89 protein-coding genes and 2 tRNA genes (1 of these 91 cut by a window edge) are annotated in these 88,717 nt (G+C 67.0%); 38 read left to right on the top strand and 53 right to left on the bottom strand.

Annotated features, from left to right (window positions below; genetic code table 11):
- The 7 genes from infB to pnp form a co-directional block, all read left to right on the top strand.
- The coding region (gene infB, locus ABN401_RS08185) for a translation initiation factor IF-2 (protein ID WP_349684347.1) at positions 1–2,372 on the top strand (2,372 nt) is incomplete at its 5' end.
- 213 nt (positions 2,373–2,585) lie between these two features.
- Positions 2,586–3,080, top strand: a complete 495-nt coding sequence (locus ABN401_RS08180) for a hypothetical protein (protein ID WP_349684346.1) — start codon at positions 2,586–2,588, stop codon at positions 3,078–3,080.
- Positions 3,080–3,745 (top strand): DUF2459 domain-containing protein, encoded by a 666-nt coding sequence (locus ABN401_RS08175; protein ID WP_349684345.1) that lies wholly within the window; start codon positions 3,080–3,082, stop codon positions 3,743–3,745. Before ABN401_RS08180 ends, ABN401_RS08175 begins: the two co-directional genes overlap by 1 nt.
- Positions 3,746–3,808: 63 nt before the next feature.
- On the top strand, positions 3,809–4,258 hold the full coding sequence (gene rbfA, locus ABN401_RS08170) for a 30S ribosome-binding factor RbfA (RefSeq protein WP_349684344.1): 450 nt from the start codon (positions 3,809–3,811) through the stop codon (positions 4,256–4,258).
- A gap of 154 nt (positions 4,259–4,412) precedes the next feature.
- The gene (gene truB, locus ABN401_RS08165) at positions 4,413–5,345 is read left to right on the top strand and encodes a tRNA pseudouridine(55) synthase TruB (protein ID WP_349684343.1); all 933 of its coding nucleotides are present in this window, start codon (positions 4,413–4,415) and stop codon (positions 5,343–5,345) included.
- A 33-nt stretch (positions 5,346–5,378) separates the two neighbouring features.
- Positions 5,379–5,648, top strand: a complete 270-nt coding sequence (gene rpsO, locus ABN401_RS08160; protein WP_349684342.1) for a 30S ribosomal protein S15 — start codon at positions 5,379–5,381, stop codon at positions 5,646–5,648.
- Between the two features lie 306 nt (positions 5,649–5,954).
- Complete coding sequence (gene pnp / locus ABN401_RS08155) at positions 5,955–8,201, top strand: polyribonucleotide nucleotidyltransferase (RefSeq protein WP_349684341.1); 2,247 nt, start codon at positions 5,955–5,957, stop codon at positions 8,199–8,201.
- A 224-nt stretch (positions 8,202–8,425) separates the two neighbouring features.
- On the opposite strand, the gene ABN401_RS08150 is transcribed toward pnp, so the two are convergent.
- Together ABN401_RS08150 and rph are read right to left on the bottom strand one after the other, a co-directional pair.
- Positions 8,426–8,827 (bottom strand): hypothetical protein, encoded by a 402-nt coding sequence (locus ABN401_RS08150; RefSeq protein WP_349684340.1) that lies wholly within the window; start codon positions 8,825–8,827, stop codon positions 8,426–8,428.
- Between the two features lie 64 nt (positions 8,828–8,891).
- Positions 8,892–9,626 carry a ribonuclease PH gene (rph, locus tag ABN401_RS08145; RefSeq protein ID WP_349684339.1) on the bottom strand — a complete coding sequence of 245 codons (735 nt, stop codon included), beginning with the start codon at positions 9,624–9,626 and terminating at the stop codon, positions 8,892–8,894.
- A gap of 53 nt (positions 9,627–9,679) precedes the next feature.
- Between rph and ABN401_RS08140 the strand changes: the two genes are divergently transcribed.
- From ABN401_RS08140 to grpE, 3 genes are read left to right on the top strand one after another with little or no spacing between them, the layout of a single operon-like run.
- A complete protein-coding gene (locus ABN401_RS08140; RefSeq protein ID WP_349684338.1) occupies positions 9,680–10,255 on the top strand; it encodes a GNAT family N-acetyltransferase in 576 nt (191 codons plus the stop codon).
- A gap of 20 nt (positions 10,256–10,275) precedes the next feature.
- A complete protein-coding gene (gene hrcA / locus ABN401_RS08135) occupies positions 10,276–11,340 on the top strand; it encodes a heat-inducible transcriptional repressor HrcA (protein WP_349684352.1) in 1,065 nt (354 codons plus the stop codon).
- Positions 11,337–11,972 (top strand): nucleotide exchange factor GrpE, encoded by a 636-nt coding sequence (grpE, locus tag ABN401_RS08130; protein ID WP_349684337.1) that lies wholly within the window; start codon positions 11,337–11,339, stop codon positions 11,970–11,972. Before hrcA ends, grpE begins: the two co-directional genes overlap by 4 nt.
- A gap of 165 nt (positions 11,973–12,137) precedes the next feature.
- Here grpE and ABN401_RS08125 read toward each other — a convergent pair whose 3' ends face one another.
- The 3 genes from ABN401_RS08125 to ABN401_RS08115 form a co-directional block, all read right to left on the bottom strand.
- Positions 12,138–13,037, bottom strand: a complete 900-nt coding sequence (locus tag ABN401_RS08125) for a dienelactone hydrolase family protein (protein ID WP_349684336.1) — start codon at positions 13,035–13,037, stop codon at positions 12,138–12,140.
- A gap of 76 nt (positions 13,038–13,113) precedes the next feature.
- On the bottom strand, positions 13,114–13,716 hold the full coding sequence (locus tag ABN401_RS08120; RefSeq protein ID WP_349684335.1) for an alpha-ketoglutarate-dependent dioxygenase AlkB family protein: 603 nt from the start codon (positions 13,714–13,716) through the stop codon (positions 13,114–13,116).
- Between the two features lie 44 nt (positions 13,717–13,760).
- The gene (locus ABN401_RS08115) at positions 13,761–14,162 is read right to left on the bottom strand and encodes a hypothetical protein (protein WP_349684334.1); all 402 of its coding nucleotides are present in this window, start codon (positions 14,160–14,162) and stop codon (positions 13,761–13,763) included.
- Between the two features lie 308 nt (positions 14,163–14,470).
- On the opposite strand from ABN401_RS08115, the gene dnaK reads away from it, so the two are divergent.
- From dnaK to dapB, 3 genes are all read left to right on the top strand, one after another.
- Complete coding sequence (dnaK, locus tag ABN401_RS08110) at positions 14,471–16,372, top strand: molecular chaperone DnaK (RefSeq protein WP_349684333.1); 1,902 nt, start codon at positions 14,471–14,473, stop codon at positions 16,370–16,372.
- Positions 16,373–16,612: 240 nt separating this feature from the next.
- Positions 16,613–17,797: a molecular chaperone DnaJ gene (gene dnaJ / locus ABN401_RS08105; protein ID WP_349684332.1), complete on the top strand. Its 1,185-nt coding sequence runs from the start codon at positions 16,613–16,615 to the stop codon at positions 17,795–17,797.
- Between the two features lie 22 nt (positions 17,798–17,819).
- On the top strand, positions 17,820–18,569 hold the full coding sequence (gene dapB / locus ABN401_RS08100; RefSeq protein WP_349684331.1) for a 4-hydroxy-tetrahydrodipicolinate reductase: 750 nt from the start codon (positions 17,820–17,822) through the stop codon (positions 18,567–18,569).
- Between the two features lie 207 nt (positions 18,570–18,776).
- On the opposite strand, the gene trmB is transcribed toward dapB, so the two are convergent.
- The 4 genes from trmB to ABN401_RS08080 all read right to left on the bottom strand — a co-directional run bounded on the left by trmB (position 18,777) and on the right by ABN401_RS08080 (position 24,889).
- Positions 18,777–19,502 (bottom strand): tRNA (guanosine(46)-N7)-methyltransferase TrmB, encoded by a 726-nt coding sequence (gene trmB, locus ABN401_RS08095; protein WP_349684330.1) that lies wholly within the window; start codon positions 19,500–19,502, stop codon positions 18,777–18,779.
- 90 nt (positions 19,503–19,592) lie between these two features.
- On the bottom strand, positions 19,593–20,792 hold the full coding sequence (metK, locus tag ABN401_RS08090) for a methionine adenosyltransferase (RefSeq protein ID WP_349684329.1): 1,200 nt from the start codon (positions 20,790–20,792) through the stop codon (positions 19,593–19,595).
- 114 nt (positions 20,793–20,906) lie between these two features.
- The gene (locus ABN401_RS08085; protein ID WP_349684328.1) at positions 20,907–23,252 is read right to left on the bottom strand and encodes a putative bifunctional diguanylate cyclase/phosphodiesterase; all 2,346 of its coding nucleotides are present in this window, start codon (positions 23,250–23,252) and stop codon (positions 20,907–20,909) included.
- Positions 23,253–23,287: 35 nt separating this feature from the next.
- Positions 23,288–24,889 carry a FecR domain-containing protein gene (locus tag ABN401_RS08080; protein WP_349684327.1) on the bottom strand — a complete coding sequence of 534 codons (1,602 nt, stop codon included), beginning with the start codon at positions 24,887–24,889 and terminating at the stop codon, positions 23,288–23,290.
- Positions 24,890–25,087: 198 nt separating this feature from the next.
- Between ABN401_RS08080 and ABN401_RS08075 the strand changes: the two genes are divergently transcribed.
- On the top strand, positions 25,088–26,599 hold the full coding sequence (locus tag ABN401_RS08075; RefSeq protein WP_349684326.1) for a ShlB/FhaC/HecB family hemolysin secretion/activation protein: 1,512 nt from the start codon (positions 25,088–25,090) through the stop codon (positions 26,597–26,599).
- A gap of 90 nt (positions 26,600–26,689) precedes the next feature.
- Here the strand turns inward: ABN401_RS08075 and ABN401_RS08070 are convergent.
- Positions 26,690–26,765: transfer RNA gene (locus ABN401_RS08070), tRNA-Thr, on the bottom strand.
- Positions 26,766–26,808: 43 nt separating this feature from the next.
- Complete coding sequence (locus ABN401_RS08065; protein ID WP_349684325.1) at positions 26,809–27,474, bottom strand: uroporphyrinogen-III synthase; 666 nt, start codon at positions 27,472–27,474, stop codon at positions 26,809–26,811.
- Positions 27,475–27,688: 214 nt separating this feature from the next.
- Between ABN401_RS08065 and ABN401_RS08060 the strand changes: the two genes are divergently transcribed.
- The 4 genes from ABN401_RS08060 to ABN401_RS08045 are packed head-to-tail and all read left to right on the top strand — an operon-like array spanning position 27,689 to position 31,675.
- Positions 27,689–28,840: an acyltransferase family protein gene (locus tag ABN401_RS08060; RefSeq protein ID WP_349684324.1), complete on the top strand. Its 1,152-nt coding sequence runs from the start codon at positions 27,689–27,691 to the stop codon at positions 28,838–28,840.
- 59 nt (positions 28,841–28,899) lie between these two features.
- Complete coding sequence (locus tag ABN401_RS08055; RefSeq protein WP_349684323.1) at positions 28,900–30,042, top strand: beta-ketoacyl-ACP synthase III; 1,143 nt, start codon at positions 28,900–28,902, stop codon at positions 30,040–30,042.
- Entirely contained in the window at positions 30,042–30,725 is a 684-nt protein-coding gene (locus ABN401_RS08050; protein ID WP_349684322.1) for an iron-containing redox enzyme family protein, read from the top strand. Before ABN401_RS08055 ends, ABN401_RS08050 begins: the two co-directional genes overlap by 1 nt.
- A complete protein-coding gene (locus ABN401_RS08045) occupies positions 30,722–31,675 on the top strand; it encodes a DUF6999 family protein (RefSeq protein ID WP_349684321.1) in 954 nt (317 codons plus the stop codon). The genes ABN401_RS08050 and ABN401_RS08045 overlap by 4 nt, the downstream gene beginning before the upstream one ends.
- Here ABN401_RS08045 and ABN401_RS08040 read toward each other — a convergent pair.
- The gene (locus ABN401_RS08040; RefSeq protein WP_349684320.1) at positions 31,672–32,433 is read right to left on the bottom strand and encodes a competence/damage-inducible protein A; all 762 of its coding nucleotides are present in this window, start codon (positions 32,431–32,433) and stop codon (positions 31,672–31,674) included. The genes ABN401_RS08045 and ABN401_RS08040 overlap by 4 nt on opposite strands.
- Before the next feature lie 133 nt (positions 32,434–32,566).
- On the opposite strand from ABN401_RS08040, the gene map reads away from it, so the two are divergent.
- Together map and radC are read left to right on the top strand one after the other, a co-directional pair.
- Positions 32,567–33,388, top strand: a complete 822-nt coding sequence (gene map, locus ABN401_RS08035; RefSeq protein WP_349684319.1) for a type I methionyl aminopeptidase — start codon at positions 32,567–32,569, stop codon at positions 33,386–33,388.
- Positions 33,389–33,512: 124 nt separating this feature from the next.
- Positions 33,513–34,229 carry a RadC family protein gene (radC, locus tag ABN401_RS08030; RefSeq protein ID WP_349684351.1) on the top strand — a complete coding sequence of 239 codons (717 nt, stop codon included), beginning with the start codon at positions 33,513–33,515 and terminating at the stop codon, positions 34,227–34,229.
- Positions 34,230–34,253: 24 nt separating this feature from the next.
- On the opposite strand, the gene ABN401_RS08025 is transcribed toward radC, so the two are convergent.
- Positions 34,254–36,317, bottom strand: coding sequence for a TonB-dependent receptor (locus tag ABN401_RS08025; protein ID WP_349684318.1), 2,064 nt, complete (start codon positions 36,315–36,317; stop codon positions 34,254–34,256).
- Positions 36,318–36,730: 413 nt separating this feature from the next.
- A tRNA-Met gene (locus tag ABN401_RS08020) sits at positions 36,731–36,807 on the bottom strand.
- A gap of 230 nt (positions 36,808–37,037) precedes the next feature.
- Here ABN401_RS08020 and ABN401_RS08015 point away from each other — a divergent pair.
- Positions 37,038–38,273: a PQQ-dependent sugar dehydrogenase gene (locus tag ABN401_RS08015; protein ID WP_349684317.1), complete on the top strand. Its 1,236-nt coding sequence runs from the start codon at positions 37,038–37,040 to the stop codon at positions 38,271–38,273.
- A gap of 79 nt (positions 38,274–38,352) precedes the next feature.
- On the opposite strand, the gene ABN401_RS08010 is transcribed toward ABN401_RS08015, so the two are convergent.
- Positions 38,353–38,508: a hypothetical protein gene (locus tag ABN401_RS08010; protein WP_349684316.1), complete on the bottom strand. Its 156-nt coding sequence runs from the start codon at positions 38,506–38,508 to the stop codon at positions 38,353–38,355.
- A gap of 150 nt (positions 38,509–38,658) precedes the next feature.
- Between ABN401_RS08010 and ABN401_RS08005 the strand changes: the two genes are divergently transcribed.
- Together ABN401_RS08005 and ABN401_RS08000 are read left to right on the top strand one after the other, a co-directional pair.
- Positions 38,659–38,874, top strand: coding sequence for a DUF1289 domain-containing protein (locus ABN401_RS08005; protein ID WP_349684315.1), 216 nt, complete (start codon positions 38,659–38,661; stop codon positions 38,872–38,874).
- 127 nt (positions 38,875–39,001) lie between these two features.
- Positions 39,002–39,523 (top strand): TIGR02281 family clan AA aspartic protease, encoded by a 522-nt coding sequence (locus ABN401_RS08000; RefSeq protein WP_349684314.1) that lies wholly within the window; start codon positions 39,002–39,004, stop codon positions 39,521–39,523.
- Here the strand turns inward: ABN401_RS08000 and ABN401_RS07995 are convergent.
- The 3 genes from ABN401_RS07995 to dusA are packed head-to-tail and all read right to left on the bottom strand — an operon-like array spanning position 39,520 to position 42,096.
- A complete protein-coding gene (locus ABN401_RS07995; protein WP_349684313.1) occupies positions 39,520–40,299 on the bottom strand; it encodes a sulfite exporter TauE/SafE family protein in 780 nt (259 codons plus the stop codon). The genes ABN401_RS08000 and ABN401_RS07995 overlap by 4 nt on opposite strands.
- Positions 40,300–40,340: 41 nt before the next feature.
- Positions 40,341–41,012 carry a hypothetical protein gene (locus ABN401_RS07990; protein WP_349684312.1) on the bottom strand — a complete coding sequence of 224 codons (672 nt, stop codon included), beginning with the start codon at positions 41,010–41,012 and terminating at the stop codon, positions 40,341–40,343.
- 43 nt (positions 41,013–41,055) lie between these two features.
- Positions 41,056–42,096: a tRNA dihydrouridine(20/20a) synthase DusA gene (gene dusA, locus ABN401_RS07985; RefSeq protein ID WP_349684311.1), complete on the bottom strand. Its 1,041-nt coding sequence runs from the start codon at positions 42,094–42,096 to the stop codon at positions 41,056–41,058.
- A 115-nt stretch (positions 42,097–42,211) separates the two neighbouring features.
- Here dusA and ABN401_RS07980 point away from each other — a divergent pair, with 115 nt between their 5' ends.
- Complete coding sequence (locus ABN401_RS07980; RefSeq protein WP_349684310.1) at positions 42,212–43,276, top strand: tyrosine-type recombinase/integrase; 1,065 nt, start codon at positions 42,212–42,214, stop codon at positions 43,274–43,276.
- 477 nt (positions 43,277–43,753) lie between these two features.
- Positions 43,754–44,164, top strand: coding sequence for a hypothetical protein (locus ABN401_RS07975; RefSeq protein WP_349684309.1), 411 nt, complete (start codon positions 43,754–43,756; stop codon positions 44,162–44,164).
- On the opposite strand, the gene ABN401_RS07970 is transcribed toward ABN401_RS07975, so the two are convergent.
- Positions 44,161–44,919: a heparin lyase I family protein gene (locus ABN401_RS07970; protein WP_349684308.1), complete on the bottom strand. Its 759-nt coding sequence runs from the start codon at positions 44,917–44,919 to the stop codon at positions 44,161–44,163. The genes ABN401_RS07975 and ABN401_RS07970 overlap by 4 nt on opposite strands.
- A gap of 321 nt (positions 44,920–45,240) precedes the next feature.
- Positions 45,241–46,929, bottom strand: coding sequence for an SMP-30/gluconolactonase/LRE family protein (locus ABN401_RS07965; RefSeq protein ID WP_349684307.1), 1,689 nt, complete (start codon positions 46,927–46,929; stop codon positions 45,241–45,243).
- Between the two features lie 114 nt (positions 46,930–47,043).
- On the opposite strand from ABN401_RS07965, the gene ABN401_RS07960 reads away from it, so the two are divergent.
- The 12 genes from ABN401_RS07960 to ABN401_RS07905 all read left to right on the top strand — a co-directional run bounded on the left by ABN401_RS07960 (position 47,044) and on the right by ABN401_RS07905 (position 60,763).
- Entirely contained in the window at positions 47,044–48,195 is a 1,152-nt protein-coding gene (locus ABN401_RS07960; protein WP_349684306.1) for a mandelate racemase/muconate lactonizing enzyme family protein, read from the top strand.
- A 5-nt stretch (positions 48,196–48,200) separates the two neighbouring features.
- Complete coding sequence (locus ABN401_RS07955) at positions 48,201–49,046, top strand: SDR family NAD(P)-dependent oxidoreductase (RefSeq protein WP_349684305.1); 846 nt, start codon at positions 48,201–48,203, stop codon at positions 49,044–49,046.
- 27 nt (positions 49,047–49,073) lie between these two features.
- The gene (locus ABN401_RS07950; protein ID WP_349684304.1) at positions 49,074–50,267 is read left to right on the top strand and encodes a mandelate racemase/muconate lactonizing enzyme family protein; all 1,194 of its coding nucleotides are present in this window, start codon (positions 49,074–49,076) and stop codon (positions 50,265–50,267) included.
- Between the two features lie 10 nt (positions 50,268–50,277).
- Positions 50,278–51,210 carry a dihydrodipicolinate synthase family protein gene (locus ABN401_RS07945; protein ID WP_349684303.1) on the top strand — a complete coding sequence of 311 codons (933 nt, stop codon included), beginning with the start codon at positions 50,278–50,280 and terminating at the stop codon, positions 51,208–51,210.
- A 14-nt stretch (positions 51,211–51,224) separates the two neighbouring features.
- Positions 51,225–52,073, top strand: a complete 849-nt coding sequence (locus ABN401_RS07940; RefSeq protein WP_349684302.1) for an aldose epimerase family protein — start codon at positions 51,225–51,227, stop codon at positions 52,071–52,073.
- A gap of 85 nt (positions 52,074–52,158) precedes the next feature.
- Positions 52,159–54,474 carry a TonB-dependent receptor gene (locus ABN401_RS07935; protein ID WP_349684301.1) on the top strand — a complete coding sequence of 772 codons (2,316 nt, stop codon included), beginning with the start codon at positions 52,159–52,161 and terminating at the stop codon, positions 54,472–54,474.
- A gap of 71 nt (positions 54,475–54,545) precedes the next feature.
- Positions 54,546–56,255 (top strand): sodium:solute symporter family transporter, encoded by a 1,710-nt coding sequence (locus tag ABN401_RS07930; RefSeq protein WP_349684300.1) that lies wholly within the window; start codon positions 54,546–54,548, stop codon positions 56,253–56,255.
- Positions 56,255–57,130, top strand: coding sequence for an SMP-30/gluconolactonase/LRE family protein (locus ABN401_RS07925; protein WP_349684299.1), 876 nt, complete (start codon positions 56,255–56,257; stop codon positions 57,128–57,130). Before ABN401_RS07930 ends, ABN401_RS07925 begins: the two co-directional genes overlap by 1 nt.
- Positions 57,127–58,023 (top strand): 2-dehydro-3-deoxygalactonokinase, encoded by an 897-nt coding sequence (locus ABN401_RS07920; protein ID WP_349684298.1) that lies wholly within the window; start codon positions 57,127–57,129, stop codon positions 58,021–58,023. The genes ABN401_RS07925 and ABN401_RS07920 overlap by 4 nt, the downstream gene beginning before the upstream one ends.
- The gene (locus ABN401_RS07915) at positions 58,020–58,667 is read left to right on the top strand and encodes a 2-dehydro-3-deoxy-6-phosphogalactonate aldolase (RefSeq protein WP_349684297.1); all 648 of its coding nucleotides are present in this window, start codon (positions 58,020–58,022) and stop codon (positions 58,665–58,667) included. Before ABN401_RS07920 ends, ABN401_RS07915 begins: the two co-directional genes overlap by 4 nt.
- Positions 58,664–59,854, top strand: a complete 1,191-nt coding sequence (lldD, locus tag ABN401_RS07910) for an FMN-dependent L-lactate dehydrogenase LldD (protein WP_349684296.1) — start codon at positions 58,664–58,666, stop codon at positions 59,852–59,854. Before ABN401_RS07915 ends, lldD begins: the two co-directional genes overlap by 4 nt.
- A gap of 3 nt (positions 59,855–59,857) precedes the next feature.
- A complete protein-coding gene (locus tag ABN401_RS07905) occupies positions 59,858–60,763 on the top strand; it encodes a LysR family transcriptional regulator (RefSeq protein ID WP_349684295.1) in 906 nt (301 codons plus the stop codon).
- On the opposite strand, the gene ABN401_RS07900 is transcribed toward ABN401_RS07905, so the two are convergent.
- The 26 genes from ABN401_RS07900 to ABN401_RS07785 all read right to left on the bottom strand — a co-directional run bounded on the left by ABN401_RS07900 (position 60,745) and on the right by ABN401_RS07785 (position 81,453).
- Entirely contained in the window at positions 60,745–60,984 is a 240-nt protein-coding gene (locus ABN401_RS07900) for a DUF2274 domain-containing protein (RefSeq protein ID WP_349684294.1), read from the bottom strand. The genes ABN401_RS07905 and ABN401_RS07900 overlap by 19 nt on opposite strands.
- A gap of 8 nt (positions 60,985–60,992) precedes the next feature.
- The gene (locus tag ABN401_RS07895; protein ID WP_349684293.1) at positions 60,993–62,213 is read right to left on the bottom strand and encodes a TraB/TrbI/VirB10 family type IV secretion system protein; all 1,221 of its coding nucleotides are present in this window, start codon (positions 62,211–62,213) and stop codon (positions 60,993–60,995) included.
- Positions 62,210–63,211, bottom strand: a complete 1,002-nt coding sequence (trbG, locus tag ABN401_RS07890; RefSeq protein WP_349684292.1) for a P-type conjugative transfer protein TrbG — start codon at positions 63,209–63,211, stop codon at positions 62,210–62,212. The genes ABN401_RS07895 and trbG overlap by 4 nt, the downstream gene beginning before the upstream one ends.
- Positions 63,211–63,894, bottom strand: coding sequence for a conjugal transfer protein TrbF (trbF, locus tag ABN401_RS07885; protein WP_432763532.1), 684 nt, complete (start codon positions 63,892–63,894; stop codon positions 63,211–63,213). The genes trbG and trbF overlap by 1 nt, the downstream gene beginning before the upstream one ends.
- Positions 63,894–65,210 (bottom strand): P-type conjugative transfer protein TrbL, encoded by a 1,317-nt coding sequence (gene trbL, locus ABN401_RS07880; protein ID WP_349684290.1) that lies wholly within the window; start codon positions 65,208–65,210, stop codon positions 63,894–63,896. Before trbL ends, trbF begins: the two co-directional genes overlap by 1 nt.
- Positions 65,210–65,536, bottom strand: coding sequence for a putative entry exclusion protein TrbK-alt (trbK-alt, locus tag ABN401_RS16355; protein WP_432763531.1), 327 nt, complete (start codon positions 65,534–65,536; stop codon positions 65,210–65,212). Before trbK-alt ends, trbL begins: the two co-directional genes overlap by 1 nt.
- A gap of 23 nt (positions 65,537–65,559) precedes the next feature.
- Entirely contained in the window at positions 65,560–66,306 is a 747-nt protein-coding gene (gene trbJ, locus ABN401_RS07875) for a P-type conjugative transfer protein TrbJ (RefSeq protein ID WP_349684289.1), read from the bottom strand.
- Positions 66,303–68,744 (bottom strand): conjugal transfer protein TrbE, encoded by a 2,442-nt coding sequence (gene trbE / locus ABN401_RS07870; protein WP_349684288.1) that lies wholly within the window; start codon positions 68,742–68,744, stop codon positions 66,303–66,305. The genes trbJ and trbE overlap by 4 nt, the downstream gene beginning before the upstream one ends.
- A 9-nt stretch (positions 68,745–68,753) precedes the next feature.
- Positions 68,754–69,026 carry a VirB3 family type IV secretion system protein gene (locus ABN401_RS07865; RefSeq protein ID WP_349684287.1) on the bottom strand — a complete coding sequence of 91 codons (273 nt, stop codon included), beginning with the start codon at positions 69,024–69,026 and terminating at the stop codon, positions 68,754–68,756.
- On the bottom strand, positions 69,026–69,343 hold the full coding sequence (locus ABN401_RS07860; protein ID WP_349684286.1) for a TrbC/VirB2 family type IV secretion system protein: 318 nt from the start codon (positions 69,341–69,343) through the stop codon (positions 69,026–69,028). Before ABN401_RS07860 ends, ABN401_RS07865 begins: the two co-directional genes overlap by 1 nt.
- Positions 69,340–70,260: a P-type conjugative transfer ATPase TrbB gene (gene trbB / locus ABN401_RS07855; RefSeq protein ID WP_349684350.1), complete on the bottom strand. Its 921-nt coding sequence runs from the start codon at positions 70,258–70,260 to the stop codon at positions 69,340–69,342. The genes ABN401_RS07860 and trbB overlap by 4 nt, the downstream gene beginning before the upstream one ends.
- Positions 70,261–70,444: 184 nt before the next feature.
- Positions 70,445–70,894 carry a CopG family transcriptional regulator gene (locus ABN401_RS07850; protein ID WP_349684285.1) on the bottom strand — a complete coding sequence of 150 codons (450 nt, stop codon included), beginning with the start codon at positions 70,892–70,894 and terminating at the stop codon, positions 70,445–70,447.
- Positions 70,891–72,882 carry a conjugal transfer protein TraG gene (locus ABN401_RS07845; RefSeq protein WP_349684284.1) on the bottom strand — a complete coding sequence of 664 codons (1,992 nt, stop codon included), beginning with the start codon at positions 72,880–72,882 and terminating at the stop codon, positions 70,891–70,893. Before ABN401_RS07845 ends, ABN401_RS07850 begins: the two co-directional genes overlap by 4 nt.
- 94 nt (positions 72,883–72,976) lie before the next feature.
- Positions 72,977–73,390 carry a hypothetical protein gene (locus ABN401_RS07840; protein ID WP_349684283.1) on the bottom strand — a complete coding sequence of 138 codons (414 nt, stop codon included), beginning with the start codon at positions 73,388–73,390 and terminating at the stop codon, positions 72,977–72,979.
- A gap of 48 nt (positions 73,391–73,438) precedes the next feature.
- The gene (locus ABN401_RS07835) at positions 73,439–75,196 is read right to left on the bottom strand and encodes a relaxase/mobilization nuclease domain-containing protein (RefSeq protein WP_349684282.1); all 1,758 of its coding nucleotides are present in this window, start codon (positions 75,194–75,196) and stop codon (positions 73,439–73,441) included.
- A 247-nt stretch (positions 75,197–75,443) separates the two neighbouring features.
- On the bottom strand, positions 75,444–76,187 hold the full coding sequence (locus ABN401_RS07830) for a lytic transglycosylase domain-containing protein (RefSeq protein WP_349684281.1): 744 nt from the start codon (positions 76,185–76,187) through the stop codon (positions 75,444–75,446).
- On the bottom strand, positions 76,184–76,714 hold the full coding sequence (locus tag ABN401_RS07825) for a S26 family signal peptidase (protein WP_349684280.1): 531 nt from the start codon (positions 76,712–76,714) through the stop codon (positions 76,184–76,186). Before ABN401_RS07825 ends, ABN401_RS07830 begins: the two co-directional genes overlap by 4 nt.
- A complete protein-coding gene (locus ABN401_RS07820) occupies positions 76,711–77,175 on the bottom strand; it encodes a DUF2840 domain-containing protein (RefSeq protein ID WP_349684279.1) in 465 nt (154 codons plus the stop codon). Before ABN401_RS07820 ends, ABN401_RS07825 begins: the two co-directional genes overlap by 4 nt.
- The gene (locus ABN401_RS07815) at positions 77,172–77,414 is read right to left on the bottom strand and encodes a hypothetical protein (RefSeq protein ID WP_349684278.1); all 243 of its coding nucleotides are present in this window, start codon (positions 77,412–77,414) and stop codon (positions 77,172–77,174) included. Before ABN401_RS07815 ends, ABN401_RS07820 begins: the two co-directional genes overlap by 4 nt.
- A complete protein-coding gene (gene parA, locus ABN401_RS07810; protein WP_349684277.1) occupies positions 77,411–78,049 on the bottom strand; it encodes a ParA family partition ATPase in 639 nt (212 codons plus the stop codon). Before parA ends, ABN401_RS07815 begins: the two co-directional genes overlap by 4 nt.
- Positions 78,046–79,047, bottom strand: coding sequence for a replication initiator protein A (locus ABN401_RS07805; protein WP_432763530.1), 1,002 nt, complete (start codon positions 79,045–79,047; stop codon positions 78,046–78,048). Before ABN401_RS07805 ends, parA begins: the two co-directional genes overlap by 4 nt.
- 57 nt (positions 79,048–79,104) lie before the next feature.
- Positions 79,105–79,392 carry a helix-turn-helix transcriptional regulator gene (locus tag ABN401_RS07800; RefSeq protein WP_349684276.1) on the bottom strand — a complete coding sequence of 96 codons (288 nt, stop codon included), beginning with the start codon at positions 79,390–79,392 and terminating at the stop codon, positions 79,105–79,107.
- A gap of 560 nt (positions 79,393–79,952) precedes the next feature.
- Positions 79,953–80,147: a hypothetical protein gene (locus tag ABN401_RS07795; protein ID WP_349684275.1), complete on the bottom strand. Its 195-nt coding sequence runs from the start codon at positions 80,145–80,147 to the stop codon at positions 79,953–79,955.
- Positions 80,148–80,287: 140 nt separating this feature from the next.
- Positions 80,288–80,749, bottom strand: a complete 462-nt coding sequence (locus tag ABN401_RS07790) for a DUF2285 domain-containing protein (protein WP_349684274.1) — start codon at positions 80,747–80,749, stop codon at positions 80,288–80,290.
- Positions 80,750–80,819: 70 nt separating this feature from the next.
- Entirely contained in the window at positions 80,820–81,038 is a 219-nt protein-coding gene (locus ABN401_RS16350) for a transcriptional regulator domain-containing protein (RefSeq protein WP_432763529.1), read from the bottom strand.
- Between the two features lie 160 nt (positions 81,039–81,198).
- Complete coding sequence (locus tag ABN401_RS07785; RefSeq protein WP_349684273.1) at positions 81,199–81,453, bottom strand: DNA -binding domain-containing protein; 255 nt, start codon at positions 81,451–81,453, stop codon at positions 81,199–81,201.
- Positions 81,454–81,626: 173 nt separating this feature from the next.
- Between ABN401_RS07785 and ABN401_RS07780 the strand changes: the two genes are divergently transcribed.
- On the top strand, positions 81,627–81,848 hold the full coding sequence (locus ABN401_RS07780; RefSeq protein ID WP_349684272.1) for a helix-turn-helix domain-containing protein: 222 nt from the start codon (positions 81,627–81,629) through the stop codon (positions 81,846–81,848).
- A 125-nt stretch (positions 81,849–81,973) separates the two neighbouring features.
- On the opposite strand, the gene ABN401_RS07775 is transcribed toward ABN401_RS07780, so the two are convergent.
- The 7 genes from ABN401_RS07775 to ABN401_RS07745 form a co-directional block, all read right to left on the bottom strand.
- Positions 81,974–82,297, bottom strand: coding sequence for a DUF736 domain-containing protein (locus tag ABN401_RS07775; RefSeq protein WP_349684271.1), 324 nt, complete (start codon positions 82,295–82,297; stop codon positions 81,974–81,976).
- A gap of 496 nt (positions 82,298–82,793) precedes the next feature.
- Entirely contained in the window at positions 82,794–83,318 is a 525-nt protein-coding gene (locus tag ABN401_RS07770; protein WP_349684270.1) for a hypothetical protein, read from the bottom strand.
- A 39-nt stretch (positions 83,319–83,357) separates the two neighbouring features.
- Positions 83,358–83,525 carry a hypothetical protein gene (locus ABN401_RS07765; RefSeq protein WP_349684269.1) on the bottom strand — a complete coding sequence of 56 codons (168 nt, stop codon included), beginning with the start codon at positions 83,523–83,525 and terminating at the stop codon, positions 83,358–83,360.
- Positions 83,526–83,763: 238 nt separating this feature from the next.
- The gene (locus ABN401_RS07760; protein ID WP_349684268.1) at positions 83,764–84,696 is read right to left on the bottom strand and encodes a DUF2493 domain-containing protein; all 933 of its coding nucleotides are present in this window, start codon (positions 84,694–84,696) and stop codon (positions 83,764–83,766) included.
- A 306-nt stretch (positions 84,697–85,002) separates the two neighbouring features.
- Positions 85,003–86,043, bottom strand: a complete 1,041-nt coding sequence (locus ABN401_RS07755; protein ID WP_349684267.1) for a DUF7146 domain-containing protein — start codon at positions 86,041–86,043, stop codon at positions 85,003–85,005.
- A gap of 213 nt (positions 86,044–86,256) precedes the next feature.
- Positions 86,257–88,362: a ParB/RepB/Spo0J family partition protein gene (locus ABN401_RS07750; RefSeq protein ID WP_349684266.1), complete on the bottom strand. Its 2,106-nt coding sequence runs from the start codon at positions 88,360–88,362 to the stop codon at positions 86,257–86,259.
- 181 nt (positions 88,363–88,543) lie between these two features.
- Positions 88,544–88,717: the 3' end of a DUF932 domain-containing protein gene (locus ABN401_RS07745; protein WP_349684265.1), read on the bottom strand. Its footprint extends 1,026 nt past the window's final position; 174 of the gene's 1,200 nt are visible here — the last part of the coding sequence; its start codon lies off the right edge, out of view — the gene reads right to left on this strand; the stop codon is at positions 88,544–88,546.

The raw sequence follows: 88,717 nt of genomic DNA, 5'->3' as shown, positions 1-88,717 counted from the left end.
CCGCGGCTCCCACGCCCGCTCCGGCCGCCCCGCGCCCCGCGCCCCCGGCCCGCCCGGTGGTCAACTTCGGCCAGCGGGTGCCCAAGGCTCCCAATCCGGCCCGCGCGCCGATCGATCGCCCCGCCTTCGGGGCCCGTTCGGCCCGCGAAGAGGCCATGGGTGGGGGTGAACGCGCCTATTCCGACCGGCCCCAGGGCGCCCGTCCGCCGGCCCGCCCTGCCGAGCCCGTCCGCTATTCGGCCCTGACCCCGCGTCCCGCGCCCGGCGCGGCCCGCCCCGGCGGCGCCCGCCCCGGCCCCGGCGGCCGCCCGGCCCCCAACGCCCCCCCGGCCGAGCCCAACGTCCTGCGCCCCAGCCGCGCGCCCGGCACCGGCTTCAGTCGCCCGGGCAAGCCCGGTGAGGAGGATCGCGACAAGCGTTTCAGTGACGCCGGCAAGGCCGTCAGCCGCACGCGCGGCGAGCCCAAGCGCCGCGAAGGCCGCCTGACCATCCAGGCCGTGGCCGGAGGAGACGAGGACGCCGCCGAGCGGATGCGCTCGCTGGCCTCGGTCCGCCGGGCCCGCGAACGCGAGAAGGAAAAGCGCAAGGGCGGCTCGACCGACACGCCGAACCGTCCGCGCGAAGTGGTCATCCCCGACGTCATCACCGTGGGCGATCTGGCCAACCGGATGGCCGTGCGCGGCGTCGATATCGTCAAGTTCCTGATGAAGCAGGGGCTGATGGTGAAGATCAACGACGTGATCGACACCGATACCGCCGAGCTGGTGGCCGACGAATACGGCATGACCGTCCGTCGGGTCTCCGATTCCGACATCGAGACGGGCTTCCTGTCCGACGCCGTCGATGCCGAGGCGACCACGCCGCGCGCGCCGGTCGTGGCCATCATGGGCCACGTCGACCACGGCAAGACCTCGCTCCTGGACGCGCTTCGCACAACCGACGTGGCGGCGGGCGAGGCCGGCGGCATCACCCAGCACATCGGCGCCTATCAGGTGAAGACGCCGAACGGCGAGGCCGTGACCTTCCTGGACACGCCGGGCCACGCGGCCTTCTCAGCCATGCGGACGCGGGGCGCCAACGTCACCGACATCGTCATCCTGGTGGTGGCGGCCGACGACGGGGTCATGCCCCAGACGATCGAGTCGATCTCGCACGCCAAGGCGGCGGGGGCCCCGATCATCGTGGCGGTCAACAAGATCGACAAGCCGGAGGCCGATCCGCAGAAGGTCGTCAACGAGCTGCTGCAGTACGAGATCATCGGCGAGGCCCTGGGGGGCGACACCCAGATCGTCGAGGTCTCGGCCAAGTCGCGCACCAACCTGGACGGCCTGATCGAGGCCATCCTGCTGCAGGCCGAGGTCATGGACCTGAAGGCCGATCCGGAACGCACCGCCGAGGGCGTGGTCATCGAGGCCAAGCTGGACAAGGGCCGCGGCCCGGTCGCCACCGTCCTGGTCAAGCGCGGCACGCTGAGAAAGGGCGACCTGGTCGTCGCCGGATCCAGCTTCGGTCGCGTCCGCGCCCTGCTGAACGAGCGCGGCGAGCAGTTGACCGAGGCCGGACCTTCGGTGCCGGTCGAGATCCTGGGCCTGGACGAGGCACCGTCGCCGGGCGAGCCCCTGGCTGTCGTCGAGTCCGAAGCCCGCGCCCGCGAACTGACCGAATACCGCGCCCGGGTGAAGCGCGAGAAGGCCACGGGCGGCATCAACCAGGTCAGCCTGGTCGACATGATGGCCAAGCTGGGCTCCAAGAAGATCTCGGAACTGCCGGTTCTCATCAAGTCGGACGTCCAGGGGTCGGGCGAGGCCATCCAGGGCTCGCTGGAGCAGATGGGCAACGACGAGGTCCGGGCCCGGGTCGTCCATTCCGGTGCCGGCGGCATTACGGAATCGGACGTCCAGCTGGCCAAGTCGGCCGGGGCCCCGATCCTGGGCTTCAACGTCCGCGCCTCCAAACAGGCCAAGGACCTGGCCGAGCGCGAGGGCGTGGAGATCCGCTACTATGCGATCATCTACGACCTGCTGGACGACATGAAGGGCGTGCTCTCGGGCATGCTGGCGCCGCTCCAGCGCGAAACATTCCTGGGCAACGCCCAGGTGCTACAGGTCTTCGACATCTCCAAGACCGGCAAGATCGCCGGCTGCCGGGTGTCCGAGGGCGTGGTCCGCAAGGGCGCCAAGGTCCGGATCATCCGCGAGGACGTCGTGGTTCTGGAGCTGGGCACGCTCGCCACGCTCAAGCGCTTCAAGGACGAGGTCAACGAGGTCCCGTCGGGCCAGGAGTGCGGCATGCATTTCCAGGGCTTCCAGGACATCAAGGTCGGCGACTACATCGAGTGCTTCACCGTCGAAGAGGTCAAGCGCAGTCTGTAGGGGTTTCCTATCCCTCTCCCTCCCCCGGCGGGGGAGGGTGGTCGAAGCGAAGCGGAGACCGGGTGGGGAGGGCCGGGCGAACCAGACACGGATCGCCCTCGATTTTCCTTGCCGCCCCCACCCGATCGCTTCGCGATCTGCCCTCCCCGTTCCGGGGAGGGAGATTCGGGTGTCGCCTCCCTTCGGCCGCAAGTCGCGGTATGAAGTGCGGCCATGCGTCGTCTGATCCCCGCCCTGTCCCTGATGATCGTCGCCACGCCCGTGGCCGCGGACACGCGCCTGCTCGCCTTCGACCCTGCCGATCGAGTGACCCGGGCTCTGACGCGCGGGGTGACGCTGGAGGTGGATCGCGGCCTGTTCGGCGCGATCACCGTGCGCCGCATCCTTTCGACCAGCGCGCGCGGCTCGGCCGACATCCGGCGCGGCGGCCCGGATGAGGCGCGGCGGGTCCTGCCTGACGGCGCGACCGAAGCCAGCGTCTACACCCTCCCCATGGAGGGCGACGGTCGCGGCCTGGCGCGGGCCCTGTGCCCCGGGGCCGACGCCACCTTCCTGGTGCTCGGCCGGGTCCGGGCGGGACGCCCCATCGACATGCACGCCACGGGCCGCTGGGCCGATGGGACCTATCGGCACTGCGTGACCCTGTCCTACCTCTATCGCGGAGAGTGGAGCGCCGGACCGCGTTCCACGGTGGTCGAGACGCCCTGATGCGAGCCGGGGGGCTTTTGCTGGCGGGACTTCTGGGGCTGGTCGCGGGGCTCTGGACCTGGACACGGCCGGGCGCGGACCTGCCGCCGGCTTCGGGCGAGGCCGTCACCGTCCATGTGCTAAACAATGGCTTCCACACCGACCTGGCGGTGCCGCGCGCGGCGCTCGAGGCGGGCGGCGGGCCCCTGGCGCAGGCGTCGCGCTCGGTCGGGGCCGGGGCCTGGATTCTGATCGGCTGGGGCGACGCGACCTTCTTCGTCGACACCACGCCGATGGAGGGGCGGCTGCTGGACGGGGCGCGGGCCTTCTTCCGGCCGGGCAATCCGTCGGTCGTCATGCTGGACCCCGAGACCGGCGACCCCTCGCGGCGCTTTCCGCCTGAGCGCCGTCGCACCCTGAGCCTCTCGCCTGAGGCCTTCAACGGGCTGCGCGGCCGAGTCGAGGCCTCGTTGGAGCTGACCGACGGCCGGCCTCGCCTGTCGACGGCGCGCGAGGAGGCGGGGGCGCATTTCTTCGCCAGCCACGAGCCTTTCTGGATCGGCTATCTCTGCAACGCCTGGACGGCTCGGGTGCTGAACGCGGCGGGTCTCGACATCCGTCCGTTGCGCGCCGTCACCGCCGGGGAAGTGGTCGCGACGGTGGACAGAGCGGCCACACAGGCCTAGACCGCCCGCCTTTCGCTTTTCCGAGCCGGGTCCGATCCCCGACGGCGAACAGGAACGACGCCCATGAGCAACCGCAAGCCCAAGACGAAGGCCACAGCCGGACTGGTCAGCCAGCGCCAGCTGCGCGCCTCGGAGATGATCCGCCACGCCCTGGTCGAGGTCATGCGCGAGAACGAGGTCCGCGATCCGGCCCTGGTCGGGGTGTCGGTGACGGTGACCGAGGTGCGGCTGTCGCCGGACCTCAAGCACGCGACCTGTTTCGTCGAGCCCCTGGGAGCCGGGATCGAGACCTCGGACACGGCCGGCCACATCGACGAGATCGTCAAGGCGCTGAACGCCCATGCCAAATTCCTGCGCGGCGCGCTGGGGCGGCACATCGACATGCGTTTCACCCCCGACCTGCGCTTCCGCCACGACGAGAGCTTCGCCGCCGCCGAGCGCCTGAATCGGCTGCTGGACGATCCCCGCGTCCGCGCCGACGTCGCCCCGCCCGTCGAGGACGACGACGCGTGACGATCCTCACCCGCCTCTTTGCGGGGGAGGGGGACCGCGAAGCGGTGGAGGGGGCGACCCCAGACACCGCCTTTGAAGCCGCCCCCTCCACCCCGACGCAAGGGCGTCGCGGTCCCCCTCCCCCGTTCGCTACGCTCCAAGGGAGGATTTAGCCGTGGGCCGTCGCAAGAAGGGCAATCCGGTCCACGGCTGGGTCTGCCTCGACAAGCCGTTCGAGATGGGGTCGACCGAGGCGGTGACCCGGGTGCGCCGCCTGTTCGACGCGCAGAAGGCCGGTCACGCGGGGACACTCGACCCGCTGGCCAGCGGCATCCTGCCGATCGCGCTGGGCGAAGCGACCAAGACCGTGCCGTTCATGATGGAGGCGGAGAAGGTCTATCGCTTCACCATCGCGTGGGGGGTCTCGACCGACAGCGTCGACCGCGAGGGTCAGATCATCGGCCGCTCCGACGTGCGCCCCCCGGTCGAGGCCGTGCGGGCGGCGCTTCCCGCCTTCGTCGGCGAGATCGACCAGACCCCGCCCCGCTTCAGCGCCATCAAGGTGGACGGCCAGCGCGCCTATGACCTGGCGCGCGAAGGCGCCGAGTTCGAGCTGGAGAGCCGCCGGGTCACCATCCATTCGGCCGAGGTCTCGAACGCGCCCGATGACGACCACGTCGAGCTGACGATCCGAACCGGCAAGGGCGTCTATGTGCGGTCCCTGGCCCGCGATCTGGCGGCCCTGCTGGGGGCCGAGGGGCACGTCTGCGCCCTTCGGCGCGAGCGGGTGGGGCCGTTCCGGGCGGAAAACGCCGTCACGCTGGATTTCCTGACCGATCTGGTGCATAGGGACGCCGCCTTGGAAGGCCTGCTGCCCGTTTCGACCGCCCTGGACGACATCCCGGAGCTGGCCGTGACGGATCAGGACGCCTTCTCGCTTCGGCAGGGACGGCCGATCGTTCTGCTCCCCCGACAGGTTGAAACCCTGAAGAGTCGCCTCACCGGCGGCTCTCGCACCGTTTCCGCCTTTCAGGGACAGACCCTCGTCGCTCTCGGTCAGTTGCGGGCCGGACGGCTAGAACCCGACCGCGTTTTCAATCTTTCCTGACTTCGGTCAGGGGACTCCAACTGGAGAATACCGATGTCGATCACTGCTGAACGCAAGCAGGAAGTCATCAATGACAACGCCCGCACGTCGGGCGACACCGGCTCGGCTGAGGTCCAGGTCGCGATCCTGTCGGAACGCATCGCCAACCTGACCGAGCACTTCAAGACCCACAAGAAGGACAACCACTCGCGCCGGGGCCTGCTCAAGATGGTCTCGCAGCGTCGTCGCCTTCTGGACCACCTGAACAAGGTCGATCGGGAGCGTTACACCGCCCTGATCACCAAGCTGAACCTGCGCCGCTAAGCGCAGACGGGAGGCCTCCTCGCGGAGGCCTTTCTTCTATCCGTGCACCCCGGCGAAGGCCGGGGTCCAGATCACGGGCTCCCCTGTGAGATCAGTGATCGCCTCTGGATCCCGGCCTTCGCCGGGATGCACGGTGAGTAGGATGAGGGCGCATCCGCATGACGCGAGGGCCAGGAACGGTCCTCAACCTCCCGGACCTTTCGCCATGGGGCGACGGGTTCACGGATCGAAGGACTGAACGCCCGACGCTCCACCCAATGATGGGACCCTGCGCGGAATCCGCCCGCAGGACACGAAAGACGAAACATGTTCGACATCAAACGCAAGACGATCGACTGGGCCGGACGCCCGCTGACGCTGGAGACGGGCCGCATCGCCCGCCAGGCTGACGGCGCCGTCCTGGCCACCTATGGCGAGACCGTGGTCCTGGCGACCGTCGTCTATGGCCGCGCGCCCAAGCCGGGCCTGGATTTCTTCCCCCTGACCGTCAACTACCAGGAAAAGACCTTCGCCGCCGGCAAGATCCCGGGCGGCTACTTCAAGCGTGAAGGCCGTCCGACCGAGAAGGAAACCCTGGTCAGTCGCCTGATCGACCGTCCGATCCGCCCCCTGTTCGTCAAGGGCTTCAAGAACGAGACCCAGGTCGTCATCACCGTGCTGCAGCACGATCTGGAGAACGATCCCGACATCGTCGGCATGGTCGCCACCTCCGCAGCCCTGACCCTGTCGGGCGTGCCCTTCATGGGCCCGATCGGCGCCGCGCGCGTCGGCTATGTCGATGGCGAGTTCGTGCTGAACCCGACCCTGGACCAGATGCCCGACTCGGCGCTGGACCTGGTCGTCGCCGGTACCTCGGACGCCCTGATGATGGTCGAGTCCGAAGCCAAGGAACTGTCCGAGCAGGTCATGCTGGACGCCCTGATGTTCGCCCATCGCGGCATGCAGCCGGTGATCGAGGCCATCATCGAGATGGCCGAGCACGCCGCCAAGGACCCGTTCGACTTCACCGCCGAGGATCACTCCGACGTCGTCACCGCCATCCAGTCACTGGTCGGCGAAGACATCAAGGCCGCCTACACCCACGTCGGCAAGCACGCCCGTCACGAAGCCGTCGGCGCCGCCAAGAAGAAGGCCTCGGCCGCCCTGGTGAAGACCGACGAGAACCCCGACGGGGTCGACTCGGCCAAGTTCGGCGTCGCCTTCAAGGAATGCGAGGCCCACGTCCTGCGTCGCGACATCATCGACAACGGCCACCGCGTCGACGGCCGCGCGCTCGACAAGGTCCGTGACATCGTCTCGGAAGTCGGCGTCTTCCCGCGCACCCACGGTTCGGCCCTGTTCACCCGCGGTGAAACGCAAGCCATCGTGGTCGCCACCCTGGGCACCGGCGAAGACGAACAGTACGTCGACGCCCTGTCGGGGACCTACAAGGAGAAGTTCCTCCTGCACTACAACTTCCCTCCCTATTCGGTCGGCGAGACCGGTCGGATGGGCGGCGCGGGCCGTCGCGAAATCGGTCACGGCAAGCTGGCCTGGCGGGCGATCCGTCCGATGCTGCCGTCGTCGGAAGAGTTCCCCTACACGATCCGCATCGTGTCGGAGATCACCGAGTCCAACGGCTCGTCCTCCATGGCTTCGGTCTGCGGCGCCTCGCTGGCGCTGATGGACGCGGGCGTTCCGCTCAAGAAGCCCGTCTCGGGCATCGCCATGGGCCTGATCCTGGAGCCGTCGGGCGAGTTCGCCATCCTGTCGGACATCCTGGGTGACGAAGATCACCTGGGCGACATGGACTTCAAGGTCGCCGGCACCCGTGACGGCATCACCTCGCTGCAGATGGACATCAAGGTCGCCGGCATCACCGAGGAGATCATGAAGACCGCCATCGCCCAGGCGTCGGCCGGCCGTCTTCACATCCTCGACGAGATGGACAAGGCCATCGACGGCGCCCGCACCGAGCTGGGTGAGTACGCGCCCAAGATCGAGTCCATCAAGGTTCCCGTCGACAAGATCCGCGACATCATCGGCACCGGCGGCAAGATCATCCGCGAGATCGTCGAAAAGACCGGCGCCAAGGTCAACATCGAGGACGACGGCACGGTCAAGATCGCGGCCTCGGACCAGGAAAAGATCGACGCCGCCAAGAACTGGATCAGCTCGATCGTGTCCGAGCCCGAGCCCGGCATGATCTATTCCGGCAAGGTCGTGAAGGTCGTCGACTTCGGCGCCTTCGTGAACTTCTTCGGGGCCAAGGACGGCCTGGTTCACGTCAGCCAGATCGCCCTGGAGCGCGTCGCCAACCCGGCCGACGTCCTGTCCGAAGGCCAGGAGGTCAAGGTCAAGTTCCTGGGCTTCGACGATCGCGGCAAGACCAAGCTGTCGATGAAGGTCGTCGATCAGGAAACCGGCGAGGACATCACCGACAAGATCAACGCCGAACGCGCCGAACGCGGCGAGCCCCCCCTGACCGAAGACACCGGCGGTGGCGGCAAGAAGCGTGAAGGCGGCGGAGACCGTGGCGGCGATCGCGGCCGCGGCCGCAGCCGTCGGGACTGATCTCCCGCGTCAACGTTGAGATGAACGAGGCCCCGCTGGCGACAGCGGGGCCTTTTTCGTTTTCTCCCTCCCCCGGCGGGGGAGGGTGGTCGTAGCGCAGCGAAGACCGGGTGGGGGCGGGCCGGCGAGCCAAACGCCAGGCATCACCGCCGTATCGCCTGCCGCCCCCACCCGGCGCTGCGCGCCTGCCCTCCCCCGTCGGGGGAGGGAGACATTCCGTCACCCTACGCCACGCACTCCGCCGGCTTCTCCTCGCCGGGTCCGTACTGCCCGCACGACCGGTCGATCTCGCCCTGGATCATCTCGCAGGGGTTGAGCGCGTTGCAGGGTGGGCGGGTCGCGGGGCTGACGGCGATGCAGCGGGCGACCAGGCGCGCGGAGGCGGCCTCGCCGACGGCTTCGCGGCAGGTGGCGGCGGGCGTGGCTTCGGCCGCTTCGGCTTCGGGCGGTGCTTCTTCCTGGGGCGGGGCGTCATCCGGCATCATCGCCGGCGGCGCCGCGACGGGATAGGCGGCCTCGGTCGCCGGGACTTCCGCCGCCTCGGGGGCAGGCTCGGACCCCCCACAGGCGGCGATCGACAGGCCGAGGGCGGCGATCAGGGCGAGGGACGGGCGAACGCGAGGCATGGCGGCGGCTCCGGGCGATCCAGGCCGCCGACGATGCGCCGCTTCGCCTTCCGTGCCTAGCCGCCTACGCCCGCTGGGCGAGTGCGGCCGCGACGGCTTCGCGCTGCAAGGTGAACAGGTGGCCGCAGCCGAGCTCCGCCAGTTGGAACAGCCGGTCGAACTCGGCCCGGGAGAAGCCGCGCTTCTCTCCGGTCGCCTGGATCTCGACGATGGTGCCCGACCCGGTCAGGACGAAGTTGCCGTCAGCCTCGGCGTTGGAATCCTCTTCGTAGTCCAGGTCCAGCACCGGGGTGTCGGCGAAGACACCGCACGACACGGCCGCGACCTGGTCCAGCACCGGATCGACGCTCAGCACGCCCTCGGCGCGGAGGTATCCCAGCGCCGAAGCCACCGCGACCCAGGCCCCGGTGATCGAGGCCGTGCGGGTGCCGCCGTCGGCCTGGATGACGTCGCAGTCGACCAGGACCTGACGTTCGCCCAGCGCCTTCAGGTCGATGACGGCGCGCAGGGACCGGCCGATCAGACGCTGGATCTCCTGGGTGCGACCCGATTGCTTGCCGGCGGCGGCCTCGCGACGGCCGCGCGTATGGGTGGCGCGGGGCAGCATGCCGTATTCGGCGGTGACCCAGCCCTGGCCGGTGTTGCGCATCCAGCCCGGCACCTTCTCCTCGATCGAGGCGGTGACCAGCACCTTGGTGTGACCGAACGAGACCAGGCAGGACCCCTCGGCATAGCGGTTGACGCCGGTCTCCAGCGTCACGGCGCGGAGCTGATCGGGGGTACGGTCGGAGGGGCGCATGAAGGCTCTCTGGCAGGCTTTGCGGAACGGGTCGGGCTGCTTATCCTGAAACCATGAGCCTGTATGCCCCCGACCGTCAGGCGACGCCGCCCGGGACGCCGCCTCCGACCTTGACCCTGCGCCCCGCGACCGTGGCCGACGCGGACACGCTCGCCACCTGGGACCGCGAGCCGCACGTCATCGCCTGTTCCAGTGACGACGCCGACGCCGAGGTCGCCTTCGGCGGCATCGAATGGGCCGAGGAACTGACCGTCTCGGCTTATGACAGCCACTATGTCATCGCCGAGGTCGAGGGCGAGCCGGTCGGCGTCATGCAGATCTGCGACCCCCATACCGAGCCGACCCACTACTGGGGCGAAATCGAACCCAACCTGCGCGCCATCGACATCTGGATCGGACCGGCGCACTGGCTGAACCGCGGCGTCGGCACGGCGATGATGAGCCAGATGATCGACCGCTGCTTCGCCGAGCCCGCCGTGGAGGCCATCGTCATCGATCCGCTGAACTCGAACGTCGCCGCGCATCGTTTCTATCAGCGCTTGGGGTTCAGGCCCGAAGGGCGTCGGATGTTCGACGACGACGACTGCCTGATCCACCGCCTGACCCGGTCGGGCTGGGAGGCGCGATGACCGTCCCGCTCAGTCCCCTGATGACGCCCCACTACGCCGGGCTCCAGGCCCTGGACCAGCGGGCCCGCGACATCTTTCGCAGTGTCGTCGAGACCTATCTGGAGACGGGCGAGCCGGTCGGGTCGCGCACCGTGTCGCGAGGCGGGGTGCATCTGTCGCCCGCCTCGATCCGCAATACGATGCAGGACCTGACTCTGGCGGGCCTCCTGGCCGCGCCCCACACCTCGGCGGGGCGCATTCCCACCCACGCCGGTCTGCGCCTGTTCGTCGACGGCCTTCTGGAGATCGGCGACATCGGCGCGGATGAGCGCAAGGAGATCGACGCGCGTCTCGTCGGGCGCGGACGCGGTTTCGACGAGGCGCTGAACGAGGCCTCCGCCCTGCTCAGCGGCCTTGCGGGCGGGGCGGGCATCGTCGCCAGTCCGGTGCGGGACGCGGGCGTCAAACATGTGGAGTTCGTGGCGCTCGGCTCGGGCCAGGCCCTGGCCGTGCTGGTCGCCGACGACGGCACGGTCGAGAACCGGCTGATGCCTCTGGCGGCCGGGGTCACGCCCTCGACCCTGCAAGAGGCGTCCAATTTTCTGAACGCCCGGCTGAAGGGCCGGCCCCTGGCCGAGGCGCGCCAGGAGATGGGGGCCGAGCTTGAGGCCGCCCGGCGCGACCTGGACGCCGCCGCCGCCCGTCTGGTTGAGGAGGGGCTGGCCGCCTGGTCGGGCGGCGGCGACCGCGACCGGTCCCTGATCGTCCGGGGCCGGGCCAATCTGCTCAGCGACGCCGGGGCCGCCGAGGATCTGGAGCGGGTGCGGGTCCTGTTCGACGACCTGGAGCAGAAGGAACAGCTGATCGGTCTGCTGGACGGGGTGGGAAGCGCCCAGGGCGTGCGGATCTTTATCGGGGCCGAGACGCGGCTGTTTTCGCTTTCGGGTTCCGCTGTCGTCGCGGCGCCCTATATGACGGGCCGCCAGCGGGTTCTGGGCGCCATCGGCGTGATCGGACCCGCGCGACTGAACTACGCCCGCATCATCCCGTTGGTGGACTACACCGCCCGGGTGCTGGGGCGCATCCTGGACGGACAAGACACGTGACCGATACGACGAACCCCGATTTCGAGCCCTCCGCCCTGGACGAGGCCATCGCCAATGCCGAGGCCGGGCTGGACGCCACGCCCGGCGGCGACGACCTGGGCCCGCTCGATGCCATGATCGCCGAGCGCGACCAGTGGAAGGACCGCGCCATGCGCGCCGCCGCCGAGGCCGACAACGTCAAACGCCGAACCGAAATCCAGATGAACGACGCCCGGGCCTTCGCCATCCAGCGTTTCGCCAAGGATTTGCTGGGCGTGGCCGACAATCTGGAGCGCGCGCTGCAGGCCGCGCCCAAGGACGCTGACGCCGGCGAGGCCGGGCTGGTGACCGGGCTGGAACTGACCCAGAAGTCACTGCTTCAGGCCTTCGAGGCCAATGGGCTGAAGCGCGTCGCGCCGGGCCTGGGCGACCCGTTCGACCCGCACCTGCACCAGGCCATGCTGGAACAGCCCTCGACCGAGGCTCCCGGCGGCACGGTGATCCAGACCATGCAGGCGGGCTACGAGCTGTTCGGCCGCACCGTGCGGCCGGCCATGGTCGTGGTCGCGGCCAAGGGATCGGGTCCGCAGGGGTCGAACCCCTATGGCGCTGCGGCGGCGACGAACGGCAGTGCCTTCGACGGCAAGGCGTGAAGAACAATCCTCCCCCGAGGAGCGAAGCAGAACGGGGGAGGGGGACCACGAAGTGGTGGAGGGGGCGGCCGCGCACGCCGGCGTCTGGAGCCGCCCCCTCCACCATCCTTCGCCAAGAGGCTTCGGCTGGTCCCCCTCCCCCGCCAAGCGCGGGGGAGGATTAAGTTACTTCAGCTTCGCCTCGAACAGGGCCAGCAGCCGCGCCCAGCCGTCGGCGGCTTCGGCGGAGCGATAGCTGGGCCGGTAGTCGGCGTGGAAGCCATGGGGCGCACCCTCGTACAGCTTGATACCGCTTTCGGTCTGGCCCGCCGCCTCCAGCGCGGCCTGCATCGCCGCGACGGTGTCGTTGGGGATGCCGCCGTCGGCCGAGCCGTAGTTGCCGATCACGGCACCCTTCAGGTCGTCGGCCAGATCGACGGGCCAGGGCCGCCCGGCCTCGATCTGTTCGGGCGTCGCGCCGGCCGACGGGGCCAATCGGCCGTACCAGGCCACCCCGGCGTCGATGGCGGCGAACCGCGCCGCCGCCTGCCAGACCACCTTGCCGCCCCAGCAGAAGCCGGTGATCCCGACCCTGTCCGTATTGGCCCATAGCTGACCGGAGGCCCACTCCAGGGTGGCGGCGATGTCGCCCATCACCTGCTCGTATCCCGCCTGGGCCACGATGGCCTGGACCGCCCGCATGTCGGCCAGCGGCGCCGGGTCCTCGACCCGCACGAAGAAGGCCGGCGCGACGGCGGCATAGCCGGCCTTCGCCAATCGCCGGGCCACGTCCATGATGTAGGCGTGCAGGCCGAAGATCTCGGAGACCACGATCACCACGGGAAAGGGGCCGTCGCCTTCGGGCCGGGCCACATAGGCCGGCAGGTCGAACCCGTCGGGCGCGGGATAGGACACCATGCCGGTCTCCAGCCCCGTTTCGTCGGTCACGATCGGCTGGGCCTCCTGCGCCAGGGCCGCGACGGCGTATCCGGTGAACACCGCCCCCGCCGTCAGTCCGGCCAGCCCTCTGCGCGACAGGTTGAAATCGGACGGCTCATTGCCCTCGGGGCGGATCAGGACGGTCATGGGCGGCTCTCCGGTGTCTCGAGGGCCGGGACCTTGGAGCGGCGGGGCCGTTCCGTCGAGTCACGCCCCCGCGACCTCATGCCGCCCGCCTGAGGGTCAGGTTGATGCGGCCGCCGCCGGGCACGAGGCTCGACGAGCCGCCCACGATGCGGTCGATGCCGTGCCGGGCCAGCCGCGAGGGGCCCGACAGGGCGCAGACATCGCCCGACGCCAGCCTCAGCGATCGCGTGGGACCGCCTCCGGCCGGGCCGATGCGGAACAGGGCGGTGTCGCCCAGAGACACCGACAGCACCGGCTGGGTCAGGTCCGCTTCGTCCTTGTCCTGGTGCAGCCCCATCCGCGCGTCCGCTTCATAGCGGTTGACCAGACAGGCGTCCGGCGGCGGCGCGCCCGTCAGGTCCGACCAGAGCGCGAGAAGGCTGTCCGGGATCGCCGGCCACGGCCGTCGGGTGACGGGATGGATCGGCTGATATCGATATCCCGCCCGGTCCGACACCCACCCCAGCGGACCCAGATTGGTCATCCACACCGAGAACGGCCGGCCGCCCGGCGTGACGGGCCGATAGGGCGCGGCCTCCGCCATCGCCACCGCGATCTGCGCCATCAGATCGGCCTGCGCCGACGGATCGAGACGGCCGGGCCAATACAGAAAGCCCGGCAGGTCGGGAAAGGGTGTCATCGGGCTAATCTGGGGCGCGACCGCGTCGCGCGCGATGGCCGCCCTCAACGCGTGAAGTAATAGTCCGCGATCTGGCAGCTGTTGACGCCGCCGCGTTGCAGGGTCTCGCCGTTGTCGAACTCGGCGCGCAGCGAGTATCGGCAGGCCCCGCTGCCGTCGTCGATCGACACCCGCGCGCTCCGACCCGGGGCCAGGCCACCGGCTCCCAGCAGATCGCCCGTCCAGCCGCCGCCGGACGAGACATAGAGGCGCGTCATGGTCCAGCCGGTCTGGTTGTGGACCCGGACGTCCCGGTTCTGGGCGTCGTTCGACTGGCGCAGGGCGGCCACCGGCCGGGAGCCCGCGCGCTCGACCGCCTCACCGCCCGGCACGGCCCAGGCCGGCGCCCCGACCAGCATCGAGGCGCTGACGATCAGGACGCCGAGACGGAGCGGAGAAAGACGCATGAACAGAACCGGACCGGCGCGAGCCTGCGCCCGCAATCCTTCCACCTTGGACCATCGCGCCTCGGGGGAAAACTGATGCGACCTGACTCGACCTGATTCGGGCGCAAGCCCTTGCGGGGGGTTGGGACTTTCCCATATGCCGACCAGCCCGAGAGACCCCGCCGTTCGTGGGGTTTACCGGAGAAACAGAACCCAACCTGCCGTGCTCGCGCCCCCGCGAGGCGGCGCAAACAAAACGGGGGCGGTCACGCGCGGCGCTTTCTGATAAGGCCGCCGCATCGCCCGCCAGACGGAGAGACATAAGGCTCATGGCCAAGATCATCGGTATCGACCTCGGCACCACCAATTCGTGCGTCGCCGTCATGGACGGCAAGAACCCCAAGGTCATCGAGAACGCCGAGGGCAACCGCACCACCCCGTCGGTGGTCGCGATCCAGGACGGCGGCGAGACCCTGGTGGGTCAGCCGGCGCGTCGCCAGGCGGTGACCAACCCCGCCAACACCTTCTTCGCCATCAAGCGCCTGATCGGCCGCAACTTCGACGATCCGATCGTGGCCAAGGACAAGGGCATGGTGCCCTATGAGATCGTCAAGGGTCCGAACGGCGACGCCTGGGTGCGCGCCAACGGCAAGGACTATTCCCCCCAGCAGATCTCGGCCTTCACCCTGATCAAGATGAAGGAGGCCGCCGAGGCCTATCTGGGCGAGAAGGTGACCCAGGCCGTCATCACCGTCCCCGCCTATTTCAACGACAGCCAGCGTCAGGCGACCAAGGACGCCGGCAAGATCGCCGGTCTCGAGGTCCTGCGCATCATCAACGAGCCGACGGCGGCCGCGCTCGCCTATGGGCTGGACAAGAACGACGGCCAGAAGATCGCGGTCTATGACCTGGGCGGCGGCACCTTCGACGTCTCCATCCTGGAGATCGGCGACGGCGTGTTCGAGGTGAAGTCGACCAACGGCGACACCTTCCTGGGCGGCGAGGACTTCGACGTGCGCCTGGCCGACTATCTGGCCGACGAGTTCAAGAAGGAACAGGGCGTCGACCTGCGCCAGGACAAGCTGGCCCTCCAGCGCCTGCGCGAAGAGGCCGAAAAGGCCAAGAAGGAGCTCAGCTCCACGACCCAGTACGAGGTCAATCTGCCGTTCATCACCATGAACGCCTCGGGCCCGCTGCACCTGAACATCAAGCTCAGCCGCGCCAAGCTGGAAGCCCTGGTCGACGACCTGATCCAGCGCACCATCGAGCCCTGCGCCAAGGCGCTGAAGGACGCGGGCCTCAAAGCCTCGGACATCGACGAGGTGGTGCTGGTCGGCGGCATGACCCGCATGCCCAAGGTGCAGGAGGCCGTGAAGGCCTTCTTCGGCAAGGAACCGCACAAGGGCGTCAACCCTGACGAGGTCGTGGCGCTGGGCGCCGCCGTTCAGGCCGGCGTGCTGCAGGGCGACGTCAAGGACGTGCTGCTGCTCGACGTCACGCCCCTGACGCTGGGGATCGAGACCTTGGGCGGCGTCTTCACCCCCCTGATCGAGCGCAACACGACCATCCCGACCAAGAAGAGCCAGGTGTTCTCGACCGCCGACGACAATCAGTCGGCCGTGACCATCCGCGTCTTCCAGGGCGAGCGTCCGATGGCCGCCGACAACAAGATGCTGGGTCAGTTCGACCTGATGGGCATTCCGCCCTCGCCGCGCGGCATGCCGCAGATCGAGGTGGCCTTCGACATCGACGCCAACGGCATCGTCAACGTCTCGGCCAAGGACAAGGCGACCAACAAGGAACAGTCGATCCGCATCCAGGCCAACGGCGGCCTCTCGGACGCCGACATCGACAAGATGGTCAAGGAAGCCGAGGCCAACGCCACCGCCGACAAGGCCAGGAAGGACCTGGTCGAGGCCCAGAACGCGGCCGACAGCCTGATCCACTCGACCGAGAAGGCCCTGGCCGAACACGGCGACAAGGTCGGCGCCGACGAAAAGGCCGCCATCGAAACCGGCCTGACCGAGCTGAAGGCGGCCCGCGACGGCACCGACCCCGAGGACATCCGCGCCAAGACCAACACCCTGGTCCAGGCCTCGATGAAGCTGGGCGAGGCCATGTACGCCCAGGCCGCCGGCGGCTCGGGTGACGACGCCCCCGCCGACGACGGCGTGGTCGACGCCGAGTTCGAGGAGGTCTCCTCGGACGACGATCAGAAGAAGAGCGCCTGATGCACGTCCCTCCCGAACACGATCGGGAGGGCGTCTCAGGAGACCGCAGGGCGGCGGCGCCGGACGGAGTGAGAGAAGTGAGAGTCACTTTCACCCACTCTCGCTCCAACGGCGCTCCCGGCCGCATTCTTGCATCATCGCCCCCGACGCCCATGTCTCTGGCGTCGCCGTTCCGGATAGATCGCCCGCAAACAAGAGGCGTGAACGGAATGTCAGGGGTTGGCAGAGGACCATCGGCGCATGGCGCGTGACTATTACGAAGTGCTGGGGGTCGATCGGGGGATCGACGCCGCCGGCCTGAAATCCGCCTATCGCAAGCTGGCGATGGAACATCACCCGGACCGCAACGGCGGCTCGGAAGAGTCCATGGCGAAGTTCAAGGAGCTGTCGGAGGCCTATTCGGTCCTGTCCGATGACAACAAGCGGGCCGCCTACGACCGGTTCGGCCACGCGGGCGTCAATGGCCAGGGCGGCGGCGGCCAGCAGGGCTTCCACGACGTCAACGACATCTTCGCCCAGGTCTTCGGCGACGCCTTCGGCGACGTGTTCGGCGGACGCCGACAGTCCAATGGCCCGCGACGCGGCTCGGACCTGCGCTACGACCTCGAGATCACCCTGGAGCAGGCCTACAAGGGCGCCGAGGTCGAGATCGCCGTGCCGACCACGGCGACGTGCGAGACCTGCACCGGTTCGGGCGCCAAGCCCGGGGCCAAGCCCTCGACCTGCTCGACCTGCAACGGCGCGGGCCGCATCCGCCAGGCCAACGGCTTCTTTCAGATGGAGCGCACCTGCCCGTCGTGCGGCGGCCAGGGCCAGCGTCTGGCGGCCGCCGACGTCTGCACCAGCTGTCACGGCCACGGTCAGGTCCGAAAGACCCGCAAGCTGGCGCTGAAGGTCCCGGCCGGGGTCGACGACGGCTCGCGCATCCGCCTGTCGGGGGAAGGCGACGCCGGCACGCGGGGTGGCCCGCGCGGCGACCTCTATGTCTTCCTGTCGGTCCAGCCCCACGACCTGTTCGAGCGCGACAATCTGGATCTGCTGGTCACCGTGCCCGTGCCCATGACGGTCGCGGCCCTGGGTGGCGACATCGAGGCCCCATGCCTGGTGTCCGAGGCCTGCGACGGCCAGTGCAAGGCCCCCGTCAGCGTCCCCGCCGGGGCCCAGACCGGCAAGACGGTCCGCATCCGCGGCAAGGGCATGCCCCACCTGAACGGCCGCCAGCGCGGCGACCTGGTGGTGGAACTGTTCGTCGAGACCCCTACCGACCTGACGCCCCGCCAGAAGGAGTTGATGCAGGAACTGGCGGCCTCCTTCGGCGACGACCAGAGCCCCCGGAACTCCTCCTTCGCGGGCAAGGCCAAGCGTTTCTGGGCCGACATCCTGGGAGCCGAGGAGCCCCGGTCCCAGCGCGAGAGCGCCCAGTGAGGGTTCGCGGGGGGCCCGCCCGGTGAGCGACCTGTTTCACGTCGGCATCTCCGGCGCGCGCGGCCGCATGGGGCGGGCCGTCAGCCAGGCCCTGGACGCGCGCGACGACGTCGTGGTCGCCGTCCGCTTCGACTGGGGCGAGACGCCGGATCTGTCGCTGTGCGACGTCGTCATCGACTTTTCGACCGCCGAGGCCTCGGTCGCCCTGGCCCGGATCGCGGCCGAACGCGGTGGCCCCGCTCTGGTGATCGGATCGACCGGCTTCTCGCCGGAGCAGGACAAGGAGATCGCCCGTGCCGCCGAACGCATCGCCATCGTCCGCAGCGGCAATTTCTCGCTGGGCGTCAACATCCTGATCGGTCTGGTCGAACACGCGGCCCAGAGGCTGGACGCGCGCGACTGGGACATCGAGATCGCCGAGGCCCATCACCGAAAGAAGGTCGACGCCCCCTCCGGCACCGCCCTGATGCTGGGCGAGGCCGCCGCCGCCGGGCGCGGCCGTGACCTCGCAGACCTTCGCAGCCCCCCCTACGACGGCGTCGGCGAGCCGCGCGAGACCGGCCGGATCGGCTTCTCTTCCATTCGGGCGGGTGGGATCGTCGGCGAGCACACCGTCCTGTTCGCCTCGGAGGACGAGGTGGTGACCCTCAGCCACTCGGCCATCGACCGCTCCCTGTTCGCCAAGGGCGCCGTCGCCGCCGCCGCCTGGGCCCGCAGCCGGGGCCCCGGCCTCTACGACATGCAGGACGTGCTGGGCTTCCGGCAGGCCTAGTTTGTGGCGCTACCGCTCGCGACGCGGTCGCTCGCTGCTTGAGCGCGATGTCCTCACTCCCCCACCGTCATCCTCGGACTTGATCCGAGGATCGGACTGTCCGCAGCGGGCATGATGGAGGTGTCCCCTCCATCTCGTCTCACGCTGCTTGAACGGCCTGCGGAGCCTCCGGTCCTCGGATCAAGTCCGAGGGCGACGGATATCTGCTCAAGCGACCCGCTCGAACTCCAGGAACAGCGGATCGGTGTCGCCAAGCCGCTTTTCCTCGTAGCGGGTGACGACGTGATCCTCCGGCGCGGCCTTCCAGTCCGCCGCCTCGTCGGCCAGCGACACCAGCCCCGGCGTGACCAGGAACCGCTCCAGCGCCCAGCCGGCGTAATCCTTCCAGTCCGTGACGAACCGCAACCGCCCGCCGGGTTTCAGGACCCGCGCCAGTTCGGCGGCGAGCTCGGGCTGGATCAGGCGGCGCTTGTTGTGGCGCGCCTTGTGCCAAGGGTCGGGGAACAGGATCATCACCCGGTCCAGACAGGCGTGGGGCAAGGCCGAGACCACCGCCCGGGCGTCGTCGTCGTGCAGCCGCACGTTCTTCAGCCCGCCCTCCTCGATGTGCCGCAGAGCCGAGGCCACGCCGTTGATGAAGGGCTCGCAGCCGATCATCAGCGCCGTCGGATGCCGGGCCGCCTGCGTTGCCAGATGCTCGCCCCCGCCGAAGCCGATCTCAAGCCAGACTTCGGACGCGCCGGGCATGAGGGCCTGAACGTCGATCTTTCCCGTCGCGGGCACGGGAAGTCGCACCGACGGCATCAGGGTGTCGAACAGCGCCGCCTGACGCGGCTTGACTGCGCGGGACTTGATACGACCATAGGACCGAAGGGGCCCTGTGGCTCTCGGATGCAGCGGATCGCCGGGCTTTTTGGGAGGGGAAGCGGGCATCGGCGGGCCTATAACGCAAAATCGCCGGTCGCGCCTCTCAGCGCCGACCGGCGATCACGATGCCCGATCCGGAGATCAGGCGGGGTGGGCTCAGGCCAGCGCCTTCAGCTTGTCGACCAGATCGACCTTCTCCCAGCCGAAGCCGCCGTCGACGTCCGGCGCGCGGCCGAAGTGGCCATAGGCCGCCGTGCGCGCATAGATCGGCTTGTTCAGGCCCAGGTGCTCGCGGATGGCGCGCGGCGTGGCGCCCCCGATCAGGCCCAGGATGTTGGTCTCCAGCACGGCCTCGTTGACCGCGCCCTTGCCGGTGCCGTGCAGGTCGACGTGGATCGACTGGGGCTTGGCGACGCCGATGGCATAGCTGATCTGGATGGTGCAGCGATCCGCCAGGCCCGCCGCCACGACGTTCTTGGCCAGGTAGCGGCAGGCGTAGGCGGCCGAACGGTCGACCTTGGTCGGGTCCTTGCCGCTGAAGGCGCCGCCGCCGTGCGGCGAAGCCCCGCCATAGGTGTCGACGATGATCTTGCGGCCCGTCAGGCCGGCGTCGCCATCGGGCCCGCCGATCTCGAAGATGCCGGTCGGATTGATGTGCCAGACGGTGTTCTCGTCGGTGAAGCCTTCCGGCAGGACCGCCAGGATGTGCGGCTTGACCAGGTCGGCGACCTGTTGCTGCGTCATGCCCTTGGCGTGCTGGGTCGACAGGACGATGGAGGTGGCGCGGACCGGCTTGCCGTCTTCGTACTGGATGGTGACTTGGCTCTTGGCGTCCGGCTCCAGGCGCTTTTCGCCCGCGTGACGGACGTCGGCGAGACGCTTCAGGATGTTGTGGCTGTACTGCAGGGTCGCCGGCATCAGCTCGGGCGTCTCGTTGGACGCATAGCCGAACATGATGCCCTGATCGCCCGCGCCCTCATCCTTGTCGCCGGCGGCGTCCACGCCCACGGCGATGTCGGCCGACTGGCCGTGCAGCCGGTTGATGAACTCGAACGTCTCCCAGTGGAAGCCGTCCTGCTCATAGCCGATGTCCCTGACCGCGGCGCGCACGGCGGCCTCGATCTCGGCCTCGACGCCGGGGGCCCAGTTGCCGTCGGTGTCCATGATGCCCTGGCCCCGGATCTCGCCGGCCAGCACCACCAGGTTCGTCGTCGTCAAGGTCTCGCACGCCACCCGGGCATAGGGATCCTTGGACAGGAACAGGTCCACGACCGTGTCGGAGATGCGGTCCGAGACCTTGTCGGGATGGCCCTCGGACACGCTTTCCGAGGTGAACAGGAAGGACGAACGGGACAAGGTCTGGCTCCGGGAGGTCGCGCGGCCGCGCGGCGTGGCGCGCAGACATATAAAGATATCTTTATGCGATCAAGGGATGGCTGATCGCGACCTGCCCGGTCCGCGCGAAGGCGCTCAGCTCGCTTGGCGCAGCGGGGTGTCCAGGGATGTCGCCGCGTGCTCGTCGAGGAACGTGGCGAGCGCGACGAGCGGCAGGGGACGGGATAGCCAGTAGCCCTGGATGACGTCGCAGCCGAGCAGCGACAGGCAGGCCACGATCGCTTCGGTCTCGACCCCCTCGGCCACGACCGACATGCCCAGACTGTGGGCCAGATCGATCGTCGACTTCATGATCAACCGATCGCGCTGGCTGTCCGCCAGTTCGGTCACAAGCGACCGATCGATCTTCAGTTCGTCGGCATTGAGCAGCTTCAGATAGGCGAGGGAAGACAACCCGCTGCCATAGTCGTCGATCGAAATCTTCAGGCCGACGGCACGGAAAGCCGCGATGGCGGAGCGCGCCTTGTCCGGATTGTCGATGACGGCGGTCTCGGTGATTTCGAGACACAGGTCCGCGTCCACGGCGGAGGCGAACTGGATCACCTTGTCCTTGAACGCGTCGTCCGCCAGCAGCCGCCCGGAGATGTTCAGGGCGATGGTGACGTCGTGACCCGAGGCGCGCAGGCGAATCTGGTCCTGAATGGCGCGCAGGATCGACCACTCCGTCAGCGCCCGGATCTGCCCCGTCTGCTCGGCGATGGGGATGAACAGATCGGGCGGCACGAACCCGCGGATCGGATGGTGCCAGCGGCAGAGCGCCTCCACCGAAGTGACCTGCCCGTCGGCGGTCTGCATCTTGGGCTGGTAGTGAAGGCTGATCTCGTTTCGGCCCAAGGCATCGATCATCTCGGTCATCAGGGCCAGATTGTTATCGGCCGAGGCGAAGGTCGCTTCGTCGTAGACGCAGACCCGATCAACCGCGCCGCCGGCGCGATCCAGCGCGCGGGTCGCCCGCTCGACCAGTTCGGTGGGCGAGGTCCCGACGGCGTCGGCGGTGGCGATACCGGTGCGCAGGAAGACGTCGACCGAGTGGCCCTCGATCTGAAAATTGGTTTCCAGTCGACGCAACCGGTTCAGCAGGGCGTCGAACGCGTCCGGCGACAGGTCGGTCCGGGCGAACGCCAGGACCGAGGAGGAGATGTGGGCCACCTGGGCCGGCTCGCCCAGGCTCGACAGGCGGGCCGCGAGCTCGCGCATGACCAGATTTGTGACGTTGTAGCCGACGACACCGCGCATCTCGGCGTACCGCTCGATCCCCACGGCGAACACGACCTGCCCTGTCTGGGGCCCGGCCTCGATCCATTCGATGAGAGCTCGCCGGTTGGGCAGCTGGGTCTCGGCGTGATGCAGAGCCAGCCGACGCAGCCCGGCCTCCCGCTCGGCCACGATCTCGCGGCCCCGACGCATCAGTTCCGAGCGAGCGGCCCAGACGCCGAACAGGACCTGGGTACCGAGCAGGGCGGCGATGTCGATGCTGACCGGCGTCGCCTGCTGCAGGACCAGGGGGATCGCGACGATGCCGCCGCCGACGATGACATGGCGGACCATCAGGTCGCGGAGGCGTCGACCGTCCCGCCGAGGCAGAAGCAGCAACCCGAGGCCGAGGCACAGGATCAGTATCGCCCCCGGATGGAGCGTCATCAGGGTCCGGCCGGCCACGATGCTTTCATAGGCCAGGCCGTGGATCACCACGCCGGGCAACAACCCGACGGGGGTGGCGAACTCGTCGCCGAGCTCCAGCGCGGTCGCGCCGATCAGAATGACGCGTCCCTCGACCGATCGCGGGTCGAAGCGGTCGTTCAGCACGTCGTCAAAGCTCAGGTGCGGCAGGGTGCGGCGATCGATTCCGAAATCGATGGCAAACTCGCCCTCGCGGGTCACTCCGGCCAGATTGGCGGCCAGTGACGCGCGCTGGCCCATCGAAGACCGGTAGCCATAGCGGCGGACTTCACCGTCCTCGTCCACCGGCACATTGACCGAAGCGATCAGGGCGTCGCGCATGAGCATCGGGATCGGCAGGTTCTGGACGACGCGGCTTTCTCCGGCGCCATAGCTGTCCATCTGCCGGAAGGAGCCGAGGGTCACCTGGCCCGGATACCGCGAGATCATCCCGGCCAGGGCCGCGTCGGATTCGGCGTCCGAAGCCGCGCTGAAGTCCACGTCGATCGCGACCAGGGTGGCGCCGGCGCCGAGCAGCCGATCGATGGCCTCGGCGTAGCGCTCTCGCTCCCAAGGCCAGGTCTCCGCCCGGCTCAGGCTGCGGGAATCGATCTCGACGATCACCAGCCCCTTGCTGGCCTCGCTGCGCACGTTGTCGAAACGCCAGCCGTTGAACAGGTCATCGATCGGCCGCAGCGCGCCGAACCAAAGGGCCAGGCCGACGGCGGCCAGGATGAGGGAGGAACCAATCGCGTTCCGCACCCATCCCCGCCGCCACAGCGTGGTGACAAGCGTCTTCAAATCGAGACCGGCGATGGGTGGAAGGCTTCTCTGCCCTTGCCCGAGGCTTCAGCGCCTTGGTTCACTTCAGGGGTATTGATCGCCGCCGAGGCGTTCCCGTTCCCGTTGCCGGCACCGGAGTTGGCGTTGCCGCCCCCATTGCCGTTGCCGGGGTTTCCGGTGCTGGTCCCGCCGCCGTTGCCATTTCCGGGACTGGTGGTGGTGCCACCGCTGCCGACGGTTCCACCGGCGTTGCCGTTGCCGTTGCCGTTGCCGTTGCCGTTGCCGGGATTTCCGGTGCTGGCCTCACCGCCACCGCCGCCGCCGTTCCCAGGGTTCGGGCTCCCGCCCCCGTTGCCGGGATTTGCGTCGCCGCCCCCGTTGCCGTTGCCCGGATTGGCGTTGCCTCCAGGGTTACCGTTGCCGGGGTTGGACCCCCCGTTCTCGCCGCCGCTGCCGGGATTGGCGTCGCCGCCCCCGTTGCCGGGGTTGGACCCGCCGTTCCCGCCGTTGCCGGGGTTGGACCCGCCGTTCCCGCCGTTGCCGGGATTGGCGTTGCCGCCCCCGTTGCCGGGATTGGCGTCGCCGCCCCCGTTGCCGGGGTTGGACCCACTGTTCCCGCCGCCGTTGCCGGGATTGGCGTCGCCGCCCCCGTTGCCGGGGTTGGATCCACTGTTCCCGCCGCCGTTGCCGGGATTGGCATTGCCTCCAGAGTTACCGTTACTGTTGCCGGGGTTGCCGGTGCTGGTCTCGCCGCCGCCGTTCCCGTTCCCAGGGTTCGGATTCCCGCCCTCGTTGCCGGGATTGGGGTTGCCATTCCCCGGGTTCGCGTTCCCGCCGGACGGGTTGCCGTCATTGCGGTTCAGCTCGGCTGCGGCCTGCACGCCTGCGACGCTCGGCGACGCATAAAGCGGCCCGTTCCCGACCTCGCCAAAACCGGTCGGGGACACGGCCGCCGAGGCCGCGGCTACGGATCCCACCGGATTCTGAACCAGTCCGCCGGAGGCCTCGCTGTAGTCGATCGGCGCGACGGTCACCGCCGCCGTCTCGACCGGCACCGAGGCGCTGGGCGCAGAGACATCGACCGAGGCCGGCTGCTCGCGCGTGACCACGGCGGTCGCGCCGGCTGCGACATCGCTGGTCGCATTGCCACTGTTGGAGCGCACCTCGACCAGGCCCTCGGCCACATGGACGCGATCGCCCTGGGCATCGACGCTGATGGTGAAGGTCGTGCCCTTCACGACGGCCGCCAGGAGCGGCGTCTCGACGCGGAAGTGCGGCCGGGATCGGCGATCGACCTGGAACAGGGCCGAGCCCAGGTCCTGGAGAATGCGGGTCACGCCCCCCTGTTCGGGGGCCAGGGTCGTGCGGCTGCTGGGCCCCACGACGATCCGCTGGTCGCCATCGACGATGACCGCGCGGCCGCCCTGGCCCGTGGTGACGCTGGTGCCGATTGGCAGGACCTGGCCGACCGTGCCGTTCGTCGCCGCGCGGGCGGGCAGGGCGACGCGAACAGAGCCGCTGACCTCGCGCAGTTGCCAGTCCAAGGCCAGGGCCGAGGTGGTGCCGAACAACCAGATCGAGGCCGTGGCGGCGATGAAGAGTCGATTCGTGGACATGATGGTCCCTCCCAAGTATCGCAGAAATACAGAGGCTTGATTTCCACCTCTTTAAGGGACGGCGTTAATGCGATCTTGAAAACTGCAAGGACAATCTGCGCCTCATCCCGACGTCCGGCTGAAGGGCCGCAGTCTGTGCTCACTGACATTCGATCGATCGCTAGAATTGTGCTGTTCTCACTGGCCCTCGGGCTCGGTATGACCGGCCATACCAGTCGTTCTCTGGCCGAAACGCCGACGACCTGCGCGCAGGACTGCTTTGTTCTCACCAGTCTGAGCATACAGGGTGTGACCGCCTACCCGCTGGCGGACCTGTCCGGGACCTATTCGGACTACCTCGCCCGGGAAATCGGCGTGGCCGATCTGGTCCGCACGGCGGACGCCATTACCGAGCACTACCGGCGGGATGGCTACTTCCTGACGCGGGCCGTCGTGGCCCCGGGCGACCCCACCTCCGGGTCCGCGCAGATCGTCGTCTATGAAGGCTATATCGGAGAGGTGGTGGTCGAGGGATCCGGCGCGACCGCCGTGTCCGGCATCCTGAAGCCGCTGGAACTGCAGTGGGTGCTGACCATCCGCGAACTCGACCGTCGGCTGGCCCTGGCGTCCGATGTCCCGGGTATCCGCCTGACCAACCGGATCGAGCCCATCCTGGACAATCCGGCGCGGCACCGGCTGGTCGTCACGGCTGAACTGGACCGCGTCGACGCTGGCGTGTTCGTCGAAAACCGGGGCTCCGAAACCCAGGGACCGTGGCAGGTCTATGCCTCCGCCGCTGCGAATTCCCTGGCCATACCCGGAGACCGGATGACGGTCTCGGTCCTCACCGTCCCGGAAGACCCGGATGAACTGACCTATGGCGAGTGGTCCTACACCGTGCCGATCAGCGCCGGGACCCGCGTCAGGGCGGCGGTCTCGGGCTATTCGACCAATGCCCCGCCGGGCTCCAGCGGCTGGCTGAGCGGCGACAGCGTCGCGGCCACCGTCGCGGTTACCTCCGCGATATCGCGACAACGCGATCGCAGCCTGTGGGCGAGCGCCGGTCTCGACGTCCGCGAGGTCGAGCAGTCCTATGCGACCGGCCAGACCATGACGGAGAACCTGACCGTGGCGCGGGCATCCTTGTGGGGCCAGATCAGGTCGGACCAGGGCAACGTCCAGGTCTCGGCGCAGATCTCGCGCGGCCTCGACTGGTTCGGGGCGACCACGTCACCCCAGCCCGGCCTGACCCGCGCGGACGGCACGGGCCGGTTCACCAAGGTCAACGCCAGCGTCTCGGCCTACCAGGACATCGGCCGGTATGCAGGCGTCCATGTCGCCGGGTCCGCGCAATGGTCGGACGACCCCCTGCTGGGCTCCGAGGAGTTCTACGTCGGCGGCTCCGAGATCGGGCGGGCCTACGGCTACGGTGCGTTGAGCGGCGAGTCCGGCGTGTCCGCCGTGGTTGAGCTGCGAGTCGGTTGGGACCCCGCGCCGACCGAGATCGCCTTCTTCCAGGTGTATGCGTTCGCCGACGCCGGACGGGTCTGGAACCGCGGTCCGGCTGGCCATACCGACGCCGACCTCGCCTCGGCGGGGCTCGGGACGCGGGTCACGTTCGCGGGCAGGGCCACGGTCCGGGCAGAGCTCGCCAAGCCGCTGTCCGGTCCGCCTATCAATCAAAGCGACGACGGCTGGCGGGCGTTCATAGCGGTCTCAAAAGCGTTCTGAGCCCGCGCTGGACGACCCGCGCCGGACCCGGCATCGTCCCGGCGGAAAGGCGCGCCCGCCGACGCGGCGTCGATGTCCAACGGGAAGAGGTGGTGCCGCTTAGGTGACTCGAACACCTGACCCCCGCATTACGAATGCGATGCTCTACCAGCTGAGCTAAAGCGGCCTGTCTGCGAGGGCGGAATGCGCCCGGCGACGGAAGCGGCTCTTTATACGCCGGGCCCCGGCTTGCCAAGGGCCGCCAGCAGGGCCTCCTCGGTCGGTGAGGCGGCGATCCGGACCTCGGCGAAGGGCATGTTGGCCAGCGGCGCGGCGGCGGCCGGGGAGATGGCGCAGGCGACGCGGCCCCGAACCTCCGGCGACGTCATCGCCAGGGCGTGCCCGGCGCGCGGGCTGTGGATCAGCACGGTGTCCCACGCCTCGGGCGGGGAGCCGCGGGTCTCGACGGTCTCATAGACGCTGACGGCCCTGACCTGCGCCGCGTCGCCGACGAGGGTGCCCAGGTCCCCGGCGGGCCGGGCGGCGGCGGGGTGCAGGATCGACAGGCCCCGGCCCTGGCCAGCGATCAGGCCGGCGAGCGCGATGAGGTCGCCGTCGGCGGATCGGACCTGGGCGAACCCCGCCTCAGTCGCCGCGCGCGCGGTCGAAGCCCCCACCACGAAGACGGGCCGGTCGCGGTCGGGCGTCAGGGCGGCGAAGGCGGCGACGGCGTTCCTGCTGGTGAAGGCCAGGGCGTCGATGCCGGTCAGATCGATCTCGGCGGGAAGGGCCTGGACCTCCAGCAGGGGCGAGACAGTCGGCACGAAGCCCGCCGTTTCCAGTCGCGCCGCCGTGGCCTCCGCGCCGGGCCGGGCGCGCGTGACCCAGACGGTCAAGGGCCTCTTCTCCTGACGATCGACCAGGGTCTCATGATGCCGCCGTCTCCAGCATCGCCTCGGCCTCGGCGCGCCAGCCCCGTTGGATGCGGCCCACGCGTGGGTTCTCGTCGGTCATTGGCCCCCCGGAAGCGCGGCAAGGTAGCGCAACCCGCGCCGTCGGCAAGCGGGCGGCCCAACCCTTGCGCCGTGGGTCCTCGAACAGAGGTTTCCCATGGCCTGGACCGCGATTTCGACCCGAAACGAGACACCGCCCATCGCGCGCGGCGGGTGGCTGGACGCCCTGCGGTTCATCGTGGCCTCGCTGATCATCCTGCATCACTTCCAGGCGGCGGGCCCGACGCCCCTCGCCGAGCACCTGCATCCGGTGTTCGAGCGGGGCGGGTTTCTGCTGACCAACTTCTTTCTGATCGACTCGGGCTACGTCCTGATGCGGGTCTATGGCGGTTCGGTCGGGACCGGCCGGATGTCGCCCGGCGACTTCTTCGTGAAGCGGTTTCTGCGGGTCTATCCGGCCCATCTGATCATGGGGCTCGGGCTCGTGGCCCTGGTCGTCCTCGGTGGCCTCGTCGGCATCGCCCCGCGCAATCCCGAATGGTTCGCCTGGGACCAGCTGGCCGCCCAGCTGACCCTGACCCAGGCGTTCGGCGTGCCCGGCGGCCTCGGCTGGAACGCCCCCAGCTGGTCGGTGTCGGCCCTGCTGGGCTGCTACGTCGCCTTCCCCTGGATCCTGACGGCCCTGCGCCGGAGCGGGCCGTGGACGGCGCTGGTCGCGGCGGGCGGTCTCTATCTGCTGGTCAATGAGGCGACGCTGAGCCTTCTGGGCTACCCCGTCTATCAGATGCCCATGATGTTCGGGATCTGGCGGGCCCTGCCGCTGTTCGCGCTCGGCATGGCGCTGGCTGTCTTTTCCGAGCGCGTCTTCGTCGCCCCGCGTCTGGCCCGGATCGTCGGCGTCGCGGCGGCGGTGGGCCTGGCCACGGTCCAGGCCTTCGACAAGCACGCCCTGATCTCCATCGTCTTCATCGCCCTGATCCTGCTGGCCGCCGGCGCCATTCCGGTCACGCGGCCGTCGCAGTGGGTGGAGAAGGCCAGCGTGGTCTCCTTCGCCATGTTCATCACCAACGAACCCGTGCGGATCGTCTGGTTCGGCGTGGTCAATGTTCTCGTGGCGCGGTTCGCCCTGCCGGTCGGGGTCCAGTGGGGCCTGTGGGCGGCCGGGGTCGCGGCCGCCTTCGTGTTCGCCTTCGCCTTCCACGCCCTGATCGACCAGCCGATCCAGACCCGGATCAAGGCCGCCCTGGCCCGGCGTCGGGCCCCGCGCCGCCCGGTCGAAGCCGGGCCGGTGGTTTCGCTGGACGGCTAGGCGCGCCGTCAGGAACCATCCGCTTGCCGCCGGGGCGCGAACCGTGCCCTTGATCGGTCATGAGCGGCAAACGTCTGAGGGACGTCTATATCACCGGCGCCGGCGCCTTCCTGCCGGGTCCCCCGGTCGGGGTGGGCGCGATGGAAGACCACATCGGACGTATCGGCGGGCGGTCCTCGGCGGTCGGACGCCGGGCGCTGCGCTGGAACGGGGTCCAGACGCGCCACTACGCCCTGGGCATCGACGGCCGGCCTTTGCACTCCAACGCCTCCATGACCGCCCACGCGCTCAGGGCGGCGCTGGACAATGCGGGCCTGGCGGCGGACGACCTCGACTTTCTGGCCACGGCGACGACCCAGGGCGATTACCTCGTTCCCGGCCACGCGGCGGCGGTTCACGCCGAACTGGGCTCCGGCCCGATGGAGATCGCCAGTCATCAGTCCGTCTGCGCCTCGGCCCTGACGGCGCTCAAACACGCCTGGCTGACCGTGCGCGCGGGAGAGGCCGAGGTGGCGGCCACGGCCGCGGGCGAGTTCTCCTCGCGCTGGTTTCGGCCGGAGTTCTACGAGGGCACGGCCCTGGTCGATGCCAGGGGACGGGCTCGCGTCGAGGCGGACTTCCTGCGCTTCACCCTGTCCGACGGCGCCGGAGCCGTGGTGCTGGAGCCGAAACCCAAGGCCGGCGGCCTGTCGCTGAAAGTCGAATGGATCGACCTGACCTCGCTCGCCGGTCGCTTCGACCCCTGCATGTGGGCCGGCTCGACCTTCGCCGACCGGTCCGACATGCGCTCGGCCTGGAGCCACGCAGGGCCGGTCGCGGCCCATGCCAGCGGGTCCATCGCCCTGGTCCAGGACTTCGAGCTGCTGAAGATCGTGATCCGCGCCTGGATCGGGGTCTGGCTGGAAAAGGTCGACACGGGCCGGATCGTGCCGGACCGCGTCGATCACCTGCTCTGCCATTATTCGGCGCGGTCGCTGAGGGAAGAGATCGTCGGCCTTCTGGAGAGCACCGCCGCCATGATCCCTGAGGAGAAGTGGTTCTCGAACCTCGCCACAGTCGGCAATATCGGCGCGGCCTCGATCTGGGTCATGCTGGACGCCTTCCTCCGGTCCGGGCGGGCCAGGCGGGGCGAGCGGGTGCTGCTGATCGTGCCCGAAAGCGGACGGGCCATGGTGGGGTTCGCGATGTGCGAGGTGGTGTGATGGCGGACGGCGCGCGGATCGACGACCCGGTTTCGGACACCCTGCGAAAGCTCGCCCTGGTCTTCGCCGATTTCGAGCAGCGGCTGGAGGCGACGCCGCTTATCAGGAAGCTGACGCGCGGACGGTTCGAACTGGCGGACTACCACGCCTTCCTCATCAACCTGCGTCAGCAGGTGAAGGATGGGGCGCTATGGATGAGCCGCGCCGCCTCCAACATCGGCGAGGATCATCTGGAGCTGCGCTCGACCCTGATGCGCCACGCCGTGACCGAGCATCGCGATTTCCGCCTGCTGGAGGCCGACTTCGTGGCGGCGGGCGGCGATTTGGCGGTCATCCGGACCGCCAAGAAGAACGTCGGCTCCGAGGCCCTGTCGGCCTGGATGTTCCACGAGGCGTCCAGACCCGACCCCTTCGGCCTGTTGGGTGCCATGTTCATCATCGAGGGGCTGGGCTCGATCAAGGCCGCGCCCTGGGGGCGTCAGGTCAAGGCGCGGCTGGACCTGCCCGACGAGGCCGTCCGCTTCCTGCTCTATCACGGCGAAAACGACGCCGAGCACATGGCCGAATTCGAACAGATGCTGCGGATGGTCCTGCCCGATGACGCCGTGGCCGAGCGGATCGTCACCACGGCCCGGGTGACCGCCCGGCTCTATGCGCTGCAGATCGAGGAGATCGGCGCGTGAGCCTGTCGGACGGCGCGGCCGACTGGAAATCCGACCCCTTCGATCCCCGCCGCTATGACGCGCGTGACCCGGATCCCTGGCTGGCGCTGTATCTGGACCACTCCCTGCCGATCGACCCCGAGGCCAAGCGGGCTCTGCTGATGGGGGCGCGGTCCTGGTCGCGGCGCTGGCTGTTCCCGGTCAGTCGGCCTCTTGTCTTTCTGTTCTTCGGCCTGGTGAAGGTGCTGCGGGCCATTTCGCCGCGCTATCCGAACCTGAACGGCCTGCTGCACAAATCCATCCACCGGGGGCTGCGCACCTTCGGCAGCCCGGAGTGCAACACCCTGATCCTGCGCCACTTTCACGTCGGAACCGAACTGCTCGCCTTCATGAAGGCCAACGCCGGGATCGATCCGGCCCTGGTGACGACGATCCCGCTGAAACCCCTGACGCTGAAGGACCTGGAGGACAACGTCTTCCTCCAGCACGACCTGAACGTCTTCAACTTCATCATCGAACTGAACCTGGCGCTGCGCGCCGCGGGCAAGGAGATCACCCCGCCCGACCGCGTGGACTTCTCGATGATCTCCGACATCGATCCGGCGTTCGAACGCTTTCCGACCGGCCCTTTGAACCGCATCGACATCCAGACGGCGGTGGAGTTCTACACGCCGCTGTATGCCCTGATGCTGCCCCGCGCCGACTTCATGCGGGCCAGCCATTCGCTGCAGCTGGACGAGATCGTCGGCATCTACATCGGCCGCATCCTCGGCACCGACTACCACATGAGCTTCGTCAAGAACGGCCATCCGCTGGTGGCCCTGTCCACGCTCCAGGCGGGCTACCGGCTGATGATGCACGGCCTGGACTGCGAGGCCATGCACGGCTGGTTGCGGGTGCTGAAGGCCCGTCAGGAAGCCGGCCTGCCGCTGGACCCGCGCGACCCGACCGGCGGGCCGGAGCTCTCCTAGGCCGGCTGGAGCGCCACCGCGACGCCCTCGGCCGTCAGGCGCTCGGACAGGGCCGCGACGGCCGCCTCGACCGCCGCCGCGTCCCGCCCCCGCACCACCAGGTTGGTGCCGATCTCGCCCTGGCTTCCGGCCCCGAACGGATAGCTGCCGAAGCTGAGCTCGCGGTTCGCGCGCGCCGCCTCGGCCAGCGTCGCGGCGACCGCCCCTTCGCCGACGCCGCTGACCCGCAGCGTCCGCGCATGGACCACTGCCCCGGTCCTCAGGCGCGGCGCCACGTCCTCCAGCATCGCCGTCATGATCCTGGGCACGCCCGCCATGACGAAGACGTTCTCGACCTGAAACCCTGGCGCGTCGGTGACCGGATTGGCGATCAGGACGCCGCCCTCCGGGATTCGCGCCATCCGCCGCCGCGCCGCGTTCAGCTCGTGGCCATAGCGCTGCTCCAGGATCGCCAGGGCCGTGGGATGCTCCGAAATACCCACGCCGAACGCCCGGGCCACGCAATCGGCGGTGATGTCGTCATGCGTCGGCCCGATCCCGCCGGTGGTGAAGACGTAATCATGAGCGTGACGCAGCGCGTTCAGCGCCTCGACGATCTGCTCTTCCCGGTCGCCGACCGTGCGCGCTTCCCGCAGGTCGATCCCCAGCGCCGCCAGAAACCGCGCGACCGTGTTCAGATTGGTGTCGGCCGTCCGGCCCGACAGGATCTCGTCGCCGATGATCAGGACGGCGGCGGTGGGGGCGGTCATCTGGGTCATGACGCGGACCTAGGCCGTTCACGCTCAAGCACAAGGCCTTGCGACACGCGGCCCTCAAACCGCTTGAGGTTCTGTGCTATCGTCGCCATCTGACGCGCCACAATGGTCCCGGACGGACCGCCGAGACCCGACCATGTACGAAACGCCCGAGCTGGAAGCCGACACCCTGGTCCGCACCAGCGCCATCCGCATCTACGACGACCCCGCCGATTTCGAAGGCATGCGGGCGGCCGGGCGGCTGGTGGCAGAGGCCCTGGACATGATCGCGTCCCATGTCGTGCCCGGCGTGACGACCCAGGAGATCGACGACCGCATCCGCCAGTTCACCCTGGACCGGGGCGGCCTGCCCGCCTGCCTGGGCTACAAGGGCTATATGAAGACCGTCTGCACCTCGATCAATCATGTGGTGTGTCACGGGATCCCTGGCGACCGGGTGCTGAAGGACGGCGACATCGTCAACATCGACCACACCGTGATCGTCGATGGCTGGCACGGCGATTCCAGCCGCATGTATGCGGTGGGTAACATCAACGCCCGGGCCAGGAAGCTGGTGGATGTGACGTATGAATCGCTGGCGGTGGGCCTCGAGCAGGTCAAGCCCGGCAACACCTTCGGCGACATCGGCTACGCCATCCAGCGCCACGTCGAGGCCAACCGGATGAGCGTCGTTCGCGACTTCTGCGGCCACGGCATCGGCCGTCTGTTCCACGACAGCCCCAACGTCCTGCACTATGGCCGCAAGGGCGAGGGCGCGGTCCTGAAGCCCGGCATGATCTTCACCGTCGAGCCGATGGTGAACCTGGGCAAGCCGCATGTGAAGGTCCTGTCCGACGGCTGGACCGCCGTGACCCGCGACAAGTCCCTGTCGGCCCAGTGCGAACACACCGTCGGCGTGACCGAGGACGGCGTCGAGATCTTCACCGCCAGCCCTGCGGGCCTGTTCCGCCCGAACTGAAGCCACTGGACGTTCTATCTTTGTTCTGCCATGCTCTCCGCGCGGGACGAATGACGGACGAGGGTGGCTCATGCAGGCGGGCGCGACGGTTCTGAACTTTCCGGAGCGGACGGCTGCGGTATCGATGCCGACCCACCGGCCAATCCCTCACCACGCCGGTCACCGCGAGCGGCTGCGTCATCGGGCGCGCGCTGCGGGTCTGACCCATCTGCCCGACTATGAACTGCTGGAGCTGTTCCTGTTCCGCAGCCAGCCGCAGGGCGACGTCAAGCCGATCGCCAAGGCGCTTTTGACCCGCTTCGGATCCCTTGCGGCGGTTCTGGCCGCCTCGGTCGAGGAACTGATGACGGTTCGGGCCGAAGACACCCGGGGGCGCGTCAAGGGGATCGGCGTCGAGACGGCGCTGGATCTGGCCGCACTGCACGAGGTCGCCCAGCGCGTGGCCAAGGAGCCCGCGATCAGGCGGCCGGTGATCTCGTCCTGGACCGCGCTTCTGGCCTATGTCCGCGTCGCCCTCCAGCACGAGCCGCGCGAGCAATTCCGGGTGCTCTATCTGGACAAGAAGAACCAGCTGATCCTCGACGAGGTCCAGAACCGCGGCACCATCGACCATGCCCCGGTCTATCCGCGCGAGGTCGTCCGGCGGGGCCTGGAGGTCTCGGCCGCCGCCATGATCCTGGTCCACAACCACCCGTCGGGCGACCCGACGCCCAGCCGCGCCGACATCGACATGACCAAACAGATCGTTCAGGCCGCGAAATCCCTGTCGATCGAGGTCCACGACCACCTCATCGTCGGTCGCGACGGCGTCACCAGTTTCAAGCAGCGGGGTCTGATGTAGGCGCCTGTCCGGCCCTAGACCCCGTCAGAACCTTGTCGAGACCGTCAGCCGCGCGTTCAACGGCGCGCCGGTCGAGATGTTGGCGTTGTTGTGGGCGTCCGGGAAATAGTCGGCGTCGAACAGGTTCTCGATGTTCAGCTGGACCTCGACGCGGTCGGAGACCTCGTAGAAGGCGGCCGCGTCCACGCGGGTGAAGCCGGGCAGGCGGGTGGCGGCCGACGAGGTGCGGATGGCGGCGAACTGGTCGGACTGGTGCGTCACGCCAAGCCCCAGGCCCAGGCGCGGCGTGACCTCGAACCGGTTCCACAGGCTGAACTGCTGCTCCGGAACCTGGGCCAGGCGGATGAAGTCGTTGCCCTTCAGCACGCCGTCCTGCCAGGCGTAGCCGGCGCTGACCTGCCATTTGTCGGTGATATTCCCGGTCGCGGCCAGCTCCAGCCCCGTCGTCCGGGTCTCCCCGACGTTGATGGTCAGCGTCGGGTTGTTCGGATCGGGCGTGGTGGCGTTGGTGCGGTCCAGCTGGAACAGGGCGGCGGTGACGATCAGGTTGGGCTGCGCCTGCCATTTCAGCCCGATCTCGTGGTTGGTGAACCGCTCGGGCTCCAGGTTTTCCTGCACCGTCGTCAGGCTCAGGAACTGGTCGCCCGAACGCGGCAGGAACGACCGGCTGTAGCTGGCGTAGAGCGACAGGTCCGGCACCGGCTTGAAGATCAGGCCCAGCCGCGGCGAGACCTTTTCGTCGGTGCGCGAGAACGGCCGATCGGGCGTGGCGAACAGATCGACGCCGGTGATGTCGAAGCGATCGAAACGCAGGCCCGCCACGATGTCAAAGCGGTCGCCCAGGCTGATCTGGTCCTGTACATAGGCCGAGACGGTCTCGACCGTGGATTCCGTCTGACGCGCCAGGGTCGGGAAGGTCACGGTCGGGAAGACCCGGCTGGTCAGGCTGAAGGTCGGGTTGGACAACACGCCGTTGCGGCGCGAATTCGCGGAGGTCTGGTCGCCGTACTCCAGGCCGAACAGGATCTTGTGCGCCAGCGGGCCGGTCGTCGTTTCCCACACCAGATTGGACTGGATCAGGATGTTTTCGCGCGTCGTCGGATCGGTGTAGGCCGCCAGCGGCACCGTCCCGGTCTGGCTGGTCGCCGCGCCGTTCGGGAAGACGTTGGTGTAGACCTTGTCGAAGTCGCCCCACAGCGCCGTGGTCGACCAGTTGAGGCCCTGGGCCAGCTCGCCGTCCAGACGGGCCTTCAGGATATGCGCCTCCAGCGTGGTGCGGTTCACACCCGGCACGCCGAAGAACTGCTCGCGATAACCTTCGATGGGTCGCCCGTTCAGCGAGGGCACGCCGCGATCGGTCGAACGGTCGTCGTCGATGTATTCATACGAGAGCCCCGCTGACCAGCCGGGCGCCAGCTCGGCCGCGACGTAAGGGTTCACCGCGAACCGCTGGCCCTCGTAGAAATCGCGGTGGTTGCCCAGTTCCTCATAGACGGCGTTCAGCCGGAAGGCCGCCGCCTCACCCAGCGGAGCGTTCAGGTCCGCCGACAGGTCCCAGGCGCCGAAGCTGTTGGCCGACAGGCGCGAGCCGAAGAACATCTCGCCGGCCTGGGGCGTCTTCTGCACCCGGTTGACGATGCCACCGCCGCCGCCCCGGCCGAAGATCAGGGCATAGGGGCCCTTCAGCACCTCGACCCGCTCCAGATTGTAGAGGCCGCGATAGTACTGGACGTCGTCGCGGACCCCATCGAGGAAGAAGTCCGCCGTGGTGTTCTGGCCGCGCAGGGTGATCTGGTCGCGGTTGCCCTCGCCCTGGCCGACGGTGACGCCCGGTACATAACGCAGCACGTCCGACAGGCTGTAGGCGGCCTGGTCGTCCAGCTGCTGACGCGTGATGACATTGACGCTCTGGGGCACGTCGATCAGGGGCGTGTCGGTCTTGGTCGCCGTCACCGAGTTCAGGGCGACGTAGCCCCGCGTCTCACCCGTGACGATGATGGGGCTCAGTTGGTCCGCGGCGGGGTCCTCGGCCACGGCGACGGCGGGCAGGACGATCAGGAGGGCAGTCGAGGCCAGGAGCAGACGCATGGAAGAGGACACCGGAGCAACAAGGGAGCGCCCTTCTACTGCGACGCATTCTTACTTGCAACGCGAAACCGTGCCGCCTGCGACGCCTTGATGTCGCGGGCAAACGTTGCTCAGCGTCGCCGTTCGGTCAGGACGATCGCCGCGACGGTTCCGGCGGCGAACAGCCTGCCCTCGATGGCGGTCGCGGCGGTCTGGGTGACCGGTCCGAACCCGGTTTCGCCGAACAGACCGCCGATCCGGTCGAGGTTCAGGCGTGACCCGGGCAGCCTGCGGGCCCGCTCCGCCCGGATCTACCAGCTGGCGCGGTGGTTCGTGCGTCGACCGCGACACCGTTTGAGGGTCGCCGGCGCCCTGCTCCTGGTCGTGGCCGCGATCTGGGCCGACGGAGCGGTGGGAATTTTCTGAGACGCCGGTGGTGGCTGGGGGCGGGATCGAACCGCCGACCTGTGGGTTATGAATCCACCGCTCTAACCATCTGAGCTACCCAGCCCCATTCAGGCGAACCTTGCCGAGGCGTCGCGGGCGGGCGATCGGGGCCGGGCGCGCGAGAGGCGTGCCTATATCGTCCGCGCACCGCGGGTTCAAGCCGTGACGTGGACCCGTGGACCGGCCGGTGGCCGCCGCGACAGGCCGTCGCGTCGATCCCGCAACCGGAACGGTGGCGCTTCGGCGTCGTTCCCGCCATAGACTTGGAACAAGACCAGTCCCGGAGACCGAACCATGCGCCCCATGCTGCTCGCCGCCGCCACCTCGATCCTCGCCCTCGCCGCCGCCTGCGGCGCGAACGGCGAACCCGGCACTCCGGGGCCGCAGCAGGCCGGCGCTTCGGTCGAGACCCGCCCCGCCAACGCGCCCGACCAGCGCCCGGCCTTCGCCAACCAGACCCGCGCCCCGGGGGTGACGACCGAGCGTGCGCTGACGCACACGGTGGTCGCCTCGGGCCTGGTCCAGCCCTGGGGCCTGGCCATGCTGCCGGATGGCCGCTGGCTGGTCACCGAGCTTCAGGGCCGGATGCGAATCGTCACCGCCGACGGCCAGGTGGGTGAGCCCATCGCCGGCCTGCCCGCCGTCGATGCCCGAGGCCAGGGCGGACTGCTGGACGTCGTCGTCGGCCCGACCTTCGCCCGGGACCGGATGATCTACTGGAGCTATGCCGAGCCTCGGGACGGCGGCAACGCCACCTCGGTCGCGCGCGGGGCCCTGTCGGCCGACGGCACGCGGGTCGAGGGCGTCGAGGTCATCTTCCGCGCCCTGCCGGTCTATGATGGTACGATGCATTTCGGCTCATCCCTGGCGTTCGATCCTGCCGGTCATCTGTTCATCACCCTCGGCGATCGCTCCGACGCCCCGATGCGGCCCCAGGCCCAGCAGCTGGACAGCCACATGGGCAAGATCATCCGCATCAACGCCGACGGCTCGGTCCCGGCCGACAACCCCTTCGTCGGACGTGAGGGGGCTCTGCCCGAGATCTGGTCGGTGGGTCACCGGAACGTCCAGGGCGTGGCGATCCAGCCCGGCACCGGCGCGGCCTGGACGGTCGAGCACGGCACCCGCGGCGGCGACGAGGTCAACCAGGTCCAGGCCGGCCGGAACTACGGCTGGCCCGAGGTCACCTACGGCATCGAGTATCGCGGGGGGCCGATCAATGACGGCATCACCGCCCGCGAGGGCATCGAACAGCCCGTCTACTACTGGGACCCCTCGATCGCGCCCGGTGACCAGGTCTTCTACGACGGCGCGATGTTCCCCGAATGGCAGGGCGATCTGCTGGTCGCCGCTCTCAAGGACAAGCATATCGCTCGACTGGTGATCGAGGACGGTCGGGTGGTCGGCGAGGAACGCCTGCTGGTCGATCTCGGCGAGCGCGTGCGCGACATCGCCGTGGCTCCCGACGGCGCGGTCTGGGCCATCACTGACGAGGACGACGGCAAGCTGGTGCGTCTGGCCTTGCGGTAGGGCCTGATCCGGAAAACTGTGAGCGGTTTTGCGATCGGATCAGAGCCCAGCATCATGCGGACGGCCGAGGCCGGAAGGGTTATCCGCCCTTCCGGTCCATCTTGAACGGCACGAAGTTCGACGGATGGCTGACCACGCGCTCGCTGGCGCGGGGCGGCCTGGGGCTGACCAGCATCCCGCCCCACAGGGCGAAGGACATCATGGCGTGCTGGAGGTTCTTGTCCTTGTCGTTCATTCTGGCGTCTCCTTTTGCTGAACGGTCAAAGGAGACGCGTCGTGCGTCGGGGGATCTCACCCTCTCGTCGTTTCGCGTCAGATTTCACCATGCCCCAAACAACGGGCCGGATCAAGTTTTTGCTCCGCAACCGGAGTAGTTTTCGTACATATGTCGTCTCTCGGACACGCCGCCCCCCGGGCCATCGCCACGCCCTGTATCAAGGTCTGCGTCGTCGACGGGGCCTCCAGCCTGTGTCTGGGGTGCTATCGGACCCTGTCCGAAATCGGCGGCTGGAGCGCGCTGGACGACGCCGAGCGGGCCCGGATCATGGCGGAACTGCCGGCGCGCCGGGACCGGATCGACCCGGCCCTGCGCGGCGACTGACCGGCGGCCGACCGCCGTTCGGGCGTCAACCTTTCGTCAGCCACATCGATTCACCGCATCCCAACCGCGATGGGTCACAAGGTGGGACGGGCGGCAGAAGCGGCCGTGTCGCATGGATGGGTTCCTGGTGCGTTTCGACCTTCAGTCCGCCGTCGTCATGGGCACGGCGACCCTGTCCTCGCTGACCGTCGCCTGGTGGTTCACCCACCGGGAGCCGCGCGTGGCCTCGGCCGCCGTGCCCGCGCCTGCCCACGCCGCCCTGCTGACCGGACCCGCCTCCGGCCAGGCCGCCCAGATCGCCCGCTCGCCCGACGGCCACTACTGGGCCCAGGCCGACATCGAGGGCCGCGCCGTGCGGATGCTGGTCGACACCGGCGCCAGCGTCGTCGCCCTGACGCGCGAGGACGCCCTGCGGCTGGGCCTGCGCCTGACCCCCGCCGACTTCACCCAGACGGTCGAGACCGCCTCCGGCCCCGTCATGGCCGCCGCGATCGAACTGGACCACGTCGCCGTCGCCGGCGCGCGGGTCGAGAAGGTCCGTGCCCTGGTCGTGGAAAAGGGCCTGCCGCACTCCCTGCTCGGCATGAGCTATCTGGGCCGCCTCTCCGCCTTCGAGGCCCGTCCGGCGGGTCTGACGCTCCGGCCCTAAAGCGCCTTCACCATCACCGAGACGGCCGTCGCCAGCAGGTAGAGGGCGAAGGCGCGCCTCAACACCTTGCGGTCCAGCCGGTGCGCCAGCCGCGCGCCATAGGGGGCCACCAGGGTCGTCAGCAGCCCCATGGCCACGGCGGCGGGCACATTGACATAGCCCAGGCTCAGCGGCGGCCGTCCCTCGGCTGCCCATCCGAACACGACGAAGCCCACCGTCGCCGCGATCCCGATCGCCACGACAAAGCCCGACGCGGTCGCCACCGCCTGATGGATCGGCCGCCCGCACAGGGTCATCAGCATCCCGCCGAAACTGCCGCCGCCCACCCCCATCATGGCCGACAGCCCGCCGATCAGGCTCCCGATCCCGCGTCGCCCCCAGCCGCCCGGCAGATCCTTCGCCAGGGTCGCCGTCTCGGGCAGCAGCCCCATCTGGGCCGCCACCACCATCAGGCAGACGCCATAGACGATCGCCAGACCCTCCATCGAGGTTACGCCCGCCACCCCGGCCCCGATCAGGGCCCCCACGGCGACCCACGGCGTCCACCGCCTCAGCACCCGCTCGTCCACCGCCCCATGAGCCCGGTGCGCGCCCAGCGAGCGCCAGGAGGTCGCGACGATGGTCAGCAGGGACGTGCCGATGGCGACGTGCAGATTGGCCTCGCCGCCCAGACCCAAGACTGAAAATGCATAGAACAGGGCGGGCACCAGAACCGTCCCGCCACCGACCCCGAACAGGCCGGCGATCAGACCGCCGACCAGACCTGCCGCCAGCACCGCCGCGCCCAGCAGCAGCAGTTCAGTCAGATCGAGCCCGTTCAGAACCGCACCGTCGCGCCCAGCTGGACGACGGGGAAGATGCCTTTGTCCTCGGCCTCCTCGGAAATGTCGCGCGCCTCCTGCTCCAGCCGGGCGCGAAAGTTCGGGTCGTTCGACAGGCTTCCCCCGGTGGACGTCAACGCCACTTCGGGCGCCTCGCTCCAGGCGACGCCCGCGATGGCGCGAAAGCCCCAGCGGCTTTCGCGGATGAAGGCGTCGTCGAAACCGACTCCCAGGAAGGGGGCGACGTCAGACAGTTTGATCGCGCCGGCCAGGGTGCCGATCTGGCCCGCCGTGAAGGTCTGGCCCCCGATGTCCAGCGGCACGGTCGGCCGTGCGTTCAGCCCGATGGTGCGATCCCCCACATAGACTCCGCCCGAGATCAGGAAGGCGTTGGCAAAGGGATGGACGTCGACGAAGACCGACACCGTGTCGAAATCGAACCGGCCGGAATAGTCCACGCCGTCGAAGCTCTGGTCCAGGTCATAGCCCAGGGTGTCGATCCCGCCCCGCAACACGAACACCGGCCCTAGCGACAGCTGCGCCTCCACGCCCGCGCCCGGCGTGCCCAGATTGAGCGCCGCCGTGATCGGCGACCGGGGTCGGGTCTGGGCCTCGGCGGCGCCCGCGACGGCGGCGATTACGGCGGCGAGGACGAGCGCGTGTTTCATGGGCGAAGACAGAGCGCCCATCGTGCTTAACACGGACTTGACGTCAGGCGGCCTCGACCAGCCGTTCGCGGCGCGCCTCGGCCTCGCGCACGGCGTCCAGCGCCCGGTCCAGCACCTCCAGCCCCGCGCCCGGCCGGATCGCCTCGACCGTCAGAATGCGCCGGAACGCCCGCGCGCCCGGCCGCCCGTGCATCAGCCCCAGCATGTGTCGCGTCATCGCCGACAGGGACACGCCCGCGTCAAGCCGCGCCGCGAGATACGGCCGATAGCGCTCCAAGGCCTCGAAGGCGTTCACGTCGGCCGTGCCCGCGCCGAAGATCCGCCGGTCGGCCTGACCCAGCAGGGCCGGATCGTGATAGGCCGCGCGCCCCAGCATGACGCCGTCCAGCGCCACGCCGTCGCCCCACTCGGGAGAGTCGGCGTCCAGATGCGCCTCCGCCTCGTCCAGCGTGCCGATCCCACCATTGATCGAGACCGACAGATGCGGCCGCTCCCGCTTCAGCCGGCGCACCAGCCCGTAATCCAGCGGCGGCACGTCCCGGTTCTCCTTGGGCGACAGACCCTTCAGCCAGGCCTTTCGCGCATGGACGATGAAGACCGACACGCCCACGGCCGCGCAGGCGTCGACCGTGGCGAACAGACTGTCCTGCGGTTCCTGCTCGTCCACCCCGATCCGGCATTTGACCGTGGCGGGCACGTCGACGGCCTCCCGGATCGCCGCCATGCAGTCCGCGACCAGCTCCGGCTCGCGCATCAGACAGGCCCCGAACCGCCCCGACTGCACACGGTCCGACGGGCAGCCGACGTTCAGGTTGATCTCGTCGTATCCGAAGCCGACCCCGATCCGCGCGGCCTCAGCCAGCTGACGCGGGTCCGATCCGCCCAGCTGCAGCGCCACCGGATGCTCGACCGCGTCGAAGGCCAAGAGCCGCTCGGGATCGCCGTGGATCACCGCCGGGGCCGTGACCATCTCGGTGTAGAGCAGGGCGCGCGTCGTCAGCGCCCGGTGAAAGGCCCGGCAATGCCGATCCGTCCAGTCCATCATCGGTGCAATGGACAATCTATGCGCTTGATTTATATGCATTTTTCGCTTATATCTCAATGGCTACGAAGGCGGTTGTCGTAGGATCTCGTACCCTATTACGCGCCAGAATTCGCCACTCTACGACATCCCACTGCACCCATTTTGCACTCAAAACATGGCGTCGATTCTCAAGCAAAAATCTGGAAACTGGCGTGTTCAGGTGCGTCGGAAAGGCCGGTCCCTGAGCGAAACCTTCGTCCGACACGAGGACGCCAAACGATGGTCGATCGATGCCGAGCGCCAAGTCGATAGAGGCGAAACTCCAACGAGTTCCAGGATCGCGAAGCTGCGAACTTTTGGCGATTTGATCGACTTGCATATCGAAGACATGTGCGCGGTTGGCAAGGCACCACGACGGTCAAAGGCGGCGACTCTGGACCTTCTGAAACGCGAGTTGGGGTCTTGCAACTGGGTCGAGGTCGACCGCGAACGGTTGATCCGCTTCGGACGCGATCGGGCCAAACAGGGTGCTGGCCCCGTCACGCTCGGCATAGATATCGGTGCGATCAAACTCGTCTTGTCGCACGCAGTAGCCGTGCATGGATTGCCGGTGCGCGTAGAACCCGTCGACATGGCACGGATCGCTTTGAAGCGTCTTGGTCTCATCGGCAAAGGTCAGGAGCGCGATCGCCGTCCGACCGACGACGAACTCCGACGACTCGTCACCTATTTCGACAGCAATCCGCGCCAAACCATCCCTGTAGGGCGCATCATCCAGTTCGCGGTCGCGACAGCTATGCGGCAGGACGAGATCGTCAGAGTCTGTTGGAGCGACGTCGATTGGCGGACAAGGATGCTGACAATACGAGATCGAAAAGACCCACGAGAGAAGCGTGGCAACGACCAAAGGATCCCACTCTTCGCCGCTAATGGCTACGACGCCTGGTTGATTGTCGGTGAGCAGCGGGAACTTGCCCTGCGAGGCCAGGATCGAATTTTTCCGTTTAACGGAAAGTCGGTCGGCACAGCCTTTCACCGGGCTTGCAATGAACTCGGTATTGATGACCTGACATTTCACGACCTCCGGCACGAAGGCACTTCACGCCTGTTTGAAGCTGGACTCGCGATCCACCAGGTTGCGCTCGTCACCGGCCACAGAGATTGGAAGATGTTGAGGCGCTATACCCATCTGAAGCCGGAAGCTCTCCACGCGTTGTTTCGGCCTGCAGCGGCTGCCTAAACTACGAATCTGAGGGTCGGACGTTCGAATCGTTCCGGGCGCGCCATTCTTTTCAATGACTTAGCAAAGTTATCCCGTTCTAAAGAAGTTTCTAGCACGGTTTTTAGAACGGTGGATTTGAGTTGGCGAAGTCGCTGCCCTGCCACCGCTGCGCATTGGGGCGGTGGGTGAGTTGGCTGCTCCAGCAGCAGCTTGATGTTGGTGGACCTCACCGCTACCACGCGCGCCCCGAACCTGACGTCCGCACAGGGGAAACCCACTAAAGGTGCGTTCCGCTGAGCCAAAAAGGTCATCGGCTTCTGATTTTGTGCCGCTTACTGCTCACCTGACAGGCGATACAAATTTTCGATGACGGCGCGAACGTGCGGCGAACCCGCGTCCAGTCCTCTCCTGTCTACAGATTGAGGCCGGACTCGACGATGATGCGATCGATTAAGCAAGGGGTCGGGGTGGAGGTGATCGCCTTTGCTCTAGGCGGTGAACCTGCCGTTCACCCTGCTTCTGCGCCGCTTCGGATACAACGACGTGCTGCGCGAGCCGCCGTTGGATGTACTGGCGGCAGTTCGCGGGCCTGACGATCGGCGAATGGCCGGGCAAACTCTGCTGGCGTCCTGGGCCTTGGCGATGGGGCTGGCGCCGGTGCTCAAGCCGCTGTCGCAGGGTGTCTGGACGCGCGCGTTAGGCCTGCTGGCGCTGGTCCTTTCGCCGCTGTGTCTCACAGGTGAAACCGAGCTCCTGGCCGCGGTTGATCCCGCCCTTCCCGATTTTCAGATCAGCAGTGGATTTTCATCGCCTGGCTTCTGGTCCTGGGCGTGGGCTTTCAGCGAGAGGACATTCAGGTGGCGAACTGACGCCGCTGCGGCTGAGCCGCAGCGGCCGCCTTCTTAGGGCGTTGTTTCGGCTCGCGAGCTTCCATATCTAACGTTGTCGACCCAGATCTCATGGAGTGCGCTGGAGTTCGATCCGTACAAGCCGAGCTTAGGGGTGACATAGCTCTGGTTTTCGATATAGCCGACTTTGCCGTTATACGTGTGGACGAGTTGCCCGTTCACATAAACGGACACAAACCCAGTGTTGGCCGTACTTAGTCTAAAGCCGAGCTGAACCGTGTTCCATGCGCCTTTATTGATCGCTATACCGGTCTTCACGATGTTAGGGGCAGATGTGCCAGTATCATTGTTGCGAACGATGAGCTGGAGGTTGTTCGAGGTGTTGGGCTGAAACTCCAGCGCGATCGGTGGGCTGGCGGGCGAGTACTGCCATACTTGAGCAAGCATGAGCCAACGATCAACCGGATGCGCCTGAAAATTCGTGGGAATGTATAAAGCGAAGCTCAGCCATCTTTCGGAGCCGAACGGCGTCCCTTGAGTTATGCGAATTTCGCTGCGTTCTTTTTGACCATCGGTATCGGGCGAGATCCGCATAAAAAGTGAGCTTGAACCAGCGTAAGCTTGGGCTGTCGATAACGCGGGTTTAGTGCCATTGCTTTGGTATTCGAGTTGGTAAGTCCAACCGTTATCGGTCAGTGTATTCCCATTTATAGATGCGGCCTCTCCATCGATGGTTTGCCAAACGGTTGCTGCTGCGGCAGACGCGATTGCTGCTAGAGCTAGAACGAGGGCTGCTTGCGGTAAACGGCGCACTGTATTCTTCCTTGTGATTATCATTGAGAATCTGTGGCAACGGGCCACGATCGTCCGAAACTTCACGATAGAACGTCTTCAACCCACCCCTGTGGCTACACGCGACACCGATCGCCTTCGGCCAAAGCGGCCTAGACGATCTTGCTACAAAATGAAACTTAGTTCCAGTTCGTCGTGGGGCGGATGTGGGCCCTGTAACGCCCGCTAACCCGTGATCACGGCTAGAGACAATTCAGGCCTGTCAGCTGACGAAAGGTACTGATTCGGAGTACGAGATATGAGCTGGCTTATACTCAGCAGTTCGCTGCGACGGTGTCGCGTCTAGCCGGCAAACGCAGCTATGGGGCTACCCGGCGTGGCTGCGTCGATCGCGAAGACGCTGCCGGAAAGCGGGGCCGCTGCAAGCTGCATAGCGGACAGGCGAATTCTGGCAGACGTGATGAAGAGGGTCCGCAGGTCTTCTCCTCCGAAGGCGCAACTCGTCGGGCGCGGAACGGGGACGGTGATCGAGCGATCTAGGTGACCTTCGGGCGAGAAGCGTTGTACGCACCACCCGTCCCACATGGCGCACCAGATGAAGCCGTCGGCATCGACGGCCAAGCCATCCGGGTTACCCGTGCCCGGCTCGAACTCGACGAGTGTGATGCGGTTCGAGATGGTGCCGGCCTCGAGGTCGAAGTCATACGCATAAATGACGCGCTTGCCTGAATCGACAAAGTAGAAGCGACTGGAATCCGGGCTCCACCCCATCCCGTTGCACAGGTCGAAACCCGTCTCGACGACCCTTAGCCGACCATCCGTGTCCAGGCAGAACAGCGAGCCTTCGCCTGGCGTGACGTCGAGGCCGATCGAGCCCACCCAGAACCGGCCTTTGGCGTCGCACTTGCCGTCGTTGAAGCGGTGGCCAGCCATGGACACCGGAGCCGCGACCGTCTGGGGCTGTTCGAAGTCGGAGTTGTAGAGCTCGAGCCGGCTCTGGCTGGCGACCACGAAGCCGCCGTCCTTTCGAGGCGCAATCGATCCGATCAACTCGGCCATGGGGCGTGTGCGCGTCTCACCCGTCGTGACGTCGGACGCGTGCACGGCCGGGCTGAGGATATCGACCCACATAAGCGTGTTCGATGAGGGCAACCAGACAGGCCCCTCCCCCAGGAAGGCGGCAGAGGGAACGACGCATTTCAGCCGTCGGTCCTGCTTGGCGGCCGGCGCAACGGTGGTGGAAATCGTCATATAGGTCTCGCCGACATAGCTCGAGATTCTGCGTGCGGCCTCGATGACATCGCGTCCCAGGGCATGCAGCCGATCGGGGTCCAGCCGGAGCGACGGCCCTGCTATGCCGATGGCGGCGATCGCCTCTCCGCGGTGGTCAAGGATCGGGGCGGCCACGGAGCTGACGCCGGCGAAATCCTCCGAAATTGACACCGCATAACCCCGGGCGCGGCCCAGGGTCAGTTCTCGGCTTATCGCGTCCAGGTTGACCGTCGCGCTGGGAGTCATGAACTCGGCCAGTCGCGCGGGGGGCATATAGGCGATGAGGGCCTTGCCCACCGCGCTGGTGAGGGGATCTAGCTTGCTGCCCACCGACAGGCTTATGCGCAAGGGCTGGTCGCAGTCGCGTTCGCCAACAATGAGCACGGCTCTGTTCTCGATCACGCCTAGGAGGGTGGTTTCGCCGGACAGGGCGCGCAGACGGCTGAGTTCCGGTTCTGCCGCGCCGCGAATGTCGAACTCGCTCCAGACTTTGTGCGCCATCTCGAACAGACGGTTGCCGAGATGGTAGGTCTGATCGCGCTCCTGCAGGCGGATCAGGCGGTAGTCGAGCAGCGGCTGGAGCATGCGGTACAGCGTGCCCTTGGGCATGTTCGCCTGGTACATGATCTCCGTGAAACGGGGCGGCCGTGGCGCGTTGGCGATGATGTCCAGCAGCGCCAGGCCACGGTTCAAGGCATTAGGACCCAAACCGGACGGCCGAGGCTCGAGCCGGTCCTCCAGCACGATGTCGTCTTCCACGATAGAGTTTTTCCGTCTCGCCACGCCCTAGCCTCTTGCTTTGTACCGATCGGCCGCGCCAAACCACGAAATAATGGCACACAGTTTCATTGCCGCACAAACCCGGGAGCTCGCATGAAGATCGTCAGTACCGCACACTGGCTCGTTCGCATGCCGTTCAATGAAGATATCCTCTGGGCGTCCGGCAAGCGGACCGGCACGACGCGGCTGATCGTCCGCATCGAGACCGATACCGGTATTGTCGGCTGGGGGGAAACCATCTGTCTGATCGACACGGTGCGGGCGGTGTTCGAGGCTGTCATCGCCAGGCTGGCTGTGGGCTACGACGTGGCCGACGTGGACCGGTTCGGCCGGCACGTTCTCGGGGCCGGCTACTATCACCACAAGCGCGCCGCTGTGATGGCCATCGCTGCCATGGAGATGGCGATGTGGGACGCCCTGGGCAAGCAGGCCGGGCTGCCTCTCCATGCGCTGTGGGGCGGACTGTGGCGCGATCGGGTCCAGGCCTCCGCTTATCTCTTCCTTCCCGAACCGGCGGCCTGTGCGGACAAGGCTGGGCGATTTCTCGACCTGGGTTACACCACGTTCAAGGCGAAGGTCGGGTTTGACGAGCGCAATGATGTCGACCTGTTGACTGCGGTGCGGGATCGCGTCGGAGCTCACCCCCTGCGGGCGGATGTCAATGGTGCTTGGTTTCCAGGGACGGCCAAGCGACTGCTGCGCAAGCTTGAAGGTCTTGACCTTGCCTATGTCGAGCAACCCCTGCCCACCGATGACATCATGGGGCACGCAAACCTACGGACCCAGTGCAGCACGCCCATTGCTTTGGATGAGAGCGCCTACACTTTGGAGGACGTGCTTTCCATCGTCCGGGCCGCCGCAGCTGATGTCGTGCTATTGGACCCCCACGAGGCCGGCGGCCTGTGGCAGACGCTGAAGGCCGCAGCCATCTGCGAGGCGGCGAACCTTCCGGTGACGCTGCACAGCGGTGCAGAGCTCGGGTTCTCGCAGGCCGCCTACCTGCATCTGGCCGCGACCATCCCCAATATGACACTCGCGATCGACACCGAGAGCGCCTACCTCGCGGATGACGTCACCGGTGATCCGCCGCGTATCACTGAAGGCAGCTTCTCAGTGCCAATGGGCCCAGGGCTGGGTGTGTCGCCCGATGTAGAAAAACTCGAGACCTACCGCGTTACGGAAATCACGGGTGCCTACCTCGACGACGCAAGGCCTGGCTGGTTCCCCACCAAACCGGCCTACTAGAAATTATGAAACCCAGTTCCGTTTTGTCTCTGGGCGGGATAGGGTGGAAAAAACTGGGGGAACGAATGCCTGCGCCATCATCATCGACAGACGGTTCTCACGCGCGGTACTTCGATCTGGCCAACATTCCCGTTCTGATATCCGGCGGTGGGTCGGGGATCGGTGCCGAGATCGTGCGGCGGTTCGCCCAGCAGGGGGCCCGCGTGGGCTTCCTGGAGGTCAACGCCGAGGCGGCGGCATCGCTGGCGTCCTCGATTGAAGGGGTGGTCGCCTACGAGGTTGTGGATCTTCGGGACATCGGCGCGGCGCGGGCCGCCGTCTCTCGGCTGGCCGGCAAGCTCGGCGCGTTCCGCGTGCTGGTCAACAATGCGGGCGACGATGCGCGCCATGCCTGGAAAGACATCACGCCCGAGCAGTGGGACGATCGTTTCGCCGTCAACCTGCGCCACCAGTTCTTCCTGGCCCAGGCCGTCGCGTCGGGAATGGCTCAGGCCGGCGGCGGGTCGATCATTAACCTGGGCTCCATCTCCTGGATGTTCGGCGCCGTCGGCGTCATCGCCTACACCACCGCGAAGGCGGCAGTCGGTGGGCTGACGAAGAGCCTGGCCCGCGAACTGGGGCGTGACTCCATCCGGGTGAATGCCATCGCGCCGGGCTGGGTCCTTACCGAAAAGCAGGTCTCGCGCGCACAGGCGACGGACCCCTCCAAGTTCGCCGCCTATCTCGAGCGCCAATGCCTGAAAGAGCATCTGGACGCCGGCGACATCGCCAGCATGGCGTTGTGGCTGGCATCCGGCGAGTCGCGACGCTGCACCGGCCAGACCTTCATCGTGGACGGCGGCGTCATCTGACGCGCCTTCAGTCTTGAGAGAAACAGCATGACCCCATCCCGGCCCGCCCATGGGCCCCTCGACGCCATCGTCAGTGTCGAGACCTTCGTCATCTCGATCCCGCGCGACGTGCCCTACCTGGGTCCCCTGAAGGACGGCGAATCGATCAATGCCCAGGGTTACCTGGTTCGTAAGGGCAACAAAACGATCTACCCGACCACAGACCAATCGATCCTGGTCAAGGTGACGGGCGAAAGCGGCCTCGTCGGCTGGGGCGAGAGCTACGGAATGGTTGCTCCGCGCGTCGTTAAGACGATCATCGACGAAGTGCTAGCCCCCGTGATCCTCGGCCGCGATCCCGCCGAGGCCGTGGTCATCCACGAGGACCTGTACGACCTGATGCGGGTTAGGGGTTTCTTCGGCGGCTTCTACCTGGACGCTCTGGCCGGTCTCGACATCGCCATCTGGGACCTGTTCGCGCGCGGTGTGAACCGTCCTCTGGTCGACCTTCTGGGCGGCGCCCGGCGCAAGGTCATCCCCGCCTACGTCTCCGGTCTGCCGGAAGCCACGCTCGCAAGGCGGTGCGATCTCGCTAGGACCTTTGTTGACAAAGGATTCACCGCCATCAAGTTCGCCGCCGCCGTCGCGGAAGACAGCATCGTCGCCGAGATGGCGGCGCTGCGAGAAGCGGTTGGTCCGGACGTCGACCTGATGATCGACATGCACTGGAAGTTCACGGCCGCCCAGGCGATCCGCCTCATTCGCAAACTGGAGCCCTACAACCTTTACTTCGCCGAGGCCCCCTGCGAGCCCGAGGACATGGAAGGGCAGGTCGCCGTGGCCCGCGCGATCGGCACGCCGCTCGCGCTCGGCGAGGAATGGCATACGGTTCTGGAATACCGTCCGCGCTTCGAGGCTCGCGCCATGGCGATCATCCAGCCGGAGATCGCGCACACGGGCGTGACCGAGTTCCTGCACATCGGCCGCATGGCGACCACCTTCCACGTCGAAACCATTCCTCATGCCTCGGTGGGGATCGGCATCTTCCAGGCGGCCAGCCTGCATGCCACGGCGACCCTGAGGCGGGTGCCTTTCCACGAATACCAGCACTCGATCTTCGACAGGAACCTGCAGTTCATCACGGGCGACATGCGCTGCGAGCAAGGACGCTTCACCCTGCCATCCGGACCCGGACTGGGCGTCGAGCCCATGTCCGAAGTCTTCGACTTCGTCGTGGCGTGAGGACAGTCCCATGAGCTTCCGCAATCACGGCGTCTATCCGGTCCTCTACGCGTTCTTCAACGCCGATGGCAGCCTCGACGAGGAGGCCATGCGCCGCCAAGTGGAGCACTGCATTTCGGTCGGAGCCCACGGCATATGCGTGCTGGGCCTAGTGACCGAGGTCGATCGCATGGACGCGGGCGGCCGGCTGGCGCTCGTCCGCCTTGTGGGCCGACTGATCGACGGTCGCCTTCCCTATGCCGTCACGGTCGGCGAACCGACCGCCGAGGCCCAGATCGCCTTCTGCGCCGAGGCGGAAGCCGCGGGCGCAAGCTGGGTCATCCTGCAGCCGCCCCCGGGTGGCCGCTCCGAGGCGGACATCATTGCCTTCTTCACGACGGTCGCCAGGGCCGTGAGCCTGCCGGTGGCCATCCAGAACAATCCCGTGAACCTAGCATCCTTCCTGTCGGTGCAAGGCTTGGTCGACGTGGTCCGCGCCAACCCTAATGTGACGCTGTTGAAAGCCGAAGGCTGGTCGGTCGACATCGCTCGCGTGCTGGATGGCCTCGACGGCAAGGTGGACGCGTTTGGCGGTCACGGCGGCATCGAATTTCTGTCGCTACTCCGCAGCGGTGGGGCCGGCCTGATCCCGGCACCCGACTGCCTCGCCCTTCAGGTCCGCATCTACAATCTGGTGCGCGAGGGCACGCAGGAAGCCCTGGCGACCGCAGAGGCGATCCATCGCGAACTGTTGCCGCTCATCATCTTCATGACACGCAACATCCGAGGACTCGTCCACTACGGAAAAATCGCCATGGCGGACAACCTTGGCCTCAAGACGCTCCACCATCTCCCCGGCGGAATCGAGCCCACGGCCTTCGGGTTGGCGGAGACCCAGCGTTTGATCGCTGATCTTCGCCGAACGGAAGCGAAGTTCCTGCCCGTGTCCCTCCAAAGCCTCTGACGAGCAGGCCAGACATGGCCGATGTGCACCTCGCCCGCGGCGATATGAATGCCATCGTGCGCCCGGAGCTCGGTGGCAGCCTCTTGGGCGTCTGGCAGGACGTAGACGGCTTTCAGCCCCTTTTGAGAAGCCAACCCGATCCCGGAGATCCCCGCCAGGCAGCGTTGTTTCCCATGGTCCCCTGGGCCAACCGGATCTTCGACGGCGGTTTTGAGGTTGGCGGCGAGAGGGTACGGCTCGACCCGCTGGGACCAGGGCCTCACGTTCACGGCTACGGCTGGGTCGCCCCGTGGAGCGTGAAGCAGCAGACCGCGTCCGAAGTCGCGCTCGTGCATGCGCACGCGTCCCCCGGTGGCTACGAATACGAGGCCCAGCTGATCTATCGGCTGGTCGAGAGTGGTCTGGCGATCAGCCTGTCGGCCACCAACATGGCGGCGCGGCCCATGCCTTTCGGGCTTGGGCTTCACCCCTATTTTGAGCGGCACGACGACACCTGGCTGGAGGCCAGCGTCCAGGGGGTCTGGCGAGCGGATGAAGGCTCAAGGCCGCTGGATGTGGAGGTCATGCCGCCCGATCTCGATTTCGCGCGAACGCCTCTCCCGACGCGATTCGTCGATGCCCTCCTGGTCGGCTGGAACGGCCGACTTCATGTCGGTCGAAGATCGACGGGTTCCGTCGTCACGCTGCACGCGGCGGAGTGCGACTTGCTGCATCTCTACGCGCCCCTGGATGCCCGATCATTCTGCTGTGAACCCGTCACCCATGCGGTGGACGCCCATAACCACGGTCGCATGCCGGCCCCCGTCCTGGCGACGGGGGAGATGGCGCGCCTGGACGCAACGCTGATCCGGACTGGCGGTTAAAAAAAATACTGGAACTAAGTTTCATTCTGAATGATAGTCCCTATCAGGGCCCTGCCAAAAAGGGCCGAACCCAGGGGAGACCAGAATGAAGAGATTGTCCTTCGGCGTGTTTTTCGCCGCGCTGATGTCATCGACGGCGATGGCGCAGACCATGCCTCCACAGACTACGGGGCAGGACGAAGCGAGCCAGCTCGATGAGATCGTCGTTACGGCGCAGCGGCGTGAAGAAAACGTCCAGAAGATCCCGGTCGCCGTCGCGGTGGTTGATGGTCAGACCCTGGCCCGTCGCAGCTCGACCGACATCAGCGACCTCCAGGCCCTGGTCCCTAGCGTGTCCTTCGCTGCGGGCAACGAGCTCCGCAATAACTCGATCCGGGTGCGGGGCGTCGGCACCGACGTCTTCACGACAGGTATCGAGCCGAGCGTGTCGACGGTGGTCGATGGCGTCGTGCTTCAACGTCCGGGTTCCGCCTTTAGCGACCTGGGCGATATTCAGCGGATCGAAGTCCTGCGAGGCCCGCAGGGCACTTTGTTCGGCAAGAACTCGTCGGCCGGCGTGGTCAACGTCATCACCCAGGCTCCAAGCTTCAGCGGTCCCACCGGAAACATCGGCGGCCTGATCGCCCAGGACAACGAATACCGCATCAACGGCGCCTATTCGGCCCCGATCAGCGACACCCTGGCCTTCCGCCTGGCGGCCTTCTACCGGACCCAGGACGGTATCGTCACCAACCTCTACACCAACGACACCGTCAACGATCAGGAAGCCTACGGTGCGCGCCTCAAGCTGGCCTGGAACCCGTCCGACAACCTGCGCATCCAGTTCGCGGCCGACTACTCCGAACTGAACTCCAGCGCGGGCGCCCTTCCGCTCCGCGTCGCGACGAACAACCCCAAGGCCCTAAACACGGGCACGCCTGTCGGACCGAACAATGACCAGGTCAACAACGACGTCGTGCCCTTCGTCGACCAGGAAAACTACGGCGCGTCCCTGACGATCGACTACGATATCGGCGACTTCACGCTCACCAGCATCACGGCGGTCCGTGACTTCAGCAACACCAGCGACGTTGACCTAGACGACACCCAGGCCCAGATCGTCCTGTCCAACTTCAACATCGAGTCCAGCGAGACGACCACGCAGGAATTCCGCCTCACCTCGCCCGCGTCGGACGTGTTCGACTTCGTCATAGGGGCCTATTTCTTCGACGGCTCCGTCTACAACTACCTGAACCGACCTGGCCTGAATCTGGCGTCGACGGCCATCACCTCGATCAACCCGGACGGGACCCTGAACCGGACCAGCCCCTATGGCCTCCTGACGGGCGACTCCACCGTGGAGTCTCGGAACGCCTCGATCTTCGGGCAGGCCAACTGGCACCTCGGCGACCGGCTGACGCTCACGGGCGGCCTGCGCTATCTGGAGGAAGACCAGACCCTGAAATTCTCGCGGCCCGTCTCGGCCTTCTTCAACGGCGACACGCAGCCTGCGACCAACCCGGCCTTTACGCCGCCCGATCTCGACTTCCACGACTCGGCGCTGATCGGCAAGGCGGCGATCACCTTCGAGGCCACTGAGAACGTCACGGCCTATGCCAGCTACAGCACCGGCTACAAGAGCGAGGGCATCACGTCGTCGCTCGGGCTGACCCAGGCGCAGTATGACGTCCAGCCGGCCCCAGCGGAAACGTCGGAGCTGATCGAGGCCGGGCTGAAAACGCGGCTGTTCGACCGCCGCCTGACGCTGAATGTCACCGCGTTCCAGACGACGTTCTCGGACTACCAGGCCCAGGTCTACAATGCCGCCGTAGGGCTGAACTTCATCACCAGCGCCGGCACGGTCGAGATCCCTGGGTTCGAGATCGAGTTCCAAGCGCGCCCGTTCGAAGGCTTCACGCTGAACGGTGGCGTGACAAAGCTCGATGCGACGTTCCAGGACATCCCGAACGGCCCCTGCTACTCGGGTCAGACAGCTGCCCAGGGCTGCGTTCCCACGCAGCTCGGCACGGCGATCGTCTCGGTTCAGAACCTCAACGACAAGCCCTTCATCGTCGCCCCGGACATCCGCTACACCTTGAGCGGACGCTATGAGCGGCTGCTGTTCGGGGACGTCGAGGGCTTCGTGCAGATGGACTATCGCTGGCAGGACGACATCATCTTCGAGATCAGCCAGAACCCCAACATGCGCCAGGACGCCTATGGTGTCGCGGACGTCTCCGCAGGCGTTTCCTTCGCCGACGGGCGCTATGACCTTACCGCCTTCGTCAAGAACGTCTTCGACGAGCAGTATGTCTCGAACATCGTGCCGAATGGCGCATCAGGAGGGGCGAACTCCTATGTCCAGAACCTGCCACGCGACTTCCACCGCTATGGTGGCGTGACCTTCCGGGCCCGCTTCTGATCCTCCGGAACACCTGACGGGCACCGACTTCGGTCGGTGCCCGCTTCTTTAGTCGCCGCCTTGAGTGCCCCATGACCCCGATCGATTACGCCATCTTCATCGCCTATCTGATCGGCACCCTCGCGATCGGCTTCGTCTTCTTCTCGCGCAACAAGACGTCCAGCGACATGTTCGCCGCCGGTGGTCATTCGCCGTGGTGGGTGTCTGGCCTGAGTGGCTTCATGACCCTAAAGTCGGCCGGCACCTTCGTGGTCTGGGGCGGACTGGCCTACCAGATGGGGGTCGTCGCGATCGCGATCGTGACCTGCATCGGCCTATCGGGCCTTCTCGTCGGCCGCTTCGTCGCGGGATACTGGCGCCGTCTCGGGATCAGCACGCCGGCGGAGTTCATCGAGTTCCGCTTCGGCCCGTCGGCGGTCCAGTTCTACACCTGGTCGATGATGGCCATCCGGACCCTATCGTCCGGAGTGGCCCTCTACGCCGTCGCGGTCATGCTCGTGACCTTGATCCCCCTGCCGGAAGGCAATCCGCTTCGCGATCCCGTGACCGGCAACCTGTCGCTGACGGTCGCGATCATCGCCTTCGCGGCGATCATCATCGTCTATACCGTGTCTGGAGGCCTTTGGGCGGTGCTGATGACGGACATCCTGCAGTTCGTCGTGCTGCAACTGGCCGTCCTGTTCATCATCCCGCTGCTCTTCTTCGCCCTGAAGGACGCGCCGCAGGTCACGCTTCCGACCGGCTTCTTCGTGCCGTTCTCGGAGCAGTACACGCTGTGGTTTCTCGCCGGCTGGGTGCTGGTCCACTTCTTCGTCATCGGCGCGGAGTGGGCCTTCGCCCAGCGCTTCTTGTGCGTGCCCACGGAGCGCGATGCGCGGTGGGCGGCCTATCTATTCGGCGGGCTGTATCTGATCAGCCCGACGATCTGGCTGATGCCGTCGCTCATGTACCGGATGATTGATCCTTCAGCCAACCCCGAGCAGGCCTACATACTGGCCAGCCAGTTCGTGCTCCCGACCGGGATGTTGGGTTTGATGATGGCGGCGCTGTTCTCCGCCACGGCCAGCGCCATTAGCGGCCAGATCAACGTCTTCGCCGGGGTGTTTTCCGAGCAGTTCTATCGTCGACTCTTCGCACCGGCCGCCACGGACAAACAGATGGTTTGGGCCGGTCGTGTGTCGATGTTCCTGCTGGGGCTTCTCCTGCTCGGCGTCGCGCTCGCCGTGCCCCTGATGGGCGGAGCCCAACAGATCGTGCTGACCCTGACCGGTCTTCTTCTCGGCCCGCTCCTGGCGCCGACGGTGTTCGGCCTCGTCAGCAAGCGCATCGGCCTGCGCGACGTGTTCATCACGGCGGGAACGAGCTTCGCCGTCGGCGTATTTCTGAAGTTCGGGCTGAAGGCGTTCGGTGGTCCCTTCATGCCCGCCGCCGAATGGGTTCGCCTGAATCCCCGGATGGTCGATGTGCTGGTGGGGGCGGTCCTGCCCACCATCATCCTGTCGCTGGCCCATTTCACCCGCAAGTCGACGTCGGCCGGCTGGGCGGAGACGCAGCGTCGCTACGACACTTATACGCCATCCCAGGCATCGACGGCGGGCGAGGGAAGTGCTGCCACGACCGTGACCTGGATCTCGCTCGGTGCGACCGGACTGGTCGTCCTCTCCCTCATCTTCATCAACAGCACAGACCAGGTTGCCCTCGCCATCTTTGGGCTGATCCTGATGGCGCTGTCGATCGCCATCTGGGCGCGAGCCCGCAAGACCCGTCCCCTCGCCGCCTGATGAAGCTCCTGACCGTTTTCGAGACCCGTGACACGTTGGGCGAAAGCCCGGTCTGGAACGAGGATGACCAGCGCCTTTGGTATACCGACATCGACCGCGCGGTCTTAAAACGGCTCGACCCCATCACCGGCGAGGTCGCGGTGACAGCGCTTTCCGAACGCCTTGGTTCGTTCTGTCTGATCAGCGGATCTCCAGACCGCGTGCTTGGAGCATTCGAAAGCGGCTTCGGCTGGCTGGATGTGCATTCGGGGGCGATCGAGTGGCTCGAGCGACCGGAACGGGGTCGTACTGGACGACGCTTGAATGATGGGCGCTGCGATCGATCCGGCCGCTTCTGGGCCGGATCGATGGTCGAGGACGATGACGTCGCCGCCGACCGGCTGGGCGCGCTCTACCGCGTGGGCCCCGACGGCTCGAGCGAGGTCATGGACCAAGGATTCCTGGTATCGAACGGCCTGGCCTTCAGCCCTGATGGCGGCACCGTCTATTTCTCGGACTCGCGACGGCGCGAGATCTATCGCTACCCGCTTGCACTGGACGGTCGGCTTGGCGGGCGCGAACTCTGGTGCGAGGTCGCGGATGGCAAGCCGGATGGAGCGACCGTTGATGCAGAAGGACGCCTCTGGTCCGCGCTTTGGGGCGGTTCAAAGCTGGCCCGCTTCCATCCGGATGGTCAGAGGCTGGAGGACATAGCCATGCCCCTTACCCAGCCGACGAGCCTGGCGTTCGGAGGCCCCGATCTGACCTGGGTCTTCGTCACCTCGGCTTCCAAGGGGGATACGTCGGGCCACAACGGCTCCGTCCTGATGTTCGAGAGCGACTGTCCGGGTTTGTCGGAGGGACGCTTCGTCACCGATGCCGTGCGTGCGGCATGACGGAGCCTGTCCTGATCGGCCTGGACTGGGGCACGACCAACCTGCGTGCCTATTTGCTCGGCACGGACGGCGCTGTCATCGAGAGCCGATCCGATCCTCGCGGCGCCGGGGCGCTGACGTCGAGCGATTACCCTGCCGTCCTCCAGGACGCGGTCGGCGACTGGATGGCGGCCGGGCTTCCAGCCCTCATCTGCGGCATGGCCGGCTCCCGGGCGGGTTGGCGCGAAGCACCCTATCAGCCCTGTCCGGCGTCGCTGGAACAGGTGGCGTCCCAGCTCACGAAACCCGTTGCGCGTTCCGGCATCTGGATTGTGCCCGGGGTCGCATGGGCTCCTGGGGGCGTGCTTCTGGACGTCATGAGAGGCGAAGAAACCCAGGTGTTTGGAGTGGGTGACCTCGGATCCAGAACGACGATCATCGCGCCCGGCACGCACAGCAAATGGATCGTGGTCGAAGGCGGAGACATCCAGACGCTCAAGACCTATCCGACTGGTGAACTTTTTGCAGCCATACAGACGTCACCGCTGTTTGGAGCCGCCCTGTCCTCGGGCTACAGCAAAGGGTCCCCATTCCTGAAAGGCGCTGAGCGCGGCCTGGTGGATCCTGCGGTGACGTCGACGCTGTTCAGCGTCCGCATCGAGCGTCTGGCGGAACGCCTGTCGGATGCATCGGCGGCCGAATATCTGTCCGGGCTTCTCATAGGGTCGGAGGTCGCCTTGGCGTCCGCCACGTTCGAGAACCAGAAGGACGACGTAATCGTGGTCGGGCAGTCGGGACTGGCGGATCTGTACAGCCTTGTCCTCTACCACGCGGGTTACGCAAAGAGCCGACAGGTTGACGCGGAGTCGGCGACCGCCCGCGGGCTCTGGCGCATCTGGAAGGCGGAGCCATGAGCTTTCAAAGGATCGACGCCCTACCACTTGTCGCGATCCTGCGCGGCCTTGCCCCCGACGAAGCCGTTGAGGTCGGGGAGGCACTGGTGGCGGCCGGCTTCCTCTGCCTGGAGGTGCCCCTGAACTCTCCGGAGCCGTTTGTCAGTATCCGGCGGCTCAGGGATGCCCTCGACGGACGCGCGGGTGTGGGCGCAGGGACTGTTCTCACGGGGGAGGCGGTCTGGTCAGTGGCCGACGCTGGGGGGCAGGCGATCATCTCGCCAAACTCTGACCCGGACGTCATTCGGGCCTCCAAGGATGCGAACCTCTATTCTCTGCCCGGGTTTTTCACGCCCACGGAGGCCTTCGCGGCGCTCGCGGCCGGAGCGGACGCCCTGAAGCTGTTTCCCGCAGAAGTCTCGGGCGTAGCAGGACTCAAGGCGGTCCGAGCCGTATTGCCGCCGGCGACGAAGATCTTGCCGGTCGGGGGCGTATCCCCGCAGCACTTGGCGGACTGGCGTCGCGCGGGTGCCTCGGGCTTCGGTCTGGGGTCGGCGCTCTACATGGCGGGCCGTTCGGCCTCGGACGTCGAGGCACGGGCGCGCTCTTTCGTCGACGCGTGGCGCGCGACAGTCTCGCCTGCGGCGCGTGATCGACCATCATGATCATTGCGTCCCCCAGAGATTATCGGGAGGCTGCTCGGCGGCGGCTTCCCCGTTTCCTGTTCGACTACATCGACGGGGGCGCCAATGAAGAGCAGACGCTACGTGCCAATACTCGGGATCTGACCGAGGTCACACTCCGCCAGCGCGTCCTGAGAGACGTTTCCAATGTAAACCCAAGCACGCGATTGTTCGGTGAGGATCTCGCCCTGCCGGTCATTCTCGGACCTGTTGGGCTTTCGGGCATGTACGCACGCCGTGGGGAGGCGCAGGCCGCGAGGGCGGCCGATCTTGCTGGTGTCCCGTTTTGTCTGTCGACCGTGTCGGTCTGCCCCTTGGCAGAAGTTTCAGCAGCCAGTCATAGGGCAATCTGGTTCCAGCTTTATATGCTGAAGGATCGCGCCTTCATGCGAGCCCTTCTAGCCCAGGCAAAGGACGCAGGCGCAAAGGTGCTCGTCTTTACGGTCGACATGCCGGTCCCAGGGGCTCGGTATCGAGACCGGCATTCCGGAATGTCTGGGCCGAACGCCGCCGCGCGGAGGTTCGGACAGGCCATGATTCACCCTCGATGGGCTTGGGACGTTGGGGTGATGGGGCGTCCTCACACGCTCGGTAATGTCGCTTCGATACTAGGTCCGTCCTCAGGCCTCGAGGACTTCATGGGATGGCTCGGAGCCAATTTCGATCCTTCGGTTCGATGGCAAGATCTGGATTGGATTCGCGAACACTGGGATGGTGCCCTGATCATCAAAGGCATCCTTGACCCGGAGGACGCACGCGCCGCAGCGGACCTTGGGGCCGACGGCATCGTCGTATCCAATCACGGAGGGCGTCAACTTGACGGCGTTTCATCGACCGCAAGTGTACTGCCTGGTATTGCGGAAGCTGTTGGCGACCGCTTGACGGTGTTAGCGGACTCTGGGGTCCGCTCGGGTCTCGATGTGATCAGAATGCTCGCGCTGGGGGCCAAAGCCGTCTTACTGGGGCGGGCGTGGGCCTTTGCATTGGCGGCCGGAGGACAAGTCGGCGTTTCCCAAATGCTCAACTCAATGCGGAGCGAGATCGGGGTCGCTATGTCTCTCACCGGAGTGAAGCGTATCGACGAAATCGACGCGACTACGCTCGCTCGCGTTGGTTCAGCGGAAGCTAGCCATCGGATCGCTCATGCTGTTGGGCCTACCGGTCTTTGAGCAGTGGCATCGACAGATTTAGACCTTCTGTCCGTGCGTCTCGCGCTTGCTATTGTCGAGCATCGCGGTTTGCGAAGAGCGGCATTGTCGATAGGCATGAGCGAAGCCGCCGCGAGCCAAAGGCTTCGATCGCTAGAGGACACATTAACGGTGTCGCTCTTCAGCCGGACCACTCGCGGACTCAGGCCAACGGACGCCGGACTGCATTTCTTTAGGCAGGCACGCGACGGCCTGCGAATATTCGATTCAGCCTGCTGGCACGCTTCGCGCGCAAGCAAAGGACGGACGGGTAAAGTCACTGTTGGGCTTTACACCTCGCTCTCAGCGGGACGCCTTCGCGAAGCCCTGCGCGCGTTTCAGTCGGAGCATCCAGACGTCGATTTGGAGTTCGTCGAAGGTGCCCGTTGGCGGCTCATCGAGGGCCTCACCCTCGGAACGATCGACCTGATTTTTCTACTAGGCCCCCAACAAGCGGATCTCGGTGAACATCTCCGTCTTTGGTCCGAGCAGATTTTTGTGGTTTCAGACGTTTCCAGCCGACACGCCTCTCGGTCCCAAGCACAGGCTCAAGACCTGGTTGACGAGCCCGTCGTGGTTTCGACCCGAGGCGCAGGTCCTGCAGCCTCGGCACTCCTGGCCAGGATGATCGGTGTTGAGCCGGATAATCAACGGGCACACCATATCAGTCGAGAAATGATCCTCTCCCTCGTCAGTATGGGTTTCGGCAACTCGATCTTACTTGAATCCGACGTCGGCAATTTGCCGGACAATGTGGTCGCGCGCCCCTTGGAAGGTGAACCCAGTGACGTCTTGATTGACCTCACCGCATACCGCGATCCATCCAATGACAATCCATCGTTACGGCGTTTCTGGTCCCTGCTGAAGAGTCGCTATGCAGACCGCGCCTGATGATCGGCTGCGGCACGCCTGGCTTTTGAGAAGGCGCGATCGGACGCCATGAATCGCACAACCATCGGGCAAATGAGCTTGCTGGCGTCGACAGCCTGACCCGTTTCTGCCGATAGAGAAGCGGCGTAGGCGACCAGATCTCTATGAACGGCTGAAGGGATATCGATCGTTAGCCGGACGGCTTTCTCCTCCACGATCGATCCGAGCTTGAGCTTGGACATGACGTTCCTCAGTTCGAATAGGGCTCAAGCACCAAATCACGTGTGACGATCAACCGGACTGGCAACCCTGGCCGAATGGTCAGGGTAGGTTGGATGTCGAGTGAGCGGCCGACGATTTGACGACCGGCCTGACTCACGCCCTCCGATCCACCGCGACGAAGCGCTTGGATCAGGTCGTCCTCGTCGTCGGTCGAACCGGCCTGGCTGCCAACGCTCAACACTGTTGAGACAAGCGCGGCCCGGAACACGGCTCCCCAATGGTTGTCGACGCGATCTTCCAAGCCGGCATAACCTTCGACGTCAGCGCCGGACTGCCGTTCCAGCGTGATCGATCGGCCATTCGGGAGGATGAGACGAGTCCACACCAGCAGCGCCCGGGACTGACCAAAGGAGATCTGCGCATCGTATTCGCCGATCAGTCGTGCGCCCTGAGGGATCAGCAAGGTGCGGCCGGTCGGGCCATCATAGACATTCTGAGTGACCTGGGCCGAGACAAAGCCGGGCAGGTCCGATCGGAGGCCAGTGATCATCGCGGCCGGGATCACGCTGCCCGCCGGAAGCACATAAGGACCGGGCGAGGATTGCAGGCGATCGAGGCTCGCGGTGCGGCCGTCCGCGGGTCGATTGAGGAAGACGAGCCGGCGATCTCCCTCCGAGGACGAAGCGGCGGCCTCGCCAAGGCTCGGGGGCAGGCTGGCTGACAAGCTCGGGGCCGGCGTAGCGGCGGTCGGCGCGCGCGTTTCCGCCGTAAACATGCGGCTCGACCGGGCCGACTCCACTTCCTGCGCGCGCCTCTGAGCCTCCTGCGCTCGCTGCTCCGCCACGGGGTCGGTAGGGGAAGTGGTCGCAACCGGTGCGCCGGGCATGGGACCCGGCTGGACGCCCGCGCTCAGCATGGGTCGGCCGAGGTCGCCAGGCAGAGGCGGACCGAGTTGCGGGACGTCGCGTGGCACCCCTGCGTAGTCGGCCGGCAGACGCGACAGGCCTTCGGCCGGCGTCCGATTGTCAGTGTTGATCAGTTCCTGCTGTGGTTCCGGGCTGTCGGTCTGCAACGCCCAGATCAAGGCTCCTCCGAGCGCCAGCGCGGACACCCCAGCCATTACGCCGAGCACCTTGCGCGAGAGGCGAACGACGCGCGGACGCTCGGGATGCAGCCGCAGCTCGTGCGCGATGTCGGCTTCGGAGCGCCGTGGTTCAGGGATCGGATCCAGAGGCCGGGTGTCGGTCACGACGCCGGCCTGCCGTCAGTGCGCACGATCCGGACCCGCCGCTGACGATCGCTGCCAAGCCGGAGTTCGGCCCCGCCAAACAGCCGGTCGACCACCATAAAGCGGCCACGGACGCGGTAGTTGACCAACTCGGCTTCGCCCTCGGCGCCGATGATCCAGAGCGGCGGCATTTCGCCCTGGGCGATGCCGGCTGGAAACTCGATGAACACCTGACGTCCGTCGTCGAACGCCCGCTCCGGTCGCCAACTCGGCCGGTCGCCCTCGATGCGGTAGCGGAAGTTCAGGTTTTCGAGCCCGACCGGATCGGTCGTTGCGGCGACCTGCGCGCCCTCGGCTGCGGTGTTTTGACGGCGCAGCGCGATCAGTTCGTCCTGCGGGTAGGACCAGGACACCGAGGCCATGTAGGTGCGCTCGGCCGACCGCAGTTCGAGGTGGTAGGTCCGGCGATCGGTGTTGATGACCAGGTTGGTCTGCAGGTCGGCGCGGATGGGTTTCAGCAGGATGTGGACACGGCGGGTGGAGCCGGTCCCGCTCTCCGTGTCGCCGATGATCCAGCGAACGGTGTCGCCGGCCGCGACCGGCCCCGCCCCGACCAGTTGCTCGCCGGGTTGAAGGGCGATGTCGGTCACCTGACCGGGGGCGGCGTAAACTTGGTAGAGCGCGCCTTCAGAGTATGGATAGACCTGCACGGCGTTGAAGAAGCCGGCTCGGCTGGGCTCGACGCGCGCTTCGCCGTTGGCGCTTTCCACGCGCCGCCGTGGATCAGCAGGTTCGGTCGGCGGGCTCACTGGAGGCGGGACGGCCTGCAACTGGCCTGGCAGGGGCAGGGGCTCCGGAATGACGACGATCTCGACGGCGCGAGGCGGCTCGGTCGCGAGAACCGCAGGCTCGGCGGGTGCGGGCGTGTCGAGCGCGATTTCCGGCGGCGTCCAGCGATGAGCGCAGGCCGACAACGAGACCGACGACAACAGGATGAGCGGAAGGGTCAGGCGTCGCATCAGCCGAGCTCCTTTGACCAGTTGAGGGCGTGGACGTAGACGCCGAGCGGGTTCTTCTTCAGTCGCTCGACATCACGGGGCGGTTGGATGGTGATGGTAAGGATCGCGGTCCAGCGCTCCGTCGAGGCCAGGGCGCCGTCCTGATAGCGGCGCTCGATCCAGGCCACCCGGAACGAGCTGGGCGAGGCCCGGATGACGCTGGAGACCTCGACCGCAATCTGGTCCTCGCCGACGCGGGCGAACGGGTCGTTGACCCGTGCATAGTCGTTCAGCGCGGCGGCCCCACGGTCGGTCGTCAGGTCGTAGGCTCTGAGCCAGTTCTGACGCAGCACGATCGGATCGGCGGGGATCGAGCGGGTCTGCTCGATGAAACGCGCCAGATGCCAGGCGATCTGCGGGTCGGTCGGCCTGTAGTCCACCTCGGCCGGTGCGACAGCCTGGGTGGCGCCCAGCCGGTCGACCTGAACAACCCAGGGCACGACGGTGCCGGACGCCGACTGCCACACCAAGGCGGCGGCGAGACCGCCGGACAGGATGAGCGAGCCGAACGCCATGAGCCGCCAGTTGCGGGCCTGGACCCGGGCCGAACCGATGCGGTCGTCCCAAGCCTGGGCGGCCCGTTGGTAGGGTGTCTCTGGCACGGGGCTCCGGCCGTAGCGGATCGAAGATCGTTTGAAGAGCATCACTCACCTTCCCGGACGCTGACGGATGAACCTGCGCCGCCGCCATCGCCGGACTTGACGGCATGGAGGGCGGTCTGGACGCCGTGGGTGGCGGCTTGGCGCTCGCGCATGGATTTGGCCCAGGCGGGCTCGCCCGAATACGACACTGCGTCGTTCGCGGCCGAGCCAGCGCCCGATCCGCCCATACCCGATCCGCCCTTGATGGCGCCGCCTGTCGCCTCGAACGCGGAGCGGCCGCCGGACTGGAAACGCTGACCGAGGTTGGCGGCAGCCCCGCGCAGAGGTGAACTCGCCGCCGCCCCTCCGGCGTAGGCGACGCCGGACAGACCGCCCGCGACGCTGCCGCCCTTAGCGGCGCTGCCGAGTTGATAGGCGGCGGAGGCACCGCCCGCGATTGAAGCCCCGCCGGAGACGGCGGCTCCAACCGCGCCCGCCGCCATCTTGGCACCGGCTGCACCGGCCAGGAGGGCACCGCCAGCGGCCAGGCCCGTACCGACAGCCGCGCCCGCGCCCAGCTGAGGACCGCCCGAGACGATGCCATTGGCGATCGAGGGACCGAAGATGCCGAGACCCAGTAGCGATAGTGCGGCCAGCACAAGCGTCATCGCGTCTTCGATAGTCGGCTCGGCCTGGAAGCCCTGCGTAAACTCGCCGAACAGGGTGGTGCCGATGCCGACGATGACGGCCAGGACCAGAACCTTGACGCCCGAGCTGATGACGAGGCCGAGCACACGCTCGGCCATGAAGGCGGTCTTGTTGAACAGGCCGAACGGCACGAGGACGAACCCGCAGAGGGTCGCCAGCTTGAACTCGATCAGGGCGATGAAGAGCTGGATCGCCAGGATGAAGAAGGCGAGGATGACGACGGCCCAGGCAAACAGCAGGACCACGATCTGGATGAAGTTCTCGAAAAACGAGATGTAGCCCATCAGCCCGCTGATGGACTCCAGGATCGGCCGGCCGGCGTCGAACCCAACCCGGGCGATACGGCCAGGACGGAGGAATTCGGCCTGACTGATGGAGGCGCCGGAGGCTTGCAGGCCTAGACCGGCGAAGCTCTCGAAGACGATGCGCGAAAGGCTGTTCCAGTTGCCGATGATGAAGGCGAAGGCGCCGACGAACAGCGTCTTCTTGACCAGCCGCGCGAGGATGTCGTCGTCCGCGCCCCACGCCCAGAACAGCGCCGCAAGCGTCACGTCGATGACGATGAGGGTGGAGGCGAGCCATGCCACTTCGCCCTGCAAAAGGCCGAAGCCGCTGTCGATGTAGCGGGTGAAGACCTCAAGGAATCGGTCAATGACGCCCGTCCCCTCCATCACCGATCCTCCTGGGTCGTCGGCATGGCGGGAGACGGGGTCCGCCCGGGGTGATTACGGGAGTCCGACGACCCAAAAAATCGACGCCGGTTTTCGGCCCACGCGGCGCGGCATCCGGCGTCGTCGAGGGCGGCGGATCCCAGGTCGTTGCACCGTTGCAAACCGGCCCGCACCGGGTCGTCGGAGGTCGCCTGGCCCGTTACGACGGACCCTCCCGCCGCTCCCGGATCGTCGCTCAGGATCCAGAGCCCGGTCGCAAACAGGGTCACGCCGACCACGGCCATGGCGACCACGCGAAGAAGTCTTCGCGGGTCGCGCGCAGCCATCCGGGAGAGCCGGCGTCCCAAGCTCATCGCTGGCTCGGGAACATATCGACGTTGGTGGGACGGTAACCCGCGCCAGGTGTCAGAAACCGGCGCAAACGCTCACGGCCCTGGTCCTGTGCGGCCGCGCGCTGCGCCGCTTCAAGGCTCGCGGCCCGACCCTGCGCCGCCACCGCCGCCGTCAGGTCCGCGAGTTGCTGCGCCTGAAGCGCGAGGAGCTGATTGCCGGCCTGGGTGGCCTGAAGCGCCCCGGTGGCGGACTGGCTCGACGACACCAGGGCCGCCATCTCGGCGCGGTTGGTGTCGATGTTGCCGACGACGCCGGCCTGCACCCGAAGCGCGTCCTGAAGCGCCCCGACCGAGGTCTGCCAGCGCTCGCGCGCCGAAGCGATCATCGCCTGGTTCGACGTCCCCGCCGTGGCCGGCGCATAGGTGGTGGTGAAGGCCTGGTCGATCTGCTGGACGTCATAGGCGAGGCGCTGCGCCTGGCCGAGCAGTTGCTGGGTGCGCGCGACCGACGACTGCAGCCGCTGCAACGAGGAATAGGGCAGGCTCGCCAGATTGCGCCCCTGGTTGATCAGCATCTGGGCCTCGTTCTGGAGGCTGGCGATCTGGTTGTTGATCTGGTCGAGGGCGCGCGCCGCCTGCAGCACGTTCTGGACGTGATTGGTCGGATCATAGACAGCGACCTGGGCGTGGGTCGGGGCGGAAGCGCTGAGAAGCGCGAGCGCGGCCACGCCAGCGGTGAGGAGGGTGTGGGCACGGGTCTTCATCGGACGGTCTCCTGTTCGGGTTGGGGTTGACGAAGGAGGTCGATGGCCCAGGCCGCGCCTCTGGCGTCGAGCCAGGCACGGGCGAATCCGTCAGGGCCGTGTTCGGCCATCAGCCGGGCGATCAGCGCCTGGTCGGACTTGGAGGACGCGGCCGTGAAGGCCAGCGCAACCTCGCCCAGACCAAGCTCGAACAGCCGATTGCCGCGCCGCGACTGGCAGTAGTAGTCGCGCTTGGGCGTCGATCGGCTGAGGATTTCGATCTGGCGATCGTTGAGGCCGAAGCGGCGGTAGACGCCGGCGATCTGAGGTTCGAGCGCGCGCGCGTTGGGCAGAAAGATCCGCGTCGGGCAACTCTCGATAATCGCCGGGGCGATGGCGGAACCGTCGATGTCGGCCAGGCTCTGGGTGGCGAAGATGACGCTGGCGTTCTTCTTGCGCAGCGTCTTGAGCCATTCCCTGAGCTGCGAGGCGAAGCCCTCGTCGTCGAGGGCGAGCCAGCCTTCGTCGACGATCAGCAAGGTCGGGCGACCGTCGAGGCACCGTTCGATCCTGTGGAAGAGGTAGGCGAGAACCGCGGCGGCCGCGCCGGTGCCGATCAATCCTTCGGTCTCGAAGGTCTGGACATCGGCGTCGCCAATCCGTTCCGCCTCGGCATCGAGCAGTCGGCCCCACGGACCGCCTACACAATAGGGTTTGAGCGCCTGCTTCAGCGGCTGGCTCTGCAAGAGCACGCTGAGCCCCGTCAGCGTCCGCTCCGGGACGGGCGCCGACGACAGATTGAGGAGGGCCGACCAGAGGTGCTCTTTCACCTCCGGGGTGACGACGACCTTCTCCCGACCCAGGATCGCGGCGATCCACTCGACGGCCCATGCCCGTTCATCGGCGGCGTGGATTCCCGCCAGCGGTTGTAGAGCCACGGGCTCGGTCGTGTCGTCGGTGAGCGAACCGCCGAGGTCGTGCCAGTCGCCGCCCATCGCCAGGGCCGCAGCCCGGATCGAACCGCCGAAGTCGAAGGCGAAGACCTGGGCGCGTTCATAACGCCGGAACTGCAGCGCCATCAGCGCCAGGAGGACCGACTTGCCCGCGCCGGTCGGGCCGACGACCAGGGTGTGACCAACGTCGCCGACGTGGAGCGAGAACCGGAACGGGGTTGATCCTTCGGTCTTGGCCAGAAACAGCGGCGGCGCATCGAAGTGCTCATCCCGTTCCGGCCCGGCCCACACGGCCGAGAACGGCATCATATGGGCGAGGTTCAGCGTCGAGATGGGGGGCTGTCGGACGTTGGCATAGACATGGCCGGGCAGCGAACCCAGCCACGCTTCGACCGCGTTGACCCGTTCGACCATGCAAGTGAAGTCGCGACCCTGGATGACCTTCTCGACCAGACGCAGACGTTCGTCGGCGATCCGTGGATCGGTGTCCCACACCGTCACGGTAGCGGTGACATAGACCGTCCCGACCAGATCCGAGCCGAGCTCTTGAAGCGCGAGGTCCGCGTCGACCGCCTTGTTGGCGGCGTCGGAATCCATAAGGGCCGAGGCCTCGTTGGTCATGATCTCCTTGATCATGGCGGCGATGGACTTGCGCTTGGCGAACCACTGGCGACGAATGCGGCCGAGCACCTTGGCCGCATCGGTCTTGTCCATGCAGATGGCGCGGGTCACCCAACGATAGTCGAAGGCCAGACGGTTCAGGTCATCCAGCAGTCCGGGCCAGGTCTGAGACGGAAAACCCATCACCGTGAGCGTGCCCAGATGGGCTTGGCCGAGGCGCGGTTCGAGACCGCCGATCAGAGGCTCGTCCGCGAGGATGGCGTCGAGGTGCATCGGCGTGTCGGGGACACGGACGCGGTGACGACGGCCGGAGACGGTCGAGTGCAGATAGGTCAGCGTCTCGACGTCGGTGAGCCAGGCAGCCTCGGGCATGAAGCCTTCGACCAGATTGAGCACGCGGTCGGTTCGATCGACGAAGCCGGCGAGTTGCTCTCGACCATCGGCGCCGCGCCCATCGCGACCTTCGTAGAGCCAGGCCTCGGCTCGAGCAGCGTCCTCGGCAGGCGGCAGCCAGACCAGGGTGAGGAAGTAGGAGGATTCGAAATGCGCGCCGGTCTCGTCGAACTGGGCGCGGCGTTCGAAGTCCACCAGATTGGAGACAGCCTCAGGAAAGGCACCGGACGGATAGGGTCCGGCGGCGTGACGCTGCGCCTCGACGAAGACGGCCCAGCCGGATCCCAGCCGCCGCAAGGCGTTGTTGAGGCGTGAGGTCGTGGCGACCAGTTCGGCTGGGGTCGCGCTGTCGAGGTCCGGCCCCCGGAACCGGGCCGTGCGCTGGAATGACCCGTCCTTGTTGACGATGACGCCTTCGCCGACCAGCGCCGCCCACGGCAGGAAATCCGTCAGGCTCTGGGGCTTGTTGCGGTATTCGCGGAGGTTCAGCACGAGCCCTCCTCACGTGCCGAAATGGGTGGGGTAACGGAGGTGGCGACGCACCACGTCGACGAAGGCCGGATCGCGCTTCGCCGCCCAGACGGCCGCCATGTGGCCGACGAGCCAGATCAGCAGCCCCGCCAGCCACAGCCGCAGGCCCAAGCCGAGTGCGGCGGCGAGCGTGCCGTTGATGATCGCCAGGGCGCGCGGCGCGCCGCCCAGCAGGATCGGCTCGGTGAGGCTACGCCGCACCGGCGCGTAGAAGCCGACCGCGGGTTCGTCGGCGGTCAACATCAGACCAGGGCCCCGCCGCCGAAGCTGAAGAAGGAGAGGAAGAAGGAGCTGGCGGCGAAGGCGATCGACAGGCCGAAGACGATCTGGATCATCTTGCGGGCGCCGCCCGAGGTGTCGCCGAAGGCCAGAGTCAGCCCGGTCACGATGATGATCATCACGGCGATGATCTTGGCGACCGGACCCTGGATCGACTCCAGAATCGACTGCAGCGGCGCTTCCCACGGCATGTTGGAGCCGGCCGCATAGGCCGGGACGGTGACGATCGCCAGGAAGGCGAACGTGGCGGCGCCGGTGAGCCGGCGGACGAAGGGGGTCATGACGGATCTCCTGCGGGGGTGAGGTGGTAGTCGCCATCGAGGCCCAGCCCTTCGACGCGGACGAGTTCGGTGAGGCGGCGGGCCGAGCCTCGACCGGACAGGACGGCGATGACGTCGATGGTTTCGGCGATCAGGGCCCGCGGCACGGTGACGACGGCCTCCTGCACAAGCTGCTCAAGGCGACGCAGCGCGCCGATCCCAGTTCCCGCGTGCAGCGTGCCGACGCCGCCGGGATGGCCGGTTCCCCAGGCCTTGATGAGGTCGAGCGCCTCGCCGCCCCGCACCTCGCCGATCGGAATGCGGTCGGGACGCAGGCGCAGCGCCGACCGGACCAGATCGGTCAGGGTGGCCGAGCCGTCTTTCGTGCGGAGCGCGACGAGATTGGGCGCGGCGCACTGAAGTTCGCGGGTATCCTCGATCAGCACGACCCGGTCACCGGTCTTGGCGACCTCGGCAAGCAAGGCGTTGACCAGGGTGGTCTTGCCGGTCGACGTGCCGCCCGCCACCAGGATGTTCTTGCGGGCATGGACGGCGAGGCAGAGCGTCTCGGCCTGGTCCGCCGACATGATGCCGGCGTCGACATAGTCGCCGAGCGTGAACACGGCGACGGCGGGTTTGCGAATCGCGAAGCTTGGCGATGCCACCACGGGCGGCAGCAATCCCTCGAACCGCTCCCCTGTCTCGGGAAGCTCGGCCGAAACGCGCGGGCTTCCTGCATGCACTTCGGCCCCGACATGGTGGGCGACCAGGCGGACGATCCGCTCGCCGTCCGCTGGGCTCAGCCGGGCGCCGGTGTCCTCCAGCCCGGCGGACAGCCGGTCAATCCATAGCCGGCCGTCGGGATTGAGCATCACCTCGACGACCCCGGGATCGTCGAGAAAGCCGGCGATGTCCGGTCCGAGCGCCGTGCGCAGCATCCGCGCGCCACGCGCGAAACTCTCAGAACGGAAGGCGATGGTCGTCACGAGCGAACCCAACTTTCCCACCGCTTGCGCGGCGAACGTCTCAGCAGGGTCGATCAAGAAGCGCCTGGATGAGGGGGGTTCAACAGTCGCTGCGGCGTCGTAGGGCGCTGGCGCGCAATGACTGGCAGGTGACGGCCTAGTCCTCGTCGGCCATCGGCGCGATGTTCTCGGACCGCACCAGATCGCGGGTCACTTCGTCCGCGAAGCTGCGTCCCTTGGCCAGACGCCGCCCCAAGGTTTCCACGAAGCCCTCGAAGCGCTCCCGACCTTTGGCCTGGGCCGCCGACTGAGCGGTGTCGGGCAACGGCGGAACAGCCGTGAGCCAAAACCGGATGAACAGTGCGAGCGTCTCGTTGCTGATGCCGAGGTGTCTTTCCAGCCGCTCGATCTGGCGCGACATGCGGTCGAGCCGGCGCGCGAGCGCCGCCTCCAGCCGATCGGCGCCGTCAGGCGACAGATGAGACGCGAGCGCGGCTTCAACGACTGCGCCCTGGGCGACCCGTTTCCGCCGCGCGTAGTCGGCGAGGTCGCGGCTGAGATCGCCGCGTAATCGGAATGTCTGCTTGATGCGGGCGGGAGGCTTCAAAGCGCGATTCCGTCGTCGGGGTCGAGCGAGGCCTGCCGCGCGAGCGCCCCCACCCCACCCTGAAGCGTTCGCGCCCGTACGGCGTCATCGTCCGGCTCGTCGTCCAGGCCGTCGAACTCGCGTCCGATCGGCGGGGATGGCTCTGGAGTGACCGCCTCGTGGACAGGCAACTCGGGCTCGCGCCGGATGCCGGCGTTCGCGGCGTCATCGGCCTCCGTTATCGGCGACGGAGACGGTGGAGGGGGCGGCACGGCGATGGGCGCCAGCGCGCTCCAATCGTCGGCCTGTCGTTCCGAGGACGCTCGGCTCTCAAGCCGGGGCGGCGCGAGGAGCCGGGCCTTCAACTGCCCGTCCTCATAATAACGGGCCTTCTTCGCCCGGATCGGAAAGAGGCCGGATACCAGTACGACGGCGTCGGTCGGCGGCAGTTGCATCACCTCACCCGGCGTCAGGAGCGGGCGCGCAGTCTCCTGACGCGAGACCATCAAATGTCCGAGCCACGGCGACAGCCGATGACCGGCGTAGTTGCGAGCGTCGCGGATTTCGGTCGCAGTGCCGAGCGCATCGCTGACGCGCTTGGCGGTCCGCTCGTCATTGGTCGCGAAGCTCACCCTGACATGGCAGTTGTCGAGGATGGCGTTGTTGGGCCCGTAGGCCTTCTCGATCTGATTAAGGCTCTGGGCGATGAGGAAGGATCGGATGCCGTAACCGGCCATGAAGGCCAGGGCGGACTCGAAGAAGTCCAGCCTGCCCAGCGCTGGGAATTCGTCCAACATCAGCAGCAGCCGGTGCCGCCGACCCTTTGCCTCCAACTCTTCGGTCAGCCGCCGACCGACCTGGTTGAGGATGAGCCGGATCAGCGGCTTGGTCCGAGAGATGTCCGAAGGCGGAACGACCAGATAGAGGCTGACCGGACGAACGGACTCCACCATGTCGGTGATGCGAAAATCACATCGGCTCGTCACTTCGGCCACGACGGGGTCGCGATAGAGGCCGAGGAACGACATGGCCGTCGACAGCACGCCCGAGCGTTCGTTCTCGCTCTTGTTCAGCAACTCGCGGGCGGCCGAGGCGACGACTGGATGAACGCCCTCCTCTCCGAGGTGAGCCGTCGTCATCATGGCGCGCAGGGTGGTCTCGATCGGCCGCTTCGGATCAGAGAGGAAGTTGGCGACGCCCGCGAGGGTCTTGTCCGCTTCGGCGTACAGCACATGGAGGATGGCGCCGACCAGCAGGGCGTGGCTGGTCTTTTCCCAGTGGTTGCGCTTCTCCAGCGCCCCCTCCGGATCGACCAGGATGTCGGCGATGTTCTGGACGTCTCGCACCTCGGAGGGACCGCGGCGAACCTCGAGCAAGGGATTGTAGCGGTCCGACCGGGTGTCCGTCGGGTCGAAGCGCAGCACACGGCTGAAGCGGGCACGCCATCCGGCGGTGAGGCCGAAGTTCTCGCCCTTGATATCATGGACGATGGCGCTTCCCGGCCAGGTGAGCAGGGTCGGGATGACCAGGCCGACACCCTTGCCTGAGCGGGTCGGCGCAAAGCACAGCACATGCTCGGGTCCGTCGTGCCGCAGATACGAACGCGCGAAGCTGCCGAGGATCACGCCGGCGTCGCCGAGCAGGCCGCCGCGGCGCAGCTCCTTCGCTGTGGCCCAGCGCGCAGAGCCATAGGTGGTGACGTTCTTGGCTTCGCGGGCGCGCCAGACCGACAGGCCGATGGCGACCGCGATTGAGACGAAGCCGCCCATCGAAGCGATGACCGCGCCCGCGTAGAACACCTTGGGCGCATAGGCGTCGAACCAATACCACCACCAGAAAAAGGCCGGCGGCGCGTAGATCGGATGTTCTCCGACCATGAACCAGGGACTACCGAGCTGGGGCTGATACCCGAGTTGCCAGGCCGTCCACTGGGTCGCGCCCCAGACGGAGGCCAAGGCGATAAGGGCGACGAGGAGCACCTGGCCCCACAGGATGCGGGTTGCAGACATGCGGTGATGCGATGCCCGCGATGCCGCCAATCGCAAGGCCTGTGAGTTCGCCGTCGCAGACTGGCGCGGAAAAACCTACGCTAGGCGTGGTCGACTAGGGTCTGCTGGCCAACTCCGTCTTCACCTCGTCATATCTGGCGCCCACCTGATCATAGACTGGCTGCCAGTTGGCCCACGGCAGGTCCATTACGAGGGCTTGCATGTGCGTGAGCCGAGCGGCGAGCATCTTTCGCTCCTCACTCAGTTCTGGCTTCGAGAGTTGGCTTACCGCGCGCGGTTTGGGGCCGAGCAACGGCAAGGCGCTCGGCACCTCAGATTGAGCGAGCGCCAGGTCGACCATATCGAGCAGGATATCGAAGGGCAGTTCGGGCGAGCCTCGCGAAATCTTTCCGCTAGCGTCCCGGTAGGCCCATTTGATCGAACGGTCCTTGAATGTGCCGTCGTCCCAAGACGCCCATCCGATGCGGAGTTCGCCATGGCGGTACGGAGTAACATGGGTCGGTATCATACTACGCTCCTACTATCTTCATAGTATGGTCGTAGTGTGAGACAATGTCTAGGCCGTCAAACCCAGACCGCGTTTTCTTCCGAAGCTCCAGTCCACCCCGCCACCCGGCGCCATCACGCCCGAGACCTGCTGGCCCAGTTTCTGCTCCAAGGCAGGCTTCCACGGCACGAGTTCGAATCCGAGCCCATTGTCGATCATGGCGAATCGGCCGGAGCTGAGATTGACGCGCTGGCGGTAAACGCCGGAGACATGGTCGCCCTCGGCGGATGGCTGATGGGCTAGGCCGGTCGCGCTGGCCAGCCTTGCAGCCGTCGCGTCCAGTTCACGCCGGCGCAAGCTGCTGAGCAGATCGCGGGAGAACATGGCGCCCTCTCCGGTGCGGCGGGCCAGACCCTCCGATGCGAGATGATCCGTGCGCCGTTCCATGGCCTCGCGGACCTCGGCGCCAAAGCCCGAGACTGCAGCGGGCGCGTCGTGGCGGCCGACCAGCTGGCGATCCACCCAGGTCGCTCCCGGCGCCGCGATCTGCTCCTCCAGCGTCAGATCCGACCGGACCGATAGCGTCATGCGACGCCTTCCATCCGCACCCTCGAACGGGCGGGCTTCCACGACCGCGCCGACGTTGCCGTCACCCGTCGTCTCGAGACTGGGAAATCGCAGGTGATGCGCGCGGCCATCGACACCCTCGATCACGACATAGGCGGAGCCTGAGAGTTCGTCCTGTAGCCCGCGTTCGGCGAGACGGCCGATGACCGCGGGCGCATCCTCGAAATGAATGGCGAAGTCGGCCACCGATGGGGCCTGTCCGTTCCGACTGAGCACGCGGTGCATCCTCTTGATGATGTCACCGCGCTCGCCGAGCGCCCGGAGGGTCGCTTCTGCGTCGCTGGCAAGGGACCACTGGGCGGGGCCGATCTGCTCCGCGACGCCCAGCCGCTCCAGGTGCTGAGCTCGGCCGAGCAAGGGATTTCGCAGAGCCGCGTCTGCGAGCGCAGGACTGCCAGGCCGGAGATCGATAAGGCCGCCGGTCTCGTCGGCGTGGCTAAGCAGCGCGCGGTCGAGACGGGTCCAACGGTCGGCCGTCACCTCGCGGCGGAGCCCGGCCTCGATCTCGAGCGCCGTGCGCGGTCCCAGTTCGAGCGAAACCAGGGCCTCCGCCCGACTGCGCAGCCCCCGCCCGATATAGTCGCGGCTGACGACGAGATCGGCGCCGTCATCCGTTCTGCCGCGCACCAGGATATGGACGTGTGGATTGTCGGTGTTGTGGTGGGCCACGGCCACCCAATCGAGCCGCGTGCCGAGGTCGGTCTCGGCCTGACGGAGCAGGTCGCGGGTGAAGCCTTGAAGATCGGCCATCTGGTCGGCGTCCTCGGGCGAGACGATGAAGCGGAAATGGTGGCGGTCCTCCTCGCAGCGATCCGCGAAGGCGCGGCCGTCGATGTCGTCATGCTCGGCATCGAAGAGACGACCTGGTTTGCCGTCGCGTCCGGCGCCGTCGCGTTCGAGATAAGCGATGTGGGTGGCGAGCGGCGCCGATCGAAACCGTGCGCCGCTGTGTCTGGCCACGCGTGTCTTGATGACGACGCGGCGCGACTGGCCTCGCATCGCCGCCGAGGCCGCCGCGAAACGACCGCGCCCGAAGCTGGACTTACCGCCGTTAGAGCCGCCGAAACGCTTGCCGATATGACCCGATTTCTGGGCCGCGCGCAGGACTTGCCCGACGAAGCTCCTGGCCTTGCCCGCGGAACTGCCCTTGCTGCGAACGCGGCCCGGGCGGATGCGCAGCTGGTCGTCGGACCGGCTCACGGGAGAGAAGCCCGCGAAGAACGGTGTCTGGCGACTAAGGCTCTGACGGTATTCGAGAAACGTCCTGGACGTCTGGCAGGGGCCGGACCTGTGCCAGACGAAAATGTCTCGCTGCCCCAACCGCATAGCCCCTCGCCGCTGGCAGGGCTTTTATCTTGCCCTCTGCCTTCGATCCCCTGTCGATCAGGCTGCAATCCGACCGTCTCCACGCTCCTTCGCGCCACTGTGCGAATTGCCACCACGCGGCTCACCGCGGCCTGGGAGAGGATGCGCCGACCGGGAAGAGCGGGTTGGCGGTCGTGGGGAACGGGGCGTTCGTGTCGCTGGAAGACGTATCGTCGGGTCTGTCAGCGGCGACGTTGGTCGATCCCAACTGTACGAAGATTCCCGATTCCAGCGGCGGTGGAGGGCGCGGTGGAGAGGCTGGAAGGGCTGTACTCGGGTCGGCCGACTGGACGCGAGGGGCGAGCCTGGCGAGGTAGCGGGTCGTTTCTCCAGGCAGAGGGCGGCCGCCGTAAATGTGCTGCTCCCAACGCCCAGGGCCGGCATTGTAAGCCGCCAGAAACCCCGGCGAACCGTAGCGGTCGAACATCTCACGCAGATAGGCCGTGCCCGCCAATATGTTGTCGCGAACGTCGAATGGATCGCTCCCGAGGCCGTGCCGGATGCGCAACTCGGCGTAGGTGTCGGGCATGACCTGCATCAATCCCATCGCGCCGGCGTGGGACACCGCATCGACGTTGCCCGCGCTCTCGACGCGCATCACGGCGCGGATCCACGGCTCCGGCACGGCGAACCGGATGGACGCTTCGGAGATCGCCGCAGCGATGGGATCGGCCGCTCTTTCGGGCGCTGGCGCGGGCCGTGAACTTGCCCGTCCGTGCGCGGGGCTAATTGAGCCGACCAGCAGCGCAACTGCGACGGCGGCGACGATTTCAGAGCGGATGCTCCGCGCCGAAGATGGCCGGAACGAGGAAGGAAAAGCGCTCATCGGCGCACCTCCGGAATCCAGATCGGGTGCGCCTCGCCGATGACGGCGGAGCTCGGAAGCGGACCGAAATAGCGTCCATCCATCGACGCCGGTTGATTGCGATTGAGCAGGAACACCTCGCCGGCGCGCAGCGTCCAGCATCCCGTCCAGCGCGGTAACGGGCGGCCCTGGCGGTCGCGCTCTCGAGCCTCGGCCACGGGGAAGCCGTCGATGCTCACGCGAGCGCCAGTGCGGCAGACAGTCTGACCAGGGAGAGCTTCAATCCGCTTCAAGAGCGGCACTCCCGCGCCGACGTATCCGCGCTGCGCGAGATGGGTGGCGAGGGGCGTGGGCGGCTCGACGAGGACGAGCGCCGACCGTTCCAGAGCTTTGATCGGCCCAACGGCGTAGAGACCGATCGGCACGCTGGCGGAGGCGTTCCAGACCAGTCGCGTCGGCAGGTCCACGAACATCGAGATCGCCACCAGACTGGTCACAATCTGGGCGGTGACGAGCGTCTTCCAGGCGAACGGTCGGTCTTCGGTCATTCGCTTGTTCCTTGTCGGAGCAGCCAGGCGCGATGACGCTCGAGGCTGTAAGCCCGAGGCGTCTCGCCGGCGGAAAGGCGGTTGGCGATGTGCCGCCAATGGTCGGGGCAGGCCTCAACAGGATCGATGTCGAGCGTCTCGACCTGATCGATCGCCTGAAGCACGCGCTCGACGCGCGCCCAGCCGTTGAGGCGGAGGTAGACTTCGCCGCCCGGGCTCACGCCCGGCACCGTCGTGAGCGGTTCGCCAGCGCGCACGGCGCGCATGATGTCGATCCGGGAAACCGCTGTGCCGTAGTCGTTTGCCGCCCAGCGGACGAAGGCGAAGACCGCGCCGGGCGCGAACCAGAGGGCCCGGCGTCGGCGGTCGAGGATCTCCTCGGTCGCGGCACGGCCGAAGCGAATCCAGCGTTCGATCCGTCCTTCATCATGCAAGAGTTCGACGCGCGTGAGGTCGGTCACGGGGTTCCTCCCCCGTCCTCCGGAAACTCTCGTTCCAGCAGCGCCCGGATCGCATCCGCGACGGTCTGACCGCGCTGAAACGCGCTGATCTTGATCCGCGCGCGCAGCGCCGGCGTGACGTCGATGGTCAGGCGCGCGGTGTAGGCCGGCGTGATCACGGGCCTGTCGGCCGCGCTGACCCAGGCGTCCGGCTGAGTCGGGCGCGCGGCGAACCCCCGCCTGGGACCCGTACCGCTCATGCCAACACCTGGTCGATCTCATCGACGACAGCGGCGATCTCGTCGGCTGCGCGGGCGCCCGCCGCGACCTCGCTGACCAGTCGGCCCGATCGGGCTGTGTCGGCGAAAGCGACGCGTTGGCCGACCCGCGCGTCGAGAGCGGCGGGATCGTGGTCCTTGAGTAGATCGGCCGTCTCCCGCGCGATCACCGTGCCCATCGCGCAGCGGTTCAGCAGGAGCCGGGCGCGCAGCTCGGGGCGGAAGACGCGCGCCTCCTGAAGAAGCCTCAGCATCTCTGCCGAGGCCCAGCCATCGAACGGCGAGGGCGTCGCGGGGATAAGGATCAGGTCGGCCGCCAGTAGGGCCGAACGGGCGATTCCCGCCACGCGGGGCGGCCCGTCGATGACCAGATGGTCGTAGCCGCCCGCGACGTCGGGAAGCTCGTGGTGGAGCGTTTCGCGCGCCAGACCGAGGACGCCGAACAGCCGCGGCAGCCCCTCCCGAGTGCGTTGTTCCGCCCAATCCAGGGCGGAAGCCTGCGGGTCCGCGTCGATGACCGCGACCCGCTTCCCCTTCCCGGCCCAGGCTCCGGCGAGATGCAACGCGAGGGTCGTCTTGCCGACCCCGCCCTTTTGATTGAGGAGGGCGACGATCATGATCGCACCCGCGGCCCGGCGGCAACGGCCGGTAATGGGCCCCCAGCCTCTAAGAAGTTAGAGTCTGAGTTAGACTCTAAGTTAAGAGCCGGGATTCCGCTGACGCTGTCGAGACTTAAGGCCTGTTCGGGTTCCTGATAGCACGAGGCTCGGGTTCCTGATGGCACGATAGGCGGGGTTCCTGATAGCACGACCGCGTCCACAGCCTGTCCACCGAGTGCGGGCTCGAACGCCAGGAGGGTGCGACCGCGCGATTCGACCTCGATGAACAGTACGTAGCCGGGGAGCGGCTGGCGGCGGATGATGTCGCGCAGTTCGAAGGCGAAGCGCTTGAAGGGCGAGAGCGCGCCAGACTTCAGGTAGAGGTGCTGGAAGTCGAACCGCCAACCAGCGCGCTGGCGTCCGCCGTGTTTGCGGACCAGGCGGTAGAGCCACCGCTCCAGCCCGCCCGTGAGATCGAAATAGGCCCGATCGATGGTCAGGACGAGGGCGTCGTCCAGAACGGCGGCGTAGAACCAGTCGGGCACGATCAGTTCGATGCCGAGCGGTCGCCCGTCCCGATCAAGCCGCTCCTTCCATTCGTTGACCCAGGAAAAGCGATGCATCCGCCGCTCGCTCACCTGACGGATCGAGGTGGCGATCGTGGTCGACTGGAGCCGATCCAGAGCGGCCTTGAGCCGTTGGTAATCCCGCAACGAGGTGCCACGGCCGATGAAGGTCAGGATTTCGTAGGGCGTCGCCGCCATCCAGCGCGAGGTCCGCAGATCGTGGTCGCGCGCCTCGACGATCTGGCTGGCTGCCCAAATCAGGATGTCCGCATCCCAGATCGTCGCCATGCCGTGCTCGGCGACGGCCTCGACGCGGATGGTCACGCCGCCGGCCTGAAAATCGATCGGCCGAGTTCGGGGGGTCTTGGCTAGGCTGAAGAACGGGTAGGCCATCAGATCCTGAGCATCACGCGGCGCGAGATCTCCGGGCAGGGCGCGGAACAGGTCCAACTGTTTGCGCGAGATCAGCCCTTCGGAACGCCTAGGTCGGTGTCGGGCGCTCATGGCTCAGCGGCGCGCCTGGCCGGCATAGGCCGGCGAGATCGCGGCGTGGCGTTTGGCGGGGAGCACCTCGTCGCCGGTGTCGTCGCTGGTCGAATTCTTCGAGCCTCGATCGACCCAGGCCTGCAGATCGTCGAGCCGATAGACGACACGACCGCCGAGCTTCGAATAGCGCGGGCCCGTGCCATAGGTCCGGTGCTTTTCCAGGGTGCGGCCCGACAGACCGAGGAAGCGCGCGGCCTCCGGGGTGCGCAGATAGCGGGGCGGCAGGCCGTTGGCGGCGACGGCGGACATGGGCGTACCTTTCGATGCGAGACGGCGGCCGGGTGAGGTCGGCGTCGGTCGAAAAGCAGCCTGGCGAAGGGCGGCGGCGAAGAGGCGGGTCGAAAAGCGGTGGGTCGTCTACGACCCGGCGACGTCTATCCCGGGGATGGGCGCGTCGCTGGTTCTAGGTCTTTGCACGCGACTGGCGGAGCAAAGCCGAAGTCTGTTGGAAAGTGGGGTTCTGCGAGGCGGGGAGATATCAACACCGCTCGGAATACCGAAATATATTTGAATATATTCAAATATATCTGGACGAGCCATTGAGATGAGGATCGTTTTGTGACCTCTGTCCTCACGCTCGAGTTTTGCCGATGCCTGATCGAAAGAAGGCTCCAACGGGTCTTTCAAGGCGCTCGGTGTTAAGCGGATCGGCAGCGTTGCCGATCGTGGGTTGCGCGACGGGCCCGGCGCGTCCGGGCGTGGCGGCTCAATGCGCCGTCTGGCTGGCCATCGACGCGACGATTGAAGCTCTGACGGGCCGATGGGCCGCGTTGGACGCACGCGCGAGGCGGCGGTCGTCGCGTCGGCCCCTATCGATTGACCCGGAAGCCAACGGACTCGCGCTGGAGATGGCGGAGGTCGACCGTCAGCTCGACCCGCTGTTTGAGATGCGCGATAGCGGCCTTGAGGCGCTCGCCAAACGCCGCGCGGTCGCGCTCGAGGACATCGGCGGAAAGTTGGCCGTCGCGGAGAGGATGTTGGCGGGAGAAGGCGGCGCGATTCACGACATCGTGGCCGAGGCGGCCAGTGTCCTACGGACTGCGGCGTGGGTCCCGCCTTGTGGCAGCGCCCGGCCTAGCTTTCGATAAAGCCCACTGACCGGGGTTTATGCGAACGGGCTTTTCCCAAAGTCCCCTCTCAACGTCTAATGCGACGGCGTCAGAAGGTTTCGATAGCCGCCGGCGATCATCGCCAAGCCATCCCTCACAAGACGCGCGGCTCGGCTCTTGAGATGGTGGTCGTCAAAAGCCTGACCAGCTGGGACGGCGCGGGGACCGAAAAGGGCGACTGCGATCTCCCGTCTTGTCGCGCCGGCGATCTTGGCGTCAGCGGCGCGGAGCGCTTGCGCCAGGCGACGCCTCCGCTGTTTGGTCAGAGCCGCGCGCCGACCGGACGGGCGACCGGACAGGATCCGCCAGAGCGCCTGCACAGCCTCCACGCGGAGCATGAGGTGGTCGTCCAGCGGGAGGATGGCCAAGGGGCGATCATCCGGCGCTGGCAAAGGGGCGATGACGAGGCGGGCGGCGCAAAGCGGGTCGCCCAGCCGGAGATGCCGACCGTCATCGGCGACCTTGTCGAGAATGGGTGGCGGATCGTCCGCGCCCATTGGTGGAGCCCAGCTTTCGGCCGCGAGAAGAGTGACGACGCGGGGATCGTCTCGGGCCCGCCAAACCACCTTAGCCTGGACGGCATTCAGCTGCGGGTCCGCTGCGAAATCGCAACCCCCAATGCCCTGCGGCTTGGTCGGCCTGCTCCGGCGTGGTCTTCAGGCCAGCCCGGAAGTCCCTCTGGTAGGCCGGGTCGCGTCGGAGAAACTCCCAGGCGATATCGGACGGGGACAGGGTCTCGATGAGTTCGTACGGGGCTGGATCGCGCCAGTCTCGTTTGGTCGACATCGGTTACTCCACGCAACAGACAGAACAGGCCCCCACAAGACTTAGGATTGTGGCGCCTGTTTGAATTTCAACCGATGGAGTTTGAGGGGCGGTGTTCGCGAAATCCGATCACTCCGACGTGGCCTGGCGTCGATCCTGTCGAGCGATGGCGCGAACCAGACTAGGTGGACTTGACCCATACGAAGTCGCGGTAGCCCTGGTTGGCCAGCCACCGCGCACGCGCCAGATGACTCTCATGGATGCGGCGCGCTCGGGCTTCATCGTCCGAGGGATCAAGGCCTAGAACGTGGCGGGAGGCGTCGCGCCAGTCCGCGCCGTCCGCGTCCGCATCGAGCAGCCGGAGATAGGTCGAGGCCATGGCCCGGTCATAGTCGGTCAGGCGATCGCCGCCGGGCGGATTATCGAGAACAGACATTGTGTTTGGCCTCCGTCCCATCTGCCGATCCGGTCCATTGCAAGCATCGGCAGTCGGCCCGCCGTTCGACGCCGAAGACACTACGCCGTCCCGGTGGAATTGGCTTTATTGTCGCAGCCCGGCAGGTGGTGTCTTGTTGCGCGTATTATAATGCGTAGCACCACAATACGCGAATGGTGTCCATCGTCGGGATGGACATCCGCGCGATCTTTGGGGGGAATCTGCGCCGGTTCCGCAAGGCCGCCGGCCTCAGCCAAGACGCTCTCGCCGTTCGCATGGGTGTTGATCGCGCCCATGTCTCGAGCATGGAGCGCGGGCTTCAGAATGTAACCCTTCTGACGATCTGGGCGGCCAGCGAAGCCTTGGCGATCCAACCCGCGCGATTGCTTGAGTAGGGTGAAAGCCGGAGTTCCGCAAAGCCGGAGGTCCGTGAATCCGCGACGTCGCAACCCCGTAAAGCCTGAGAGCCTCCGAGCCAGAGAGAACGCCCCGCCCGATCGCGGGCGGGGCGTCTCAGGCGTCAGTCCGCGCTGCGCTTGCTGGGGCGGGACCAGATCAGGCTGTAGCCCTCGCCGTCTTCGTCATCGAACAGGTTGGCGAAGATGGGGGCGTTGAAGCTGGGATCGTCGAGCTTGAGGCCCAGATAGTCGCGGCCCTCGTTGGATCGCTTGCTCCAGGCGGCGCCGATCTCGGCTCGACCCACCATGACACGGTGGGAAGGGGCGTTCTCGTTGGCGCGGGTTTCGACCGGGGTGATGCGCACGCCCTTTTGCTGGACGCTGAGGGTGACGATTTCGCCGGTGTAGTCGTTGCCGGACTTCTTGAAGGTGCCGATGGTGGCCATGATAGTCTCCTGTTGGTCTGTCTCGAACCCGCGCCCATCGCGGCCTCGATGGCGATCGCAAGACCGGGGACGATCGACGACGCAGCCGAAGGCCCGAAGCAGAGCGGCGGACTGAGACGGCGGACTTTCTTGTCGCGCGAGGAATGACCAAGCCGGGACCCTCGCGCCGCTCGCGGCGGGGGGTGGCGAGGTCAGGGGAAGAAAGTCCAAAGGCTCTGTTGCACTCAGGCGATCGAGGCGAAGCCGACCGCGGTCAGATCAAGCCAAGAAGAGGACGGGTTGGGCCGCGGGCTGACAGACACCTCTCAAGGAGGCGTGGCAAACCTCTCGTTCCGCGCCAAGCCCGACAGACGCCAACGCGCACAGCGACTTGCCCGCGCGCCCAAAAGGGCAGGTGCATGGTCGCTCCCCAACCCGGCAACGGCATCCGTCCGGCACGCTTGACGAGTTGGAGAGAAGCGGTGCTGGTTCGCAACCCCACCCAGCCTGAGACGCCTCACTGCGACCGCATCGGGCCCGATGTCGTGCGGATCAAAAGTCGTGATGCCGCGACAAGGCTGATGACGAGACCCGCCGTAAGGCCGAACAGTTGGCGCCAGACCGGCCCCGGGTCGCCTACGCCGGCCAAGCCATAGACAGCGTGATAGCCGGCGATTCCGGCGGGGACGCAGAACGCCAGCACGATGGCGCCGCGAAGCCAGGGCCGATGAACATAGGTCAGCAGGCTCTGACCGAGGACGAGGGTCGCGGCCCCAGTGATCAGGGCGATCAGGAGGGCGCCGAAGGCCCCTGCCCCCGACTGATAGGCTGCCATGCCCACCGTGAAGGCGGCAAAGACCGGCAGGGCATAGACGGCGAGATTGAACAAAAGCCAACACATGAAGCCTAAGCCGGCGAGGCTCAGAAAGGCGGTGACGAACATGGCGTCCTCCCATTCAAAGGGGTTCCAGGACGCGCTTCCACCACCTCCACAGCGCAATGATCGGTAAGATTTTAGCATACCGGCCGCGACCTCGAACATCCATTTCTGGATCTCCGAAGCCGCAGCGTAAGGTGTTCGTTAGATCGCGAACGGATCGTATTCATGGATAACGCTGGCTGTATCGCCGTCGTAGTCGGCGACCGGCATGACGCCGTAGCCAGCGTCGCAGTGGAAGAGAACCACGCAGACCATCAGGGTCGTCGCCAGGTTCCAGGCAAATGCTTGAGCTGTGCTGAGGTTGGACATCGGATCGGCTCCTGTTTGGGAGCGGAGGCCATCTCCGCTCGACAGGCGCCCGAAGTGTTCGGGTGTCGGCCGCGATCACCGCGACGGCTCTGATGTCGGCGCGGCCGCAAGCTTCGCTTGGCGGACCCTTCATGGGTTGATCGTCGAAGGCCGAAACCGAACCAAGGACCGCGCGTGAGAGTGGAGTTGAACATCGCGTTCAGGAGCCCTGACGCCGCAACCCCTCGCTGATCAGGCTTCAGCCCCCTCCGCCTGTGCGCAGGTCAAACAGGGTAATGCCGAGCTTGCGGGCCTTGTCGGCCAGGTTGTCCTGAATGCCGCTGCCGTCGAAGACGATGACGCCGATCGGCAGAACATCGAGGATCTGATCGTTGCGCTTGAAGGGCGCCGCCTTGCCGTGTCGGGTCCAGTCCGGCTTGAAGGCGATCTGGGGCACCTTGCGGGTGTCGGCCCATTTGGCGGCGATCAGCTCGGCGCCCTTGGGCGAGCCCCCATGCAGCAGCACCATGTCGGGGTGTTTGGCGTGGACCTTGTCCAGCGTGGCCCAGATCATCTGGTGATCGTTGCAGTCGGCTCCGCCGGTGAAGGCGACCTTTGGACCGGCGGGCAGCAAGACCTGCCGCTCGGCGCGCTTCCTGGCCGACAGGAAGTCACGCGAATCGATCAGGGCCGAGGTGAGGGCGCGATGGTTGACCATCGACCCGGTGCGGGGTCGCCACGTCTTCCTGACCTGGCGCTCGTAGTGCTCTGCAGCTTGGTCTCGCATCAGTTCGAAGGCGTCGCGACGTTCCACGAAGGATTGGCCTTCGGCGGTGAGACGCTCGAGTTCGACGGATTTGACCTCGCTGCCGTCCTGCTCGCGCTGGGCCCGCCGCTGGGCTTGTTCATTGTCGTCGAGTTCGCCCTCCAAGCGGTCGGTGGCGCGGTGGAAGAGGTTGACCGTCGACCAGAGCAGGTCTTCCAGGTCGGGTTCGAGGCGGGTGTCCTCAAGGCTGCCGACCAAGGCGTCGAAGACATCGGCGATGGCGCCGGCGACGCGGTGGCCGTCCGGGAGCGGTCTCGGGTCGGGCTCGTCGTCGAAGGGGCGGTAGCCGTAAAGCTGTAGTTCCGTCAAAACGTGATCGGTCGATGACGCCGCGTGGCGGGGTTCGAATTCGTCATGCTCACTCATGGTAGGCTCCGTCCGTCTGACCGCGACCCTCGCGGCCTTCTGGCGACGAAAGCCGGCGAACGGCGGGGCCCCGCACCCGCAGCGAAGCCAGGGCCGCAGCGCGAGCGGAGGGGGACGAAGGCCGGCTATTTTGTCTCGCGATGGAAAGCGCGGCTTTGTCCGCGCGCCGGAAAATAGCCGGTCGGAGGCTTTGCGCGGCTCCGCCGGGTGTCGGCCGATCGCCCTCTCGAAGGCCGGGTCGTGGTCCCTTTGGCGGAGGCACCCTTGTGCCGGTGACGCGATGAATCGCACTCGAGGTCTACCGATCTAGGCGGCCGCACCCATGCAACGGGCGACGTCCTGGGGTGCGAGCTGCGTCCGCGTCGAGTATCTGATGCTGTCGAGCCCCTGGTGCCGAAGATCCTCGTTGAAATCACTCAGGCGAGGAGACAGCACGAGTGCCTCGATCCCGACGGCCTGGGCGCGCGCGATGAGGACATCGCGTGCCGCGTCACCTGCCGGATCGTTGTCACGCACGATGTAGAGCCGGCGCAGCGGTTCCGGGAACGCGATGGCGGCGAGGTGGGCGGCCGAGAGCGCTGCGGCCATCGGCAGACCGGGCAAACCCTGTCGGAGTGAGAGGACGGTTTCGATGCCTTCTCCGGCCGCCATGATCTCGTCGATCGCGCCGAAGCGAACCGCATGTCCGAGCAGTTCACCCATCGCGCGCCTGGGCGTCTCGATCGGAGCCTTGCCTCGGCCATCGGGTGACAACCAGGTCCGGTGCGCCCCTGTCTGCTCACCCTTGAGGTCGCTCACTGATGCGATCATTGCCGGCCAAGTCTGCGTCGGCGCGGTCTCGTCAGGGCGGTAGTAGCAACGGGGGTGGAAACGCAGAGAAGCGGTTCCGTGCAAATCCGTAATCCCGCGTCCGTGCAAATACGTTTCCACGGATGTGCCCAGAATCGTTTTCGACATGGCGAACAGTCGCCTCGCGGCCTGTCGCGAACCGGTGGGGGCGCGAGGCCGTTGGCTCTGCGATGACGACTGAGGCCTCGACCGCGGCAGGCTCAGAAACAAGCGCGCTTCGTCAGCGACATCTTTGAAATCAGTCAGTCCGCAGCTCTGGCGAATGACGTCGAGAAGGTCGCCATGCTCGCCCGTGGCGGCGTCGGTCCATTTGCCGATCGCGCCCCCGCCTGGCTCGCCGCCACCCAGCCTGACGTAGAGGGAGCGGCCGGGCGCGTTCTGGACGTCGCCCACCAGCCAGTAGCGGCCCTCGCGCCGACCCTTGGACAGATACTGTCGGCATACCGCCTCAGCCTGATCAGCGAGACGACGCGCCAGCTTGGATGCGGTCTCAGCCATCGTGCGTCCTGAACGAAAAGGGCCCGCCATCGCTGGCGGGCCCGAGGGACGATGGGTCAGTCATCCCATCGCGGTGGAAGGGGGGATGGCCGCGACGGACGGATCATCCGTCGCGGACATTCTATGGACAACGGCCCGTTCGCCGTCGTTCGCCGCCGGGAGCCTAGGCTCCGTTGTGCGCGGGACAGCCGGAGCCGTCCCGCGCGGCGGGGATCACTCGGCGGCGATGGCCGCACCGAACTCCAGCTCGGGATCGACCTCGTCCTCTTCATCGGTCAGGTCGGTGATGTCGGCCTGAACTTCAGGTTCGTCCTCAGATCCCTGAGCGGTCTCTGCGACGTCGTTCGAAGGGTCAGCCAGGGTCTGCACGCCCGAAGTCCGGAGCGGCTCAGGCAGCCAGCCCGACCCGGCCAAGAGGTCCTGAGCCTTTTCCGCCATGTCGGTCTTCTTCAGATGGTCGATGACCTGGGCGGCTCGGTCACCCTTCGCCTCCCTGACCGCGCCGAGGATGCGGGCCTTGGTCACCCGACCGAAGTAGGTCTCCACGGTCGGCACCCAACCCGCCGCCACCATGTCGAGTTCGACGGCCCCCGCCAGACGATCGGCGTGAGCCAGAGCGCGCGGGCGGCGGTTGTAGATCTCGTGGACGGCATTGATGGACAGCGAGACGCAGTGGGCCAAGAGGGCGCTCTGACTGTCGCCGTCAAACTCGGCCAAGGCGTCCCACAGATCCGCAGGCTCCTTCGGCAGGGCCTTGATCCAGGCCTGATGCCGATCCTCCAGCTGACGCGCCAGGACAGTGTCGTTCAAACCGGGCGCCTGGGCCGAAAAGCCCGCGCTCTTCAGATCCAGTTCCAGGCAGGTGTCGATGGCGTAACGGTAGAAGACCTTCAGGGCCAAGGCATGGAGCACGGCGTGGAAAGCCACGTTCGCATCCTGGCCGACGGCATAGCGCAGGGCGAGCGTGCGGTGAGCGGTGAGTTCGGTCATCAGCCGTTCGGGGATGGGTTTGATGCCATCCTCGTCGTCGGGTTCAGGCGATCCCTCAGCGCCATGCACCACATCGGCCTCGCCTTGGTCGGTCCTTGCCGCCACCAATCCCTGGTCGGCGACGGCTTCATCCTCGGCTTCAGGCTCGATCGGCTGTTCGTCCTCGGGCCGGACATAGCCCCGATCGATCCGCAGATTGCCCGAGGCGTCGATGCTGACGAAGGCGCCGGCGCGGCCGATCTCGTCGCTATCGAAGACGGCCGGGCGATCGTCCAGGGCGGCGATGGCCGTTTCGATCTCGCTGAGGCGCTGATCGACCTCTTCCGGGAAGGTCTCGTCGACGGCATAGGCGGCTTCGATGGCGATGAACTCGGCCTGGAGGGCATCCCGGCTGGTTTGTTCCTCCTCGCTCAGAGGCGGCTGATCCCCCCGAAGCTGGCGCAGACCATAGGTGTGGCCATAGGCGAAGTCGGGCGCGACCTCGATCCACTTCCAACCCTCCGCCCGGATGGTCTCGGCCTGGCGTTCCAGTTGTTCGCCAACCAGTCGGTCCAGGAGGCCGACGTCCTGAAGCCAGCCGCCGTCGTCGCCCTGGAACAGATCGCGCAGGATCACGCCACCCGCCTCCTCATAGACGTCGAGCCCGACGAATTGGGCCCGCTTGTCCGACGCCCGCGCCGCGCCCTCGGTCAGCATCCGACGGATCGTATGCGGTTCCTTGGAGTAGGACTGGGCCAGCCGCTCGAACACCTGCTCCTGGCGTTCGGGATCGGCGTTGACGGTGAAGGCCATCAACTGGTCCAGCGTCAAGCCGTCCTCGGCATAGACGTCCAGCAGCTTGGCTGAGACCGAAGCCAGACGCAGCCGTTGCTTCACCACAGCCACCGGGACGAAGAAGGCCGCAGCGATCTCCTCCTCGGACTGGCCCTTCTCGCGCAGGGTCAGGAAGGCCCGGAACTGGTCGAGGGGATGCAAGGGTGCGCGCTGGACGTTCTCGGCCAGACTGTCTTCTTCGGCGATCCCACCATCGCGCACGACGCATGGCACCGGCGCGGTCTTGCACAGGCGCTTCTGCTTGACCAACAGCTCCAGTGCCCGGTAGCGCCGACCGCCGGCCGGGATCTCGAACATCCCGGTTTCGACGCCGTCGGTGTCGCACACCGGGCGAACCGTAATGCTCTGAAGCAGCGTGCGGTGGGCGATGTCCTCAGCCAGCTCCTCGATCGAGACGCCCGCCTTGATCTTGCGGACGTTGGACTGGGACAGGATCAGCTTGTTGAATGGAATGTCCCGCGACGAGGACAGGACGATTTTCTGAACTTGGGTCATGGTCGGTCTCCATCACGGGCGGCCGTGAGACTCTCTCTCGACCCTCAACCCGTCACGAAGCGCAGCCCCGCCCTCTCACTCTGAAAGGGCGACGCCGCGAAGACGTAGATGAGGAGGCGCGCAGAGCCGCCGAACTGGAAAACCGTCGACCCAAAGGTCCGGCACTCCGGCTCGGCGGAAGTCAGGCCGCTGCGCTGTCGAGCAGCTTCTTGGCGCGGCCCTCAAGGTCGAGCCGCGCGTCCTGGTGCGGCTTGTGGCGCGCGACCGCGGTGATGCCCTGGACGAAGTCAAAGACAGACTCGGGCTTGCGACATTCCTCGGCAAGCACCGTCTCGATGATCTTCGCCGTCTCGGC

Origin of the sequence: Brevundimonas aurifodinae, from assembly GCF_040195595.1 — a bacterium.
GTDB lineage: Bacteria > Pseudomonadota > Alphaproteobacteria > Caulobacterales > Caulobacteraceae > Brevundimonas > Brevundimonas aurifodinae.
Note: the sequence above shows the minus strand (reverse complement) of the source record. Positions and strands in the feature narration are given on the sequence as shown.

What these genes read in the sequence shown, in the direction of transcription:
- ABN401_RS08180 (WP_349684346.1), top strand. Translation starts at nt 2,586, where the DNA reads ATGCGTCGTCTGATCCCCGCCCTGTCCCTGATGATCGTCGCCACGCCC.
- ABN401_RS08175 (WP_349684345.1), top strand. Translation starts at nt 3,080, where the DNA reads ATGCGAGCCGGGGGGCTTTTGCTGGCGGGACTTCTGGGGCTGGTCGCG.
- rbfA (WP_349684344.1), top strand. Translation starts at nt 3,809, where the DNA reads ATGAGCAACCGCAAGCCCAAGACGAAGGCCACAGCCGGACTGGTCAGC.
- rpsO (WP_349684342.1), top strand. Translation starts at nt 5,379, where the DNA reads ATGTCGATCACTGCTGAACGCAAGCAGGAAGTCATCAATGACAACGCC.
- pnp (WP_349684341.1), top strand. Translation starts at nt 5,955, where the DNA reads ATGTTCGACATCAAACGCAAGACGATCGACTGGGCCGGACGCCCGCTG.
- ABN401_RS08150 (WP_349684340.1), bottom strand. Translation starts at nt 8,827, where the DNA reads ATGCCTCGCGTTCGCCCGTCCCTCGCCCTGATCGCCGCCCTCGGCCTG.
- rph (WP_349684339.1), bottom strand. Translation starts at nt 9,626, where the DNA reads ATGCGCCCCTCCGACCGTACCCCCGATCAGCTCCGCGCCGTGACGCTG.
- ABN401_RS08140 (WP_349684338.1), top strand. Translation starts at nt 9,680, where the DNA reads ATGAGCCTGTATGCCCCCGACCGTCAGGCGACGCCGCCCGGGACGCCG.
- hrcA (WP_349684352.1), top strand. Translation starts at nt 10,276, where the DNA reads ATGACGCCCCACTACGCCGGGCTCCAGGCCCTGGACCAGCGGGCCCGC.
- ABN401_RS08125 (WP_349684336.1), bottom strand. Translation starts at nt 13,037, where the DNA reads ATGACCGTCCTGATCCGCCCCGAGGGCAATGAGCCGTCCGATTTCAAC.
- ABN401_RS08120 (WP_349684335.1), bottom strand. Translation starts at nt 13,716, where the DNA reads ATGACACCCTTTCCCGACCTGCCGGGCTTTCTGTATTGGCCCGGCCGT.
- ABN401_RS08115 (WP_349684334.1), bottom strand. Translation starts at nt 14,162, where the DNA reads ATGCGTCTTTCTCCGCTCCGTCTCGGCGTCCTGATCGTCAGCGCCTCG.
- dnaK (WP_349684333.1), top strand. Translation starts at nt 14,471, where the DNA reads ATGGCCAAGATCATCGGTATCGACCTCGGCACCACCAATTCGTGCGTC.
- dnaJ (WP_349684332.1), top strand. Translation starts at nt 16,613, where the DNA reads ATGGCGCGTGACTATTACGAAGTGCTGGGGGTCGATCGGGGGATCGAC.
- trmB (WP_349684330.1), bottom strand. Translation starts at nt 19,502, where the DNA reads ATGCCCGCTTCCCCTCCCAAAAAGCCCGGCGATCCGCTGCATCCGAGA.
- ABN401_RS08080 (WP_349684327.1), bottom strand. Translation starts at nt 24,889, where the DNA reads ATGTCCACGAATCGACTCTTCATCGCCGCCACGGCCTCGATCTGGTTG.
- ABN401_RS08075 (WP_349684326.1), top strand. Translation starts at nt 25,088, where the DNA reads ATGACCGGCCATACCAGTCGTTCTCTGGCCGAAACGCCGACGACCTGC.
- ABN401_RS08060 (WP_349684324.1), top strand. Translation starts at nt 27,689, where the DNA reads ATGGCCTGGACCGCGATTTCGACCCGAAACGAGACACCGCCCATCGCG.
- ABN401_RS08055 (WP_349684323.1), top strand. Translation starts at nt 28,900, where the DNA reads ATGAGCGGCAAACGTCTGAGGGACGTCTATATCACCGGCGCCGGCGCC.
- ABN401_RS08050 (WP_349684322.1), top strand. Translation starts at nt 30,042, where the DNA reads ATGGCGGACGGCGCGCGGATCGACGACCCGGTTTCGGACACCCTGCGA.
- ABN401_RS08040 (WP_349684320.1), bottom strand. Translation starts at nt 32,433, where the DNA reads ATGACCCAGATGACCGCCCCCACCGCCGCCGTCCTGATCATCGGCGAC.
- map (WP_349684319.1), top strand. Translation starts at nt 32,567, where the DNA reads ATGTACGAAACGCCCGAGCTGGAAGCCGACACCCTGGTCCGCACCAGC.
- radC (WP_349684351.1), top strand. Translation starts at nt 33,513, where the DNA reads ATGCCGACCCACCGGCCAATCCCTCACCACGCCGGTCACCGCGAGCGG.
- ABN401_RS08025 (WP_349684318.1), bottom strand. Translation starts at nt 36,317, where the DNA reads ATGCGTCTGCTCCTGGCCTCGACTGCCCTCCTGATCGTCCTGCCCGCC.
- ABN401_RS08015 (WP_349684317.1), top strand. Translation starts at nt 37,038, where the DNA reads ATGCGCCCCATGCTGCTCGCCGCCGCCACCTCGATCCTCGCCCTCGCC.
- ABN401_RS08010 (WP_349684316.1), bottom strand. Translation starts at nt 38,508, where the DNA reads ATGAACGACAAGGACAAGAACCTCCAGCACGCCATGATGTCCTTCGCC.
- ABN401_RS08005 (WP_349684315.1), top strand. Translation starts at nt 38,659, where the DNA reads ATGTCGTCTCTCGGACACGCCGCCCCCCGGGCCATCGCCACGCCCTGT.
- ABN401_RS07990 (WP_349684312.1), bottom strand. Translation starts at nt 41,012, where the DNA reads ATGAAACACGCGCTCGTCCTCGCCGCCGTAATCGCCGCCGTCGCGGGC.
- dusA (WP_349684311.1), bottom strand. Translation starts at nt 42,096, where the DNA reads ATGCATATAAATCAAGCGCATAGATTGTCCATTGCACCGATGATGGAC.
- ABN401_RS07980 (WP_349684310.1), top strand. Translation starts at nt 42,212, where the DNA reads ATGGCGTCGATTCTCAAGCAAAAATCTGGAAACTGGCGTGTTCAGGTG.
- ABN401_RS07960 (WP_349684306.1), top strand. Translation starts at nt 47,044, where the DNA reads ATGAAGATCGTCAGTACCGCACACTGGCTCGTTCGCATGCCGTTCAAT.
- ABN401_RS07955 (WP_349684305.1), top strand. Translation starts at nt 48,201, where the DNA reads ATGAAACCCAGTTCCGTTTTGTCTCTGGGCGGGATAGGGTGGAAAAAA.
- ABN401_RS07950 (WP_349684304.1), top strand. Translation starts at nt 49,074, where the DNA reads ATGACCCCATCCCGGCCCGCCCATGGGCCCCTCGACGCCATCGTCAGT.
- ABN401_RS07945 (WP_349684303.1), top strand. Translation starts at nt 50,278, where the DNA reads ATGAGCTTCCGCAATCACGGCGTCTATCCGGTCCTCTACGCGTTCTTC.
- ABN401_RS07940 (WP_349684302.1), top strand. Translation starts at nt 51,225, where the DNA reads ATGGCCGATGTGCACCTCGCCCGCGGCGATATGAATGCCATCGTGCGC.
- ABN401_RS07935 (WP_349684301.1), top strand. Translation starts at nt 52,159, where the DNA reads ATGAAGAGATTGTCCTTCGGCGTGTTTTTCGCCGCGCTGATGTCATCG.
- ABN401_RS07930 (WP_349684300.1), top strand. Translation starts at nt 54,546, where the DNA reads ATGACCCCGATCGATTACGCCATCTTCATCGCCTATCTGATCGGCACC.
- ABN401_RS07925 (WP_349684299.1), top strand. Translation starts at nt 56,255, where the DNA reads ATGAAGCTCCTGACCGTTTTCGAGACCCGTGACACGTTGGGCGAAAGC.
- ABN401_RS07920 (WP_349684298.1), top strand. Translation starts at nt 57,127, where the DNA reads ATGACGGAGCCTGTCCTGATCGGCCTGGACTGGGGCACGACCAACCTG.
- ABN401_RS07915 (WP_349684297.1), top strand. Translation starts at nt 58,020, where the DNA reads ATGAGCTTTCAAAGGATCGACGCCCTACCACTTGTCGCGATCCTGCGC.
- lldD (WP_349684296.1), top strand. Translation starts at nt 58,664, where the DNA reads ATGATCATTGCGTCCCCCAGAGATTATCGGGAGGCTGCTCGGCGGCGG.
- ABN401_RS07900 (WP_349684294.1), bottom strand. Translation starts at nt 60,984, where the DNA reads ATGTCCAAGCTCAAGCTCGGATCGATCGTGGAGGAGAAAGCCGTCCGG.
- trbG (WP_349684292.1), bottom strand. Translation starts at nt 63,211, where the DNA reads ATGCGACGCCTGACCCTTCCGCTCATCCTGTTGTCGTCGGTCTCGTTG.
- trbF (WP_432763532.1), bottom strand. Translation starts at nt 63,894, where the DNA reads ATGCTCTTCAAACGATCTTCGATCCGCTACGGCCGGAGCCCCGTGCCA.
- trbL (WP_349684290.1), bottom strand. Translation starts at nt 65,210, where the DNA reads ATGGAGGGGACGGGCGTCATTGACCGATTCCTTGAGGTCTTCACCCGC.
- trbK-alt (WP_432763531.1), bottom strand. Translation starts at nt 65,536, where the DNA reads ATGGCTGCGCGCGACCCGCGAAGACTTCTTCGCGTGGTCGCCATGGCC.
- trbJ (WP_349684289.1), bottom strand. Translation starts at nt 66,306, where the DNA reads ATGAAGACCCGTGCCCACACCCTCCTCACCGCTGGCGTGGCCGCGCTC.
- ABN401_RS07865 (WP_349684287.1), bottom strand. Translation starts at nt 69,026, where the DNA reads ATGTTGACCGCCGACGAACCCGCGGTCGGCTTCTACGCGCCGGTGCGG.
- ABN401_RS07860 (WP_349684286.1), bottom strand. Translation starts at nt 69,343, where the DNA reads ATGACCCCCTTCGTCCGCCGGCTCACCGGCGCCGCCACGTTCGCCTTC.
- trbB (WP_349684350.1), bottom strand. Translation starts at nt 70,260, where the DNA reads ATGCTGCGCACGGCGCTCGGACCGGACATCGCCGGCTTTCTCGACGAT.
- ABN401_RS07845 (WP_349684284.1), bottom strand. Translation starts at nt 72,882, where the DNA reads ATGTCTGCAACCCGCATCCTGTGGGGCCAGGTGCTCCTCGTCGCCCTT.
- ABN401_RS07840 (WP_349684283.1), bottom strand. Translation starts at nt 73,390, where the DNA reads ATGATACCGACCCATGTTACTCCGTACCGCCATGGCGAACTCCGCATC.
- ABN401_RS07830 (WP_349684281.1), bottom strand. Translation starts at nt 76,187, where the DNA reads ATGAGCGCTTTTCCTTCCTCGTTCCGGCCATCTTCGGCGCGGAGCATC.
- ABN401_RS07825 (WP_349684280.1), bottom strand. Translation starts at nt 76,714, where the DNA reads ATGACCGAAGACCGACCGTTCGCCTGGAAGACGCTCGTCACCGCCCAG.
- ABN401_RS07815 (WP_349684278.1), bottom strand. Translation starts at nt 77,414, where the DNA reads ATGAGCGGTACGGGTCCCAGGCGGGGGTTCGCCGCGCGCCCGACTCAG.
- parA (WP_349684277.1), bottom strand. Translation starts at nt 78,049, where the DNA reads ATGATCGTCGCCCTCCTCAATCAAAAGGGCGGGGTCGGCAAGACGACC.
- ABN401_RS07800 (WP_349684276.1), bottom strand. Translation starts at nt 79,392, where the DNA reads ATGTCCGCCGTCGCCGCCAACGGCCTGCCGCCCCGCTATCTGCGCACC.
- ABN401_RS07790 (WP_349684274.1), bottom strand. Translation starts at nt 80,749, where the DNA reads ATGGGCGCGGACGATCCGCCACCCATTCTCGACAAGGTCGCCGATGAC.
- ABN401_RS16350 (WP_432763529.1), bottom strand. Translation starts at nt 81,038, where the DNA reads ATGTCGACCAAACGAGACTGGCGCGATCCAGCCCCGTACGAACTCATC.
- ABN401_RS07785 (WP_349684273.1), bottom strand. Translation starts at nt 81,453, where the DNA reads ATGTCTGTTCTCGATAATCCGCCCGGCGGCGATCGCCTGACCGACTAT.
- ABN401_RS07780 (WP_349684272.1), top strand. Translation starts at nt 81,627, where the DNA reads ATGGTGTCCATCGTCGGGATGGACATCCGCGCGATCTTTGGGGGGAAT.
- ABN401_RS07775 (WP_349684271.1), bottom strand. Translation starts at nt 82,297, where the DNA reads ATGGCCACCATCGGCACCTTCAAGAAGTCCGGCAACGACTACACCGGC.
- ABN401_RS07770 (WP_349684270.1), bottom strand. Translation starts at nt 83,318, where the DNA reads ATGTTCGAGGTCGCGGCCGGTATGCTAAAATCTTACCGATCATTGCGC.
- ABN401_RS07765 (WP_349684269.1), bottom strand. Translation starts at nt 83,525, where the DNA reads ATGTCCAACCTCAGCACAGCTCAAGCATTTGCCTGGAACCTGGCGACG.
- ABN401_RS07760 (WP_349684268.1), bottom strand. Translation starts at nt 84,696, where the DNA reads ATGAGTGAGCATGACGAATTCGAACCCCGCCACGCGGCGTCATCGACC.
- ABN401_RS07755 (WP_349684267.1), bottom strand. Translation starts at nt 86,043, where the DNA reads ATGGCTGAGACCGCATCCAAGCTGGCGCGTCGTCTCGCTGATCAGGCT.
- ABN401_RS07750 (WP_349684266.1), bottom strand. Translation starts at nt 88,362, where the DNA reads ATGACCCAAGTTCAGAAAATCGTCCTGTCCTCGTCGCGGGACATTCCA.